Consider the following 113,126-nt stretch of genomic DNA (forward strand, 5'->3'; position numbering starts at 1 on the left):
CGTACTCGGCGCCACCGTCCAGACCGCGCTGTTGGGGCGCTGGCAGGGCCGCCGCGCCCTTCTCTATGGCGCTGCTCTGGGCACCCTGCCGGATCTCGATGTGGTCATCGGCTACGGCAACGCCGTCAACGAGATGACCTACCACCGCGGCTTCAGCCATTCGCTGTTCGTGCTGACCGGGGTGGCCCTGTTGCTGACCTGGCTGTGCGGGCGCTGGCGCAATCCGGGTTACAGCCAGCGACGGCTGTTCCTGACCCTCTGGCTGGTGCTCATCACCCATCCGCTGCTGGATGCCTTCACCACCTACGGTACCCAGTTGTTCTGGCCACTGCCGACCACTCCGGTGGCCTGGTCCAGCGTCTTCATCATCGATCCGCTCTATACGCTGCCATTGTTGCTGGCAGTGCTGGCTGGCCTGGTGCTCGGCCCCCGGGACAGAACGCCACGGCTGGCCGTGGCGGCCTTGCTGCTCTCCACGACCTACCTGGGCTGGACCCTGGTGGCCAAGTATTCCGCGGAGCGCCAGGTGCGCCAGGTGCTGGCGACGCAGGGGCAGGCGGATGCCCGCCTGTTCAGCGCGCCGCTGCCGTTCACCAGTCTGCTCTGGCGGGTCATGGTGGACGATGGCCCCGAGCGCTACCGGGAAACCTGGGTCGGATTGTTCGACGATCATCCGCCGCAGCTGGTGCCACTGCCGCGGGGCGGCGAACTGGCGCCAATCCTTGCCGATTCCCCGGCCGAGCAGCGGCTGCGGTGGTTCACCGACGACTGGCTGAGGTACGACCGCCTGGGCGATGACCTGGTGGTGACCGATCTGCGCCTGGGCGCCACCGGCTACCACAGCTTTCGCTTCGTGCTGGCTCAGCGCGAGGCGAGTGGCTGGCGACTGGTGGCCGAACCTTCGTTGTGGCCGCGGGAGCGAGGCGGTCGCGAACAGCTGGCGGTGGTCTGGCGCAGACTCTGGCATCCGGAGCTACCGGCGCCGGTGGCGGAGTGGGCCGCACGGTTGTCGCGGCTGCCGGACTGACGCCAGGCGTCCAGTAGCACCCGCCACCAGGGGCGGTGGGCTTCGTGCAATGCCGTCAGGCGATCCAGGCCGATGTCGGCCAGTTCTTCGTCCGACAGCTCCAGCAGGGTGCGGCGGGTGCTCAGCTGGCGCTGGAACAGCAGCCAGCAGCCGCTGGTGTGGGTCCGATCATGAAGGCGGGCGTCTCTGGGCATGGCGTCTCTCCTGTGCTGTCTCCATGCTCCGCCGCCAGCCTGTCCAGGGGCAGGTCCAGGCTGATCGGTTGTCCGCCATACAGCCGCCTTACAGCAGGCAGCTGTATGGTAGGTGGCGTGGCCATCTGTATGGCGCGCCATCCCTGCCTGCGCCGCTATAGTCCGGACATGAATCGCTATCAGCTGTTGGCCGACGCGCTCGGCCGCCGTATCGAACAGGGCCTCTATCGACCGGGCGAACGCCTGCCGTCGGTACGGGCCCTGGCGCAGGAGCACGGGGTGAGCCTGGCCACGGTGCAACAGGCCTATCGGCTGCTGGAGGATCGCGGCCTGGTCGAGCCACGGCCCAAGTCCGGCTATTTCGTCCATCTGGAAAGACGCGCCATCGAGTTGCCGCGGGTGACCCGCCCGGCGCGCTGGCCGGTGGAGGTCTCCGGCTGGGAGCCGGTGCGCGAGCTGATGACCAGCACCCCCGACTCGGTGCGGGTGCAACTCGGCCGCGGCCTGCCGGATACCGAGGCACCGACCCTGGCCCCCTTGCTCGCCGGCATGGCACGCCTGGCGCGGCGACCAGGCAATGCCGGGCTGTCCTACGACAGCATCCAGGGTGTGGCGGCGCTGCGTGAACAGGTCGCACGACTGCAACTGGATGCCGGCTGCATGCTGACCGCCGATGACATCGTCATCACCAGCGGTGCCCACGAAGCCCTGGCCACGGCGCTGCGGGCCACCTGCCAGGAGGGCGACATCGTCGCGGTGGATTCACCGACCTTCCACGGGGTGATGCAGACGCTCAAGGGCCAGGGCCTCAAGGCACTGGAGATCCCCACCGATCCGCGCACCGGCATCAGCCTGCCGGCGCTGGAACTGGCCCTGGAGCAGTGGCCGGTGCGCGCCATCCAGCTCACCCCCAGCTGCAACAATCCCCTGGGCTACTGCATGCCCGAGGCCAACAAGCGCCAGCTGGTGGCCCTGGCGCGCAAGCACGACCTGGCGGTGATCGAGGACGACGTCTATGGCGATCTGCTCTATGGCTATCCGCGCGCGCGGGCGCTCAAGGCCTTCGACGAAGACGACCGGGTGATCCTCTGCAGTTCCTTTTCCAAGACCCTGGCCCCCGGGCTCAGGGTCGGTTGGGTGGCACCCGGGCGCTATGCCGAGCGCATCCTGCACCTCAAGTACATAGGCACTGGCTGCACCGCCCCCCAACCGCAGCTGGCTATCGCCGAATTCATCGCCGCCGGGCACTACACCGTCCACGTCCGGCGCATGCGTGCCCAGTACCAGCGCAATCGCGACCTGATGAGTGCCTGGGTGCAGCGCTACTTTCCCGCAGGTACCCGGGTCAGCCAACCCCAAGGCAGCTTCCTGCTCTGGGTGGAATTGCCCGAGGCCTGCGACAGTCATCGGCTCAATCGCGAGTTGCTCGCCCAAAGCGTGCAGATCGCCTGTGGCAGCATCTTTTCCGCCTCGGGCAAGTACCGCAACTGCCTGCGCTTGAACTATGCCCAGGCCCAGCGCCCGGGCGTGGAGGAGGGGGTGCAGCGCGTCGGTGAAGCGGCGTGTCGGCTGCTCGATGAGGCGCTGCCGCGGTCGGTGGCGGTGCCGGTCTAGCCGACCCTGGCGTACAGCGCGAAGTCCTCGCCACCGAGACGAGGTTTCGCCCGCCCTCTACACTGGCCGTTTTGAGCGAGGACTCCCTATGCCACCCCGTTTCTATCTGGCCGGCCCCGAGGTCTTTCGCCCCGACGCCGTCGCCCATGGCGAGGCCCTCAAGGCGCTGTGCGCCCGTCACGGCTGCACGGGCCTGTTTCCGTTGGACAACGCCATTCCTCCGGAGCTGACCGAGCCGCGCGAGCAGGCCGCCTGGATCTATCGGGCGAATCTGGCGCTGATCGAGCAGGCCGATGGGGTGCTGGCCAGTCTGGATTTCTTTCGCGGCGCCGAGCCCGACAGCGGTACCTGTTTCGAGGTGGGCTATGCGGTGGCGCTGGGCAAGCCGGTGGTGGGCTATGTCCCGGAGACGGGCAGCCTGGCCGAGCGGATTCGCGCGCGGCATCCCGAGTGGGTGGGGACCGGGCTGCTGGACCGCGATGGCTGGACGCTGGAGGAGTTCGGCTTGCCGCTCAACCTGATGCTGGCGGTACCGGCCAGCATCGTCGTCGGTGGGCCGGAGGTAGCCCTGGCAGTGTTGCGCGAGCGGCTGGGCTAGCGAGGCGGGCGTGCGACCCTCACCCCCGGCCCTCTCCCAGTGGGAGAGGGGGTGGTTAGCGGTCAGTCCAGTGGAAAAGGCTGCGCCGTTTTCCACGCTACGGGGCCTTGACCCAATGAGGGGAGCGGTTGCAGTGGCGTCAGCCGTGCGCCAGGGACGCCAGCTCGTCCAGCCCGCTGTGGCCGTCGGCATAGGCCGCGCGGAAGCTGTCGCGCTGCTGCCAGCGCGCCCAGAAGGCCGCCAGGTGCTCGAAGCGCTCGTCCAGCGGGGTCTGGTTGGTCGGGAACTTGGAGAAGGCGATGGCGGTGCACAGGGTGATGTCGGCAAAGGTCGGCGCTGCGCCACCCAGCAGCCACTCGCGACCATCGGCCAGGTGCCGATCCACCAGGGCCGCGTGCATCAGGGCCTCCTTGCGACAATGCTCGCCCCACTGCGGATTGTGGGTCAGCTCCAGTTTGTGGCCGAGGCCTTCGTGCTGCACATGGAACATGGTCACGATGCGATAGAGCACATGGACGAAGATGCGGTCGTTCCACATAGCGTCCTGGCCCTGCTCCAGCGGCGTTTCGCCCATTACCTTGCGCCCGGGATAGCTGTTGTCCAGATAGCGGGCGATGGCCGCGCTCTCGGCCAGGTAACCGCCTTCGGCGAGCTCCAGGGTGGGCGTCTCGCCCCAGGGATTGCGCTTGAGGTGCTGCCACTGGCGCTGCTCGCCCTCGGGCGCCATCTTCAGGATGACCTCCTCGAACTGATCGGCAATGCCCTTTTCATGGATGAACAGCCGCAGGCGTTGCGGATTGGGAAAGGCGGACGGCGAGGTGAAGAGGCGTAGCGTGGCCATGGCGGACTCCGGAAAGGGAAGAGACGAAGCATGCGACTGCGGGCAGTCCTGCAGCGTTCGTAAAGGGCGACCAAGGATGCTGGGCCAGGGCAGGAGATGAATAACCAAACCTCTGTATGCCGTCCATGCACAGAGTCGATTGGTCAGGCGGGCGTTTAGCTCACGAGGCCAAGCGCCGTAGGTTGGCGCTGAGCGTCGCGAAGCCCAACAGCGTGGCTGGGCCTTGGGTGATGTTGGGCTTCGCTGGCGCTCAACCCAACCTACGAAAGCCAGGCCTAGCACCGTAGGTTGGTGTTGAGCGTAGCGAAGCCCAACAGCGGGGCCGGGCCTTGGGCGGTGTTGGGCTTCGCTTGGCGCTCAACCCAACCTACGGAACCGTGGCAACAGCGGGGCTGGGCCTTGGGCAATGTTGGGCTTCGCTGGCGCTCAACCCAACCTACGGGTGCAGGGCCAACCTGCGAAACGTCTCAGTTGGCTCTCTTGCTGTCCACCTGGTCCAGGCGGCCGCCGCGAAAGGTGAGGAAATACAGCATGCCGTTCCAAGGGCCGTAGGCCCATTCTTCGACGAATTCGACCTGGCGATAGCCGTAGCCGTCGGTGACCTGGCGCTCGCCCAGGGGCGTGACGCTCAGGGGGTCGCCGCACTTGCCGCGGACCTCGTGGGTGGTGGAGCCGGTGGAGACCAGGGCGCTGCCGCAACGCAGCGACGCGGCCTGGCTGGTACCGGTGGCGAGCAGAAGCAGCAACAGCAGGGCGCGAGAGGTCATTGGCGCTGGAACTCGATGCGACTGAGGCGGTTGGCTTCGAAGGTGAGGATGTAGTTGGCGCCGTTCTTCGGGCCGTACACCCATTCTTCGATCACCGCCTCGCGGCGTTCGTTGCGGCCCAGTTCGTAGCCCACCAGGTCGCGATGGGCGGGTTCGCCGCATTTCTGCAGCACTTCGAAGGCGCGATCGCCCCGGCTGACCAGGGCGTTGCCGCACCTCATGGAATCGGCGGCGGCGCCGGTGGCGACCAGCAGGGTGAGGGCGGCGAGCAGGCAACGCATGGGAGTCTCCTGACCGGTCAGAGCACCCCGAGCTGCAATTGCGCGGCCGTGGGCGATTCGCCGGATTGGGCTTGAGTACTGACGTCCAGCAGATAGACCCGCTGGGCATCCAGTTTCGCCGTCTCCACCAGATAGGTCTTGATGGCCCCCGCGCGTTGCTGGGCCAGGCTGCGCAGGAGGCCGTCGTTGCCGCTCCAGGCTTCGAGCACCGCTTGGCGCAGGCGCGCCGTGCGGGTGGCATCGTCAAGACTATCCCATTCCTGCGGCGGTTGCGCCTGCAGTCGCAGGCGATACAGGCCTTCCAGCAGGGGCGCGCGCATGTCGGCGGGCACCTGCAGCTGGCTGGGATCGGCCGGCACCTTGTCGCCGCGGCGCTGCAGTAGGTTGAAGTACTGGGTCTGGAAATCCTTTTCCAGCTGGCTGGCGGCCAGGGCGCGGCCATCGCTGGCGGCGCCGGCATGGCCCTTGACCTCCACCGTCAGTTGCGGGCGCTGGCGCAGGGCCGCGGCCAGCTTGTCCAGCTCGCCGCGGGCCTGAGCCGAGAGCGTGGTGCTGCCGGCGGCGAAGTCGATGGCGCTGAGATCCGCTTCATGCCCGCCGACCAGTCCCGCCAGCATGCGGAAGGGCGCCTGGATGGCGCGGCTGAGCACGTTGCGCAGGGTCTGCCAGACCACCGGCATGACGCTGAAGTTGGGGTCGGCGAGATTGCCCGCCACCGGCAGGCGCAGGTCGATGCGACCGTGGCTGTCCTTGAGCAGGGCTACGGCCAGGCGCACCGGCAGGTCCACGGCGTCCTTGCTGTCCACCCGCTCGCCCAGTTCCAGCTGGTCGAGCACCACGTGGTTCTGCGCCTGCAGCCGGCCGTCGTCGATGCGGTACTGCAGATCCAGGTCGAGGCGCCCCTTGCGCACCGCATAGCCGGCGAACTTGCCTGTGTAGGGCGACAGGGTGGTGAGTTCGACCTGGCGAAAATAGGCGGTCACGTCCAGTTGCTGCAGGGGGTCGAGGGGATCGAGACGGCCCTTGATCTCCACCGGGGCGAAGCGGTCGACCTTGCCGGCGAGGTGGATGTCGGCCGGTTTCGAGGCGGCGGTATCGAGGGTACCGATGCCGCCTTCCAGCGACTGGATATTGGTGGCGAAACCGGGCTTCAAGCTGTTGTCGGCGAAATCGGCGCTGCCGTCCTTGATGGTCACCCCGCCAATGCGGATCTGCAGCGGTGGCGAGCTGTCCTTCGACGCGGTTTTCGGCTGGGGCACCAGCAGGGCGCTGAAGTTGTTGCTCAGGTCCTCGTTGATCACCAGGGTGCCATAGGGCTGTTCCAGGTCGATCTTGTCGATGACCAGCCGCTTGCCCAGTTCGAAGGCGATGCCTTGCACGTCCAGCCGCTGCCAGCGCATGAAGTCCTGCTGGTGCAGGGTGTCGAGCACATGCACCTGGGTGACCTGGGCCGCGCCGCTGACGGTGAGCCCCAGCGGCTCGCCGGGTTTCAGGGCCACCTTGAGCCGACTGGCCAGCTGGCCGCTGCGGATCTCCAAGCGCACATAGGGGCTGAGATAGGGCTGAGCCTGGCGCAGGTTGAGTTCGTCGATGCCGACGTCGAAGTTGCCCTGCAGGGGGCTGAGCGTCAGCTGGCCGCTGGCGGTGATGCGACCGCGATCGCCCAGGGTGGTCTTGAGTGCCAGGCCAAAGGGTTTGTCGCCGGCGGTATCGAAGCCTTTCACGGCCAGATCCAGGCCGCTGAAGTAGAGACTGGCCGGGTCCTGGGGCACCCGGTCCACCAGGTGCAGCTGGTTGTCGCTGAGCTCGGCGTCGTCGAGCCGCACGCGCCAGGCCGGGCCACTGCTGGGGGCATCGCTGGTGGGGAAGAGCTTCTGCCAGTCGAGCGTGCCGTCCTGCTCGCGGTTACCCCAGGCATCCAGGCCGTTGCCGCGCAGGCGGGCGATGCTGACTTCGCGCTTCTGCAGATCCAGACCGATGCCCTCGGCGGCCAGGCGCTTGAAGCTGGCCTTGGGTTCGGCATTCACCGCCTGCACGGCGACGTCGTCCAGCGCCAGACGGCCCTGGCTGAGCTGCAGCTGCAGGGTCTTGGCCAGGTCCAGGCGGTAATGGGTGCTGGCTTCCAGGCGCCCCTTGCCCAGCGCCAGAGGCAGCTGGTTGCGCACATAGGGCCACCAGGGCGCGAGGCTGACGCCCTTGAGGGTCAGGTCGCCTTCGCTTCGTAGCGGCAGGAGGTCCAGGCTGCCCTTCCAGGTGAGCTGGCCGCCCTGGGCAGTGGTGGCGGTCAGTGCCAGTTGGCCCGGGGTGTCGCCGCTACGGGTGCGGAAATCCTGCAGGGTGGCATCCAGGGGGGTGAAGGTGGCCTCCACCGGCTGGGCGCCCTGGGCATCAAGGAAGTGCAGCCGGCCGCCGACCAGGGCGATGCGCTCGATATGCACCGGGAAGGGCTGACCCGGCTCCGCATCCGCTGGCGTCGGCGAGGCGGTGGTGGTGGTGGTGGGCTCGCTGCGCCAGAGCTGGGCCAGATTGACCTGGCCGCCCTTGGCGATGCGCAGATCGACCTGGGGCTGGTCGAGGCGTACCTCGGTCAGGTGCAGGGTGCGGCGCCAGAGGCTGTCCCACTGCAGATCGGCATAGAGGCCCTCGGCTGCCATCGTGGGGTGCTCCGCTGGACCGATCAGCAGCTTTTCGGCGTGCAGCTCCAGGGTGAAGGGGTTGAAGCTCAGGGCCTGCAGGCTGGCCGGCTGGGTGAGGCGCTCGGCCAGCGTCTGGTTGAGGTAGTGCAGGGCGAGGCGCGGTCCGACCAGGAAACCGAGCAGACTGTAGAGGGCCAAGAGCGCGAGCAGCACGAGGCTCGCTTTCACAATTCTGGACATGCAGGCATCTAGGACGGCGAAGGTGGCCGGATTATGGCACGGCGCCTCCGGCGACAAGGGCGGTGGCTGTCCCAAAAGCTATGGGTCTAACCTTCTGTAGCCGCCTAGCGACCGTACGGCGGGCCTTGGTAGAAATAGTCATCCTTTAAAGTGTTTGAAATGTTATTGCAATAAATCTGTAGTGAAGTGACCGCCCGCGCCATCCTCTCGGTCCCTTTCCATGAATCCCTCTCGTTCTCTGCGTGCTCAATTGCTGCTGCTCATTGGCGGCGGTCTCGTCCTGTTGCTGGCACTGGTCCTGGCCGGTTTCGGCTTGCTGTCCCGGCAATTGGATGGCTATCAACGCCTCCTCACGGGTCCGCTGGAGGAGGCGCGCCTAGTGGACGCCACCAATCTGGCCTTCAAATCCCAGGTGCAGGAGTGGAAGAACGTATTGCTGCGCGGCGGTGCCGCCGACCAGCGTGAGCGCTACTGGAAGCAGTTCCAGGAAGAAGAAGCCCGGGTCCAGGCGGCGCTGGAACAGTTGCAACGCCGGGCCGACGAACCCGAGCTGCGTCAGCGCCTGCAGCAACTGGCCCGGAGTCACAGAGATATGGGCGAAGCCTATCGCCACGGGCTGGCGGCCTATGTAGCGGCGGACTATGTCGCCGCCCAAGGCGATGTCGCGGTCAAGGGCATCGACCGGGCGACCAGCGAGCAGCTGTCCAGCCTGGTCACCGACCTACATGAGCGGGCCAACGACCAGGCCGAGGCCCTGAGCGCCGAGGCGCGGCGCACCGTGCTGCTGGCAGTGGGCGCCATGCTTGCCTTCGCCGCCCTGATCGCCCTGCTCAGTGCCTGGCTGGTCAACCGTCGCATCGTCGGTCCGCTGGCGCGGGTCACCGAGCAGCTGGTCCAGCTCAGCCAGGGGCGCCTGGGGCAGCCCCTGACCGAGTCGCGGCGCGACGAGGTGGGTCGGCTGGCCCGCGCCGCCAATCGCTTGCGCGACTTCTTCGTCGATCTGGCCGGCCAGCTGCGCCAGGGTACCGGGGCGCTCGATGCCACCACCCAGGAATTGGGCGCCATCGCCCAGCGCAGCGGCGAGGGCATCCGCGATCAGTTCTCGCGTACCGATCAGGTGGCCACCGCCATGCACGAGATGAGCGCCACCGCGGAGGAGGTGGCCCGCCATTCCGGCAGTGCCGCCACGGCGGCCAACGATGCGGATCGCGCGGCCCAGGAAGGCGAGACGAGCATGACCCAGACCATCGCCACCATCGAACGGATGCACGCTGAAATCACCCGCACCGCCGCCGTCATCGCCCGCCTGGAGCACGACAGCGAGCGTATCGGGAGTGTGCTGGAAGTGATCCGCGGCATCGCCGACCAGACCAATCTGCTGGCGCTCAATGCCGCCATCGAGGCCGCTAGGGCAGGGGACGCCGGACGCGGCTTCGCTGTGGTAGCCGATGAGGTGCGCAGCCTGGCGGTGCGCACGGCCAGTTCCATCAGCGAGATCCATCAGTTGATCGCGACGCTGCAGGGCGCGGCCCACGAAGCCGCCGAAGCGGTGCGTGCGGGCGCCGCCGAAAGCAGTGCCGGACGCGATCAGGTGGTCGCTTCGGGCGAGCGGCTGCGCAGCATCACCCTGGCTGTGGAGGCCATCCGCGATATGAACCGGCAGATCGCCACGGCGGCCGAGGAGCAGACCTCGGTGGCCGAGGACATCGCCCGCAACCTGGCGGAGATCGTCACCGTGGCTCGACACAATGAAGATGACCTGGGGCGTACCCAGAGCGCCAGCGAACGTCTGCATGGCGTCTCCCAGGATCTGTCCCAGCTAGCCGGTCGGCTGCGGGACTGATCGGCGGTCACGCCGCCGTCGAGACGCTGGCTAGAGGTGTTCAAGCGGCAACGGAGTGCTCTGGCAAGGCACTTTGCCATGATCCATCCGTCGCTCCGGATTAAGTTTGACTTAAGCACCGCCGACTAGTCTCGCGAACAGGTTGCATTCTCAGGAGGAGGCGCGGCGACGGGTCGAGCGGCTCGTGGCGAGACGACAGGAAGGCATGGGCAACCGCGAATCGAGAAACCGCGCCGCCGCCGGGAGTGCCAGATGTCCAGTCCGATCCAACTCCGTTCCATCCAGAAGAAGATCCAGTTTCTGCGTACCACCTTCAGCTATGTCGGCTGGTCGCTGTTCGGTCTGCTGCTGTGGGACGTGGCGGTCACGGTGGACGCCATGCTGTTCGTCGACGACCGCTTCGACCTGCCGCTCACGCCCCTGACCCTGCTGTGCTCGGCGCTGGTGGTGCTGATCAGTTTTCGCAACAGCAGCGCCTACGCCCGCTGGTGGGAGGCGCGCACCCTCTGGGGCGCCATGGTCAACAGCTCGCGTAGCTTCGGCCGCCAGGTGCTGACCCTGATCGACGATAACGGCAAGGCGCAGAACCGGGTCAAGGCGGTGCTGCTGCGTCGGCACATGGGCTATCTACACGCCCTGCGCGCCCAGCTCAAGCGCCAGGACCCGGCCCAGGCCGCCGCGCCTTATCTCGCCCGTCATGAACTGGCACTGGCCGAAGGCAGCCTCAACTTCGCCAACGACATCCTTGCCGGCACCGCCGAGCTGATCGCCAGCGAATACCGCCAGGGCCGCCTGGACAGCATCCGCCTGGCGCGGCTGGAAGAGACCCTGGTGGACATGTCCAACTGGCAGGGCGGCATGGAGCGCATCGCCAATACCCCCTTGCCCTATCCCTACGTCTGCTTTCCGCAGCTGTTCAGCTTTCTGTTCTGCATCGCCATGCCGCTGGGCCTGGTCTCGACCCTGGGCTGGTTCACCCCGCTGGTGTCCACCGTGGTCGGCTTCATGCTGCTGGCGCTGGAGCGCATCGGCAGCGATCTGCAGGCGCCCTTCGCCGACAGCCAGCACCAGATCACCATGGACAAGCTGTGCGCCACCATCGAGGCCAACCTGTTGTCGATGCTGCGACCGCGCAGCGAAGAAGGCAGTACGGTGCTCCTGGCCCAACCCGAGACCGACGCCGCCCTGACCCGGCAGGTGGCCTGATACGCCGGCATCCTGCGATGGCGACCCTCTACGAAGTGTGAAGACGTACGGAAAGTGGCGGGCCAGAGGGATTTCTTTGCTATCGGTACGGCACTAGCGCCGCTTCGCTCCGGTCACATTTTGCAATCTCCCCTGGCAGCGGTGGTTGGCTGGGATCCGTCGAGTCATACCGACGGCCTCTGGTGGGCTAGGGCGAGAGGTGCCGTGGGGCGTTTTGTCCTGCGACTCTTCATCTCGCTACGGATGCCCGCTCATGTCCGAAACCCGTGCCCCGGCCACCGCCGCCAGCGCCGAACCCTCGCGCCGCGCGCGCCATGCCCTGGATGCCCTGAACTTCACCCTGGCTGACGTCCGCGACGGCCTCGGGCCCTATCTCGCCATCTATCTGATTGCCGTGCGCGGCCCGGGGGAGGGCTGGAACGAGGCCACCGCCGGTTTCATCATGACCCTGGCCGGCATCGCCGGGCTGATCGCCCAGACCCCGGCCGGCGCCCTGATCGACCGGACCCGCCATAAGCGCCTCATGGTCGGCGTCGCCGCCCTGGTGGTGACCGTCTGCAGCGTGATGCTGCCCTTCGTTTCCAACTTCTATGTGGTGGCGGCCACCCAGTCCTTGGCCCATGCCGCCGCGGCCCTCTTCGCCCCGGCGCTGGCGGCCATCACCCTGGGGATCGTCGGACCCAAGGCCTTCACCCGGCACATCGGTCGCAACGAGGGTTTCAACCACGCTGGCAATGCCGTCTCGGCGGCCCTGGCAGGTGGCCTGGCCTATTTCTTCGGCCCCACCGTGGTGTTCTGGCTGATGGCGCTGCTAGCGGCGGCCTCCATCGTCGCCATCGTCCGGGTACCCCAGGACGAGATCGACGATGACCTGGCCCAGGGGCTGGGCGAGGAAAACGGCGCTCGCGACAGCAAGCCGGTGTCGGCCTGGCAGGCGCTGCTGGCCAATCGCAAGCTGCAACTGCTGGCGCTGCTGGCCGCCATCTTCCACCTGGCCAATGCCGCCATGCTGACCTCGGTCGGCCAGCAGCTGACCCATATCGTCGGCAAGGACAGCGCCACCTCGCTGGTGGCCGTCTGCATCGTCGCCGCCCAGTGCGTGATGGTGCCGGTGGCCATCCTGGTGGGGCGCAAGGCCGATGCCTTCGGGCGCAAGCCGATCTTTCTCTTCGCCTTTGCCGTGCTGGCCATCCGTGGGGTGCTCTACACCTTTTCCGACAGCCCCTATTACCTGGTGGCGGTGCAGCTGCTCGATGGCATCGGTGCCGGGATCTACGGTGCCCTGGTCCCGGTGATCGTCGCCGACCTCACCCGCGGCAGCGGTCGCTTCAACGTCAGCCAGGGCGCCATCGCCACCGCCCAGGGCCTGGGCGCGGCGATCAGCGCCACCATCGCCGGAATCATCATCGTCCGCTTCGGCTACGCGGCGGCCTTCACCACCCTGGCCGCCATTGCCGCGGTGGGCTTCGTGCTCTATCTGCTGCTGATGCCGGAGACCCGCGACCGCCAGGTGGTTGCCGATGCTCGATCAGGCGCCATGGAGCCTCCGCAATCGGCCGGATTAGGCTAATGTCTGCCGCTTTCCCGCTCGATAGAAGGCACTAGGCGTTCATGGGGTCACTCGCGCTCTCTCCTCACCTGCTGACCTGGATCATCGCCGGGGTAGCCACCCTGGGCGTGGTCTCGCGGCCGTTCGGTCTGCCGGAAGCGCTGTTCGCCGTCGCTGGCGCCGCGCTGTTGGCAGTCTTCGGTCTGTTACCGCTGGATGGCGTCTGGCACGGCATCGCCAAGGGCACCGACGTCTATCTGTTCCTGATCGGCATGATGCTGCTGGCCGAGATCGCCCGCAAGGAAGGGCTGTTCGATTGGGTCGCCGGTCACGCGGTGCGCGAGGCCAAGGGGTCGGCGCTGCGGCTGTTCGCGCTGGTCTATGGCGTCGGTATCCTGGTCACGGTGTTTCTTTCCAACGACGCCTGCGCCGTGGTGCTGACCCCGGCGGTCTACTACGCCACCCGCGCGGCGAAGGTGAAGAATCCGCTGCCCTATCTGTTCTCCTGCGCCTTCATCGCCAACGCGGCGAGCTTCGTGCTGCCGATCTCCAACCCGGCCAACCTGGTGGTCTTCGCCGAGCACATGCCGGAGCTGAGCCGCTGGCTGGCTCTGTTCACGGTGCCGTCGATCCTGGCCATCGCCGCGACCTTCCTCACCCTCTGGGCGACCCAGGCCAAGGTCCTGCGTGCCGAGCGGCTGTCCGCAGGGGGCGCGGTGGAGGCCTTGCCCACCACCGGGCGCATCGCCGGCTGCGGCCTGATCCTGACCATCCTGGTCCTGCTCGGCGCCTCGGCGCTGGATCTGGAGCTGGGTCTGCCGACCTTCCTGGCCGGTTTCGCCACCTTCCTGGTGGTGGTGGCCTGCAAGCGCGGCGGCGGTCTGGAGTTGCTCAAGCACATCTCCTGGGGCGTGCTGCCACTGGTGGCCGGGTTGTTCGTGCTGGTGGAAGCCCTGGAGACCACCGGGGTATTGCAGGCGCTGGCGAATCAGCTACAAGCGGCCGCCCAGGCGACGCCGGAGCGCGCCGCCTGGGGCGCCGGGCTGCTGGTGGCCTTTGGCAGCAACCTGGTCAACAACCTGCCGGCCGGCCTGCTGGCCGGGGCGGCGGTGCAGACCGCCCAGGTCTCGGAGAAGATCGCCGGTGCCGTGCTGATCGGCATCGATCTCGGCCCCAACCTGTCCATCACCGGTTCCCTGGCGACCCTGTTGTGGCTGGCCGCGCTGCGCCGCGAGGGGCTGTCGGTGAGCTTCTGGCAATTCCTCAGGCTGGGCGCCGTGGTGATGATCCCGGCGCTGCTGTTGGCGCTGGCCGCGCTGATCCATCTCTAAGGCGCTGGCCGGCGGTCCCCCGGCGTAGCGGCATTGTCGCTGCGCTTAGGGCACTATCGGGATACCTCTGCTGGAGAGAGCTGCCCATGGCCGTCGCCCGCTATACCGGATTCGCCCAGGCGCTGCACTGGCTGACCGTCGCGCTGCTGTGCCTGCTGCTGCCCTTCGTCTGGGTGGCGGAAAACTTTCCACCCGGGCCGGTGCGGACCCTCTGGTATCTGCTGCACGAATCCACCGGGATCTCGGTGTTCCTGCTGATCCTGATCCGGCTGACCTGGCGCTGGCGGCATCCGGCGCCGCCGGCCAACCCCCGTGACGGTCGCCTGCTGCGGCTGCTCGCCGGCCTCAATCACGGCCTGCTCTACGCCGTGCTGCTGATGATGCCGGTGACCGGCTACCTGATGGCCGGGCAGGGACAGCCGGTGCCGGTGTTCGGGCTATTTTCCCTGCCCGGCTTTCCTCGCCACGAAGCCCTCGGCATCCTCGCCAATCGCATCCATGTGGCGGGCCAGTTCGCCGTCTACGGCCTGGTGATCCTGCATGTGGCGGCGGTGGTCTGGCATGTGGCGATCCGTCGGGACGGCACCCTGGAGCGGATGCTGCCCGAGCAGCGGCCTTAAAGCGTCAGGTCCCTTCCACCAGCAACCGATCGCGCTCCAGCAGGGCGGGCAGGTTCTCGCGCAGGTGGTCGACCAGGGTGCGGATCTTGGCGTCGAGGAAGCGCCGCGACGGATAGAGCGCATGGATGTCCAGGCCATAGAGCCGGTGCCCGGGCAGTACGCGTTGCAGGCGGCCACTGGCCAGCCCGGCGACCGCGGCGTACAGCGGCAGGGCGCCGATACCCAGGCCGCTGGCCACGGCTTCGGCCAGGGCATCGGCGGTGTTGACCTGGAAGGGCGGCCGATCTACCGCCACCTCGGCTATCCCTTCAGGCCCCTCCAGCAGCCAGCGATCCGGCGCCATGGCCCGATTGACCAGGCGCAGGCAGCGATGCCCGGTGAGATCGGCGGGCGTGGCCGGGCGCCCCTGGCGGTTCAGATAGGCAGGCGCCGCGCACAGCACGCTATAGGTACTGCCCAGATGCGCCGAATGGAAGGCTGAATCCGGCAGGCCAGCAGCCAGGATCAGCGACAGGTCGTAGCCTTCCTTGAGGATGTCGGTGAAGGTGTTGGTCAGCTGCAGGTCCAGATCCACCTCGGGATAGCGCTCGGCATAGCCGGCCAGGCTCTGGATCAGGTAGTGCTGGCCGAGGCCGGTCATGGTGTGGATGCGCAGCCGCCCGCGCGGCACCGCCAGGGCGTGACGGGCCTCGGCATCGGCTTCGTCGAGGTCGGCGAGGATGCGCTGGCAGCGCGTGAGGTAGCGTTCGCCGGCGTCGGTCAGGCGCAACTGGCGGGTGGTGCGGTGCAGCAGTCGGGTCTGCAGATGCTGCTCCAGCTGGCTGACCGCCCTGGATACATAGGCGGTGGTGAGTTCCAGCTGGCGCGCGGCGGCGGTGAAGCTGCCGGTCTGGGCCACGCAGGCGAAGGCGCGCAGATTGAAGAGATGATCCATGGACGGGGCAGGGCGGTGGAAAGGGGCATTGTGGGCCATTACCCGCCCGTTGGTTAACGCTCTTTGCCGTCACACCCGACTTAATCGCCGTGGGGTGTGCTTCCTAGAATGGCCGCCGAGGCGCTGCGCCTCTTCCCCTCCGGTCGCTCCCGTCGTTGCCCACCATGCCCTTCGCTTCGCCGCTCTTCGCGCGGCACCCCACTGCTTCCCCTCGTAGACGCTGGCCCAGCCTGAACGCCTGGCGCCGCGCCGGTCGCGAATGGGCCCGCACCGATGGCCAGACCTGGGCCTTCATCGCCAAGGCGCTGTTGGCTGCCACCCTGGCCCTGTGGCTGGCCTATCGCCTGGAACTGCCGCAACCAAGCACCGTGCTGGTTACCGTGTTCATCGTCTTGCAGCCGCAGAGCGGCCAGGTGCTGGCCAAGAGTTTCTACCGGATCCTGGGCAGTCTCGCCGGGCTCACCTTCACTGTCGCCGCCATCGCCCTGTTCGCCCAGGAGCGGGTGCTCTTGCTCGGCGCCCTGGTGCTGTGGATCGGCTACTGCACCCGGGGCGCGGCGCGCTATCGCGACTTTCGCAGCTATGGCTTCCTGCTGGCCGGTTACACCGCCTGCCTGGTGGGCCTGCCGGCGGTGGCCCAGCCCCAGGGCGCCTTTCTGCAGGCGGTATGGCGTCTGCTGGAGATTGCCCTGGGCATCTGCTGCGCCGGGGTGGTGAGCGTCGCGATCCTGCCGCAGACCACCCGTGGCGTCCTGCGCCGGACCCTGGCCCAACGCCTGCGCGATTTCCTGGCGATGGCCCATGACGGTCTGCTGGGCCAGCTCGACGGCGAACGCTTCGCCGGGCTCAGTGCGCGTTTCGCTGCCGACTCCGTGGGCTTCGAAAGCCTGCGCAGCGCCAGTGTCTTCGAGGAGCCCTATCTGCGCCGACGCAGCGGACGCCTGGCCGCCTTGGGCAACCGCCTCATGCTGCTCAACACCCGCTTCCACGCGCTCTACCAACTGCTCGACCGCCTGAGTAATCGGCCCCGGGCCGTGCGCCAGGCGCTGGCGCCCGCCCTGGGGCTGATCGCCGCCGCCCTGGCGCCGGCCCTGGGTCGCCTGCCGGAAGAGCGTGACCTGCGCCGCCTCAGTGAGCGCCTGGCTGCGGAGCGCGAGACGCTGATGGCCGCGATCCGCAGTGGCCGCCAGCAGCTGGTCCGGATCGTGCTCGCCACCCAGGTCGACCGGCTCGACTACGACACCGCCGCCGAGCTGCTCTATCGCTTCGCCGAGGATCTGCACCTGCTGCTTGGTGCCCAGCTGGCACTTGAGGCGCCGGCGAGTACGACACCCGCTCCCCGGGAGACCTTCACGCCCCTGGCCAGCCGTGCGGTAGCCTGGATGGCCGGGCTGCGCAGCGCCCTGGTGGTACTGGGCGTGGGGCTGTTCTGGATCGAGACCGCCTGGCCGAGTGGCGCGGCCTGCACCCTGGCCGCGGCGCTGATCTCGGCGCTGGCTTCCACCTCGGCCGATCCGCGCCGCTATTGCCTGCAACTGGCCGGCGGTACCCTGGTCGGCGCCCTAGCCGGTGGGCTGCTGCAATTCCAGGTCCTGCCCTGGATCGACGGCTTCGCCCTGCTGCTGCTGACCCTGACACCAGTGTTCGCCGCTGGCGCCTGGCTGATCACTCGACCGCGGCTGGCGGGCTATGGCACCGGGCTGATGGTCTGGTTCTGTTCGGCGGCCCTGCCGGGCAATCTGCCGCGCTACGACGCCGATGTCTTCTGCAACACCTACCTGGCCTACGGGGTGGCCTGCGCGGTGGCGGTGGTAGCCGTCAGCGTGCTCCTGCCGCCCAGCCAGCCCTGGGTCTGGCGCCGGCTGGAAGATGCCCTGCGCGAGCGACTGGTCCATGCCATCGGGGCGCCCCTGGCCGGTCTGAGTGGTCGCTTCGATTCCGGCCTGCGCGATCTGCTCAACCAGGTGCAGGTGCTTACCGTCGGCCAGCCGGAGGTGCAGCGCCGGCTGCTGCGCTGGACCTTCCTGAGTCTGGAGCTGGGCCACGCCATCATCGAGTTGCGCCTGGAGCAGGCCGCGCTGCCACCCTTGCCCTGGTATCGCCAAGAACGCGCCTGGCGCCTGGCCATTCGCGCCCTGGGGCGGGCGCTGGTGCGATTGTTCCGCCAGCCCAACGCCGCCAACCTGGCCCGCGCGCTCACGGCCGTGGACCACGCCATCCTGCTCGCGCACCAGGCCCAGCGCCACCTGGAGCCCAATCCGGGCGACTTCGATCGCTCACCGCTGCGCCGCATCGCCAGCTACCTGCATTTCATCCGCACCTCGCTGCTGGCGCCGGATTCGCCCCTGGCCGGGTACCTGCCGCTGGCCCGGCCACCGGCGCGGGACGAAGGCTGAGCAGCGCTTCTGGAAATATTGGCTAGGCTTACGAACGGGGAGGGCCGTCAGGCCCTCTGCCATGCGACTTTCGGCACAACCAGAACAAGGCCCGCCTGCCCATGCCCGTCCGCTTCGTCCGTCCGCTGCTCTGTTCCGCCAGCTTTCTGCTGACCCCCCTGGCGTCTGCCCTGGAGGCCCCTGGCGCCCCCGGTGCCACGCCCTTCTGGTCCTATTCCGGCAAGACCGGCATCGGCACCAGCTACGAGGCCTATCGCGACGGCGCCTATAGCGACCAGGCCAGCACCAGCCGCGTCTCGCGGGTGTGGTTCTCCCTGGCCCAGGGCGTGGTCACCGAGACCATGCAGGGTCTTATCCATGAGGCGCAGCTGCGCGAGATGCAGCTGGTGATCCGCGGGCCCGACTTCACCCACCTGGAGCGCGACGACACCGACAGCCGCATCGAATACCTGGCCACCGATGCCGCCGGCCGGCCCACCTCGCTGGCCTACAAGATCGTCAACCGCGACCGCCAGGGCCGCTACGAGATCGAGAAGCACGTCTTCACCGACCCGGACCAGGACACCCTGGTCATGCGTGTCATCTTTCGCAGCCAGGACCCACGCATCCAGCCCTATCTCTATGTCGATCCGGCGCTGGCCAACAGCGGTAGCCACGACCGCGCCGCGGTGAAGGATGGGGTGCTCTACGCCAGCGAAGGCGAGCACGCCCTGGTGGTGAAGGCCAGCCAGCCGCTGCAGACGCCCACCGTGGGCTTCTTCGGCAGCTCCGACGGCCTCGACGACCTGCGCCGTAACGGCAAGCTGACCCAGCTCTACAACAGCACCGGCGACCAGGCCGGCAACGTCGCCATGCTGGCCAAGCTGCCGCTCAAGGGCGCCGAGACCACCCTGGACGTGGTAGTAGGCTTCGGCGCCAATCCGCGCCAGGCCGAGGCGGCGGCGGATGCCACCCTGACCCGCGGTTATCAAAAGGTGCTGGCCCACTACAACGGCGAGGGCGACGCCATCGGCTGGCAGGACTACCTGGCCGGTCTCGACCAGCTGCCGCGCCTGCAGGCCCAGGCCGGCGACGGCGGCAAGCTGGTCAACGCCAGCGCCCTGGTGCTCAAGGCCCAGGAGGACAAGACCCACGCCGGCGCCCTGATCGCCTCGCTGTCCAATCCCTGGGGCGAAACGGTGCCGGCGGGCAAGGGCACCACCGGCTACAAGGCGGTCTGGCCACGGGACTTCTACCAGTGCGCCATGGCGCTGCTGGCGCTGGGTGACCGGCAGACGCCCAAGGTCGCCTTCAGTTACCTCAAGCAGGTGCAGGTGGATGCCAATACCGCGCACAAGCCGGCTGACAGCTCCGCCTTCATCCATCAGCAGAAACGGGGCGACGAGGTACGGGCACCGGGCGCCACCGGTTGGTTCCTGCAGAAGACCCACGTCGACGGCACCATCGAATGGGTCGGCGTGCAGCTCGACCAGACCGCCATGCCGATCATGCTCGGCTATCGCCTCTGGCAGGGCGGCCTGCTCGGCGACGCCGAGATCGATCGCTGGTACCGCGACATGCTCAGGCCCGCGGCGGATTTCCTCGCCCGCGACAGCCAGGTCAACCTGGGCTGGAACACCTGGCAGGTCAAGCCGCCGCAGACCCAGCAGGAGCGCTGGGAAGAGCAGTGGGGCTATTCGCCATCCACCACCGCGGCGGTGATCGCCGGTCTCGCCACCGCCAGCGAGCTGGCGCGCCATGCCGGCGACGAGGCCAATGCCAGCCGTTACCGCGAGACCGCCCGGCGCTATTCCGGCCAGGTCGAAAAGACCATGGCCACCACCCAGGGCAGCCTGGGCGCCGGCAACTACTACCTGCGCATCACCCAGAACGACGATCCCAATGACAAGGGCACGCTGGTGGACAACAACAGTCGTCCGGGCCTGCCGGAGGACCAGGTGCTGGACGCCGGCTTCCTCGAACTGGTGCGCTACGGCGTGCGGCCGGCCAGCGATCCCCTGGTACAGAAGAGCCTGGCGGTGCTGGACGACGAAGGCCTGCCGGAGAATCTGCGGGTCAAGTACAGCTTCCAGTACCCCGGCGTCACCGGCACCTTCCCCGGCTGGCGGCGCTACGGCAACGACGGCTATGGCGAGAGCGAAAGCTCCGGCATCAATTTCCCGGCCACCGAGCAGCCGGTGCCCAACTCGGGGCTGCGTGGCCGGGTCTGGCCGATCTTCACCGGCGAGCGCGGCCATTACGAGTTGGCGCGCCTGGTCCTGCAGGGCAAGCCGGACCCGGCGGCGCTGGGCAAGCTGCGTGACACCTACGTCCGCGGCCTGGAGCTGTTCGCCAACGCCGGCCTGATGCTGCCCGAGCAGGTCTGGGATGGCGTGGGCGACAACCGGCGCCACGGCTACCAGATGGGTCAGGGCACCGATTCGGCGACGCCGCTGGCCTGGTCCCACGCCGAATACGTGAAGCTGCTGCGCTCCCTGGCGGACGGCCAGGTGTGGGATCACTACCCGGTGGTGGCGCGGGCACTCGCGCCCTGAAGCAAGCCAGTTGTCGGATCGCGAGCGCTGTTAGCGCTTGCGATCCGATAGCAGCTCTGGTCGATTTTGCTTCAGCCAATGCGTGACGTGCTGGAGCAGGACCTCGGCCTGCTGCAAGGCCTCCTGAGCCATCGAATCGCTGACTAGATCGCCCGAGTAGTCGATGACGTTGCGTTGCTTGCGCAAGGTATCCAGTACCAACATCGTCGATGTATCAAGCTCGACGGTCCGGGGCAGTGACTGGATCATGGTCTGATGGTGACCGGGGCGGCTAGTCAGGGTCCGATAGCCATTGGCCTGAAGCGCTGCGTTCGCGCCCTGCATGATTGCCTTGTAGGCCAGATCGAAGCGGCTTTCGCTGCTCAGTATTGGCAGACACGCATCGGTCAAGCTACGTTGCGCTGCCTCCAGCAAGCGCTGGATGCTCGCAGGGTCCGGTGTGATCGCCTCAAGACTCTTGCCGAGCAGATTATCCAGGGTCATCTGTCCTTCCTTGTGACAGGTACGAAGCGTCGCCGATGACGAACACCTTGGGCTTTTCCAGCAAGTCCGTGATGAAGGCTCCTCCTTCCGCCAACAGCCTCTGCCATTCCTCTCGCTGGTATACCTTGGGATTGATCTCGCGCCCAAGCGTCTCCTGACAGGGATAGAGCACTGCCACTACCTCGCGGAAGGTCACGGTACCCAGGATCATGAGGTCAATATCGCTTCCAGCGCTTGCTTTGCCGCTAGCCATCGAGCCGAAGACGAAAGCTGCCGATATTCGGTCTGCAATGGGGCTCAGCGCCTCGGCCAGAATATCGGTCAGGCCACTGGTCTTGCGCAAGATGCTCGCCAGCTCTTCGAAGATGGGGCACTCCCGATTGGCGCGATAGTGCTGTTGATTACCCACGCGCGTCTTCACGGCCAGACCTGCCGCGACCAGCTTGACGAGCTCACGGCTCAGGGTGCCAGACTGGGTCTCGGTCAAGCGCGCGATTTCGCGCTGATGGTAGCTGCTCTCCGGATGGAGCAGAAGAAGTGCCAGGACCTTGCGGCGATAGTCGGGAAATAGAACGGAAGCAAGGGACATAAGAATTTTTTTGCTGCCTTTTGGGCTGCAATTGAAGCCTAAAAGGCAGCAAACAACCAGTGTGATTGCCCTTGGTGTATTCCAGCGCCTGAACAGCCGACCAACGGTAGCGCGTTACTAATGCCCGTGCCAGGGCTGCTGACCCAGGGCAGCGAAACGTTGAACCCAAGGGAACGCCTGTAACAAGACTTGTCTGATGGGCGTTCTCGCGCTTAGCTGAGGCAGCGGATCCTTCCGCTCGCCGCGTTTCTCCTCTCTTTCCGGTCCCTCTGCCCTCGGTCGCGTACCGCGCGGTAGCGTGTCCGGCTGTCACGGTTTTCTCTCGCTCGCTCCGGCGACCGCTCCGGCGGTCTGGGGGCGAGTCTTTGCCGGTTCCTGTCAAGAAGGTCACGGATATGACTGACGTCGCTCTCCCCATCGCCCTTTACCTGGGCACCTTGGTGTTGCTGGCCTTCGCCCTGCGCCGCAGCCCGCTGCTCACCCAGGAGACCCTGGCGCGCTCCTCGCCGCTGGATGCCCTGCGCGGCATTCTCGCCACCGCCGTGGTCTGCCTGCATTTCGTGCTGACCTATCATCTCAAGGCCGAGGGTCAGTGGCGCGAACCCGACAGCGATCTGCTCTACAACATGGGCGTGGTGCCGGTGTCGCTGTTCTTCATGATCACCGGCTACCTGTTCTTCGGAAAGGTCTACCGGCGCACGCCGGACTGGGGCGAGCTGCTCCGTTCACGGGTACTGCGGGTGATGCCGCTGTACCTCTGCGTGGTGGCCGTGGTGGTGCTCTTCACCCTGATCCGCACCCACTTCGTCATCGCCGACGGCCAGCACTTCATGCTCGAACTGCTCAGCTGGGAGCTGTTTTCCGGCTTCAGTCTCAACGGCCTGGAGGAAAGCGGCTGGATGACCGCCGGCGCCCACTGGACGCTGCGCTACGAGGCGCTGTTCTATCTGGCGCTGCCGATCATCGCCGCGCTGTTCAACCGCCGCGGTTTCGGGCTGCCGCTGCTGGTCTCGGTGCTGCTGGTGGGCGGGCTGGTCGCCGCCGGCTATCACTATCAGGTACTAGGCGCGCGCTTCGGGCTGCTGTTCCTGCTGGGATTCCTGCCGGTGTTCGTCAAGGTTCATCTGCCGGGCCTGCTGGCGCGGCTGCGTACGCCCCTGGTGGCGGCGCTGTCGCTGGCGCTGGTGGGCTACGCCATGACCCAGCCGGACTACAGCCTCAGGCAGATGCTCGCGCTGGGCTTGCCCTTCGCCGCCATGGCCGCCGGCAACGATCTCTTCGGCCTCCTGCGCAGTCGCGGTCTCAAGGTGCTGGGCGAGATCAGCTACAGCCTCTATCTCACCCACGGCCTGCTGCTCTATGGCCTCTTCACCCTGCTCAACCTCGGCTCGGTCGAGACCCTGGGCACGCTCGGCTTCATGGCGCTGCTGCCACCGGTGCTGGTGCTCGCCTGTCTGCTGTCGATGCTCAGCTACCGCTGGATCGAGCGTCCGCTGATGCATCTGGGAAGGGCGCCGCGGCGTCAGCAAGTCCCCGCGTAGGGGGAGGCGCCGCGGCTGCAGGATACTCCAGCAGAAAGGCGAGGGCCTGGGCGCAGGAGGCCTCCACCTTGAGGTTCAGCAACTCGTCCGCCCGGGTCCGGCCATAGCCCAGGGCGGCGATGGGCAGCCCGGCGCGGGCTGCTGCCTGGGCGAAGCGAAAGCCCGAATAGACCATCAGCGAGGAGCCCACCACCAGCAGCGCATCGGCGCGGCCCAGGTGGGCGAAGGCGCGCTCCACCCGCGCGCCGGGCACGTGTTCGCCAAAGAACACCACGTCCGGTTTGAGCAGGGCGCCGCAGCGCGGGCAATCCGGCACGCGAAAACTCATGAAGTCGACGCCTTCCAGATCGGCATCGCCATCCGGCGCGGTAGCCGCGTCCAGCTGCAGCCAGTCGCCATTGAGTTCGCCCAGCCATTGCTGGAATTCCTGGCGCGGCAGGCGCAGCTCGCAACCCAGGCAGCGGATCTGGTCGAGACGGCCGTGCAGGTCGATCACCGCCTCGCTGCCGGCGGCCTGGTGCAGGCGATCGACGTTCTGGGTCAGCAGCATCTCCACCTGGCCGCGCCGCTCCAGGGCCGCCAGGGCCTGGTGGGTGGCATTGGGCCGCGCCTGGCAGAAGCGCGGCCAGCCGATCAGGCTGCGTGCCCAGTAGCGGCGGCGCAAGAGCTCGTCGCCGACGAAGGCCTGCAGGGTGACCGGTTGCGGGCGCTTCCAGGCGCCGTCGCGGTCGCGGTAGTCGGGAATGCCGGAATCGGTGCTGCAACCGGCACCGGTGAGCAGGAAGATCCGCTCGTGCCGGGCGATAAAGGACTGAAGCTCGGGCAGGGACATCGGGCACCTGGAGTTGCGGACGATACCCCCAGCTTGGAAAGGGTTATGCCGGGAGGCAAGCCGCAGCTGACGAACGTCCTGTCCGTCGTGCGGCGCTAGCCGGTCTAGTAGACCGGGACGTAGATGTAGATCTGCGAATCCTGGGCGTCCACGCCGGTGAAGGCCTCCGTGTAGTGCTCGAAGCAGGCGCCTGGACGCGGTTGCAGGCCACGGGCGGGGAGCAGTTCGGCGAACAGCCGACCCAGGCTCTTGGCCACGCTGGGCGCGGTGCCCAGGTGCACGTAGCGCGCATAGCGGCCTTCCGGCAGTTCCTGGCGCACCATGCCGGCGGGCAGGGGGGCGCCCGGGGTGGTGGCCACCGCGGCCAGGTAGTGCATGGTGCCGGCCTGGCGCCAGCTCAGGCCATACCATTCGGCGTCGCCTTCGCGCCCGGTGATCTCCCCGGCGCGGTCGGCGAAGCGCCGCCAGAGGGCGGCGATGTCTTCGCCCTGGCCAGGCTCGAACAGCAGACCGGTCACTTCCAGGGCGGGATGGTCGACGATTTCCAGCGACATGGGACAGACTCTCTCGAAGATGCGATGAAGGCCGCCACCTTACTCCAGCGGCGCCCTGCGGTCAGCCAGGGCAGGACATAAGCGGGTCAGGCGAATGGTCGCAGCGTACTCGTGTGGCCCTCTTCACCTCACCCACTGTCCTTTGCGTGGCCTCGAATGCGGCGGCCCTGGCCAGCGGTTCAGCCGTCCGCAGCAAGCGTCTGGTTCAGGGCCAGGCCGGCCAGACGCGCGCTGGCCAGCAGGCGTTCCAGGCTCTGGCCATGCCGCGCGCTGGCGGACAGGCCGGCCATGGTGGTGACGACGAAATCGGTCAGCTCTCGCGCCTGCTGTGGCCGGCGTGTGGCGATGTGGGCATGGATGAGTGCCTGGGCTGCCTGGTGGTAGCCGTCCGCTGCCGTACGGGCCTGTAGATCGTCGCTATGGGTACCTTCCAGCACCAGGCAGCCGGCGGCCTGCGGATCGGCCGCGTAGTTGCGCGCCGCCGCTTCCAGCACCTGCGTCAGGGCCACGGCCAGCGGCTGGTCGGTCTCCAGGATCTGTCGCAGCAGCAGCGCACCGTTCGCGACATAGCGCTCCAGCACCTTGCTATACAACGCGACCTTGCTGCCGAAGGCTGCATAGAAGCTGGGTGGCTTGATCCCGAATGCCTGGGTCAGATCGGCGACGCTCACGCCGTCATAGCCCTTTTCATGGAACAGGCGTTGCGCCTGGGCCACAGCCGCATCCGGATCGAAGCGGCGCGGGCGACCACGGGTGCCAGATTTATTTGTAGCGTTCATTACAAAAATACTTTGACAGGGGGCGAGTGAGGTTTATTGTAGCATTCACTACATTAATCGGGAGGTACGGTCATGACGAATTTTGCAGGCAAGTCGGTGCTGGTCCTGGGAGGCAGTCGCGGCATAGGTGCGGCCATCGTGCGGCGCTTCGCCGCCGAGGGTGCCCGGGTGATCTTCACCTATTCCAGCTCGAAGGACGCCGCCCAGGCGCTGGCCGCGGAAACGGGCAGCACCGCCGAGGCGACCGACAGTGCCAATCGTGATGCCGTGATCGCCCGGGTCCGCGACAGCGGCCCCCTGGATGTGCTGGTGGTGAATTCCGGCGTAGCGCTGTTCGGCGATGCCCTGGAGCAGGACCCGGACGCCGTCGACCGCCTGTTCAGCATCAACGTGCAGGCGCCCTATCACGCAGCGGTGGAAGCCGCGCGGCAGATGCCCGTGGGCGGGCGGATCATCGTGATCGGCTCGGTGAACGGCGATCGTATGCCGGTCCCCGGCCTGGCCGCCTATGCCGTGAGCAAGTCCGCCCTGCAGGGACTGGCCCGCGGCCTGGCGCGGGATTTCGGCCCGCGCGGCATCACCGTCAACGTGGTGCAGCCGGGCCCCATCGATACCGAGATGAACCCGGCCGATGGCCCCATGAAGGAGCTGATGCACAGCTTCATGGCGATCAAGCGCCATGGCAGCGCCGACGAGGTGGCCGGCATGGTGGCCTGGCTGGCCGGCCCCGAGGCTGGCTTCGTCACCGGCGCCATGCACACCATAGACGGGGCCTTCGGCGCCTGATCGTCCGCCACAGGCGCCACTCGCGGCGGCAGCTCTAGCCGTAGCGCTTGAACGCCTCGATGGCCAGGCCGTTGCCGATGTTGCCGAAGCGGTCACCGTCCACCAGGCGGGCGCCGGGGAAGCGCTTGGCGAGGGCCTGGCGCAGTGCCGGGATACCACTGGAGCCGCCGGTGAAGAACAGGCTGTCGACCCGCGCCGGATCGAGATCGGCGCGGGCCAGCAGGTCGTCCACGCCGCGGCTCAGGCGCTCCAGTTGCAGGGCGATGGCGGCGTCGAACAGGGGGCGTTCCAGATCCGCGGCCAGGCCGGTCTCGATGCGATCCAGGCGCAGGGTGCGGCGCCAGTCGTCGGTGAGGGCGATCTTGGCGTCTTCCACCTGGATCGCCAGCCAGTGGCCGGCGCGCTGTTCGATGAGCTTGAACAGGCGATCCATGCAGCGGGTGTCCTGGGCGTCGTATCTCATGTCGCGCAGGCCCAGCACGCTCTTCTTGGCGTAGACGGCGTTGATGGTGTGCCAGGTCGCCAGGTTGATGTAGTGACTGGTGGGCATGGTGGCGCCGCTTTTCATGGCGCTGCCGTAGCCAAACAAGGGCATCACCCCTTCCAGGCTCAGCTGGCGGTCGAAGTCGGTGCCGCCGACGTGCACGCCGCCGGTGGCGAGGATGTCGCCGGCGCGGTCGGCCAGGTTGCGGCGCTCCGGCGCCAGGCGCACCAGGGAGAAGTCCGAGGTGCCGCCGCCGATGTCGACGATCAGCACCAGTTCTTCGTGCTCGATGCTGCGTTCGTAGTCGAAGGCGGCAGCGAGGGGTTCGAACTGGAAGGAGATATCGCTGAAACCTACCTGGCGCGCCACGGCGGCCAGGGTGTCCTCGGCCTCCTGGTCGGCGACCGGATCGTCATCGACGAAGTGCACCGGACGGCCCAGCACCACGGCGTCGAAGGGGCGATCGGCCTGCTGTTCGGCGCGCTGCTTGAGGGTGCCGAGAAACAGGCCGAGCACCTCGGTGAAGGGTAGGGCGCTGCCGAGGATGCTGGTCTCGCCCTTGAGCAGGTTGGAACCGAGCAGGCTCTTGAGCGAGCGCAGCAGACGGCCCTCGTAGCCTTCCAGGTATTCGTGCAGCGCCTGGCGACCATAGGCCGGGCGGCGTTCCTCGGCGTTGAAGAAGATCACCGAGGGCAGGGTGGCCTTGCCTTCTTCGAGGGGCAGCAGGACGTCGCCGGCGGGCCGGAGCCAGCCGGCGGTGGAGTTGGAGGTACCGAAGTCGAGGCCCAGGGCGCGGGCGGGTTGAGCAGCAGACATGTCAGGATCCGTAACGCGAGCAGCCGCGCAGTTTAGCTGAGACCGGCGACCAGGCGAACCCTGGCCGGATGCCAGCAACGCCAGGGGAACCGCTAAACTAGGCCTTTTCGCGCGGTGACGGACGCCTCATGCTGGTCTTTCCCCTCTGGTCGCGGGCCCTGCTGCCTGCGACCGTACTGCTGCTGGGCGCTGCGACCGGGCTGATCCAACCGTGGGGGCTGCTGGGCAGTGTCCTGTTCATTGGCTGGGTGCTGGCGCGACCGCCGGTCACGGCCGATCTCTGGCTCGGCGTGACGCTGCTGGCCGCCGTGTGCTTCGCTGCCCACCGCGTGCCGGGCTTCGTCCCCTGGGCGCTGGGACCGCCCCAGGACCTGGGCGGGACGCACCCCTGGCAACTGCGCCTGGTGCTGGACAAGGCGCTGGTGGCGGCTGCGCTGCTGGCCACCTGGCCAGGCATTCCGACGGGGCCGTGGCGACCCTGGCCGATGCTCGCCACGGTCGGCGCGACCCTGCTGGGGATTCCTGGGATCGCCCTGGCCCTGGGCATCCTTGGTTGGCTACCGAAATGGCCGGACGGTCTGCTGGCCTGGTTGGCGATCAATCTGCTGGTGACCTGCCTGGCCGAAGAGCTGGTGTTTCGTGCCTTCCTGCAACGCCGCCTGACCAGGTGGCTGGGCCTGCCCTGCGGCCTGCTGCTGACCAGTCTGCTGTTCGGCCTGGTCCATCTGCCCGCGGGCTGGGGCTTCGCCCTGCTGGCCGGACTGGCCGGCCTGGGCTATGGGCTGGCGTTCCACTGTTCGGGCAATCGCCTATGGCCCGCGGTACTGCTGCACGGTGCGCTCAACACCCTGCATCTGCTCGTGCTGACCTACCCCTTGCGTTGATCGCGGCGTGGCGCGTCCAGGGTGCAGACATCCTCCTGGCAGCGCCGACCGCCCTGCGGATGCGGCAGCCAGGTCAGGCCTGGGCGCAGCTTGAGAAACACGCGATAGCCCACTTCCAGCAGCGGCCGCAACGGCCGCCAGGCCAGCGGTCGGGCCCAGTGGCCGAGGCCTGCGGTGCGCCAGCTCCAGTAGGTGGCGTCCAGGCCTTTGAACCAGTAGCCATCAGCATCCCGGGCGTGGAGCAGATCGAGCATGGCCTGGCGCGGCGGAGCATCGGCGGGCGCCTGCGCCTCGTAGTCCGGCGCGGCCAGATCCACCAGGTGCAGCTGGCTGGGGTCGGCATGGCGGCGCAGCCAGGCGATCTCGCGGGCGCACAGTGGGCAGGCGCCGTCGTGAAAGAGGGTCAGGGGCAGGCGAGGGGCATGCATCGTGATCTTCCCAGGGGACTTGTCTATCTGGACCGGCACGCGGGGCTGCCGTTGCGCTTTCCGCCGAACGGTAAGCGCAACGGCGCCCCGTGGCGAGTCGGAATCAGAGACGCCGAATGACGGCATTGCACGCAAACAACCAACGAGGTCGCTATGGATCTGGGAATCAAGGGGCGTGTCGCCCTCATCACGGGGGCCAGTGGTGGCATGGGACTGGCCACGGCCAAGCTGTTGGCCGAAGAGGGTGTCAAGCTGGTGCTTTCCGACCTGGAGCAGGACAAGTTGGAAGCGGCGGCCAAGGGCCTGCCGGGCGAGCCGCTGCTGATCGCCGCCGACATGACCGACCAGGCCGCGGTGGACCAGTTGGTAGAGCAGGGCGAAGCCCGCTTCGGCCAGATCGACATCGTGGTGCACACCGCGGGTGTCACCGGCGCCAAGGGCGATCCCCTGGAGCTGGCCGATGCCGACTACGAGGAGGCCTGGGCCACCGACTTCTTTTCCGCCGTGCGCGTCGGCCGCGCCGCCATCCCGCGCATGCGCAAGCGCGGCTGGGGCCGCTTCGTCTGCATCACTTCGGAAAACGCCGTCCAGCCCTATTGGGAAGAGGCCGTCTACAACGTGGCCAAGGCCGCCCTGGCCGCCTTCATCAAGAACCTCTCCTACAAGGAAGCGGCCCACGGCGTGCTGTGCAACACCGTGTCACCGGCCTTCATCGAGACCGGTATGACTGACGGCATGATGGAAAAACGCGCCAAGGAACTAGGGGTCTCCTTCGAAGAGGCCATCGAAAGCTTCCTCGACGAAGAACGACCCGGCATCGTGCAGAAGCGTCGCGGCCAGGTGGAGGAGGTGGCCGCGGCCATCGCCCTGCTGGTGTCCGAACGCGGCTCCTTCATCAACGGCAGCAACCTGCGCGTGGATGGCGGTTCGGTCCAGGCGGTGCAGAACTAAGAATCTATTCGCGATCTGCTGCGCGTCGGCCAAACTGCGTTGAAAATGGCTTCGGAATGCTCATTTACCAGTTGTAAACTCCGCTTCCTCAGCCCTCTTCGCCTTGTTTGTCTCTAGCTCGCGAGACCGTGAACAGATTCTAAGACGGGCGGGGCGGCTCCTCGGTCGTCCCGTTTTCCTGCTGGCGGCGCACGGCCTCTTCCAGGGGAATGAACTCCACCTGGCGATCCTTGACCACCGGCGGCAGGGTGATGCCCATGGAGACATAGATGCTGGTGAACATGTCGATGCCCATGTCCGCCGGTTTCACCCAGTCCACCGGGACATAGAGCAACCCGCCGCCCACGGGGACCGGCGCCGAAGGCACCAGCACGGCGTGATAGTGGCGACCCTCGATATCGATCACCGCCGGATTGGGCAGCAGTGCCAGCACCGCCACGCCCTGACCACCAAAGAAGCACCACACCGGACTCATGGCGCGGATATCCGCGCCGCCTTCCTTGCGATCGAGCAACTCGACGAAGCGTTCGGCCAGGCCATAGAGCTTGCCCACCACCGGAATGCGGCGGAAGGTCACGTCGGCGAACCAGCCCAGCGGCCGGCGCAGGCCCAGCTTGACCGCTAGTCCCAGCGGATAGAGCAGTACCAGCAAGAGCAGGGTGCCGAGGCCATAGGCCGCCAGGGAGTTGCCGACGAAGGGGTGGCCGACCGCCACCAACAGCCGGCCCAGGGTGGTGTTGGGGCCGATCAGCCCATTGAGGAAGCTGACGATCCAGCCGATCAGCGCCAGGGTCAGGACCAGCGGCAGGAGCAAGAGCAGGCCGGCCAGCCAGGTGGAGACGACGCTTTCGATACTGCGGCGAACGAAGGGCATGCAAGAACTCGACGGCTAAAGCGCCATTCTATACGGCCCGGGTGCGCTCAGCGTTGGCCCGGACCGACTTTCTGAGCGCGCCTCGATCACAGCCAACGGCGATAGAAGGCGGCCTCCTGCTCTAGGGCATCGGCCTGGTTGGCCGCTCGGCGAAAGCCATGGCCTTCATCGGGATAGCGCCTGACCACCACCGGTATGCCGCGCGCCTCCAGGGCCGCGGCCATGGCGTCGGTCTGGGCCGGGACCACCACAGCGTCCTTGAGGCCCTGCAGGAAGATCACCGGCGCCTGGATGCCATCCGCGTGCAGCAGCGGGGTACGGGCCTCGTAGCGCGCGCGGTCGGCCTCGGGATCGCCGATCAGCCAGTCCAGGTAGTCCGCCTCGAACTTGTGGGTGGCCTTGGCCAGCGCCAAGGGATCGCTGACGCCATAGAGGCTGGCACCGGCGCGAAAGACATCCCGGAAGGCCAGGGCGCAGAGCACGGTATAGCCGCCCGCGCTGCCGCCGCGGATAAAGGCGCGGTGCGGATCCACCAGCCCCTGGGCACCGAGGTGCTCGACCACCGCGCAGGCATCCTCGACGTCCACCTCGCCCCAGCGCAGATGCAGTGCCTGGCGATAGGCCCGGCCGTGGCCGCTGCTGCCGCGATAGTTGAGATCGGCCACGGCGAAGCCCTGGCGGACCCAGAACTGGATACGCGCATCGAACACCGGATAGGTGCAGGAGGTGGGGCCGCCATGGATGCTGACCAGCAGCGGTGGCGGACCTTCGCCGTGCCCTTTCGGCAGATAGAGAAAGCCCTGGGCCTGCTCGCCACCGCTGGGATAACTCAACGGCTGGGGTGCGACGATGGCGGCCTCCGCCAGGGGCGCCACCCCACCGGTGACGATCTCCACCGCACCGCTCTGGCGGTCGATGGCCAGCACCGCCGAGGGCCGGGTCGGCGCTGCCGAGATGCAGTAGCAGTGCGTCTCGTCCACGGCCAGGCCACGGAAACGGCTGAAGTCCGGGGCCAGGCGACGGACCTCGCCAGCTGTCCGGCGCTCGCCGAGCAGGCCGAAGCCCTGTTCCTGCCAGGTCGCCAGCCAGCCTTGCGCCGTCGGCAACCAACTGGCGCCACCCAGTTGCCAGGGCGCGGCGGCATGATCCGCCGCCGGTGCCTCTTGTGGCCTGAAGCCCTCCGTGGTCTCGCACCAGGGTTGCCACCAGCCCTGGCGATCGCTCAGCGCCCAGAGCCGGTGCGCGCTATCGAAGAGCGGCTGTTGCAGCGATTCGTCGGGATCGGCCGAAACGACCGTAGGTGCGCCAGGGCGTCCTTGGGCATCCAGCGTCGCCGCCAGCAGTCGGGTGCGGGTCCAGGGCTGGTGCGGTCGGTCCCACTCGATCCAGGCCAGGCGACGGCCGTCGGCGCTGGTGCGCGGTGCGGCATAGAAATCCGCGCCCTCGGCCAGCACCTGACGCTCGCCGCCCGAGCTCAGGGCGACCAGGCGATGCCGCGGCGGCTGTTCGCCGCGGTCTTCCTCGACCGCCAGCACCTGCTGCCGGGCCCCGTCCCAATGCAGATCGCCATAGCGCCAGTGCTCGCCACCGGCCAGGCGTTCGGGTGTACTACCGTCCCGCGGTTGGCGATAGATCGCCTGGTCGCCTTCGTTGACGAACAGCGGTCCCTGGTCACCCAGGCAGAGGGCGCCACCGCCGTACTCATAGACCTTGCTGCGCAGGCTGAAGCCCGCCGGCGTGAGGCAACGCGGCGCGCCGCCGGGCTCGCGCAGCCACAGCCGGGTGGTGCCGTCGGCGGGATCGTACTGACTCCAGTAGAGGCCACTGGCATCGACCTTGAGTTCGGCGAAGTCGATACCGGCGGCAACGGCCTGGGCCGGCGTGAGCGAGGTAGGGGCGGTCATGGCGACTCCGGAAGTAGGAACAGCCGTTAGCCTAGCAGCTGTGTGGGACGGTCTGGGGGGGCGTGCCGGCCCGTTGGGCTTCGCTGCGCTCAACCCAACCTACGAAGCGTGAACTGCTTTTCCCCCTCTCCCGCTGGGAGAGGGTTGGGGTGAGGGACAGGATCGTTGGGCTTCGCTGCGCTCAATCCAACCTACGGGTGCGCCGCTTTTCCACTCCCTCTGGGAGAGGGTTGGGGAGAGGGAGCAGCCCGTGCGGCGCCTGTCCTAGAACAATCCCAATTGCTCCCCCGGCGGGGCGAACTGGCTGCAATCCAGGCCTTCGCCCTCGCGGCGCTCCAGGCCGAAGCGGCGGCGGGCCAGGCGAAAGCGCTGGGCCAGGAGCTCGGCGAACTGGCCTTCGCCCTTCATGCGGATGCCGAAGCGGCTGTCGTAGTTCTTCCCGCCGCGCGACTGGCGGATCAGGCTCATGACATGGGCGGCGCGTTCTGGAAAGTGCGTCTGCAGCCACTCCTCGAACAGGTCGGCGATCTCCAGTGGCAGTCGCAACAGTGTGTAGCCGGCCGAGCGGGCGCCGTGGTCGCGGGCTGCCTCCAGCAGGGCTTCGAGTTCATGGTCGTTGATCATGGGAATCATCGGCGCCAGCAGGGCGCTTACCGGCACCCCGTGCTCGTGCAGGGTGCGCATGGCGCGCAGCCGGGCCTGGGGCGCCGCGGTGCGCGGTTCGAGGACGCGCTTGAGGTCATCGTCCAGCGTGGTGAGGCTGAAGGCGACCCGTACCAGGTTGCGCTCGGCCAGCTGCACGAAGAGATCCAGGTCGCGCAGGATCAGCGCGCTCTTGGTGATGATCGTCACCGGATGGCGATAGCGCAGCAGGATTTCCAGTGCCTGGCGGGTCAGCTGGTACTGGCGCTCGATGGGCTGGTAGCCGTCGGTGTTGATACCCAGGGCGATGGGTTGCGGCTGATAGCCCGGCTTGCACAGCTCCGCTTCCAAACGCTCCGCCAGGTTGGTCTTGGCGATCAGCTGGGTCTCGAAGTCGATGCCTGGCGAGAGATCCCAGTAGGCGTGGGAGGGGCGGGCGAAGCAGTAGATGCAGCCGTGCTCGCAGCCACGATAGGGATTCACCGAGCGATCGAAGCCGACATCCGGCGACTGGTTGCGGCTGATCACCGTCTTGGCGGTTTCCTGGCGTACCGAGGTGGTGAAGGTCAGCGGGGTGGCTTCCTCATACCAGCCATCGTGCTCAGCTTCGCTGCGGGTCGCGGCGAAGCGATTGTGCGGATTGCTGGCGGTGCCACGACCCCGTGGCGGGCGCTGGGGCTGGGTCATATGGAGGCCTCGAAAGCTGTATCTTTGTACAGTATAAGGCCTGAGGGATCGGGGCAAGGGTGCAGCGGTCGGGTGGACTGTAGGAACGGCTGTCAACGAGTCCAGTCGGCGCGAGCGGCGGCCACCCCGGCCGCCGCCGAAACTGCGCCCTACAACACCGAGATCGGATAGTTGAGGATGATGCGGTTCTCGTCGAAGGAGCCGCTGGCGCTGTAGTCGCGTCTCATGCTGGAGTTGCGCCAGCGGATCAGCAGTTTCTTCAGCGGACCGCTCTGCACCTCGTATTGCACCTCGGACTCGCGACCCCATTCCTTGCCGTCGGTGATGCTGCCGGTGTGCACGTTGTCGCCGCTGATGTAGCGGTTCATCAGGGTCAGGCCCGGCACGCCGAAGGCGGCGAAGTTGTGGTCGTAGCGCACCTGCCAGGAGCGTTCCCGGGCGTTGTCGTAGCTGGAGTTGTAGCTGTCGTTGCCCAGGGTGCCGCCACTGGTGCCATTGACCCTCATCCAGGCGCTGTCGCCGCTGACGCGCTGCAGGCCGACATAGAAGGTGCCGCCGCCCTGCTTGGCCGAGAGCAGCGCATAGGCGGTGCGGTTGTCCAGGGCACCGGCGCGGGCCGAGCCGTCGTCGTCGCCGATGAAGTAGCCGAGGTTGGCGCCCAGGGTCCAGCTGCCCACTGGCTGGTAGTGGATCAGGTTGATGAACTTCTGGTTGTAGATGTCTTCGAGCTGGGCGTACCAGAGGCCGATCTGGGTACGCTTCTCGTTGAACCGGTATTCGCCGCCGACGTAGTTGAAGCGGTCGGAGGTGGCATTGGCGCGGCCCTGCATGAACATGTCTTCCATGCTGGCGTCGTTGCGCGGACTGTTCTGGCGCATCTGGCCGCCCCAGAGTTCCAGGTTCTGGATCTCGGTGGAGTGGATCTGGGCGCCCTGGAAGGTCTGCGGCAGCGAGCGGCCGTCGTCGGATCTGAGGATCGGCAGCACGGCGAACCACTCGCCGACCTTGATATCGGTCTTGGAGACCTTGGCCTTGGCCGCCACCGCCAGGCGGCCGAAGTCCTTGGCCGGCTCGTTGCCGGCATGGGTCGGTAGCAGCTGGGTGCCGTAGGTGCCGGCGCCGCCGTCGAGCTTGACCGAGTAGAGGCCCAGGGCATCGATGCCGAAGCCCACCGGGCCCTGGGTGTAGCCCGAGGTCAGGCCGAAGATGAAGCTCTGGGTCCATTCCTCGGCCTTGTTCTGCGCGGTGTAGGCCGGATCGACGAAGTTGCGATTGAAGTAGAAGTTGCGCAGGTTGAGATTGGCCTTGGTGCCTTCGATGAAGCCGTCCGCGGCCCACAGCGGCGTGGTGCTGGCCAGGGCGGCGAAGACGGCGCAGGCACGGGCGAGCCGGCCGGAAGCGAGTCGAGTGCTCATGGTGTTCCTTGTTCTTGTCGGTAAGGGGTGCCCTGCCGGCGCGGGGGCGGCATCTGACGAGGGCGGGTAGGGCGGTGGCGCGAGGTACTGCTAGGAGGGTGCAGGCGACATGAGGGATTCCTTTCTTATTTGAATTATCGGAAAGCTAGGGCCGACGCATTCGGCTGAATAGTTATATGACAACGTATGTCTTACGGCAAGGCTACCAAGGTAGCAGGGCGGAGCCCTCGCCAGGCGAGGGCTCGCGAGGGGTCAGACGCTGGCCTTGAGACTGTCCTGACGGGCCGTGTCATAGGCGTGCTTGTCCATCTGCACGGCGCCCGGCTTGCCCAGGTCGCTCATGGGCACCCGGTAGGTTTCCGGCGACAGATAGGCCGCCAGGGCCGACAGGCAGGTCACGCCGAAGGCCAGTCCACCGACCACCAGCCAGATGTTGTCGGTGCCAGGCGGGGCGACCAGGGTGAACAGCGCCGGCAGCATGGCGGTGAACATGGTGCCGATGTTCTGGGCGATGGCCATGGCCGAGACGCGATAGCGGGTCTGGAACTGCTCCGGGTAGAAGCTGGGGAACACCGCGTTGTAGCCCTGGTAGACCACGCCCCACATCAGCAGCGACATGAGGAAGGCCAGCGGCAGGTTGTGGATGCTGATGGCATAGAGGTAACCGAAGGCCAACAGACCCGACCCCAGGGCACCGCCGATCATGGTCGGCCGCCGCCCGATGCGGTCGGAGAGGTTGCCGACGAAGGGGATCACCAGCACCGCGACGATGTTGCCCACCACCGGTATCCACAGATAGACGCTCTTGTCGAAGCCGATGCCGTAGGCCGGCTGCACCGCATAGGCGGCGCCGAAGATGGTCGCCACCACCGGGATGACGTTCATTAGCGCCATCAGGGCCACCAGGATCATGGCCTTCCAGCTGGTGGTCAGGGCTTCGCCGATGGGCGAGCGTCTGGCCACGGCGGCGGTCTCGGCCTTGGCTTCTTCCTTGACGAAGGCGGGCGTCTCATGGACTTCCCGGCGGATGATGAAACCGGCCAGCAGGACGAAGGCGCTGAGCAGGAAGGGGATGCGCCAGCCCCAGCTGTTGAAGGCATCGGCGGGCATGAAGTAGGCCAGCGGCAGGAAGATCGCCGCGGCCAGTACCTGACCGGCCTGGACGCCCTGCAGGGTAAAGCTCGCATAGTAGCCGCGCCGCCCGAAGGGCGCGTGTTCGAGCACCATGGAACTGGCCCCGGAGATCTCGCCGGCCACGGCGAAGCCCTGGATCAGGCGCAGCACCACCAGCAGGATGGGGGCGAGGATGCCGATCTGGTGGTAGGTGGGCAGCAGGCCAACGGCCATGGTGGCGATGCCCATGAGGAACATGCACAGCAGCAGGACGTTCTTGCGGCCGCGGGTATCGCCCCAGTGACCGAGCACGAAGGCGCCGACCGGCCGCGCCAGATAGCCCACGCCATAGGTGGCGAGGGAGGCGACGATGGCCATCTTGGGATCGCTGGAGGGGAAGAATATCTGCGGAAAGATCAGCGCCGCCGCCTGGGCGTAGATGAAGAAATCGTAGTATTCCAGTGCCGAGCCGATCCAGCCGCTGGCAGTGGCTTTCTTGGCTTGGGAGCCGGGGGTGGGGGAGGCGGTATTGGCCATGGTTGTCTCCGGAATTTTATTGTCAGGCCAGGAGGGTTTCAGCGCCGCGCACGAACTCGCTCGGGCAGCGGGAGCCGAAGATGGAAAGGACGGGAAGACCTAGCCTGGCCGTCGCCGACCGAGCGCGGTGGGGCTGCAGACGAGACGGGGGGCGCAGGATAACGTGGATAGCAGGGGCATGGACGCACACTCTTGTTTGTCTTGTTATGGTCGACGCGGCGGAAGCGACGAGCGCTGGGCTCTGCGATCCATAGTGCGAGGCGCCGCTGGGGCGGGTCAATTCGCCAGATGACCAAATGTTCGATCAGCGAACAGAAACTAACTGGTTCGTACATAATCCATTGTTGGGCCGTGCGGTGCCACGAATAATCGGTGCCAGACCCTAACGAATACCGGTCACTCCGCCAGTAGCATGCGCGGTGGCCGTCAACCCAGGAGCACCGGCATGCAGCGTTCCATCGCGACCGTATCCATCAGTGGCACCCTGACCGAGAAACTCGAGGCCATCGCCGCGGCGGGCTTCGACGGTGTGGAGATCTTCGAGAACGACCTGCTGTATTCCGGCGCCAGTCCGCGGGAGATCCGCCAGCGCGCCCAGGACCTGGGTCTGGCCATCACCCTGTTCCAGCCGTTCCGCGACTTCGAAGGCAATCGCCGCGAGCGCCTGCAGCGCAATCTCGACCGCGCCGAGCGCAAGTTCGACCTCATGCAGGAGTTGGGCACCGACCTCATCCTGGTGTGCAGCAACACCGCCGCCGACAGCCTCGGCGACGAACGCCTGATCGCCGACGACCTGCAACTGCTGGCCGAACGCGCTGCCCCGCGCGGCCTGCGCATCGGCTACGAAGCCCTCGCCTGGGGACGCCACGTCAACACCTGGCAGCAGGTCTGGCGCCTGGTGAAGGCGGTCGACCATCCCAATCTCGGCGTGCTGCTCGACAGCTTCCACACCCTGTCCATCGGCGGTGATCCGGCGGGCATCGCCCAGATCCCCGGGGACAAGATCTTTTTCGTGCAGATGGCCGATGCGCCGCTGCTGCAGATGGACGTGCTGGAGTGGAGTCGGCATTTCCGCTGCTTCCCGGGGCAGGGCGAATTCGACCTGGCCGGTTTTCTCGCGCCCATCCTGCAGACCGGCTACCAGGGGCCGCTGTCGCTGGAGATCTTCAACGACGGTTTCCGCGCCGCCCAGACCCGCGCCACCGCCGCCGATGGCCTGAGGTCCCTGCTCTATCTGGAAGAGCAGACCGCCGCGCGGCTGCAGCGCGACGAGACTCCGGTGGCGGCGCCGCTGTTCGCTCCACCCGAGGCGCCGCGCCTGGAAGGCACCGAATTCCTCGAATTCGCCGTGGACGACGGCCATGGTGCCGAACTGGCGCGCTGGCTGGGCAAGCTGGGCTTCGCCCAGGCCGGGCGGCACCGCTCGAAGAACGTCACCCTGTTGCGCCAGGGCGAGATCAACCTGGTGCTCAACGCCGAACCCTATTCCTTCGGCCACAACTTCTTCGAGGCCCATGGCCCTTCGCTGTGCGCCATGGCGCTACGGGTACCGGATAGCCAGGCCGCCCTGGAGCGCGCCCAGCAATACCGGGCGCAGCCCTATCGCGGCCTGGTCGGCCCCAACGAGCGGGAGATCCCGGCGGTGCGGGCGCCGGACGGCAGCCTGATCTATCTTGCCGATCGCGGCGCGGATGGCCGCAGCCTCTATGACACCGACTTCGATGTCAGCGCCGGCGCCAGCGGTGGCCTCGGGCTGACCCATGTCGATCACGTGGCCATCGCTCTGCCCGCAGATGCCCTGGACAGCTGGGTGCTGTTCTACAAGAGCCTGTTCGACTTCAGCGCCGACGACGAGGTGGTGGTGCCGGATCCCTATGGCCTGGTCAAGAGCCGCGCCCTGAAGAATCGCGAGAGCAGCGTGCGCCTGGCGCTGAACATCTCGGAGAATCGCAACACCGCCATCGCCCGGGCACTGTCCAGCTATCGCGGCTCGGGGGTGCATCACATCGCCTTCGCCTGCCAGGACATCTTCCAGGCGGTGGAACAGGCCAAGGCCGCCGGAGTGCCCCTGCTGGAGATCCCAATGAACTACTACGACGACCTGGGGGCGCGCTTCGATTTCGACGACGACTTCCTCAGTCGCCTGGCCTACTACAACGTGCTCTACGACCGTGACGCCCAGGGTGGCGAGCTGTTCCACGTCTATACCGAGTCCTTCGCCGACCGATTCTTCTTCGAAATCCTCCAGCGCAAGGATTACAGTGGCTACGGCGCCGCCAACAGCCCGGTCCGCCTGGCGGCCATGCTGCAGGCCCGCCAGGGTCGCCCGGCGCCCCTGGAATTCTGAGCCAGGCGGGTACCTGTGGGTACCCGCATCTCTCCCCAGCCAAGAGTCAGACCCGATGCAGGACACCCCGGCGCTCGCGCCCGCGCTCCGTACGCCGCGCAAGAACAATCCCGAAAAGACCCGCCAGGCCATCCTCGCCGCCGCCGTGGCCGAGTTCGCCGATCTGGGCCTGAGCGGTGCGCGGGTGGACGCCATCGCCGAGCGCACCCATACCTCCAAGCGGATGATCTACTACTACTTCGGCAGCAAGGAGCAGCTCTACCTGACGGTGCTGGAAAAGCTCTACAGCGACGTGCGCGGCAACGAGGCCGAACTGCCGCTGGACCGGCTGCCGCCGCTGGAGGCGATCCGCACCCTGGCGGAGTTCCTCTTCGAGCACCACCGCAGTCACGACGACTTCATCCGCGTGGTGAGCATCGAGAACATCCACCGCGGTCGCCACCTGGCGCAGTCGGAGACCATCTCCAGCCTCAACTCCTCGGCCCTGGAAGCCCTGCGCCGCATCCTGGTCCGCGGCGAAGCCAGCGGTGACATCCGCAGCGGTCTTGATGCCGTGGATGTGCACCTGCTGATGTGTTCGTTCTGCTTCTACCGCGTCTCCAACCGCCACACCTTCGGCCGCATCCACGACATCGACATGGAAGCACCGGCGGTGTTGCGGCGGCACAAGACCATGATCGGCGATGCGATGGTGCGCTACCTGCAGCCGTAGAGCATCTGCGCGACCCTCACCCAGAGGGCGCCCGACAATCTTCTATCGGAGAGAGCAAGCCTCGTAGGCTGGGTTGAGACGGCTTCATCGTCGAAGCCCAACGCTGCTGGATATCTGGCGTTGGGCTTCGCTGCGCTCAACCCAACCTACGGGGCACGGAATCCAGCCGCCCCCTATCCCCTCGGGAGAGGGCTGGGGTGAGGGCAAACCCAGGCACCTTAACCTCGTAGGTTGGGTTGAGACGGCTTCATCGTCGAAGCCCAACATTGCCGGATATCCCGCGTTGGGCTTCGCCGCGCTCAACCCAACCTACGGAGCTACCCCTCTCCCTCTGGGAGAGGGCTGGGGTGAGGGCAAACCCAGGCACCCCAGCCTCGTAGGTTGGGTTGAGACGGCTCCATCGTCGAAGCCCAACGCTGCTGGATATCCTGCGTTGGGCTTCGCTGCGCTCAACCCAACCTACGACCTGCCAACCTCCTCTCCCTCGGAGAGAGGACTGGGGTGAGGGCAAACCCCGGCACCCCAGCAAACCCTTAGAGCACCGGCATCCCGCCCGTCACCGGCAGCATGGCGCCAGAGATGTAGCTGCCTTCGTCCGAAGCCAGCAACACATAGGCCGGCGCCAGTTCCACCGGTTGGCCAGGGCGACTCAGGGGCGTGCTGCTACCGAATTGCTCCGGCTCGTCCGGCTTCATGGTGCTGACGATCAGCGGCGTCCAGATCGGGCCGGGGGCCACACTGTTGGCGCGGATGCCCTTCTCGCCGAGCAGCTGCGCCAGACCGGCGGTGAAGTTGGCGATAGCGCCCTTGGTGGCCGAATAGGCCAGCAGGGTCGGTGGGGCGATGTCGGCGTTGATCGAGGCGGTGTTGATGATGGAGCCGCCACGCGGCATGTGCTTCACCGCCGCCTGGGTGATGCGGAACATCCCATGGATGTTCACGTTGAAGGTATGCACCCATTCCTCGTCGGGAATCTCGTCGAGGCTGTCGCGCACCTGCTGGAAGGCGGCGTTGTTGACCAGCACGTCGATGCGGCCAAAGGCCTCCACGGTTTTCTGCACCACGTCCAGGCAGGTCTGGCGCTCGGCCAGATCGCCCGGCAGCAGCACGGCCTGGCGCCCGGCTTCGGTGACCAGGCGGGCGGTCTCCTGGGCATCCTCGTGCTCGTCCAGGTAGGCGATGGCGACATCGGCGCCTTCACGGGCGAAGGCGATGGCCACGGCGCGGCCGATACCACTGTCGGCACCGGTGATCAGGGTCTTCTTGCCTGCCAGGCGACCCGAGCCGCGGTAGCTCGCGGCGCCGCTGTCGGGCTGCGGATCCATGCGCGCTTCGGAGCCGGGAAAGGTCTGGGGTTGGGGTTTGAGGGGTGGTTTGGGATGTTCGCTCACGAGAGGACTCCGAATGCAGACGAGAAGGGCGACCCCGGCGCGTGCCGGCGTGCGCAGGGGGCATTTAGAGGATCGGCTTGCCGCCGGTGACGGCGATGCGCGCGCCCGAGGTGTAGCTGGATTCGTCGGACGCCAGCATCACGTAAACCGGCGCCAGCTCCACCGGCTGGCCGGGGCGGCCCAGCGGGGTGTTGCCACCGAATTCCTTGACCTGCTCCGGTGGCATGGTGGCGGGGATCAGCGGGGTCCAGATGGGACCGGGAGCCACGCTGTTGGCGCGGATGCCCTTCTCGCCGAGCAGCTGCGCCAGGCCCGCGGTGAAGTTGGCGATGGCGCCCTTGGTGGTGGCATAGGCCAGCAGCGTCGGCCGCGGCATGTCCGAGTTCACCGAGGTGGTGTTGATGATGGAGCCACCCTGGCCCATGTGCTTTAGCGCGGCCTGGGTGATGCGAAACATGGCGGTGATGTTCACATCGAAGGTGTAGACCCACTCGTCGTCGGGAATCTCTTCGAGGGTCTCGTGGGTCATCTGGAAGGCGGCGTTGTTGACCAGCACATCGATGCGGCCAAAGGCGGCCACGGTCTGGTCCACCACCGCCAGGCATTGCTCGCGCTTGGACAGGCAGCCCGGCAGCAGCAGGGCCTCGCGGCCGGCTTCGCGCACCAGGCGGGCGGTGTCCTCGGCGTCTTCGTGTTCGTTCAGGTAGCTGATGGCGACATCGGCGCCCTCGCGGGCGAAGGCGATGGCCACGGCGCGGCCGATGCCACTGTCGCCACCGGTGATCAGCGCCTTCTTGCCGGTCAGGCGGCCGGAGCCCTTGTAGCTCTGTTCACCGCAATCCGGGACCGGATTCATGCGCGATTGCAGGCCGGGAACCTCTTGTTGCTGTTCCGGCATGGGGGCTTTGGGAAAATCGGTCATGGGAGAATCCTCGTCGCTCTTGAAACGTTTGCGGGCCTGTCAGTACCGACAGGCCACAAGCGGCGAGGGTTCGAGACCCGAGACGGGCGGTGTAGCCAGATCAGCGCGGAGCCGATTCCGCCCAGCGCGGCGGCACCGTGGGTTGCCAGGCGGCGAGAGCGTCCAGCAGCGCGGTCGGCGAGTCTTCCACCTGCAGCATGGCGCGATGCGGCGCGGCGACGAAGCCCTGGGCCACCAGGTGATCGAGAAAGCCCTCCAGCTGGGCATAGAAGCCGTCGACCTCCAGCAGGCCCATGGGCTTGGCATGGTAGCCGAGCTGCCCCCAGGTCCACACCTCGAAAAGCTCTTCCAGGGTGCCCAGGCCGCCGGGGAGGGCGATGAAGGCATCGGCCAGCTCCGCCATGCGCGCCTTGCGCGCATGCATGCCGTCGACCACTTCCAGACGCGTGCAGCCGGTATGGCCCAGCTCGGCGGTCTTGAGACTCTGGGGAATGATGCCGATCACCTCGCCACCGGCGGCCAGGGCAGCATCCGCGACCACACCCATCAGGCCGACCTTGCCACCGCCGTAGACCAGGGTGAGGCCACGCTCGGCGAGGGTACGACCCAGGCGCGCGGCCGCTTCCGCGAAGACGGGCGAGGCGCCGGGCTTGGCGCCACAGAAGACACAGACGGTTTTCAGCGACATGGAGACTCCTAGGCAGGCAAAACGCCTAGCCTAGCTGCCCGCCACGCGCGATCAAAGCACCGTCATCGCGCGAGAGAAGCCTCTTCCGGCGCATTGCCGCTGGCGGCCTGGGCATAGCTGGCGAACAACTCGTGCAGCAGGGCGGTTAGGGTCATGGCGGGCGTCCTTGGCTGGCGGATAATGAGGGGGATAGTACCTAGAGGTAAGGCCCGACGACCCGGCAAAGGTTTCGATGGAGGCGATAGAGCGGAGCGGCTCCCTTGCCATGATCGCTGGAACCCGCCACCCTCGCATCGGTCTGACTGGCGACTTTCACGCATCCGGAGGGTTCATGAAATCCACGCTTTTTGCCGCCGCTTTGTTCGCCCTGGGAAGTACCGGCGCCTGGGCCGCCGACAGCTGTACCACCCAGATCGAAGCCGGCGACCAGATGACCTACAGCCGCGCCTCGATCCAGGTCCCGGCCTCGTGCAAGACCTTTACCGTCGAGCTGATCCACAACGGCAGCCTGCCCAAGAACGTCATGGGCCACAACTGGGTCCTGACCCGCGCCACCGACGCTTCGGCCGTTGACGCCGCGGGCATGAGCGCTGGGGAGGCCAAGGGCTATCTGCCCGAGGGCGACGAACGCGTCATTGCCCACACCCGCATGCTGGGCGGTGGCGAGAAGGACGCGGTGACCTTCGATACCGGCGTTCTGGAAGCGGGCAAGGAGTACACCTTCTTCTGTTCCTTCCCCGGGCATTTCGGGTCCATGCGTGGGGTATTGCAGCGGGGGTAAGGGGAGGGTTTGGTTGTGGCGGTCGACCGTCGCAATCCGACCTCTTGAGCAGGAGACGCCTGTAGGTTGGGTTGAGCTTTAGCGAAGCCCAACGCCTGGCTCTAGCTGATTATCGAGTGCTTTGATGGTTTTGATTTCGCCCACCCGGGCGAGTTACTTTTTTCAAACGCCAAAAAAGTAACCAAAAACGCTTGTCCCCACGTTTCGGCCCTCCGCTACGCTCCGGGTGCCCTCATTCCGGCGCCGCTCCGAGGGCACGGCACGAAGGGGCTTCCTGCCCCTCGCGCCTTGCTCGGCGTCCTGCCTCGCATCCCACTGCGCGACACCTGCAATCGGCCTCACTGACGGGGACGGGGCGCAAGCCTGAAGCTTCCGTGTTTACAGGATCTGTAGCATGGAAAACGCTGTGCCGTTGTCCAACCTACCGGCTCTTCAACCAAAAATTTCAGGCTGGCGAATCGCCCCGTTCAGGAGAGCGAACGCCAGCGTTGTGGAGTGGGTCGAGCCGCATGGATGCGGCGAGAGGCCTAACGGGCCATGGACGGCCCGTGTAGGCCGACCCCGGAACGGCGCTGGCGTGAGCGAAACGTAGCGTAGCGAAGTAACAGCCGCAGGCTGGCCCGAAGGGCGAGCAACGCGAGTCACCCGAAGCGCAGCGTAGGGCCGGATGTCCGGGGCAAGCGTTTTTGCTTACTTTTGTCCGGGGCGCGTAGTCCGGGGCGCGCAGCCGCGATTGAAAAAAGTGAGTCGCTCGGGAGAGCGAAACAAGAAGTGCGAGCAAAACTCGATAATCAGCTAGGGCACCAATATTGAAGGTTGACCCTGGCAGTGTTGGGCTTCGCTGGCGCTCAACCCAACCTACGAATCAGGTCACGCCTCGCCATTTACCGGCAGGGCAGCTTCAGCCCTTCGCCAATTCCTTCTCGATGGCCTCCACCAACCGCGGATCATCCGCCGTCACGTCGGGCGCGAAACGACCCACCACCTCGCCATTGCGCCCGATCAGGAATTTCTCGAAATTCCACAGCACCTCGGGCTTGGGATTGGGCGTGCCACCCCGACTCAGCATGCGCTCGCGGAAGGGGCCGTCGCCGGTGGCCTCGGGCTGCGCCTGGGTCAGTTCGGCATAGAGCGGATGCTGGTCTTCACCCTCCACGCTGAGCTTGGCGAACAGCGGAAATTGCACGCCGTAGGTGAGGGTGCAGAATTCCTTGATCTCGGCGTCGCTGCCGGGCTCCTGCTGCTTGAAGTTGTTGGCGGGAAAGCCGAGCACTTCCAGGCCGCGCTCGCGTTGGGCCTCGTAGAGGCGTTCCAGGCCTTCGTACTGGCTGGTGAGGCCGCACTTGGAGGCGACGTTCACCACCAGCAGCACCTTGCCCAGGTAGCGTTCCAGGGTCAGGGTTTCGCCGTCGATGGATTGCAGCGGGAGTTTCATCAGGGTCGCGGTCATGGTCGGCTTCCTCGGAAAGAAGCGACCAGCCTAGCGCAAAAACGCCGCCTCGATGGGCGGCGCCTGTCTGTCGAGTGGGGCTCAGCGCTTGAGCTTGACCACGTCGCCGGAAACGGTGGTGGTGTAGCCGTTCAGGACATAGGCCCAGAACCAGTTTTCCTGCACCTGGGCGTTGATCAGGGCATCGCCGCCGCGGGACTTGATGGCGGCCTGCTGGGCGCGCACGAAGCGGTCGTTCTGCTGGACCGGGATGAAACCCAGGATCATCAGACCGGTGGCCTTGCCTTCGCCGTGACCGACGACGGTGTACTGCGACGGATCCAGGTTCTGCGTCTTCATCGCGGTGCCGGTGCAGCCGGCGACGGCGGCGGCGAGGGCGAAGGAAGCGGCGAGCTTGGCGAAACGTTGCATGGGGTGACTCCTTTTCTGGTTGGCAACGTCGGGCATCGTTTCCCGACGGGACGCACTCTAGCAGCGCCGGGCACGACGGAAATACCGTTCGCCCCGGCGATAGAACCGCTCCTCCCAAGGTCCCAGGGTTATCAGGTGATAGCGCCTCGATCTAAGCCCGGGCGGCCCGAGCTGCTACCATCGCCCGCCTCTCGTCCGGCGGCCGCGCCGGGCGCCGTTCTGGAGACCTCGTGTGAATCTGCCTCTCGTCCTCAACCTCCTCGCCTTCGCCGTGCTGCTCGGCCTGCTGGCGCGTACCCGCAACACCGGCTGGAGCCTGGCCGTGCGTGTCTTCATCGGCCTCGCCCTGGGCGTGGCCTTCGGCCTGGTGCTGCAACTCGTCTACGGGCATGACGCCCCGGTGCTCAAGACCTCCATCGGCTGGTTCAACCTGGTCGGCAACGGCTATGTGCAGCTGCTGCAGATGAGCATCATGCCGCTGGTGTTCGCCTCCATCCTGGCCGCCGTGGCACGGCTGCGCGAGGCTTCTTCCATGGGGCGCATCAGCCTGCTGACCCTGGGCACCCTGCTGTTCACCACCGCCATCGCCGCCTTGGTCGGGGTGCTGGTCACCTGGCTGTTCGGCCTGAGCGCCGAAGGCCTGGTGCAGGGCGTCCAGGAGACCGCGCGTCTGACCACCCTGCAGAACAGCTATGTCGGCAAGGTGGCGGACCTGTCGGTGCCGCAGTTGCTGCTGTCCTTCATTCCGAAGAATCCCTTCGCCGATCTCACGGGCGCCAGTCCCACCTCCATCATCAGCGTGGTGATCTTCGCCGCCTTCCTCGGCGTCGCCGCCTTGCGCCTGCAGCGCGACGATCCGGTCCGTGGCGAGAAGGTGCTGGCCGGCATCGACGTGCTCCAGGCCTGGGTGATGAAGCTGGTACGCCTGCTGCTGCAACTGACCCCCTATGGCGTGCTGGCGCTGATGACCAAGATGGTCGCCACCGCCAGCCCCCAGGACGTGCTCAAGCTGGGTACCTTCCTGATCGCCTCCTATCTGGGCCTGGCCATCCTCTTCGGCGTGCACGCCCTGCTGCTGACCCTGAGCGGCCTGTCGCCGGCGCGTTTCTTTCCCAAGGTCTGGCCGGTGCTGAGCTTCGCCTTCACCAGCCGCTCCAGCGCGGCGACCATCCCGCTGAACATCGAGGCCCAGACCGAGCGCCTCGGCGTGCCGCCGGCCATCGCCAGCTTCGCCGCCTCCTTTGGCGCCACCATCGGCCAGAACGGCTGCGCCGGTCTCTATCCGGCCATGCTGGCGGTAATGATCGCGCCCACCATGGGCATCGATCCCTTCGATCCGCTGTGGATCGCCACGCTCGTGGGCATCGTCACTCTGAGTTCGGCGGGTGTGGCAGGCGTAGGTGGCGGTGCCACCTTCGCCGCCCTGATCGTGCTGCCGGCTCTGGGCCTGCCGGTCACCCTGGTGGCGCTGCTGGTGTCCATCGAGCCCCTGATCGACATGGGCCGCACCGCCCTCAACGTCAACGGCTCCATGACCGCCGGCACCCTGACCGCACGCTGGATGGGCCAGCTGGACAAGGCCGCCTACGACCGCGACGACCGCGCGGAAGCCCCGGCGGCGCCGGTCAGCCGCGGCTGAGTCCGTAGGTTGGGTTGAGCGAAAGCGAAGCCCAACGGTGCCCATGCCTGCTACGTCATGTTGGGCTTCGGCGATGGAGCCGCCTCAGCCCAACCTACGGGTGCCCTATGTTAATTGGGTACAACGTGGATGGTTGAACCGCGTAGGTTGGTGCTGAGCGCAGCGGAGCCCAACACGACCATCCCCAACGGTGCGCATCCCTGCTGCAATGTGTTGGGCTTCGGCGATGGGGCCGCCTCAGCCCAACCTACGGGTGCCCAATGTTGATTGGGCACGTCGTGGGGGGCGAACCGCGTAGGTTGGCGCTGAGCGCAGCGAAGCCCAACACGACCAACTCCAACGGTGCCCATGCCTGCTACGTCATGTTGGGCTTCGGCGATAGAGCCGCCTCAGCCCAACCTACGGGTGCCCCATGTTGATTGGGTACAACGTGGATGGTTGAACCGCGTAGGTTGGCGCTGAGCGCAGCGAAGCCCAACAGGCACGATCTATCCAAAGGCACTGGAAAAGGCTCTAGACTACGACTTTCCATTCACCAGGGACGGTGATCTTGGACTATCGACGCAGCCGCGCCGCGGGCGGCATCTTCTTTTTCACGCTCAATCTCAATGACCACTCGGCCACCTTGCTCGTCGACCATATCGGATCGCTCAGGCAGGCCGTGCGTGAGGTGAAGGTCCGGCATCCCTTCGATATCCTCGCCATGGTGGTCCTCCCCGATCACCTGCACGCGCTCTGGCGCTTGCCGGACGATGATGGTGACTATCCGCTGCGTTGGAGCCTGATCAAGGCAGGTTTCTCCCGGCAGTTACCGCCGTTGGAGACGGTGAATCTGTCGCGCCGGCTGAAACGCGAACGCGGCGTCTGGCAAAGACGCTATTGGGAGCACCGGATTCGGGACGAGCAGGATCTGCAGCGACATTTCGACTACATCCATTTCAACCCGGTGAAGCACGGCCATGCGCGTAGGGCGGTGGAGTGGCCCTATTCGTCCATCCATCGCTATGTGCGAGCGGGCGTCCTGCCGGCGGATTGGGCAGGACAGCGCGATGAGGACTGGGCGGTGGGCGAGCGGTGAGAGTTGGTCGTGTTGGGCTTCGCTACACTCAGCGCCAACCTACGCGGTTCAACTCTCCACGCCGTGTCCAAGCGACGTTGGGCACCCGTAGGTTGGGTTGAGCGCAGCGAAGCCCAACAGGCCGTGCCGTTGGAACAGGCCCTCTAGAACAGAAAATACCGCTGTGCCATCGGCAGGACCTCGGCCGGTTCGCACCAGAGCAGCTGGCCGTCAGCCTTGACCTGGTAGTTCTGCGGATCGACCTCAATGGTGGGCAGATAGTCGTTGTGGATGAGGTCGCTCTTCTGCGCGGTGCGGCAGCCCTTGACCACACCGATGCGCTTCTTCAGCCCCAGTTGCTCCGGCACCCCGGCCTCGAAGGCGGCCTGGCTGATGAAGGTCAGGCTGGTGTCGTGGAGCATACCGGCGTAGCTGCCGAACATGGGGCGGTAGTGCACCGGTTGCGGGGTGGGGATGGAGGCGTTGGCGTCGCCCATCAGACTGGCCGCGATGGCGCCGCCCTTGAGGATCAGGGTCGGCTTGACGCCGAAGAAGGCGGGGCGCCAGAGCACCAGGTCGGCGAACTTGCCCACCTCGATGGAACCCACCTCGTGGCTGATGCCATGGGTGATCGCCGGGTTGATGGTGTACTTGGCGATGTAGCGCTTGACCCGGAAGTTGTCGTTGCCGGCGCCATCCTCGGGCAGCGGGCCGCGCTGCTTCTTCATCTTGTCGGCGGTCTGCCAGGTGCGGGTGATGACCTCGCCGACGCGGCCCATGGCCTGGCTGTCGGAACTGATCATGGCGAAGGCGCCGAGGTCGTGGAGGATGTCCTCGGCGGCGATGGTCTCGCGGCGGATGCGACTCTCGGCGAAGGCCACGTCCTCGGCGATGCTCGGGTCCAGGTGGTGACAGACCATGAGCATGTCCAGATGCTCGTCGATGGTGTTCTTGGTGAAGGGCCGCGTCGGATTGGTGGAGCTGGGCAGCACGTTGGGGAAGCTGCAGGCCTTGATGATGTCCGGCGCGTGGCCGCCACCGGCACCCTCGGTGTGGTAGGTGTGGATGGTGCGCCCCTTGAAGGCGCCCAGGGTGGTCTCGACGAAACCGGATTCGTTGAGGGTGTCGGTGTGGATGGCCACCTGGATGTCGAAGCGATCGGCCACCGCCAGGCAATTGTCGATGGCGGCGGGGGTGGTGCCCCAGTCCTCGTGCAGCTTGAGGCCGATGGCGCCGGCGCGCACCTGCTCCTCCAGCGGACCGGGCAGGCTGGCGTTGCCCTTGCCGGTGAAGCCGATGTTCATCGGGAAGGCATCGGCGGCCTTGAGCATCTGCGCCATGTGCCAGGGACCGGGGGTCACGGTGGTGGCATAGGTGCCGGTGGCCGGCCCGGTGCCGCCGCCGATCATGGTGGTGGTGCCGCTCATGAGTGCCTCTTCGATCTGCTGCGGGCAGATGAAGTGGATGTGGGAGTCGATGCCGCCCGCGGTGAGGATCATGCCTTCGCCGGCGATGACCTCGGTGGCGGCGCCGATTGGCACGCTGACGCCGGGCTGGATGTCCGGATTGCCGGCCTTGCCGATGGCGTGGATGCGGCCCTGCTTGAGGCCGACATCGGCCTTGACGATGCCCCAGTGATCGACGATCAGGGCGTTGGTGATGACGGTGTCGACCACCTCGGCCGCCAGCAGCTGGCTCTGGCCCATGCCGTCGCGGATGACCTTGCCGCCACCGAATTTCACTTCTTCGCCGTAGACGGTGTGGTCGTGCTCGACCTCGATCCAGAGCTCGGTATCGGCCAGGCGCACCCGGTCGCCGGTGGTGGGACCGAACATGTCGGCATAGGCTTGGCGGGAGATTTTCATAGGCGTTGATCCCGAATATAGGTGGTCCGGTTGGCCCTCACCCCGACCCTCTCCCGGAGGGAGAGGGGGAAGAGCGGGAGCTCGGTGTCTGTTCTTGAGCCCCCTCTCCCCTTGGGAGAGGGTTGGGGTGAGGGAGCGCGTAAAAGGCGAAGAGCCGGAGTACCCCTACAGCTTCCCCATCACCCGCCCGGCGAAGCCGTAGACGGTGCGCAGGCCGGCCAACTCGACCAGCTCCACCTCGCGGCTCTGGCCCGGCTCGAAGCGCACGGCAGTGCCGGCGGCGATGTTCAGGCGCATGCCACGGGCCAGGGCGCGGTCGAACACCAGGGCGTCGTTGGTTTCGTGGAAGTGGTAGTGGGAGCCCACCTGGATCGGCCGGTCGCCGCTGTTGGCGACGGTCAGGCTGAGGGTACGGCGGCCGGCGTTGAGCTCGATGTCGCCGTCCTGGATCTGGTATTCGCCGGGGATCATGGGCGCTGCTCCAGCATCAGTTGCATGAAGGTGAGGTCCAGCCAGCGTCCGAACTTGATGCCGACCTGGGGCATCTGCCCGGTGGTGAGGAAACCCAGGCGTTCGTGCAGGCGAATGGACGCCTGGTTGCCGCTCTCGATGGCGGCCACCATGACGTGCTTATCGCAGGCGCGGGCGCGTTCGATGAGCGCTGTCATCAAGCGCGGCCCGATGCCCTGGCCGCGCTGGTCGGGGTGGATGTAGACCGAGTGCTCGACGGTGTGGCGAAAGCCCTCGAAGGGCCGCCAGTCGCCAAAGGAGGCATAGCCCACCACCGCGCCGTCGGCATTCTCGGCGACCAGGATGGGGTAGCCCTGGGTGGCGCGCAGGTCGAACCAGGCCTGGCGGTTGGCCAGGTCCACCGGGGTCTCGTTCCAGATCGCCGTGGTGTTGCTGACGGCGTCGTTGTAGATGTGCAGCACGGCCGGCAGGTCGGCAGGCGTGGCGTCGCGGACGATCAGACTCATGGCGGTCTCCCTAGGCGATCGGCTGGTGGACGGTGACCAGCTTGGTCCCGTCGGGGAAGGTGGCTTCCACCTGGATCTCCGGGATCATCTCCGGAACGCCTTCCATCACCTGGTCGCGGGTCAGCAGGGTGGTGCCGTAGTGCATCAGCTCGGCCACGGTGCGACCGTCACGTGCGCCTTCGAGCAGAGCGGCTGAGATCAACGCCATGGCTTCCGGGTAGTTGAGCTTCACCCCACGCGCCAGGCGGCGTTCGGCCACCAGGCCGGCGGTGAAGATGAGTAGCTTGTCTTTTTCGCGGGGCGTCAGGTCCATGGGTGTTCCGGTTGGCAGATGCGGTCAAGGAAAGTCGGTCGATCATCGCGGCCATGGGCCGCGCCTACAAGAGTGTCGCGGCCTCAGGTGCTCCAGATCCGTGGCGGCATGGCCACGCGGCCGAGCAGGGCCGGGCGCAGCAGTCGCCAGACCTCAATCAGCCAGGCGCGGGCCTGCAGGGATTCGGCGGCCAGGCAGCGGGCGACCACCAGGCCGGGCAGCTGGGTCAGGTCGCCGCGTACCGGCAGGGCGAGGTCGCGGCAGCGCGCCAGGGTATCGGCGTCCAGGGTGCCGGTGATCAGCAGGGTAGCGAACACCGGCTGACCGGCCAGGCCGATGGGCGAGTCCAGCAACCGATCCGCGCCGACCAGGCGTTGGCGCTCATGCCACAGCGGAGTGCCGTCGCGGCGGATGTCCAGGTGCGCCTGGAACAGCCCCTCGGTGAAGCGCTCGGCACTGGCCGGGCGGCCCAAGGCGACGATGTCCCAGTAGCAGAGGCGGGCGTCGCCTGCCAGCTCGATACGGGTGGCGAGATGGGCCTGGGCGCCGGAGAAGACGATGGTCTCCTGGGGTAGCCATTCCAGGGTAGCGCCGGCGGCGACGCGCAGCTCGATCTGCTGATGCGCCGTGCTGTCGGCGCGATACCACTTGGCCGCCCCGGGGCTGGTGAGCTGGGCCCAGGCGTTCTCGCCGACGCTGACGTCGATGTCCAGCCGATCGCCCCCGGCGATGCCGCCCGGTGGATGCACCAGGATGTGCTGGCAGACCTCGGGACCTTCGGCGTGCAGATGTTTCTGCACCCGCAAGGGGCCGACGTGGCGGCGGGTGGTCGGCCGGGTCCAGTCGCCCTGGCGGGCATAGGCCAGCTCCAGGCGCGCCAGCCAGGCGGGGGTGAAGAGGGCAGGAGGCAGAGCAGAGGTCATCGGGGGTGGTCGTTGTTCTGGTTGGGCCGTTTGGGGAGGCCCTTGCAAGAATCTGACCGGGTGGGTGGTATTTGTGAAGCGGGGGCGCTATGGAGGGCGTCGGGATAGGTGCCCGGGCTATTTGCTGAGTTTTGTATGTAGTTCCTGTTTCGCCTGGCCGGCGACTTACTTTTCTTTGCTTGCGGATCGCCGCCCGGTGCAAAGAAAAGTAAGCAAAAGAAAGCACACCCCACGTTTCGGCCCTCCGCTGCGCTCCGGGTGATTCGCTCCGCTCACCCTTCGGGCCAGCCTGCGGCTGTTACTCCGCTTCGCTACGTCTCCCTCGCTCCGGCGCCGCTCCGGGGGCACGGCACGAAGGGGCTTCCTGCCCCTCGCGCCTTGCTCGGCGTCCTGCCTCGCATCCCCCTCCGCAACACCTACACTCGGCCTCACTGACGGGGACGGGGCGCAAGCCTGATGTCCGGATGTTCACAGGTTTGTAGCGTGGAAAACCGCGCAGCGTTTTCCACTGGAAGGTACCGACACTATCAGTGGACAAGGCGACGCCGTTGTCCACGCTACGGGCTACGGGTTTTTATGGTTCTTCAACCAACACTTTCAGGCTGGCGAATCGCCCCGTTCAGGAGGGCGAGCGCCAGTGTCGTGGAGTGGGTCGAGCCGCATGGATGCGGCGAGAGGTCCAGTGGGCCATGGACGGCCCATCTGGACCGACCCCGGAACGGCGCTGGCGTGAGCGGACCCGGAGCGCAGCGAAGGGCCGGATGTCCGGGGCAAGCGTTTTTGGTTACTTTTGCCGCGATTGGCAAAAGTGACTCGCCCGGGTGGGCGAAACAAAAAGTCTCAGCAGACTTCAGTAATCGGCTGGGTACCGATGAGCACAGGTGCTTTGGGCTTCGCTCCGCTCAGCACCAATCTACGTCAGCCGGTCTTCGGCGCGCCGACCCTTCCCTACGAAATCCCCCGCCACTGCCGCGGACTCACCTGAAACCACCGCCGAAACGCCCGTGAAAAGGCGCTGGTCTCCGAATAGCCCAGCAGCGGCGCCAAATCCGTGACCGGCAGCCGCTGCCGCAGGTAGTGCTGCGCCAGGTCGCGGCGGACACCCTCGACCAGCGCCGAGAAGCTCGCGCCCTGGTCGCGCAGGCGGCGCTGTAGCTGGCTGGTGGACAGGTCCAGGCGGTGGGCGATGGACTCCAGGCTGGGTTCGCCCAGGGGCAGCGCCAGGCGTACCGAGGCGCGGACCTCTTCGAGCAGTTCCAGCTGCGGCAGGCGCTGGCCGAGTTGGCGGATGGCGTCCTGTACCACCAGCAGGAGCAGCGGATCGTGGTCGGGCATGGCGCGGTCGCGCAGGTCGGCCTTGGGCACCAGCATGGCGTTGCAGGCCTGGCCGAAGCTGACCGGGGCGTCGAACAGCCGGCGATGCTCGTGCCAGCCCTCGGGCCGGGGGTGTTCGAACTGCACCGCCCGCGGCGCCCAGGTCGGGCCGAGTACATGGCGCAAGAGGTTGAGCAGCATGCCCAGGGTCAGCTCGGCGTCCTGGCGGCGGGCGACGATGGCGCCGTGGCGTACCTGGTAGTCGAAGCGCCAGCAATCGCCGGCGTCCACCAGCTGGATCAGGGTGCTGTGCTGGTGGAAGGGAAAGGCGGCGGCGAAGTTCTGCAGGGCCGCCTCGGCGGTGGGCGAGCAGAGCCCCACGTAACCCAGCAGACCGAGCATCTGCGGCTTGAACTGCTGCCCGTAGTGCAGCCCGAAATTGTCGCAGCCGGACTGGGCGGCGGCTTCTTCCAGGACCCGGCAGTAGTTGCCCAGCCCCAGGCTCAGGGTGGGATGCTGCAACTGTTCCGGATCGATGCCGGCGGTGCCGAAGATGCGATCGACATCGCCACCGTGGCTGGCGATGACGGTGTCCAGCCCGCTGGCGGCAGCGGAGAGCACGCCGAGGTTGCGCGATATTGAGGTCAGGGCGGCGAAACCAGAGGCGGCCAGGGGCATGGGGTGGGTCCAGGGAGGGGATCGGCATGAATGAAGCAAAGGCTGTGCCCCAGGGTGGCAGTCGATCCAGAGCAGGGACCATAACGTCGAGGGCTTCACGCTATTCGGCCCCTTGATGTGCCCCATCGCAGGGCGAGGAGTCGGACATCGCACCAGGGTGGTGCGGCCTTGGGTAGCAGCCTGGGAAGAGGAGTAACGCCGACTTGACCCAAGGTCACAGCGGCCGTGCCGAGCGGTCAAGTCGGCACGGCCCCGGCCTGTTTAAGCTCGAAAAAGCCGGGCAGCGCGGGATCGCGGTCGCCCATTCGGATCACGTCGCTACAAGGGGAGTGGCCTGTCATGACCAACGAGAAACTCAAGCCGACCCTCGGCACCCTGCACCTCTGGGGTATCGCCGTGGGTCTGGTGATCTCCGGGGAGTACTTCGGCTGGAGCTATGGCTGGGGCGTCGCCGGGACCCTGGGCTTTCTGGTTACCGCGCTGGTGGTGGCGGTGATGTACACCTGCTTCATTTTCAGCTTCACCGAGCTGACCACCGCCATTCCCCATGCCGGCGGCCCCTTCGCCTACAGCCGCCGCGCCTTCGGCCCCCAGGGCGGTACCATCGCCGGGATCGCCACCCTGATCGAATTCGTCTTCGCCCCGCCGGCCATCGCCATGGCCATCGGCGCCTACCTCAATGTGCAGTTTCCCGCCCTCGATCCCAAGCTGTGCGCGGTGGCGGCCTATTTCATCTTCATGACGCTGAACATCCTCGGGGTGAGCATCGCCGCCACCTTCGAATTGGTGGTAACGGTGCTGGCGGTGATCGAGTTGCTGATCTTCATGGGGGTGGTGGCGCCGGATTTCAGTCTGGCCAACTTCACCCGCGGTGGCTGGGCCGGGCAGGACCAGTTCTCGCTGGCGGCGGTGGGTGGCATGTTCGCCGCCATCCCCTTCGCCATCTGGTTCTTTCTCGCCATCGAGGGCGCGGCCATGGCCGCCGAGGAAGCCAAGGACCCCAAGCGCACCATTCCCAAGGCCTACATCGCCGGCATCCTCACCCTGGTGACCCTGGCCATCGGCGTGATGATCTTCGCTGGCGGCGTGGGCGACTGGCGGGCGCTGTCCAACATCAACGATCCGCTGCCCCAGGCCATGAAGGGAGTGGTGGGCGAGGGCTCCGTGTGGCTGCACCTGCTGGTGGGCATCGGCCTGTTCGGGCTGGTGGCCAGCTTCCACGGCATCATCCTCGGCTATTCCCGGCAATTCTTCGCCCTGGCCCGCGCCGGCTTTTTGCCCCACGGCCTGGCCAAGCTGTCGCGCTTCCAGACGCCGCACCGGGCGGTGCTGGCCGGCGGCGTGGTGGGCATCGCCGCCATCTTCAGCGACGGGGTGATCAGCCTGCAGGGCATGACCCTGACCGCCGCCATGATCACCATGAGCGTGTTCGGCGCCATCGTCATGTACATCATGAGCATGCTCAGCCTGTTCAAGCTGCGCCGCAGCGAGCCGAACCTGGAGCGCACCTTCCGCGCCCCGGGCTATCCGGTGGTGCCAGCCATCGCCCTGGTGCTGGCGGTGGTCTGCCTGATCGCCATGGTCTGGTACAACCCGGTGATCGCCAGCGTCTTCGTGGTGCTGATGGTGATAGGCGCGCTGGTCTGCGGTCTCAGCCGTAGACAGGGCGACATTGCACCCGACGCCGCCTTCGGCGAGGCCTGAGCAGCGCAACCCGGGAGGTAGCATGAGCGGTTTCCAGCATAGCGTGGGCGGCCAGACCTGGCGTTTCGCCGATCTCAAGGAACTGCTGGCCAAGGCCACCCCGGCGCGTTCCGGGGATGTCCTGGCCGGAGTCGCCGCCGGCAGCGACGTGGAGCGGGTGGCGGCGCAGATGGCGCTGGCCGAGGTGCCGCTCAAGCACTTTCTCAGCGAGGCGGTGATTCCCTATGAGGCCGATGAGGTCACCCGGCTGATCATCGACAGCCACGATGCCCAGGCCTTCGCGCCGGTCGCCCATCTCACCGTGGGCGGCTTCCGCGACTGGCTGTTGGGTGCGGCGGCCGACGAGACCAGTCTCGCCGCCCTGGCGCCGGGACTGACCCCGGAGATGGTCGCCGCGGTGTCCAAGATCATGCGCATCCAGGACCTGATCCTGGTGGCGCAGAAGGTCCGCGTGGTGACCCGCTTTCGCAACACCATCGGCCTGCGTGGACGGCTGTCGACCCGGCTGCAGCCCAATCACCCGACCGACGATCCGGCCGGCATCGCCGCCAGCGTCCTCGATGGCCTGCTCTACGGCAACGGCGATGCGGTGATCGGCATCAACCCGGCCACCGACAGCACCAGCGGCATTTGCGAGCTGCTGAAGATGCTTGATGCGGTGATCCAGCGCTACGAGATCCCGACCCAGGCCTGCGTCCTGACCCACGTCACCACCAGCATCGCCGCCATCGAGCGCGGTGCGCCGGTGGACCTGGTGTTCCAGTCCATCGCCGGCACCCAGGGCGCCAACGAAAGCTTCGGCATCAGCCTGGCGCTGCTGCAGGAGGGCTATGAAGCCGGACTGTCGCAGCGACGCGGCACCCTGGGCGACAACCTCATGTATTTCGAAACGGGGCAGGGTAGTGCGCTGTCGGCCGGCGCCCACCATGGCGTCGATCAGCAGACCTGCGAGGTGCGCGCCTACGCCGTGGCCCGTCAATTCAAACCGCTGCTGGTGAATACCGTGGTCGGCTTCATCGGCCCCGAGTACCTCTACAACGGCAAGCAGATCATCCGCGCCGGGCTGGAGGATCACTTCTGCGGCAAGCTGCTCGGCGTGCCCATGGGTTGCGACATCTGCTACACCAACCATGCCGAGGCCGATCAGGATGACATGGACATGCTGCTGACCCTGCTGGGCGCGGCGGGTATCAACTTCATCATGGGCATCCCGGGCTCGGACGACGTGATGCTCAACTACCAGACCACCTCCTTCCACGACGCCCTCTATGCCCGCCAGGTGCTGGGCCTGCAACCGGCACCGGAATTCGCCGCCTGGCTCGACCGCCTGGGCATCCTGCGCCTGGAGGACGGCCGCTTCCGCCTCGGCGAGGGCCTGCCGGCGCCGTTCCAGCGGGTGTTGGCGCAGATTTGAATGGTTTTTCGTAGGTTGGGCTGAGCGTTAGCGAAGCCCAACGTTGCCAGGCTCGACTCGTGCCTGTTGGGCTTCGACGGTGGAGCCATCTCAACCCAACCTACGAAAGGGCCGAGTGCCAGCCCCAATCCTTGCTTGTCGGGCTTCGACGATGAAGCCGTCTCAACCCAACCTACCGAGGAGGTTGCCATGAAGGACGCCGACACCGCACGTCCCGATCCCTGGGCCGAATTGCGTCGCCTGACCCCGGCGCGGATCGCCCTCGGTCGCGCCGGCACCAGCCTGCCCACCGCTGCCCAGCTGGACTTCCAGGCCGCCCATGCCCAGGCCCGCGATGCGGTACACCTGGCCTTCGACCACCAGGCGCTGCATGAAGGCCTGACCGCCCAGGGCCGCGAGACCCTGGTGCTCAGGAGCGCCGCGCCGGATCGACACACCTATCTGCAGCGCCCCGACCTGGGGCGCAGGCTGTCCGCGGAGTCCGCTCGCGAACTCCAGGCCTATGCCGCCGAGCATCCCGAGGGCTTCGACGTCGCCGTGGTCATCGCCGACGGCCTCTCGGCCCTGGCGGTGCATCGCCATGCGCTACCGTTCCTGGAGCGCCTGGCCGACCAAGCCGGAGCCGAGGGCTGGCGCTGGGCGCCGGTGACGCTGGTGGAGCAGGGGCGGGTGGCGGTGGGCGACGAGATCGGCGGTCTGCTCAGGGCGCGCCTGCTGGTGATGCTCATCGGCGAGCGCCCGGGCCTGAGTTCGCCCGACAGTCTCGGCCTCTACTTCACCTACGGGCCGCGCCCGGGCCTCAACGATGCCTATCGCAACTGCATCTCCAACGTGCGCCTGGAGGGCCTCGCCTACGGCCTGGCGGCGCACAAGCTGCTCTACCTGATGCGCGAAGCGGATCGCCGCAAGCTCTCCGGCGTGCAACTCAAGGATGAGGCCGAGGTGCCGCTGCTGGAGGGTGGGGAAGAAAACGCCCGAGTGGGAAATTTCCTGACGGCGTCTTAGGGGGTTCAGGGACGCGCGCTGGCTTGACGATGCCTGTCCAGCAGGCGGTCGATTGCACTGCGATCGAGGGGCCGTTTCTGTTTTAGAAAGCCCTGCAGCTGATAGGAATTCCAACCATCCGACGCCTTGCCCGGACGCCGGATAGGTCGCTGCGGATCGGCACCGTAGCGCAACAGCAGTGCGACCAGATCCGGCCGATTGAAGAGGATGGCGGCGTTGAGTGGTGTCAGGCCGCCAGCGTCGACAGGTTCATCGGCCGGGCAGCCGGCAGCCAGGGCAGTCTGCGCCATCTGCAAGAGCATTTTCCGGCTCATTCCTGGCTCATCGTAGTTGGCGCCGACAAAGCCCAGCGTTGGTTGAGTCCGAATTTTCCCGCCCGTGGTGAGGCCTAGCAGGCAGCCGCGTTCATCGATCACCTTGATGCCAGGGTCGGCCTGACTGCTGTCGGCCAGCGCCAGCAGCGCTACCAGACCCAGCGTCTGAAATAGGAAAGTGCGCATGGTCCCTCGCTAGCTGGCCGATCAACCCAGCGCCTTGCGCAGGAAGTACCGCGCAAAGCCCGGCGGATAGTCCGCCAGCTCGCCGAAGACTTCATAGCCCAGGCGCTCGTAGAAGCCGCGGGCCTGGAACTCATGGGTGTCGAGCCAGGCGCCGTGGCAACCGCGGCTGCTCGCCTCGGCCTCGGCGCGCAGCAGCAACTCGCGGCCGGCGCCCTGGCCGCGGACGGCCTCGTCCACCGCCAGCAACTGCACGGTCAGCCAGCCATAGCCGGTATAGCCCCAGAGTCCGCCCAGGGATTCATCGCCGCGGGTCAGGCTGATGACCAGGGGACGATAACCGCTCGGTCCGGCCTGGGCTTCGTTGTACCGCCGCAGCGGCGCGGCGATGACCTGGCGTAGATCCTCGTGTGCCTCGTCGGTCAGGTGGTAGTCCAGCGGCGCTACGGGCATGGCGAAGGTCTCCAGAAGAGGGTTGCCTGAGCATAGCGCAGCACCGCTGCGTGACCGCCGGGTTCTGCCGCTTTCGCCGCGCCGGCCTTGGGGTAGCATGACCCTTTACCCATTTCGCGGGGGAGCCATGGACATACGTGAAGGTCGCGCCCGGGTTGGTGCCCTCGAACTGGCCTATGAGGACTGGGGCGATCCCGCCGATCCGGCGCTGCTGCTGATCATGGGCTTTGGCGCCCAGTTGCTGCTCTGGCCGGAAGGCTTCTGCGAGGCCCTGGTCCGCCGGGGCCTGCGGGTGATCCGTTTCGATAACCGCGACGTCGGCCAGTCCTCGCGGCTGAGCTGGCCAGGTGGACGGCCGCCTTCGCTGTGGCCGGTGCTGGGGCGGGCGCAACTGGGCAAGCCCAGTGCGGTGCCCTATCGCCTGGAAGCCATGGCCGCCGATGCGGTCGGGCTGCTCGATCACCTGGGGCTGGAGCGCGCCTTCGTGCTGGGCGGCTCCATGGGCGGCATGATCGCGCAGATCCTCGCCGCCGACTGGCCGCAGCGGGTCGCGCGGCTCGGCATCCTGTTCTCGTCGACCAATCAGCCGCTGTTGCCGCCGCCTTCGCTCAAGCTACTCGGCAGCCTGCTGCTGCGTCCGCCAGCCGATCTGCCGGCGGAAGCGGCGCTCGTCCGACAGAAGGCCCTGTTGCGCGGCATCGAGAGCCCGCGCTATCGGCAGAGCGACGCCGATCTCGAACGGCTGGTGCAACGGATCCTGGCGCGCGGTGTGGATGTGGACGGGGTGCAGCGGCAGCTGTTCGCCCTGCTCGGCAGCGGCGATCTGCGGCCCTTTGCCCGGCGCATCCAGGCGCCGACCCTGGTGGTCCATGGGGCGCGGGATCCGCTGTTGCGTCCGGCCTGTGGCCGCGCTGTGGCCCGAGCCATTCCTGGTGCCCGCTTCGAGCTGATACCCGACATGGCCCACGACCTGCCGGCGCCGCTCTGGCCGAGACTGAGCGAGCTGTTCGCCGACTTCTTCCTGGCGCCCTGAGCTGGGCTTCAGCCTCTGAGGCGCGGTCGCAGCCCGTCGATGAGCAGGGTTTCCAGGCCGCGCAGAACCTCGTCGAAGAAGGCTGGATCCTGCAAGGTACGGCCACAGAGTGCCTGCACCTGGACCCTGAAGTCCGCATAGTGTTGGGTGGTGGCCCAGAGGCTGAACAGCAGCTGGTACGGATCCACCGGTGCCAGCCGGCCGGCCTCGATCCAGGTACGGATCACCCGGGCCTTCTCGTCTATCAGGTCGTGCAGGCTGCCCTGCAATTCCGGCAGCAGCAGGGGCGCGCCCTGGACCATCTCCAGGCAGAACAGCCGGGACTCGGCAGGATAGTCGCGGGACATCTCCAGCTTCTGGCGCAGATAGTCGCGCAGGGCGTCGAGGGGTTCCTGGTCTTCGCTGAAGGTGCGCAGGGGATTCAGCCAGGTCGCCAGCAGCTGACGCAGCACGGCGACATAGAGCTCTTCCTTGTTGCTGAAATAGTAGAGCAGGTTGGTCTTGGAGACGTCCGCCTGCAGTGCCACCTGGTCCAGACTGGCGCCGTGCAGGCCGAAGCGGGAAAAGATATCGAGCGCTGCGCTGAGGATCTGGGCGCGTTTGGCTTCTATCTGGCGCTGCCGGCGTTGCTGGGCGGCAGGGCTGGGTTGACGCGGCTTGCGTGGCGGAAGATCACTGGCCTGACTCACGAACTGCTCCTTGGGCCTTCTTGGACATCTGACGCGGGCCGGCTGCAGGCGCGGTCGTTGAGCTTCGCACCGTCCTGGTGACGAATCACCGGCGGACCCCGAAGGGTAGCGCGCCGGTCTCCAAACTCTAGCATGGCCCGACACCCTGCATGCCCCGGATTCGGGCGCCTTGCACAAACTGGGTGCTCTGATCTGGACCAAGTGGTCTGGAGATATTTCGAGATTTCTCCCAAGTGTTTGATTGGCTTGAAATTTCAAGACTTGGCAAGCTTTCTGCTCCGATCCTGCAGCCACGGCGCATCTCGATGCGCCTCGATTCCTGACTGCGGGAGAGTGCGAGCGATGAACATCGGTGTCTTCATTCCCATCGGCAACAACGGCTGGCTGCTGTCGGAAAACGCGCCCCAGTACCGGCCCACCTTCGAGCTGAATCGCGAGATCGTGCAGCGCGCCGAGCACTACGGCTTCGACTTCGCCCTGTCGATGATCAAGCTGCGCGGCTTCGGCGGTAAGACCGAATTCTGGGACCACAACCTGGAGTCCTTCACCCTCATGGCCGGGCTGGCAGCGGTGACCTCGCGCATCAAGCTGTTCGCCACCGCCGCGACCCTGACCCTGCCGCCGGCCATCGTCGCGCGCATGGCCGCCACCATCGACTGCATTTCCGGCGGCCGCTTCGGTGTCAACCTGGTCACCGGCTGGCAGAAACCCGAATACAGCCAGATGGGGCTCTGGCCGGGGGATGAGTTCTTTGCCAGTCGCTATCAATACCTCGGTGAATACGCCCAGGTGCTGCGTGATCTCTGGGGCACCGGTCAGTCGGACTTCCAGGGCGCGCACTTCCGGATGGAGGACTGCCGGGTCAGTCCGCGACCCCAGGCGCCCATGGAGATCGTCTGCGCCGGGGCGAGCGATGCCGGGCTGGCGTTCGCCGCCGAGCATGCCGACTACAGCTTCGTCTTCGGCAAGGGAGTCAACACGCCCAAGGCCTTCGCCCCGGCGGTCGAGCGGCTGCAGGCGGCCACCGCCAAGACCGGGCGCGAAGTCTCCTCCATCGCCCTGTTCATGATCATCGCCGCCGAGTCCGACGAAGCCGCCCGCGCCAAGTGGGAGCACTACAAGGCCGGTGCCGACGAGGAGGCCATCGCCTGGCTGGGCGCCCAGGCCGCCGCCGACACCAAGTCCGGCAGCGACACCAACGTGCGGCAGATGGCCGATCCGACCTCGGCGGTCAACATCAACATGGGCACCCTGGTGGGCTCCTTCGCCAGCGTGGCGCGGATGCTCGACGAGATCGCCGAGGTGCCCGGGGCCAGCGGGGTGCTGCTGACCTTCGATGACTTCGTCCAGGGCGTGACCGACTTCGGCGAGCGCATCCAGCCGCTGATGCAGAGCCGCCGTCACGTCGAGCTGCTCAAGGAGAGTGCCTGATGAACGCTGTGGAAACCCTGGCGGGCTATGCCCTGCCTGCGAGCGATACCGAAGCCCTGACTCTGCCGGCGCGTCCCGAACCGCTGCGGCTCAAGGTCAGCGAGACGGCCCTGATCGTGGTGGACATGCAGAACGCCTATGCCAGCCAGGGTGGCTACCTGGATCTGGCCGGTTTCGATGTCTCGGCCACCGGCCCGGTGATCGAGAACGTCGCCGCGGTGGTGGAGACCGCCCGCGGCGCGGGTATCCAGGTGGTCTGGTTCCAGAACGGCTGGGACCCGGAGTACCGCGAGGCGGGTGGCCCCGGTTCGCCCAACTGGCACAAGTCCAATGCCCTCAAGACCATGCGCAGGAGACCCGAGCTGCAGGGGCAATTGCTGGCCAGGGGCGGCTGGGACTACGCCCTGGTGGATCGGCTGCAGCCGGCGGCCGCCGATCTGGTGGTGCCCAAGACCCGCTACAGCGGCTTTTACAACACCCACCTGGACAGCCTGCTGCGCGCCCGTGGCATCCGCAACCTGGTGTTTGTCGGCGTCGCCACCAACGTCTGCGTGGAGTCGACCCTGAGGGACGGCTTCTTCCTCGAATACTTCGGCGTCTGCCTGCACGACGCCTGCCACCAGGCCGGCCCGCGCTCGGCCCACGACGCCGCGCTGTTCAACATCGAGACCTTCTTCGGCTGGGTCGCCAGCTGCGCCGATTTCCACACCACCTTCGCCAAGGACTAGCCAGCATGCCCAAGCAAGCCGTGATTCCCGCCGGTACCGGTACCCCCATCGCGCCCTTCGTGCCCGGCAGCCTGGCCGACGGGGTGCTCTATGTGTCCGGCACCCTGCCGTTCGATGCCCAGAACAACGTGGTCCACGTCGGCGACGCCGCCGCCCAGGCGCGCCACGTGCTCACCACCATCCAGGGCGTGGTGGAGGCGGCGGGTGGCAGCATGGCCGATGTCACCTTCAACATGATCATGCTCACCGACTGGGCGAACTACGCCGCCATCAACGCGGTGTACGCCGAATTCTTTCCTGGCGAGAAGCCAGCGCGCTACTGCATCCAGTGCGGCCTGGTAAAGCCCGACGCCCTGATCGAGATCGCCAGCATCGCCCATGTCGGCTAGCCCGCGCTCCGTCTAGCACCCTCTCCCCCTGGGAGAGGGCTGGGGTGAGGGAAGCCTCAACCACCCAACCTTCAAGGACCGCCCATGCACTTCGAACTCCATGGCCCCCAGGACCCGGCGGCCGAGACCCTGCTGCTCAGCTCCGGGCTGGGCGGCGCCGGGGCCTTCTGGGCACCGCAGTTGGCGGCCCTCGGCGAAAGATTCCGGGTGGTGGTCTATGACCAGACCGGCACCGGCAGGAGCCCGGCCGAATTGCCGGCGGACTATCGCATCCAGCATATGGCCGAGGACCTGCTGACGCTGGCCGATCGCCTGGAACTCGACCGCTGTCTGTTCATGGGCCATGCCCTGGGCGGTCTGGTGGGCCTGCAGGCCGAGCTGCTACGGCCGGGCCTGATCCGTCGCCAGGTACTGGTCAACGCCTGGAGCCGACCCAATCCGCACACCGCGCGCTGCTTCGCCCTGCGTCAACGGCTGCTGCGCGACAGCGGCGCCGCGGCCTATGTCCAGGCCCAGGCGATCTTTCTCTATCCGGCCACCTGGATCGCCGAACAGGGCGAGCGCCTGACCGCCGACGAAGCCCATGCCCTGGCGCACTTCCCCGGTGAGGCCAACGTCCTGCGGCGCATCGGCGCGCTGCTGGCCTTCGATGTGGACGCCGAGCTGGGACGTATCCAGGTACCGACCCTGGTATTGGCCAACCGCGACGACGTGCTGGTGCCCTGGACCTCGTCCCAGCGCCTGGCCGCAGGCTTGCCCCAGGCCACCCTGCAGTTGCTGGAGTGGGGTGGCCACGCCTCCAGCGTCACCGACCCCGCCACCTTCGACCGGGTGGTACTCGACTATCTCAGCCAAGCCCTGGAGGCGTAACGCCATGTCCGTTGCCCATGCCGTGCCCCTATCCGCCACTACGCCCGCCACTCTTGTCGACCGCGACCTCTTCCGGGGGGCCATGGCGCGCCTGGGCGCTGCGGTCAACCTCGTCACCACCGACGGTCCGGCCGGCCTGGCCGGCTTTACCGCCACCGCCGTGTGCAGCGTCAGCGACAGTCCGGCGACCTTGCTGGTCTGTCTCAACCGCGGCGCCTCGGTGCATCCGGCCTTCAGCGCCAACGGCGTGCTCTGCGTCAACGTCCTGGCCGCCGGCCAGCAGGCGCTGGCCAACCTCTTCGGCGGCAAGACCGCCATGGCCGAACGCTTCGCCGCGGCGAACTGGACGCGCCTCGCCACTGGTGCGCCGGTGCTGGACGGCGCCCTGGTGGCCTGCGATTGCCGCATCGCCGGAATGCAGGCGGTGGGCAGCCACGACCTGCTGCTCTGCGAGGTGCTGGGAGTGGCCGAGCCGGGTGGTCGGGGTGGCCTACTGTATTTCGATCGCCGTTATCACGAGCTGGGCTAGTGGGGGCTGTCGGGCTTCGAAGAGGGAGCCGTCTCAGCCCAACCTACGACCGCCGTAGGTTGGGCTGAGCGCAGCGAAGTCCAACACCGCCAAGCCGGTCCAGCACCCCCGAGTCTTGCCTGCCAGCGCCAAGCGCGGCCCAGGCGCCACCCCGGTGCACACTGACCGTTCGAGGTGCAGCGCACCGCCAGCGGATCCTGAGTATCTTCCTCAACCTGCTGTTTTAACTGGCTTTTGTAATTTTTACCAAATGGTCCAAAGCTGGCACAGCGGTTGCAATTTCTCTGCTGCCGTCCTGCCCGGTGAACGTGCGTCGCGCTGTCTCCTTTCGTCCCACTCGTGAGGTCCGTCATGCCGCTGTCCAGTGTTCCCATCATCGATCTGGCTCCCTACTTCGAAGGTTCTGCCGCCGGCAAGCAGGCGGTGGCCAAGGCCGTCGACCAGGCCTGCCGCGATATCGGCTTTCTGGTCATCACCCACCATCAGGTGCCCGAAGAACTGGTCGAGCGCGTCTCGCGCCTGTCACGGGCCTTCTTCGACCTGCCGCTGGCGGAGAAACGCAAGGCCGATCGACCGCGCCCGGATCAGGTGCGCGGCTACAGCGCGGTGGCCGAGGAAAGCCTGTCCTACAGCCTGGAAGAGGCGGCGCCGGGGGATCTCAAGGAGTCCTTTTCCATTGGCCCTCTGGATGTTCCGGCCACGGCCTATTACCGCGGCCCCGAAGCCGGGCCGCACTTCGCCCCCAATGTCTGGCCCACGACCATCCCCGGCTTTCGCGAGGCCTATGCCGAGTACTTCGCCGCCATGAGCGACCTGGCGCGCACCCTGATGCGGCTCTTCGCCCTAGGGCTGGACTTGCCGGAGACCTACTTCGACAGCCGCATCGATCGCCACATCAGCATGTTCCGCACCCTCTGCTATCCCCACCAGCAGGCGGCTGCGCTGCCTGGCCAGTTGCGCGCGGGGGCCCATACCGACTACGGCAGCCTGACCATCGTCCGTCCCGACGACGCCCCTGGCGGCCTGCAGGTGCGCAATGCCGACGGCGAGTGGGTGGACGTACCCAAGGTGCCGGGCAGCTTCGTGGTCAACATCGGCGACCTGATGATGCAATGGACCAACGACCGCTGGGTCTCGACCCTGCACCGGGTGGTGAATCCACCGGCGGATGCCGGTTGCGACACCCGCCGCCAGTCCCTGGTGTTCTTCCACCAGCCCAACTACGACACCCTCATCGAATGCCTGCCCGGTTGCGCCACGCTCGGCACGCCGCCGCGCCATGCGCCCATCACCTCGGGCGACCACCTGAGATCCAAGTTCGTCAAGCAGACCACCTTCGGCGGGACCCAGACCGGCGTGCGGGTGGCCTGATGCCGAGTCTTTCCTACGTCAACGTCTTCGCCCAGGACGTGGTGGCCCTGAGCGGCTTCTACCAGCGGGTGTTCGCTTTTCCCGAGATCAAGGCGATCCGCTCGCCGATCTTTCGCGGCCTGGACACCGGCAAGACCGCCATCGGCTTCAACGCGCCGGAGGCCTATGAGCTGCTGGGGCTGGGCGAATTCGCCGGCAGCGAGGGCTGCCGCTTCCTGCTCAACCTGGAGGTGGACAGCCGCGCCGAGGTGGACCGGCTGGTGCCGGTGGCCGAGGCCGCTGGCGCCCGCCTGCTGAAGGCGCCTTACGAAACCTACTACCACTGGTACCAGGCGGTGCTGCTGGACCCGGAAGGCAACGTGTTCCGTATCAACCACATGTTGTAGACAAGCCTAAGGACGAGACGATGCTGAGCAGATGGCTGGGAAGAGCGGTGTGCGTACTGGCGCTGATGGGGCTGGGCAGCGTGGCGCAGGCCGATGACGAGGGCTTCACCCTCAAGGGCGAGCCGAAGATCGCCATGCTGTATTTCACCGCCAAGAACGACGGCGGCTGGACCCAGGCCATGGACGAGGCGCGGGTCAAGATCGAGAAGGAACTGGGCCTGAAGATCCAGTTCGTGGAAAACGTGCCGGAGACCGCCTCGGCCATCCGCCCGGCGGCCGAGCGCTTCATCAAGCGTGGCGCCAACATCGTCATCGGCACTGCCTTCGGCTATTCCGACACCTTCAAGCAACTGGCCGAGCAGTATCCCGAGGTGGCCTTCCTCAACGCCTCCGGCACCACTAACGGCCGCAACCTGGAGTCCTTCTACGGCCGTACCTACGAGAGCCAGTACCTCTGCGGCATGGCGGCGGGCGCTGCCTCCAAGACCGGCAAGCTGGGCTTCATCGCCGCCAATCCCTTCGGCGTGGTGAACTGGACCATCAACGCCTACGAGCTGGGCGCCCGGCAGATGAATCCCAACGCCACCCTCACGGTGATCTACACCGGCAGCTGGAACGATCCGGTCAAGGAACGCGCCGCCGCTGCAGCCCTGATCGACCAGGGCGCCGATGTCATCGGCCAGCACGTGGACACCCCCACGCCGCAGATCGTCGCCCAGGAGCGTGGCGTTTATGGCACCGGCCACCACCGTGACATGGGCCAGTTCGCGCCCAAGGCCACCCTCTGTTCCTCGGTGTGGGTCTGGGATCGCTTCCTGGTGCCCGAGCTCAAGCGCGTCATCGCCGGCCACTGGAAACCCGCGCCCAACGGTGCCCTGGTGTCCATGGCCGACGGCGGCACCGACATCGCCGGCTTCGGCGATGCCGTGCCCAAGGCGGCCCAAGAGAAGATCCTCGCCGAGCGCGAAGCCCTGCTCAAGGGCAAGCAGATCTACGCCGGTCCCCTGAATGATCGCGACGGCAAGCAGCGCGTCCCCGCCGGCCAGGTGCTGTCCGACCCGGCGCTGTGGCAGATGGACTGGTTCGTCCAGGGCGTGACGACGCAGAAGTAGCGGTTCACTCCTGGGTAGGGTGGAAAACCGCGCAGCGTCTTCCACGAAAGCGATGCCTGGAAGAGGGCGATCCGCATGAAAAGACACAACGCCCTGCAACTGCGCGGCGTCGGCAAGACCTTCGATGGCTTCCAGGCGCTGCAGCAGGCGGATTTCCTGGTGCGCTGGGGCGAGGTGCATGCGCTGCTCGGTGAGAATGGCGCGGGCAAGTCGACGCTGATGAACATCGCCGCCGGCCTCTATGCGCCGGAGACCGGCGAACTGCTGGTGGACGACAACCCGGTGCGGCTGCGCGGTCCGGCGGACGCCGCTCGGCTGCGCATCGGCATGGTCCACCAGCACTTCAAGCTGGTACGCCCCTTCAGCGTGGCCGAGAACGTCCTGCTCGGCCTGCCGGCGGGGCAGGGTAGCCATCGTAGGCGCCTGGCCGAGATCAGCGAGCGTATCCGCCAACAGGCGGCCGCCCTGGGCTTCGCCATCTGCCCGGAGCAGCGGGTGGCGGAACTGTCCATCGCCGAGCAGCAGCGGGTGGAAATCCTCAAGGTGCTGCTGGCCGGGGCGCGCATCCTCATCCTCGACGAACCCACCGCGGTACTTACCGATGGCGAAGGCGAGCGGTTGCTAGAGACCCTGCGCGCCCTGGCGGCGGAGGGCGCAGCGGTGGTGCTGGTGACCCATCGCATGCAGGACGCCCTGACCTACGCCGACCGCCTCACCGTGATGCGCGGCGGCCGCACCCTGCGCAGCCTGGACCCTGCCGAGGTGTCGGTGGACGAACTGGTGCGTCTCACCGTGGGTGACGCCCAGCCGCTCGCCGACACCCCGCGACGTGCTGCCGGGGCACCGCTGCTGACGGTGCGCGGCCTACGCACCCCGGAACGTGGCGGGCGCCGCGCCCTGGATGGCATCGACCTGGAGCTGCGCGCTGGGGAGATCTATGGCATCGCCGGGGTTGGTGGCAACGGCCAGGGCGAGCTGGCCGACGTGCTGATGGGCCTGCCGCAACCCTACGAAGGCGAGGTGCGGCTGGAGGGCTTCGGCGATCTGGCCGCGGCCGCCAGCGCCCGACGCCGCGACCTGCGCATCGCCGCCATTCCCGCCGACCGCTATGGCAGCGCCCTGGCCGGGTCCCTGTCGGTGGCCGACAACTTCGCCATCGGCGCGGTGCATGCCGGTCGCTTCGGTGGCTTCGCCCGCCTGGATCGCCGCGCCCAGGAAGCGGCGACCCAGGCGGCGGTCACGCAATTCGATGTCCAGGGCGTGCGCTCGGTGCGGCAGAAGGCGGCGCTGCTGTCGGGCGGCAACGCCCAGAAGCTGGTGATCGCCCGGGAATTTGGCCGCGAGCCACGTCTGGTATTGGCCCACAGCCCCAGTCGTGGCCTCGACGTGCGCGCCGGCGCCGAGGTACAGGCGCGCCTGCTGGCCGCCCGCGAGGCCGGCGCCGCGGTGTTGTTGATCAGCGAAGACCTGGACGAGGTGCTGGCCCTAGCCGATCGCATCGGAGTGATGAGCGCCGGACGCCTCGTCGCCGAATTCCAGCGACCCGCCGATCGCCAGGCGATCGGCCATGCCATGGTGAATCATGCTTGAACCCCTGAGTGCTCCCCTAGCCGAGGCCGACAGCCCGCGGCCGCGGCAACCGCTGTTCAGCCGGCGCTACACCCTGGAGATCCGCCAGCAGCTGGCCTGGCCCTGGCAGGCGTTGATCCTCGGCCTGGCGCTGCTGCTGGGCCTGGGGCTGTCGGCCGCCATCCTGGTCTTGGCCGGGGTGCCCGCCGGCGAGTTGCTCAACGAATTCGTGGTCGCCACCCTGTTCGATGCCCAGAGTCTGCAGGCCACCCTGTTCCAGGCCGCGCCGGTGATCCTGGTCGGTCTGGCCGGCTGCCTGGCCTTTCGCGCGCGCTTCTGGAATCTGGGGCTGGAAGGCCAGATGATCTGGGGGGCCATCGGCGCCACGGCAGTGTCGCTGTTCGAGATCGGCCCGGAAGCCCTGCGCCTGCCGCTGATGCTGGTGGCGGCGCTGCTCGGCGGCCTGCTCTGGGCGCTGGCGCCCCTGCTGTTCAAGCTGCGCCTGGGGGTCAACGAGATCATCGCCTCGCTGATGCTCAACTACATCGCCGCCAACTTCCTGCTGCACCTGGTGTTCGGTCCCTGGAAGGACCCGCGCGACGCCTTTCCCTATTCACCGCTGTTCCGCCCCTTCGAGCGGCTGCCGGAGTTGCTGCCGGGGCTGAGCCTGGCGGTGCCCCTGGCGCTGCTGGTGGCGGTGCTGGCCTGGTGGTTCGTCGCCCTGAGCCGGGCCGGGCTGTACCTGAGATTCGTCGACGCCAATCCGCGGGTGGCCGGCGCCGTGGGCGTACCGGTGCGCGCCACCATCCTCGCCACGGTGCTGGCCTCCGGCGCCCTGGCCGGGTTGGCCGGTTTCGTGGTGGCGGCCGGGCAGGAGGGGCGGTTGACCCAATCCTTCTACCAGGGCTATGGCTTCTCCGGGATCCTCATCGCCTTCCTGGCGCGCAACAACCCCCTGGCCGCCGCCGTGGTGGCCTTCCTCGTGGCGACCCTGTTCGTCGCCGGGCGCAATCTGCAGGTGTTCTACCAGATCCCCTTCGCCATGGTGCAGCTGATCCAGGCGCTGATCGTCATCTGCGTGGCGTCCTCGGATTTCTTCATCCGCCATCGGCTCAGACGCAGCCAGGGAGGTGCCGCTTGAATCTGCTCGCCAGCTGGCTGGGTAACGTCCCCGACTTCGCCATACCCTACGCCCTGGCGGCGCTGGGTCTGATCCTCACCGAGCGATCCGGGGTGCTGGCCCTGCATGCCGAGGGCCTGATGCTGGTGGGCGCGCTGTTCGGCATCGGTGCGCAACTGGCCCTGGGCAATGCCGGCCTGGCGCTGCTGGCGGCCATGGGCGCGGCGGCGCTGGTCTCGTTGCTGTTCGCGGTGATGGTGATCTGGCTGCGCATCAACCAGGTGATCGCCGGCCTGACCCTGGTGTTCTTCTGCCAGGGCCTCACCGGCCTGCTCGGTACCCTCTGGGGCTGGACCAACCAGCCGGTGGCCGGGCTGCAGGCGCTGGCGCTCTGGCCGCTGTCCGATCTGCCGCTGGTGGGGCGGCTGTTCCAGCAGAACCTGCTGGTCTACCTGACCCCGCTGATCTTCCTCGCGGTGATCGCCTGGCTCGAGCGCACCACCCCCGGGCTGCGCCTGCGGGCGGTGGGCGAGAATCCCCAGGCGGCCGATGCGGCGGGGCTCTCGGTGGCCGGCTACCGGTTGCTGGCGATCCTCGCCGGCGCGGCGCTGGTGGGTCTGGCCGGAGGCTACATCGCCGTGCTCAGCACCAAGCTGTGGATCGCCGAGATGACCGGCGGCCGTGGCTGGATCGCCGTGGCCCTGGTGATCTTCGCCCGCTGGTCGCCCTGGCGCGCGCTGGCCGGGGCGCTGCTGTTCGGCTGCATCGAGGCGCTGATTCCGCAGCTGGCTGCCGCCGGGGTGCGGCTGTCGCAATACTTCATCCTGATGGCGCCCTATGCGGTCACCCTGGGCGTGATGATCTGGGTCGCCCTGGCCGGGCGTGACCGCCTGAGCCAGCCCGGCGCCCTGGGCGAAGCCTATGTTCGGGAGGAACGCCGATGAACCTGCGTGCTTTCGTCTATGAGGAGCCCCGCCTGCTGGCGCGGGCGGACTTCGCCGATTACCTGGACCCGAGCACCACGGCGGTGCTGTCCATCGACCTGCACCGCGGCCACCTGGACGCCTCGCCGGAGTGCCCCTGCCCGGCGCCCCGCGCCCGTGACCTGGTGGCGCCGGTGGACGCCTTCCACCGCCAGGCCCGCGCCCTGGGCGTGCGCATCGTCCATGTGAAATCGGTGCTGCGCGCCAATGGCGCCGATGACCTGGGCGGTATTCCTGCGGCCTGGCGGCGGACCTTTCCGCTACACGTGGGGCCGATTCCCAATGCCGACGCCCATGCCCTGGAAAACTCGCCCTGGACCGAGCTGCTCACCAAGGTCCTGCCCGAAGACCTGCGGGTGGAAAACAAACGGCGGCTGTCGGCCTTCTATCCCACCGACCTGGACTTCCTGCTGCGCAACCAGCGCATCACCACCGTGGTGCTGGATGGCGGCTTCACCGACTGCTGCGTGCTCAACACCGCCTTCGACGCCAGCAACCGCACCTACAGGGTGATCGTCCTGCGCGACCTGGTGCGAGGAACCGATGAAAGCCTGGAGCGGGCGGCGCTGAGCATGGTCTCCCTGCACCTGGGGCTGGTGATGGAATCCCGGGATCTGCTCGCGGCCTGGGGTACTGGCAGCGGCTCCTGACCGCGGTCCGTTGGGCTTCGGCGATGGAGCCGTCTCAACCCAACCTACGTGGGAGCTGCAGCTACCGTAGGTTGGGTTGAGCGTCAGCGAAGCCCAACGTCTCAGGGCACCTGGGGCGACACCATGAAGGCACGGAAGCGCTCCTTGAGATTGCCGGGCCGTGCGCCCTGCCAGAGCAGCTGCCAGCCTGGCGGTACCGCCACGGCTTCGTGCCATTCGTCCTGCACCACCAGCACCCGGCACGGCACCTGGTGCAGACCGCTCAGCTCCTGCGGGGGATAGCCACTGTAGACGTGCAGCATGGAGCGTTCCGACTCGCCCAGGCCGTAGCTGGCCACGCAATTCGTCGGTGGCAGTACCCGGTGCAGGGCGGTGAAGGGCCGTGCATAGCTGTTGCCCAGGTCGACCCAGGGTAGCCAGAGGCTGTTGGCCAGACTCCAGCTCACGGTGAGGCCGACGAACCAGAGACTGCTGGGTGCCAGGCGTCTGTGCAGCCCTAGCGCCAGTCCCCAGCCGAGCAGCGCCAACGCGGCGAGGATCCAGGCCAGCAGGCCTACCGACAGCCGTTCAGTGAGCGGCAGATGGTCCCGGACCAGCGCTGGCCAGGGCAGCGGCCACCCCAGCGCCAGGCCGAAACCGCCCAGGGCCAGCAAGGCGATGATCGGCGTCCAGAAGGCCAGCCCGAGGGTGCGCCCAAGGGCAGCGAGTACGGGCGGAGGCTGCAGGCGCGCGGCAAGCAGCGCCAGGGCCGGAAACAGCGGCAGCAGATAGAGGCTGCGGAACACCGCCGACTTGAGCAGCACCGCTAGGCAGACGATGGCATAGAGCACCACCGTAGCCAGTCCTGGATGCCGACCCAGGCGCTTCAGCGGGCTGCCACCACGGCGATACAGCTGCCAAAGCGTGGCGCCGAGCAGGATCAACCCGGTAGGAAAGGACAGCGCCAGCAGATCCGCCAGGCTGGAAGCCAGGCCATCGGTATCGCTGTTGCGCACCTCCAGGCCGAAGAAGCGGCCGATGTTGTTGGTCCACAGCCAGGTATGGAACAGCTCCGGCGCCCGGTGCCAGAGCAGCGCCGGCCAGACCAGCAGCCAGGGCAGGGCGGCCAGGCTGGCGGCGAGCAGCCAGTGACGCCCTTCCGGCTCGACCAGCCGCCGCGGCCAGCAGAGCGCGCAGAGCAGTCCGGTGAGGCCCAGCACCCCGGGCACCAGCAGGCCCTTGCTCATGAAGGCGATACCCAGGCCGCTGCCGAACAGCAGGCCCTGGCGCCAGGGGTGGCGGTTGTCGTGCAGGTGCGCGGCCAGCCCGGCGAGGCCCAGGGTGGCGCCGGCCAGCTGAGGCACGTCGGCGATCAGCAGATGACTGTGCTGCACCACCCCGAGCATGCCCAGCAGCGCGAGCACCGCCTCGCGCTGGCGGCCGGGCAGCAGTCGCCCGGTCAGCCAGGCGAGCGCGGCCAGGGTCACCAGCATCCAGCCCAGTACCGCCAGCCGCGCACCGTTGGGCGCGCTCAACCAGGGCGCGGACAACCGCGCGGCCAGGGCGCCGGTCCAGTACATCAGCGGCGGCTTTTCCATGAAGGGCGCGGTACCGACGCGAGGAGTCAGCCAGTCCGGGGTGGTGAGGAAATTCCACACCATGCCGAAGGAATAGGGCTCGTCGGCCTTCCACAGTCCACGGCCGAACAGTCCGGCGAGCAGGTAGGCGGCCAGGCAGCCGAGCAGCAAGGCCCGCTCCAGCTGTGTGGCTCTTGGGGAGGCAGGGGAAGAAGAGGGGAGCACGGCAGGGACTCTTGGCGGAATCCTGCCGGTATACGGGAGTTGGCTTAGAGGGGGCTTAAGAGGTTGCCCGAGGCAACGTGCATGGGTACGGCGGGGCTGACTGATTGTCCGCCGATATTGCTGTTCCTACGGAAAATGGAGCACTGCCAATCGCGGCCATGGGCCGCTCCTACAGGTCTAGTCCGAACCTGTAGGAGCGGCCCATGGCCGCGATTGCTGAGGGTTAGCTATAGGGCCCTGGCGGGTTACAGAGGGCTGCTGGTGGTTCTTGTCTCGAACAGCCTCTCCCCCAAACCTCGACAAGCAGCCAGAGCGCCGATAAGCCAGGCTGGACGAACTGTAATGTTGGGCTTCGCTGCGCTCAGCGCCAACCTACGAAAGTGGGCGTCCTAGGCCAGGTGCTTGAGCCTTTCCACCAACTGCGCATGCAGCGCCGGATCACCGCAGGCGAGGATGGCGCCGCCCTGTTGGGCATCGCCGCCATCCCAGGCGGTCATGCGGCCGCCGGCGCCTTCGATGATGGGGATCAGCGCCTGGACGTCGTAGGGCTGCAGGCCCGCCTCGATGATGACGTCGACGAAGCCCGAGGCCAGCATGCAGTAGGCGTAGCAGTCGCCGCCGAAGCGGGCCAGCTGCACCTCGGCGGCCACGGCGTCGAAGGCCGCCAGGCGCTCGGGGGTGTCGAAGATGTCGCGGCTGGTGCACATCAGCCGGGCCTGGGCCAGGTTGGCGCAGGCGCGAGTGCGCAGGGCCGCGCCGTTGCGCCAGGCGCCGGCCGGGGTGCCCAGGTAGCGCTCGCCGGTGAAGGGCTGGTTCATCACCCCGATTACCGGACGGTTGCCGTCGTTGAGCGCCACCAGAGTGCCCCACAGCGGCAGGCCGGTGATGAAGGCGCGGGTGCCGTCGATGGGGTCGAGTACCCAGCTCAGCGGACTGCTGCCGGCGACGTTCTCCTCTTCCTCGCCGAGGATGCCGTGATCCGGATGCTCGGCCTGGATGAGTTCGCGCATGGCCCGTTCGGCGGCCTTGTCGGCGATGGTCACCGGGTCGTAGCGGCGGCCGGCGATGGCGGCGTCGCCCTTGTCGTCCACCGCCAGCTGGGCGCGGAAGTAGGGCTGGATGGCCACGGCGGCGGCGTCGGCCAGGCGCTCGGCGAAGCGTTCGTAGTAGGAAATCTCGGCAGCGGTCAGGCTCATGCTCATTTCACCAGGCGGGCGTCGAGGCTGTTCTGTGCCAGGCGCTGGGCCTGTGCCTGGGTCATGCCCAGGCCTTCGTGCAGGGCCATGAAGTTCTCGGTGACGTAGCCACCGAAGTAGGCTGGATCGTCCGAGTTGACGGTGACCTTAAGGCCGCGGTCGAGCATCTTGAGGATGGTGTGCTGGCTCATGTCGTCGAACACGCAGAGCTTGGTGTTGGACAGCGGACACACGGTGAGCGGGATCTGCTGGTCGACCAGGCGATCCATCAGGCGCTCGTCCTCGAAGGCGCGCACGCCATGGTCGATCCGCACCACGCCGAGCTGGTCCAGGGCTTCCCAGATGTACTCCGGCGGGCCTTCCTCGCCAGCATGGGCCACGGCCGGGAAACCCTCGGCGCGGGCACGGGCGAAGACGCGCTTGAACTTGCTCGGCGGATGACCCTTTTCCGAGCTGTCCAGGCCGACGGCGACGAAGTGGTCGCGAAACGGCAGCGCCTGGTCCAGGGTGGCCTGGGCGGCGTCTTCGGAGAGGTGACGCAGGAAGCTCAGGATCAGCCCGCTGGTCACGCCCAGCTGCCGCTCGCCGTCGCTCAGCGCCTGGGTGATGCCACGTACCACCACCTCGAAGGGAATGCCGCGATCGGTGTGGGTCTGGGGATCGAAGAAGGGCTCGGTGTGGATGACGTTCTGTTCCTTGCACTTCTGCAGATAGGCCCAGGTCAGGTCGTAGAAGTCCTGCTCGGTGCGCAGCACGTCGGCGCCGGCGTAGTAGAGGTCGAGGAATTCCTGCAGGTTGCCGAAGTTGTAGGCGGCGCGCAGGGCTTCGACATCACCCCAGGGCAGGGCGACGCCATGGCGTTCGGCCAGCTTGAACAGCAACTCGGGCTCCAGGGTGCCTTCCAGGTGCAGGTGCAGTTCGGCCTTGGGCAGGGCATTGAGCCAGTCGTACATGGGAGCCTCGGGATAGCTTGAATCAGAAAAAGATGGACGATTGTCGCACGCTTTGCCGGGTTTTCCGCAGGCATCCGGGTTCCCGCTGACCGATGTACGGTGGTTTGGGCGGTCAGAAATTCCCAGCGTTCCACGCTTTGAGCCAGCAAAGGGCCATAACGCCTGCATTGGGTCTGGATCTGACTACAATCGGGACGCATGGCTCCAAACACCAGGCGTGAGGTATCCGTGCAGACCGTTCAGGATTACGTTGGCGGCAAGAACAACAATCTCAATCTGATTCGCATGATCGCGGCGCTCGCCGTGGTCTTCAGTCACAGCTTCGCTATCTCCAGTGGCACGGCCACGGCGGAACCGGGACGCGAGAGCCTGGGCATGACCCTGGGCGACATCGCGGTCGACATCTTCTTCATCACCAGCGGCTTTCTGGTCACCAAGAGTCTGCTCAGCCGCGCCGACATCATCGACTTCGTCTGGGGCCGCGCCCTGCGCGTGGTACCGGGCCTATTGGTGATGCTGGTGCTGACGGTGCTGGGCCTGGGTGCCTGGCTGACCCGGGCACCCTTGCAGGATTACCTGAGCGATCCCCAGACCTGGTTCTATCTGTTCAAGAACACCGGCCTGATCGCTGGCGCCGAATTCGACCTGCCCGGGCTGTTCGAGGGCAATCCCTTGCAGACCATCGTCAATGGCTCGCTGTGGACGCTGCCTTTCGAGGTGGGCATGTACGGCGCCCTGGCGCTGCTCTGGTTGTTCGTGCTCTGGCTGCGGCTGGACAGTCGCCACTTCCAGCGCGCCATCCTGCTGTTCGCTGTGGGCGCGGCGCTGTTCAAGCTGTTCGCCTACTATTTCTTCGCCAGCGAATCGCACCTGCTGCGGCTGTTCCAGATGTTCTTCCTGGGCGGTGCCTTCTATGTGCTGCGTGGCTACATCCCCCTGACGCGGGCGGCCTTCGCCGCCGCCGTGGCGCTGCTGGCGGTGGCGATGCCCGACCGCGACAGCTTCTACCTGGTCTACAACCTGACGCTGGGCTATGTGCTGCTCTATCTCGCCTTCGTGCCGGCCGGCCGCATCCGTGCCTTCAACGAAGTGGGTGACTACTCCTACGGCCTCTACATCTACTCCTTTCCCGTGCAGCAGACCCTGGCGGCGGTGATCCCCGGCATCGAGGCCTGGACCATGGTGCTGCTTTCCATCGGCATCACCCTGCCGCTGGCGGTGGTGTCCTGGTTCCTGGTGGAACGCCATGCCCTGGGCTATCGCCAGGCCTGCGCGACCGGCACCAAGGCCGTGTGGAAGCGCCTGGCACCGCGTGCTCGGGTTGGCTGAGCGGCCTGTCAGGCGGCGGTAGCCTGGGTGGCCAGCACCGGGGTGTAACAGGATGCGAGCCTTTTGCCCTCCAGGGCGGTCGTAACAAGGCATTGCTCAACCAAGGACGCCCCTTTCCATGCTCGCCGCCCTCAAAGACGAAACCCTGCTGCTGGTCGCCATCGGTGCCACGGTGCTGGCCTATGTGTTCGAACACGCCCTGCTCGGCGGTGGCCAGACCCTGGCGCTGATCGCCGCCGGCGGGTTGATCGCCGCCATCATCTGCGCGGCCATGCGCGTGGCCCATCACGCCGAACTGCTGGCGGAAAAGGTCGGCGATCCCTATGGCACCATGATCCTGACCCTTTCCGCCGTGCTGGTGGAGGTGATCATCCTGGCGATCATGATGAGCCACGACCATTCGCCGACCCTGGCCCGCGACACCATCTATGCCGCAGTGATGCTGGACATGAACGGCATCATCGGCCTGGCCGCGCTGCTCGGTGGCCTCAAGCACGGCGAGCAGCCCTACAACGACGACTCCAGTCGCAGCTACGGGGTGATGATCATCACCGCGGTGAGCATCTCCATGCTGGTGCCGGAATTCATTCCCTCGGCCCAGTGGCACGTCTATTCCTTCTTCACCATCGGCGCCATGGCGCTGCTCTATACCCTGTTCCTGCGCATGCAGACCGGTCCGCACAGCTATTTCTTCAGCTACAACTACCCGGACAAGAAGCGCAAGCGCCCGGCGGTCGAGGGCGAAGCCGCCACCGCCGGCCATGGTGAAAGCAGCGCCACCCTGTCCATCGCCATGCTGATCGTCGGCATCGTCGCCACCGGAGCCCTGGCCGAGGTGATGTCCAAGTCGCTGGATACTGGGCTGGAAGGTCTGGCCGTGCCGGCCCTGGTCCCGGCGCTGGTGGTGGCGGTGATCTCCGCCAGCCCCGAAATCCTCACCGCCCTGCGCGCGGCCATGGCCAATCGCATGCAGTCGGTTATCAACATCGCCCTGGGCGCCAGCCTGTCCACGGTGATCCTCACCGTACCGGTGGTGGAGGCGATCGCGCTGTATAACGGTCAGCCGATCCAGATGGCCATGACGCCGGTGCAGACGGTGATGATGGCCGTGACCCTGATCGTCGCCGCCATCAACCTCAACGATGGCGAGACCAACGCCATCGAGGGCATGACCCACTTCGTGCTGTTCGGCACCTTCATCATGCTGACCATCCTCGGTCTCTAGGGCGGTGCCATGATCGACAGCGAGGTCATCAGCAACTACGGCTACGGCGCGGCGGTTTTGGGTGCTCTGGTGGAAGGCGACGGTGTCGCCATCCTGGCCGGCATCGCCGCACGGCACGGCTACCTGCTGTTTCCCCTCACGGCGCTGTGCGTGGCCCTGGGCGGCTTCATCGGCGATCAGACGCTGTTCTATCTCGGCCGTCGCTATGGCGACCGCATCCTCGGCCGCTTCAAACGCCAGCAGGCGCGCATCGACTGGCTGCGCAGCCGCATCCATCGCCACGAAGCGTTGTGGATCATCGGTATCCGCTTCGCCTATGGCTTCCGCCTGATCGGCCCGCTGCTGATCGGTGCCAGCGGCGTGCGGCCGCGGCGGTTCCTGTTCTTCAACATCATCGGCGCCCTGCTGTGGGGCTTCGTCATGACCGGCATCGGCTACGCGGTGGGGGAGATCCTGCGGGATTTCTTCGCCGAGCATCATGTGTCGACGCACTGGTTGATCGCGGCGGCGATCTGCGTGGTGGTGCTGTTCATCGGCGCCCGCGCCGTGTTGCGGCGGCGGGAGGGGGTGTAGGGGGGAGGCTTTGTAGGTTGGGTTGAGCGGAGCGAAGCCCAACGGTACGTAGACCTGAACCTCGCTGGAATCGCGGCCATGGGCCGCTCCTACAGCAGCTGGTCATCCTGTAGGAGCGGCCAATGGCCGCGATAGGTGAGTTGCCAGCGAGGCGAAACGAGTTTCGGCAGATCGCTCGATAAACAGCCAGGGCGGCAGCAATGGCATCAATCTGGTTTACCTAAACGAAAAAGGCGCCCTGAGGCGCCTTCTTCACACTAAACCAACCCAAGTCAGACCTTGACGATCCAACCCTCCGGCGCCGGCTTGTCGCCGGTCTGGATGCCGGTCAGTTCCTCGTACAGCTTGCGCGTCACCGGGCCGACGTCGGTCAGGCTGTGGAAGACGTGCAGCTTCTCGCCGTACTGGATGCCGCCAATGGGGGTGATGACCGCCGCAGTGCCGCAGGCGCCGGCTTCGACGAACTGGTCGAGCTGGTCGATAAAGACGTCGCCCTCGACCACGTCCAGGTTCAGCCGCTCGCGGGCCAGTTCCATCAGCGACATGCGGGTCACGCCCGGCAGCACGGATTCGGAGCGCGGAGTGACGAACTTGCCGTCGCCGGTGATGGCGAAGAAGTTGGCCGAGCCGACTTCCTCGATCTTGCGGTGGGTCAGGGGATCCAGGTAGATGCAGTCGGCGAAGCCTTCGGCCTTGGCCTGGGCGCCGGGCATCAGGCTGGCGGCGTAGTTGCCGCCGACCTTGGCGGCACCGGTGCCCTGGGGCGCGGCGCGGTCATAGCCGGAGATCACGAAGTTGTGCGGGGTCATGCCGCCCTTGAAGTAGGCGCCGACCGGGATGCCGAATACCACGAAGTGGAACTCGGGGGCGGTGCGCACGCCGATGTTGTCACCCACGCCGATGACGAAGGGCCGCAGGTAGAAGGCGCCGCCGGTGCCGTGGGGTGGGATCCAGGCCTCGTTGGCCTTGACCACCTGCTGGCAGGCATCGATGAACATCTCGGTGGGGACCGGCGGCATCAGCAGGCGGGCGCAGCTCTTGTGCATGCGCGCGGCGTTGCGGTCGGGGCGGAACAGGTTGATGGAGCCGTCCTGGCAGCGATAGGCCTTGAGGCCTTCGAAGCACTGCTGGCCGTAGTGGATGGCCGTGGAGCCTTCGCTGATGTGCAACTGGTTGTCGCGAGTCAGCTCGCCGGGTTCCCAGCTGCCGTTGCGATAGGTGGCGATATAGCGGAAGTCGGTCTTGATGTAGTCGAAACCGAGGGTCTTCCAATCGATGTCCGCAGCGCTCATAGATCCTCGCAGTGCTCTCCGGCGGCTTGGCCGGTCGTTTCGTGGTCGGGCCGTACGCCTCACCGGCGACGGTTAAAAGGGGGGACGAGGCGGGCTCGTCGCTAGGTTCTGTATGAAAAGTCGCCGAGCGAAGGTCAGGCAAGGCAAAAATCAGCGAGGAAGCGGACCGGGCTCGCGAACGAGTTTACGAGTGGTAAATGAGCATTCCGAGCTGATTTTTAACGCAGCATCACCGAGCGCAGGCACTTTTCGTACAGAGCCTAGACTGTGAAAGATACCGCTTATCCGGACCTCTGGGGGCACCTTTCAGCCAATCGGATCTCCAAAGACTGAAGCTGGCCCTTTGCCGCCTCTGCCTGTTGCTTCAGGCTGGGTGTGCGGGTCGCCACCAGGAGTCTGTTTTGAAAACAATGATGGCGTTGCTGGGTGCCCTGACCCTGCCAACGCTCACGGCGCAGGCCGCCGGCATCTTCACCGACAAGTTCGACACGGCGCTCAATCGTCGGGTCATCGAATGGCGTGGGGCGCCCTCGACCGACGGGATCGTCTTCAGCGTGATCGCCAGCCAGTTCAAGACCAGCGCCGGCAACGCCACCACCGATTTCCGCACCCAGCTGTCCACCTTTGGCGACAAGGTGCGCTTCCACGGCTGCAGCGCCAGTCGCTGGGAAATGAACGGCCAGCTCTACCTGCCGCTCAAGGGCCAGTACCGCATGGCCGGGCTGGACGAGCGCTACGGCGAGTATTTCATCGGCCAGCCCAGCCGCCAGGACCTGGAATGGGTGGCCATGAATACCCGGGTCAATTATCGCCTCTGCCGCCTGCGCGCAACCCTGTCCGCCGAGGACCTGCAGGGGCTGCGCTGGGTGTTGCAGGCGGCGGAGTCCGGCTAGCGAGCTAGTCGAAGCGGGTAATGACGGTCACCCCGGTACCTTCGAACCTGTCCATGTGCATCAGGGCCTCGCTGGACTCGGCTAGGCTGATCTCGCGGCCGATCAACCGCTCCGGTGCCAGGGTGCCCTGGCGCAGCATGGCCATCAGCACGTCGTAGCGATGGGCCTGCATGCCGTGGCTGCCAAGGATTTCCAGCTCCTTGGCGATCACCAGATTCATCGGCAGCGCCGGCGTCGCCTGGTCGCCCAGCAGCAACCCGACCTGAACGTGCTTGCCGCGCTTGCGCAGGCAGGCGATGGAATTGAAGCAGGTGGTGGGGTGGCCCAGGGCGTCGAGAGAGACGTGGGCACCGCCGCCGGTGAGTTCCTGCACCGCCTCGGGCACGCTGGCCACCTGGGTAGCATCGAGGGTGGCCACGGCCCCGAGGCTGCGGGCCAGGGCCAGTTTGTCGGCGGTGATGTCGATGGCCACCACCTGGGCGCCCAGGGCGCTGGCGATCATGATCGCCGAGAGCCCGACGCCCCCGCAGCCGTGCACCGCCACCCATTGGCCGGCGCTGACCTTGCCCTGGTCGACCACGGCGCGAAAGGACGTCACGAAGCGACAACCCAGGCTCGCCGCCGTGGCGAAGTCCAGCTGCTCGGGCAGGCTGACCAGGTTGAGATCGGCCTGGTGGATGCCGACGTACTGGGCGAAGGAACCCCAGTGGGTGAAGCCGGGCTGGAACTGATGGTCGCAGACCTGCTGGTGGCCGGCGTGGCACTGTGGACAGGCGCCGCAGCCACCGACGAAGGGCACCGTCACCCGGTCGCCGACCCGCCACCTCCTGACGTCCTTGCCTACCGCCTCGACCATCCCGGCCAGTTCGTGGCCCGGCACATGGGGCAGCTCGATGTCGGTGTCATGGCCGACCCAGCCGTGCCAGTCGCTACGGCAGACGCCGGTGGCCATGACCTTGAGCACCACGCCGTGCGGCTCGGGGGTAGGGTCCGGCACCGTGCACAGGCAGGGTGGCGCGGAAAAGGCTTCGTAGACGACGGCTTTCATGGCGGGGCCTCGGGCTGGATGACGCCTCCAGTATGGCAAGCCGCGCGAATTTAGCCTGTCTGCTTGCCGGTGCGGCCGGCGGACTGCCGCTCGGCTAGCCTGCCAGGGCCTGCAGCCCGCTCCAGGTAGCCGGTGCGTCCTCGCCCAGCGCCTGCACCAGGGCGGCCTTGAGGCGGCAGTCGGGCAGGGCGCGGTGGGTTTCCTGCACGGCGACGCCCTGCTGGCGAGCGGCCATGGCCAGGGATTTGCGGCGCCAGCCGTCCTGGCTGCGGCTGTCCAGACTCGGCTCCTGCCAGAACTGGGCATAGAGCTGCATCAGGCAGTGCAGGCGGGTGCCATCCACCAGTTGCACCGGCGGCGTCTCCCGCTCCAGTTCCGGCGGCAGCGCCAGACCGTGGAGCTGGGCATCGTGCCCGAGCAGGCGATAGTCGAAGGCCATGCCATAGGCCAGCACGGTGCGGCCCTGCAGCAGCGGCCAGAGCTGGGCGAACACCTCGGGAAAGGAGGGCGCCTGGCTCAGGTGGGCATCGGTCAGGCCGTGGATCAGGGTCGCCTCGCGCGGCACGGCGATGCTGGGGCGCACCAGGGTATCGAGCAGCACCCGGCCACCGAGGGTCATCACCGCCACCTCGATCAGCTGGGCCTCTTCCCCTAGACCGGTCGCCTCGGTATCCAGCACCAGCACGTCCTGCTCCAGCCAGCGACGCGCCTGCTCGCGCACCCGCATTTGCTGGGCGTTGTAGCCGGTGAAGGCAGCGGTGGAAAAAGACGACGACAAGGAATTCATGACACGGCCTGACAGCTGAAACAAAGGGTGCGCCCAAGAGCCGGGGAATCGGCTCTACGACGGGTGTGGGCATTCGATGCAAGATCATCGCCACAGGACACAGGCCGTTCGGCGGGAGCGACGAGCGGACCACCCGGCGCGCCGGGGTCGCCCGCGCGGTCTGGCCTTGCGAGAATGGGCCTTCATCCATGTCGAGGAGCGCCGCTGCTTTGGCCGCCGTCCAGGGTTTCTTGCTGACACGCCTCTGGCGCGAGACTTCCACCGGGATGGAGCTGGTGTTCTGGTTCGCCACCGACAGCGGTCCGCGCCAGCTGCGGGTGCCGGCGCAACAGGCCGTGGCCTTCGCCCCGGCCGCGCGACGGGCGGACATCGAGCGCCTGCTGCCGGCCGGGGTGGAGATCCGCGAATTGGCGCTGCAGGACTTCCAGCGGCGCCCCGTCCTGGGGCTCTATGCGCCGCGCTATCGCACCCTGCGCGAACTGGAGCAGCGCCTCCCCGCCGCCGGCATCGAGGTCTACGAGACGGACATCGCCCCGGCGGATCGCTTTCTCATGGAGCGCTTCATCACCGCGCCGGTGACGCTGCCCACGGCCGACGGCGGGCCACTGCGGCCCGATCCCGACTACCGCCCCTCGCTGCGCACCCTGTCGCTGGACATCGAGACCAGCGAGCGCGGCGAGCTCTACAGCATCGGCCTGCACGGCTGCGGCCAGCGCCAGGTGTATATGCTCGGCCCGCCCACCGGGGAGGATGCGGCCGTGGACTTCGACCTGGAATACGTCGCCGACCGCGCTACCCTGCTCGAACGCCTCAATGCCTGGATGGCACGCCACGATCCCGACGTCATCATCGGCTGGAGCGTGCTGCAGTTCGACATCCGCGTGCTCCACGAGCACGCGCGCAAGCTGGGCGTGACCCTGCATCTGGGCCGTGGTGCCCCCGAGGACGATCACTACGAACCCGGCGGCCAGGGCCGGCCCTTCCAGGCGCTGCTGGCCGGGCGGCCGATCATCGACGGGGTGGAGGCACTCAAGTCGGCGACCTGGGTATTTCCCTCCTACAGCCTGGAGAACGTCAGCCGTACCCTGCTGGGCGAAGGCAAGGCCATCGACAATCCCCACGACCGCATGGCCTCGATCAATCGCATGTTCGCGGGCGAGAAGAGCGCCCTGGCGCGCTACAACCTGGTGGATTGCGAACTGGTCACCCGCATCTTCGCCAAGACCGAGCTGCTGCGCTTCCTCCTGGAACGGGCCAGCGTCACCGGCCTGCCGCTGGAGCGCCATGGCGCCTCCATCGCCGCCTTCTACCATCTCTATCTGCCGTTGATGCACCGCCAGGGCTTCGTCGCGCCCAATCTCGGTGCCCAGCCACCCGAGGCCAGCCCCGGTGGCTTCGTCATGGATTCCCGGCCTGGGCTCTACGACTCGGTGCTGGTGCTGGACTACAAGAGTCTCTATCCCTCGCTGATCCGCACCTTTCTCATCGATCCGGTAGGGCTGGTGGAGGGCCTGGCGCTGCCCGAGGACGAGACGGTGCAGGGCTTTCGCGGCGCGCGCTTCCACCGCACCCGGCACTGCCTGCCGGAGATGGTGGCGCGGGTCTGGGAGGGGCGCGATGCCGCCAAGCGCGCGGGCAACGCGCCCCTGGCTCAGGCGCTGAAGATCATCATGAACAGCTTCTATGGCGTGCTGGGCACGCCGCACTGCCGCTTCTTCGATCACCGCCTGGCCTCGTCCATCACCCTGCGTGGCCACGCGGTGATGCACCAGACCCGCGAGCTGATCGAGGCGCGTGGTCATCGGGTGATCTATGGCGACACCGATTCCACCTTCGTCTGGCTAGGGCGCACCCATGCCGAAGCCGAGGCCGAGCGCATCGGTCGCGAGCTGGTGGCGGCGGTCAACGCCCACTGGCGCGAGTGGCTACAGGCGGAGCTGGGGCTGGAAAGCCATCTGGAGCTGCAGTACGAGACCCACTTCAGCCGCTTTCTCATGCCTACCATTCGAGGCGCGGAGGAGGGCAGCAAGAAGCGATACGCCGGCCTCAGACCCGGTGCCGACGGCCAGCCGGAACTGGTGTTCAAGGGCCTGGAAACGGTACGCAGCGACTGGTCGCCGCTGGCCCAGCGCTTTCAGCGCGAGCTGTACCTGCTGATCTTCACCGGTGAGCCCCATGAGGACTATGTGCGCGACTTCGTCGCCCGCACCCGCGCCGGCGACCTCGACGACCTGCTGGTCTATCGCAAGCGCCTGCGCCGACCGCTGGAGGAGTACCAGAGCAATCTCTCGCCCCAGGTGCGCGCGGCGCGCCTGCTGGAGGCGGAAAACGCCCGGCTGGGACGCCGCAGTCGCTTTCGCCGCGGCGGCTGGATCAGCTACCTGATCACCACCGCCGGCGCCGAGCCGGTCGAGCTGCCCCATGCACCACCCGACTACGATCACTATGTAGAGCGCCAGTTGGCCCCGGTGGCCGACGCCATCCTGCCCTTCGTCGGCGACCGCTTCGACCGGTTGCTGGATCGGCAGATGGGGTTGTTCTGAACAGGGCGGTCGTTTCGAAGCGTTGATCGCCGAGCTGCACGCCCAGCGCGGCACCCGCGCGAGGCCATGGCATAGTCAGACGATTCGCGGCACACTCGGGGGCCACCGGGGCGCCTACCCAGCTGGGCTGGCGGTCCCCTTTCCCGCCAGAGGAGCGCTGCGATGACCCGCCTCACCGCCCAGGATTTCTCGCCCGAACTGCTCGAACTCTATGACTTCTATGTCCACGGTCGCATCAGCCGCCGCGACTTCCTCGACCGCGCCGGGGCCTGTGCCGCGGTGCTGGGGCTGTCGGCCACCGGCGTGCTGGCGGCGCTGAGCCCCAACTATGCCCTGGCCAGCCAGGTGGAATTCACCGACCCGGACATCGTCGCCGAGTACGTCTATTACCCCTCGCCCAAGGGCCATGGGCGGGTGCGTGGCTATCTGGTGCGGCCGGCCAAGGCCAGCGGCAAGGTGCCGGCGGTGGTGGTGGCCCACGAGAATCGTGGCCTCAATCCCTATATCGAAGACGTGGCCCGGCGTCTGGCCAAGGCGGGCTATCTGGCCCTGGCACCGGACGGCCTGACGTCCATGGGCGGCTATCCCGGCAACGACGACAAGGGCCGTGAGTTGCAGCAGCAGGTCGATCCGGCCAAGCTGATGAACGACTTCTTCGCCGCCGTGGAAACCTTGATGAGCCACGAATTCAGCACCGGCAAGGTCGGTATCACCGGCTTCTGCTATGGCGGCGGCGTGGCCAACGCGGCCGCCGTGGCCTATCCCGAGCTGGCCGCGGCGGTGCCCTTCTATGGACGTCAACCGCGCGCCGAGGAGGTGGCGGCGATCAAGGCGCCGCTGCTGATCCACTACGCCGAGAACGATCCGCGCATCAACGAGGGCGCCGCCGCCTATGAAGCGGCGCTCAAGGCGGCCGGCAAGACCTACGAGGTGCAGCGCTATGCCGGCACCAACCACGGCTTCCACAACGACTCCACCCCGCGCTACGACGAGGCGGCTGCCCAACTGGCCTGGCAGCGCACCCTGGACTGGTTCGGGCGTTACCTGGCCTGAGCGCTCTGGGCTATCCCGGGTGCCGGGATCCCATGCCGTAGCGTTTTCCACTGGCGGGGCCAGCCCGAAACGCTGGACAAGGCGGCGTTAGTCCGTCGCGACTGGTTGGGCGGGAGGCGGTGTTGGGCTTCGCTGCGCTCAGCGCCAACCTGCGCGAGAGGCCGGACCGTGGTGGCTACCGACGTAGGTTGGGCTGAGACGGCTTCATCGTCGAAGCCCAACAGGGCCCCGGCTGAACCTCGGCACCGTTGGGCTTCGCTGCGCTCAGCGCCAACCTACGCGAGAGGGCGGGCTGCGGTGGTTGCCGACGTAGGTTGGGCTGAGACGGCTTTATCGTCGAAGCCCAACAAGGCCCGGGCTGCACCTCGGCACCGTTGGGCTTCGCTGCGCTCAGCGCCAACCTACGCGAGAGGGCGGGCTGCGGTGGTTGCCGACGTAGGTTGGGCTGACACGGCTTCATCGTCGAAGCCCAACAGGGCCCCGGCTGAACCTCGGCACCGTTGGGCTTCGCTGCGCTCAGCACCAACCTACGCGAGAGGCCGGACCGTGGTGGCTACCGACGTAGGTTGGGCTGAGACGGCTTTATCGTCGAAGCCCAACAGGCCCCCGGCTGAACCTCGGCACCGTTGGGCTTCGCTGCGCTCAGCGCCAACCTATATGAGAGGTCGAACTGCGGTGGTTGCTGACGTAGGTTGGGCTGAGACGGCGTCATCGTCGAAGCCCAACAGGGCCCGGGCTGCACCTCGGCACCGTTGGGCCTCGCTGCGCGTAGCGCCAACCTACGGAGTCAGGTCCCTTCGATCAGATCGCGGATGCGCACCGCCAGGGCGTCCATGGCGAAGGGCTTGGTCATCACGTGCATGCCGGGCTCCAGATGGCCGTTGCCGACCACCGCGTTCTCCGCGTAGCCGGTGATGAACAGTACCTTGAGGCCCGGGCGGCGCTGGCGGGCGGCGTCGGCCATCTGCCGGCCGTTCATGCCGCCGGGCAGGCCGACGTCGCTGATCAGCAGGTCGATGCGCACATCGGATTCCAGCAATCGCAACCCGGAGCTGGCATCCGCCGCTTCGAGGGCGGCGTAGCCCAGTTCTTCCAGCACCTCCACCACCAGCATCCGTACTGTGGGTTCGTCATCCACCACCAGCACCGTCTCGCCGTGACCCTGGCGTGGCAGCGCCGGTTGGCTGGCGATGAGGTCCACACCCGCCGCCGTTTCGCGGTGGCGCGGCAGGAACAGGGTGACGCTGGTGCCCTCATCGACCTGGGAATGGATGCGCGCCTGGCCGCCGGACTGGCGCACGAAGCCGTAGATCATCGACAGGCCGAGCCCGGTGCCTACGCCGATCGGCTTGGTGGTGAAGAAGGGGTCGAAGGCCTTGGCGATCACCTCGGGCGGCATGCCGCAGCCGTTGTCGGTCACCGAGAGGGCGATGTATTCGCCCGGCTCCAGGTCGCGGACCCGGGCCATGCGCGCATCCAGCGCCCGATTGGCGGTCTCGATGAAGATGCGGCCACCCTCGGGCATGGCATCGCGGGCATTGATGCAGAGATTGAGCAGGGCATTTTCCAGCTGCGGCGGATCGACCAGGGTCGACCAGAGTTCGCTGCTGGCCACCACCTCGATCTGGATCGCCGGACCCACCGTGCGGCGGATCAGGTCTTCCATGCCGGCCACCAGACGATTGACGTCGGTGGGTTTGGGATCCAGCGTCTGCCGGCGGGAAAAGGCCAGCAGCCGGTGGGTCAGGGCGGCGGCGCGGATGGCGGCGCCCTGGGCAGCGGTGGTGTAGCGTTCAAGGTTGTTCAGCCTACCCTGGCCGATGCGCACCGTGAGCAGGTCCAGACTGCCGACGATGCCGGCGAGCAGGTTGTTGAAGTCGTGGGCCAGGCCGCCGGTGAGTTGGCCGACCGCTTCCATCTTCTGTGATTGGCGCAGCTGCTCTTCCAGCAGCGCCTGGGTCTCCGCGGCGTCCTTCTCGCGGGTGATATCGCGCCCGGCACCGGTGACGTGCTCCTGATCAGTGTCTAGCGACAGCGTCCAGGACAGCCAGCGCCAGCTGCCATTCGCCGCCTGGACACGATTCTCCACCCGGGTCGGCAGGCCGCTGCGGCGCAGGTCGTCCAGCGCTACCAGCACGCCCGGTAGATCGTCGGGGTGAATGAGTTCGGTGTAGGGGCGGCTGAGCAACTCGGCCTCGGAATAGCCCAGGCCGCGCGACCAGGATGGACTCACCCGCAGCAGCTGCCCGGCGAAGTCGGCGGTGAGCAGCAGGTCCTCGCTGAGCGCCCAAAGCCGGTCGCGTTCGGCGGTGCGCGCCTGGACTTCCTGGCTGAGGCTGAGATTCTGCGCCTGGATTAGCGCCTGGGCGTCGCGCTGGACGGTGACGTCCTGGGCGAAGACATAGAAGCCGTCCACCGCGCCGCGCCCATCCCGCCGCGGCCGATAGTGGATGTCGGCGATGCGTCGCCGGCCGTCCGGCCAGGCCCAGGGCAGATCCAGCCGCGCCGGGGTGCCGTCCAGGGCGGCCTGGATGGCCGGGCGGCGGGCAGCGAACAGCTCCGGCGCGAAGACCTCGGCCATGCTGCGACCGAGGATGCTCTGCGGCGCATCCTTGAACCACTTGGGCGCCTCGACGTTGGCGAAGCGATAGATCAGGTCGCGATCGACGAAGGCGATCAGGCAGGGCAGGGTGTCGGCCACCAGGCGCAGATTGAGTTCGCTGTCGCGCAGTGCACGTTCCGCGGTCAGTCGCGCCGTCGCCGAGCGGGTGCGATTGGCGACCTCGCGGATGAATTGCAACTCGGCCGGCGTCCAGCGCCGCGGCTGACTGGAACCTACATAGAGCAGCGCCACCAGGTTGCCATGCTCGAACAGCGGCAGGTTGACCAAGGCGCGGATCTCCAGGCGTTGCAGCGCCGCGAGGTTGTCACGGGCGCGCGGGTCCGCGTGCACATCCTCGATCACCACGGTTTCGCCGCGCTTGAAAGACTCGCTGTAGCTGCCGTAGTCGTGGAAGTTCAGGGTGCCCATCAGGCTGCGGGCGCCCGGGATCGTCCAGTCGCGCCCCACGGTGACGGTCTCGGCCTCGGCGTCCACCAGGCCATAGCCCACCAGGTGGGCATCCAGGCTGGTACCCAGGGTGGCGCAGGCGAGGTCGGTGACGGCTTCGATGTCGCCCAGCTGGCTGAAGCCTTCACCGAGTTCGGCCAGGGCCCTGCGATAACGCTCTTCGTCGCGGGTGGCCTGGGCGGCCTGCTCGCGCTCGGTGACATCCAGGAACAGCACCAGAAAGCTGTCGGGACCGGCCTTGTGCGCATGGCCTTCGTACCAGCGCCCGTTGTGCTGGAATTGCCGCACGTAGCTGAACGACTGGCCGGTATCCACCACCCGGGTGAAGTCTTCCGCCCAGAGGTCTTCGAGATCGGGAAACAGGCTGCGCGCGGTCTGGCCGACCGCCTGTTGCGCACTCAAGCCGAAGTGCGCGCACCAGGCCCGGTTGACCTGGTCATAGCGCCAGTCCCGGCCGCGGCCCTGGTCATCGCGCAGGATGGTGCCGAGGATGAAGCCCTCGTCCAGTTGCTCGAACAGGCCACGCCAGTAGCGCTCGCTCTCGGCCAGCTGCTGCTGCACCTCGCCCACGTAGCGCTGGCTGTCGCGCAGGGCCTCGCCGGCCAGGTGCTGGGACGTGCGGTCGCGGAGGATCTTGACGAAGCCGGTATGGGTGCCGGCGTCGTCGTGCAGCGGATGCATCTCGCCACTGGCCCAGAAGCGAGTGCCGTCGCGGCGCAGGTGCCAGCGCTCATCCTCGGCACGGCCGTCCTGCAGGGCCAGCCGCATTTCCAGCGCGGCTCGGCCGCTCTGGTTGTCTTCCGGGGTGAAGAAGCGCTCCGCCGGTGCACCGCGAATCTCCGCGGCGGTCCAGCCCAGCAGGCGCTCGGCGCCGCTGTTCCAGTCGGCGATCACTCCGGCCGGATCGAGCACGATCATGGCGAAATCGATGGCGCCATCGAAGATTGCCAGGCGCCGTTGGGCGTCCTGGGGCGGCAGCGCGGTGCACTGGTCGAGCGCGGCGCGCAGGCGGCGTACTTCGGCCTGGAGTTCAGCGTGAGAGAGAGCGGATTCAGCCATGGGATCTTTCGAACAGGTGGGCAGCGAAAGCAGACGGCGGTGACGTCCAGCGAGAGCCTTAGAGTAAGAGAGTCGGGCGCCGGCCAGCGATCTGCCGGCACCTTTTTCCGACAGACAGGGAATTAAGTAGCCGCTGCGGCATCAGACAAGTGCCAGTACCAACCGGCCAGCCGTCCATCCGAGGGTTGTGATCCAATTCGAGTAATTTCGGTCTATTTAGTCGTACTAATGAAGTAGCGTTGCCATGACCGATGTAGTTTCTTCCGCAGCCGTTACCACTGTGCTGGTCGTCGAAGACGATCCCGTACTGCGCTCGCTGGCGACGGAGGTGTTCGAAATGGAAGGCTACGCCGTCCAGTCGTTCGACACCGCCGATGCCGCCTGGTGCTGGTTCGAAGCCGATCCATTGCCGCCCGATCTGCTGTTCACCGATGTGCGCATGCCCGGTCGGTTGGATGGCCTCGCCCTGGCCAAACAGGTCCGCCAACGTTTTCCGCAGCTGCCGATCCTGGTGTCCTCTGGATACACCGGCCAGCAGTATGCCGAACGCGAAGACCGGGCGTTGTTCCTGCCCAAGCCCTGGACCATCGACCAGTTGCTGAAGGCCTGCGGTCAGCTGGGCGTCTAGTCGCCTGCCTGACGCGCTCGCGCCAGGCGTACCGCCGAATCCACCTCATCCAGCGTCCAGGGCTTCTGCAGGAAGATCACCTGAGGGGGCAACGTGGTGGTGATTTCGTAGCCGTAGCCGGAAGTGATCACCATGGGCAACTCGGGCCAGCGCTGCAGCAGCATCTGCGCCAGCTCGCCGCCGCGCAACTGGCCGGGCATCAGGTGATCGGTAACGACCAGGGCCGGTGCTTCCTGGCATTGCAGCAGATGCACCAGGGCATCGTCGGCATTGTCGAAGCGGGTACAGGCCCACTGCAATTGTTCTTCGAGATGATTGCCCAGCAGCTCGGCGAGCAGACTGTTGTCTTCGATGACGACGGCATAGGGCAGGGCGGTAGACGAAGTCATCGGACATCCGGAACGCGATGAGGCAATTCCGGAAGTCTAGCAGAGCCCTGTCGGTCTCAGTCTGGCTTTCGTCTGACCATTGTCAGATCTCCAAGACGATCTTGCCGAAATGGCTGCCGTCCTTCTGGAAGGCGAAGGCCTCGGCGATCTCGGCCAGGGGATAGCTGCGATCGATGACCGGCTTGATCCCGTTGCTCTCCAGCGCCTGGATCATCTCCTGCTGATGGCGGCGACTGCCGACGATCAACCCCTGCAGTCGTTGGTGCCGACGCATCAGATTGGCGGTGGGGACCTGGCCCTCGACGCCAGTGAGCACGCCGATCAGCGCCAGATGACCATGGATACGCGCGGCCTGGATGGATTGCGCCAGCGTCGCCGGGCCGCCCACTTCCACCACGATGTCGACGCCGCGCCCCCCGGTGATGGCCTGTACCTTGGCGCCCCATTCCGGCTCGTCGCGGTAATTGATCAGGTGGTCGGCGCCCAAGGCATAGGCACGCTGCAGCTTCTCGTCCGACGAAGAGGTGGCGATCACCGTGGCGCCCATGGCCTTGGCCAGCTGCAGGGCGAAGATGGACACCCCACCGGTGCCCATGACCAGCACGCTGTCACCGGCCTTGAGATTGCCGTCCACCACCAGGGCACGCCAGGCGGTGAGCCCGGCGGTGGTCAGGGTCGCCGCCTCGGCATGGCTGTAGCCCTTGGGCGCGCGGGTAAAGGCCGTGGCCGGGCGCACCACTACCTCGCAGGCGAAGCCGTCGATGCCATCGCCGGGCGTGGTGGAGAAATCGTCGATTGTCGGCTCGCCGTCCAGCCATTGGGGAAAGAAGGTCGAGACCACCTGATCGCCCACGGCGAATTCGCTGACGCCTGCGCCCACGGCCTCGACCACCCCGGCGCCATCGGACATGGGAATGCGCCCATCGGCGGTCGGCATCTTGCCGAGCACCACGCCCAGATCATGGAAATTCAGCGAGCTGGCCTTGATCCGCACGCGGATCTCGCCGGCTCCGGGCTGACCGGGATCGGGCAGTTCACAGTGTTCCAGCTGATCCAGACCACCGGGTTTGCGTAGGCGTATGGCGTGCATGAAAGATCTTCCGGACTATGGCGAGCAAGACGCTCGCGGGTCTGTAGAGGACCACGGTGCCGGGCGCAGGATTCCCGAAGGAGTCCTGCGCCCATGGCCTTACTTGATCGCCTTCTGCAGTTGCTGCAGCTGCTCGGTGCGGGTGTTCAGGCGGGTTTCGCCGCGCTGGGCATCGACCTTCTTCAGCTCGGCCTCGGCCATGCGCAGCTTGATGGTCTGCATGGCGGTCTGGATGCGTTGCTGGGTCAGGTAGGCCAGCTGGTCGACGGTGCGCTCGTTCTCACCGTCCTTGTAGGCCTTGTCGGTCTTGGCCAGCCAGGTGCCGGCATCCTTGGTTTCCAGCGCCGCCAGCTGGGTGGCCTGGGGCTGGGATTCGAGGGCGGCGTAGTCGTTGCGCGCCTTTTCCAGGTTGGGGTTGGGCGGGGTGGCGCAGGCGGCCAGGGTGAGGGTCAGGGCCGACAGTACCGGAAGCAGAAAACGTTTACGCATGGGTTTCGTCCTTCAAGAGAGCGGGCAGCCTTACTGCTGCACCTTTTTCTGTAGATTCTGTTGCAGCTGGAGGTTGATCTGACCTTCCTCGCGGATCTGCTGGATGCTGTTCTGGGCATCCTGCAGCGCCGCCGCGGCCTTGGCGGCCTGGGTCTTGCGAGTCGCCAGGCGGGCATCCCACTCGGCCTGCTCGGCCAGGCGCTTGGCGTCGTCGTATTTCTCGTTGGAAAGCGCCGCCTGGGCCTGGGTCCACTTGTCCTGGGCCGACTTGGTCTCAATCGGGGCGAACTGGTTGCCGCCGCCGCTCACGGCTTCGTTGACGGCCGATTGGGTCACGGCCATCTGCGCGGTCGGCGGATTGCCGGCGCAGCCCGCGAGGAGCAGACCGCCACCCAGGACCAGGCTGGCGAGCAGCGCACGAGGCGCGGAGAACGGGGAGGCGCGAGAGGGACCGGTTTTCATCCGAACATTCCTGGCAGGTCGCCCGGAATGGGCGACAGTGCCTGTGAGACGACGAAAACGCGGCGAGGTTCGCTGCAACCGCTGCGCTAAAGGGCAGGGTGTCCTGGCCGATATATGTTGTCAGACAACAACAGGGCCAGCGGCCACGGAGATTCCATGCTGTTACGCAATTGCAACATCGCGCCCCGCGCGGCGCTAGGCTTCGGCCTGATCGCCCTGATGGTGGCTTTTCTCGGCCTGTTTTCCCTGGCGCAGATGGCGGGTATCCGCGAACGCCAGGTAGTGACGGAGCGCGACTGGGTGCCGAGCATCCGCGCGGTGGACGCCATCCGCGAGAACATGCTGCGCATCCGCACCATCTCCTTGCGGCTGGCGCTGGACCCGGAACCGCGCAACATCGACACCTATGTCAGCCAGTACGAGGCGCGCAACAAGGTGCTCATGGAGGGCATCAAGGCCTATGAGGTCTTTGTCGACACCCCCGAGGAGCACCAGCGCTGGGACCTGTTCAAGCGCGATTTCGCCACCTATCAGCAGGGCATGACCGAGTCCTTCGCCCTGGCGCGGCGGGGCGATACCGTCGCGCTCAACAAACTGACCCTGGTGGACATGAAACCGGTGGTGGACGGCACCGGCAAGCAGCTGGGCGAGTTGGGCGACCTCTATGCCGAGGGTATCGAGCGCGATGGCAAGGTCTCGGCGGACCGCTATGAGGCCTCACGGCTGATCGTCATCGCGGTGATCGTCCTGGCCGCCCTGGCCACGGTGCTCATGGCCTGGCTGCTGACCCGCAGCATCGTCGGACCGCTGCGCGAGGCGCTGCTGGCCGCCCGCCGTGTCGCCCAGGGCGACCTGACCCAGACCCTGGCGGTGCAGGGGCGTGACGAGGTGAGCGAATTGCAGCGCGCCTTGCAGCAGATGCAGGGGCAGTTGCGTGAGACCCTCTCGCGCATCGCCGGCTCCTCCACCCAGTTGGCCACCGCCGCCGAAGAGCTCAATGCGGTCACCGAGGCCGCGGGCCAGGGCCTGCAGCAGCAGAACCAGGAGATCGAACAGGCCGCTACCGCTGTCACCGAGATGAGCACCGCGGTGGACGAGGTGGCGCGCAACGCCGTCTCCACCTCCGAGGCCTCGCGGGCCTCCAGCCAGGCCGCGCAGCAAGGCCAGACTCGCGTCGCGGAAACCCTGGGCGCCATCGAGGCGCTGTCCGACGAGGTCGTGGCCACCGGGACGGTGGTCCAGCGCCTGGCCGAGCAGTCCCAGGACATCGGCAAGGTGCTCGACGTCATTCGCGCCATCGCCGAGCAGACCAACCTGCTGGCGCTCAACGCCGCCATCGAGGCGGCGCGGGCCGGTGAGGCCGGGCGTGGTTTCGCCGTGGTGGCCGACGAGGTGCGCGCCCTGGCCAGCCGTACCCAGCAGTCCACCCTGGAGATCGAGCAGATGGTCTCGGGCATGCGCAGCGGCGCCAGTCAGGCCCTAGGTTCCATGCACAGCAGCAGTCAGCGCGCCCAGGCCACGCGGGCCCTGGCGGAAACCGCCGGGGTGGCCCTGGACGAGATCAACAGTCGCATCGGCGAGATGTACGAGCGCAACCTGGTGATCGCCAGCGCGGCCGAGGAGCAGGCCCAGGTGGCCCGCGAGGTGGATCGCAATCTGGTCAACATCCGCGATCTCTCCACTCAGTCCGCCGACGGTGCGCGCCAGACCAGTGCCGCCAGTCAGGAATTGTCCCGGCTGGCGGTGGATCTGCAGGGGCTGGTGAATCGCTTCCAGGTCTGAACCGCTAGACGCGCACCGCCTGGTACAGTGCCCGGATCAGATCCGACTGGGTGATGATGCCGACCAGGCGGCGCGAGCCGTCGATGATGGGGATGTGGCGGTGGCCGTTCTCGGAAAACACCGGTACCAGATCGATCAGCAAGCGGTCGGCGCTGGCCACCCGCACGGTGCGGGTCATGATGCGACCAACACTGTGTTCGTCCTGGCGCGCCTTCGGCCGGACCAGGGAGCGCAGGCGCCAGCCGAGGCCCTCGTGCACGTCCAGGTCGATCTGCCGCATGAAATCGGCGACGGTGACGATGCCCAGCAGATAGCCCTGGCGATCCACCACCGGCAGCGCCTTGATGCGCCGGGCGCGCATCAGCGCCCAGGCTTCCTGCAGCGGCATCTCGGCGCGGGCCGTCACCGGTTCCTGGCTCATGACGTCGGCGCAGCGCAGTTCGCCCATCTTGCGCTGGTAGGCGCGCGCCTCGACCTGTTCGAGCAATTCGGCGAGGTCGTCGCGGCTGATGTCCAGCACCTGGTTGTAGCGCGCCAGCACGGCGTCCAGGTCGGCGCGCTGCAGGCGCGTTTCGCTGCTCGGCTCGGCCGGGCGTGGCACATGGGGCCAGGGGCGCCGGGTCAGGTTGTTGTAGAGCAGACCGGCGCTCACCAGCAGCAGCGAGTCCAGCGCCACCGGACTCCAGGCATAGCTGAAGTCCTGGGCGCCGATGAGCACCATCAGCAGCGCCGAGGCGCCGCCCGGAGGGTGCAGGCAGCGCAGGGTGAACATGGCGGCGATGGCCAGGGCGACCGCCACGGCGGCGGCCAGATTGGCTTCGGGAATCCACCGCGCGCAGGCGATGCCGATCAGCGCCGCCAGGGTATTGCCACCCACCACCGACCAGGGCTGCGCCAGGGGACTGGAGGGCAGGGCGAACACCAGCACGGCGCTGGCGCCCAGCGGCGCCACCAGGGCCAGTGCCAGGGCGCCGTGCTGATGCACCGGCTGGCCTTCCAGCCACCAGGCCGCCAGCAGCGCCGCGAGCAGGATGCCGAGGCCGGCGCCCAGGCTGGCGCGCAGTCGCTCGCGCCCGTCGATGGGTAGCGGCGCGGGCCAGAAGGCGCGCAGACCCTGGGCCAGGCGCGCGGAAAGGGAAGGCGAGGGGGACGGCGTAAGGGGTTCCTGGGACATGGGAAAGCAGCTGCTAGGCAGAACGAGGGCGCTGATGGTCCTCCCTGTACGCCGCCCTGGCAAGACCGAACTGGCCCCCGTGCCGCCTCTTCCAGCGGTCAGGCAGCGCTCCAGAGCGTCTGCCGCCCCAGGTGGATTTTCTACTGCGAGGGGCCGTCCGCCGTAGTAGGATTATCGGCTGGGTGTCGCCGCAGTCGCGCGGTAGGACAGGTTGAATCGAGCGCAGGTCGGGCCGCCGCGCAGGAGTCCTGCTGCCCATGTCATCCCTGCTATCCCCCACCAGGGCCCTGGCCTTCGTTCAGCGCTTCTGCGCCGCCGAGGCCGCCGGCGGCATCGTATTGATGGTCGCCGCGGCCATCGCCCTCATCGCCGCCAACTCGCCGTTGGCCGAGGGCTACTTCGCCAGCCTGCATTGGTACGTCGGCGGGCTCTCCGTCGGTCACTGGATCAACGATGGCCTGATGGCCCTCTTCTTTCTGCTGGTGGGCCTGGAGATCAAGCGCGAGATGGCGGTCGGCCAACTCGCCAGCTGGGGCGATCGCGCCCTGCCGGGCCTCGCGGCCCTGGGCGGCATGCTGGTGCCGGCGCTGCTCTATGCCCTGGTCAATCGCCACGATCCCCAGACCCTCTCGGGTTGGGCGATTCCCGCCGCCACCGACATCGCCTTCGCCCTCGGCGTGCTGTCGCTGCTGGGGTCGCGGGTGCCGGTGTCGCTCAAGGTCTTCCTTTCGGCGCTGGCCATCCTCGACGACCTCGGCGCGGTGCTGATCATCGCCCTGTTCTATACCAGCGATCTCTCCGCCAGCATGCTGCTGGCCGCGGCAGGGCTGGTGGCGGTGCTGTTCGTGCTCAACCGCCTCAAGGTCACCGCCTTGCTGCCCTATCTGCTGGTCGGGGCGCTGCTGTGGTTCTGCATGCTGCGCTCGGGCATCCACGCGACCCTGGCCGGGGTGATCCTGGCGTTGTTCATTCCCCTGGGCGATAGCGCGGCCGACGACGCCTCGCCGCTGCTCCGGCTGGAATCCGTGCTGCACCCCTGGGTGGCCTTCCTCATCGTGCCCGTCTTCGGTTTCGCCAATGCCGGGGTCTCCCTGGCCGGCATTTCCCTTGGCAATCTGCTGGACCCGGTGCCGCTGGGCGTCGCCTTGGGGCTGTTTCTCGGCAAGCAGGTGGGCATCTCGCTGATGGCGCTGCTGGCTATCCGCAGTGGCCTGGCGCGGCTGCCGGAGGGTGCCAGCTGGCTGCAGCTCTATGGCGTGGCCCTGCTTTGCGGGATTGGCTTTACCATGAGCCTGTTCATTGGTGCCCTGGCCTTTCCGGGTGCGCCCTTCCTGGTCGACGAGGTCAAGATCGGGGTGCTGCTGGGCTCGCTGCTGTCAGCCCTGGCCGGCATTGCCGTGCTGCTGGTCGCCGCCCGTCGTCGTTGAGAGGAGTTCGAGATGCCCTATGCGCTGTTCGCGGTGATGTTCGGTGGTGCCCTGGGGAGCGCCTGCCGCTGGTGGGTCGGTCTGCGGCTGAATGCACTGTTCCCGCTGCTGCCGATGGGCACCCTGCTGGTGAACCTGGTCGGCGGCTTCGTCATCGGTCTGGCGCTGGGGCTGTTCGCTCGCTATCCGGGGCTGGACGTGCAATGGAAACTGCTCCTGGTGACCGGCTTCTGCGGCGGCTTCACCACCTTCTCGACCTTTTCCGCCGAGGTGGTGACGCTGCTGCAGAGCGGTCGCCTGGGCTGGGCGGCGCTCACCATCACCGCCCATGTGCTGGGATCGCTGCTGCTGACCCTGGCCGGGTTCGCCCTGGCCGGTCGCCTCGGCTGAGTCGACCGGCCGTTGCCCGTCAGACGGGGGCCACCGGGGCGGTGGGGGCCTGGCGCCGCGGCTTGAATTTCAGTGCCGGCGCCTCGATCAGGTGCCAGGACAGCACCGCAAGGCCCAGGGTCAGGACGTAGCTCACCACCAGGAAACCGGGCAGCGAGAAGCTGTCGGGAAACCAGTGCATGAGCAACTGCTGGACCGGGAAGTTGAACAGGTAGAGGCCGTAGGAATAGTCGCCGAAGCGGCCGAAGCCGTGTAGCACCGGCACCTGTACCTGGGCCAGGTAGATGATCACATAGGCCAGGGACACCAGGTGGATCACCGGCAGCACGTGCCAGACGATGGCTGCCAGCGACAGCAGACAGAGCGCCAGGGCCAGGTCCAGCCGCCAGGGGATGCGCGGCCCGGCCAGTTGCAGCAGGGCACCGGCGAAAAAGAACATGCCCAGGCTGAACACCTTGTGCAGCACGAAGCTGGCGATGCCCATCTGCGGCAGCAGTAGGAAGTTGCCCACCACCAGCACCACCAGGGTGGCCATGACCACCGAGCGGGTCAGCAGCCCCAGCACCCCGATGATCAGCAGCGACAGGTACATGAAGACCTCGTAGGGCAGGGTCCAGTAGCTGCCGTTCACCGTGTCGGGAAAGGGATTGCCGGTGAAGACGCCGGGCAGTTCGAAGCGCGTCATCAAAAGGATGTTCTTGAAGAAGCCCAGGGTCTGGCGATCGCTGAAGTAGGCGCTCGTCTCGCGACTGGTGGCGAGCCAGCCCACCACCAGCACCGAGAAGAGCACCGAAACGATCAAGGCTGGAAAGATCCGCAGGGCGCGCTTGGCGAGAAAATCCAGCGGATTGCGGCTGCGCTGGAAGGACGCCGTGATCAGGAAGCCGCTGATCACGAAGAACACATATACGGCGATGTTGGCCGCGTCGGTGAAACCGGTGAAGTTGAGGATCGGCTCGGCGCCGATGTGACCCGAGAGCCAGAAGCCGTGGCCGATCACCACGGTGGAGGCCGCGGCGAATCTCAGGAAATCGAAGTTGTTGCGTCCCTGGGGGACGTGGGCGGTGGTCATGTCTGCTCCTCGCAGCCGTGGCCCATGCCGCGGCCGCCGCCCGGGAGCGGACTCCAGGCGGACGGCGACGCACACGGCATCGGCGGGAACGCCCGTCAGCGCGACGGACGCAGGCAAAGGCCGCTGCCGGCTATACCGGCAACGAAAGGGCGACAGCCGACACGATCAGCGAGATCGGCCAGCCGGCGAGGGCAGGGGCTATGGGGGGCTGAGCGGCGCGAAAGCGGGCGTCATGCGCCAGGACTCCGGGAGAGCGGTACCGCGAGAGGCGGCGGGGGCGACGAGACGCGCGCAGGCGAACGGGGTCTGGGGCCTCCCGGCCGCCCCTTGCGCTGCGCGCGCCTCGTGCATCAGGCGCTGGCCTGCAGCGGTTGGTCGTGCGCTTCTTGCGGTTGTTCCAGGGCGAAGGGCTCCTGGGCGAAATAGAGGGCGGCGCTCTGGCGGGCGTGATCGCCGAATTCCTGTGGGTGGCGCATGACGATCCGTTCGAAGGCGCCCGGCTCCAGGCCGTCTTCATAGAAGCCGTTGTGGCACTGCAGGATGCCCGAGGCGCAGACGCTGCGCTCGACGGCGGCGATCAGGCCGCCGGCTCTGAGACTCTTGACGATGTTGTGCGGCAGCCGCTGGCGGCGTCTCAGACTGGCGGCGGTGTCGCTGAGGGTATCGAGGATCTCGGTCTCGGCCGGCGACAGCTTGCGTACGTCCAGCTTGGACTTCTGCACCAGGTAGCGACGGGAGAGCAGGCGGGCCTGGTCGTTGAGCGCCTTGAGCACCGTGCCGCTGAGTTCACCACGGGTGAACAGACCGGTTTCCAGGGCGATCAGGTAGGACCAATCGTTGATGAGCGGAATCTTGCTGATGTCACGTTCCATGTGAATGCCTGCGTCCATATAAGTTGGCTAATTGAGGATATGAAGCCTCAATGGTTCCAGATCGCCAGTATAAGGTGACGAGTGGCATAGAATTTGACGGTCCTGACAAGAATTGTCGGTTTTTTGTCGAAGTGGGTCACGCCTTGAGGATGCAACCTCAACGCTGCGCTTGGGGTCACTAGCTGGAGTCCTGGCGCGAGTCGGGTGACCCTCCGTAACCTCAGGTGATGAGATGAGTGACCCTGTAGCCGCTTCGACCCCCGCCGATCTGCAGTGCGACGTCGCCGTGATCGGCGCCGGAACCGCGGGCCTCGCCGCCGAACGCGCCGCCCGGCGCCAGGGCGCCAGCACCCTGTTGATCGATGACCGCTGGGCCGGTACCACCTGTGCCTCGGTGGGCTGCATGCCTTCCAAGTTGCTGATCGTCGCCGGCGAGGCCCATCACGCCGTCCAGCGCGCCGGCCTCTTTGGCATCGAGGTGGGCAACGTGGGCGTCGATGGCGCAGCCGTCATGGCGCGGGTACGACGTGAGCGTGATCATTTCGTCGCCGCAACCAAACAAGGTTTTGAGAAATTACCCGAGGGTGTCGCCCAGCACGCCACCGCCCGCTTCGTGGCGCCGGATCGACTGCAGCTCAGTAATGGTAAGACTGTTAAGGCCCGTAGCGTGATCATCGCCACCGGCTCCTATCCCCTGGTCCCCGAGCCTTTCGATGCGCTCGGCGACCGGGCCCTGACCAACGAGACGCTCTTCGAGCTGCCCGATCTGCCACGTTCCCTGGCGGTGATCGGCACCGGTCCGGTGGGCCTGGAGCTAGCCCAGGCCATGGCCCGGCTCGGGGTGGCCGTCACCCTGTTCGGCCAGGACGACGGCCTGGGCGCGCTCAAGGACGCCGAGGTCAAGGCCGAGCTGCACCGGATCCTGGCGCAGGACCTGACCCTGTACCTGAATGTCGAGGTGGATGCCCGCCGTGAGGGCGCGGGCGTGCGGCTGTCCTGGTCCGGTGCCGCGACCGGCGAGGGCGACTTCGAGTATGTGCTGGTGGCCGCTGGCCGTCCGCCGCGACTCAAGGGCCTGGGCCTGGAAACCACCGGCATCGAGCTGGACGACCATGGCACGCCGGTCTACGACCCCAAGACACTGCAGTGCGGGTCCTCGTCGATCTTCATCGCTGGCGATGCCGACCATGACCGGCCGATCCTCCATGAGGCCTCCGACGAGGGCGCCATCGCCGGGCACAATGCCGCCTGCTATCCCGGGGTACGGCCCACACCGAGATCGCCGCTGTTTTCGCTGATCTTCACCGATCCGCCGGTGGCCGTATTGGGCAGTCCGCCCGATGACGACAGCCTGATCGGCACCTCCTCCTACCATGACCAGGGCCGCGCCCGGGTCGAGGCGCGCAACCAGGGCATCGTCCGCTTCTATGCCGAGCCAGGCACCGGCAAGCTCACCGGCGCCGCCATGGTCGGGCCGGGCATGGACCATATCGGCCACCTGCTGGTGCTGGCGCTGATCCATGGCGAGACCGCCAGTTCGCTGCTCGACATGCCCTTCTATCACCCCACCCTCGAAGAGGGCCTCAAGAGCGGCCTGCGCGAGATCTGCCAGGCGGCCCACAGCAGCCTACGCGGCGATCGCGACCAGGGTTCGCCGTCCGGGGCTTGAGGTGAGGGGTGTTGGGCTTCGACTATAGGGCCGTCTCAACCCAACCTACGGTGCACCCGTAGGTTGGCGCTGAGCGCAGCGAAGCCCAACGCTACGTTCTACCCCGCTCGGCCACACAAAAAAGCCCCGCCGGGATCACCCGCGGGGCTTTCGCTCGCTCAACCAGCCATCAGGCCTTGAAGCGTCTCACCAGTCCATCCAGCTCACCCGACAGCTGCGACAGGCGCGAGGAGTCGCGGGTGGTGGACTGGGCCAGGCCTTCCACCTGCTGGGCGTCGTCCTGGATCTGGGCGATGTGGCGGTTGATGTCCTCGGCCACCTGGTGCTGCTCCTCAGCTGCCGCGGCGATCTGCAGCGCCTGGTCGCGGATCTCGTCCACCGACTGGCGGATGCCTTCGAAACTGCCACGCGCCTCGCTGATGGAGGCCACGCTGGTCTGCGACAGCTCCAGGCTGGTCTCGATCTGGCGGGTGACCTCCTGGGTCTTGCGCGCCAGGTTGCCGAGCAGGCCGTCGATCTCGCCGGTGGAATCGGCGGTGCGCTTGGCCAGGGCGCGGACCTCGTCGGCCACCACCGCGAAGCCACGACCTTGTTCACCGGCACGGGCCGCTTCGATGGCGGCGTTGAGCGCCAGCAGGTTGGTCTGTTCGGCGATGCCGCGGATGGTGTCGAGGATGGTGTTGATGTTGTGACTGTCCTGCTCCAGCACCGCCATGGCCTGGGCCGACTCGGCCAGGCTGCCGCTGAGGCGGTTGACGTTGCCGGTGGCCTTCTCGATCTGGCCGTAGCCTTCCTGCACCCGGTGGTGACCGGCGTCGGCGGAGGCCGCGGCGTGGCTGCAGGAACGCGCCACTTCGTTGGAGGTGGCGACCATCTCGTTGAAGGCGGTGGAGACCATTTCCACGGCTTCGCGCTGGCGCCCAGCCACCTCGTTCATGCTGGCGGCGGCCTGGGTGGTGGTCTGCGACGCCTGCTGCAGGTCGGTGGAGGCCTGGCCGATACGCTGCACCAACTGGCGGATGCTGGCGAGGAACTGGTTGAACCAGCCGGCCAGGGCGGCGGTTTCATCCTTGCCCTGGACGTTGAGGCTCTTGGTCAGATCGCCTTCGCCCTGGGCGATGGATTCGAGGCCCGCGGAGACGCCGCGAATCGGTCGCACGATCATGCCGGCAAAGGCCGCACCGAGCACGGCGAACAACAGCGCCAGCACGGCGGTGATGCCGGCGATCTGCCAGGTCAGGGCGGTGGCCTTGCCCATCACCTCGTTGCGCTCGATCAGGCCGATGAATTTCCAGCCCAGATCCTTGGCGGGGTAGACGTTGACCATGTAGTCGGTGCCGTTGAGCGTGACCTCACCCAGGCCGCTCTGGATGCCGCTGAGGGCCTGGTAGGCGTCGCCCAGTTCCTTGAGCTGCTTGAAGTTGTGCTTGGGATCGCGGGGGTCCACCAGCACGTTGCCGTTGTCTTCCACCAGCAGCAGATAGCCGCTCTGGCCCAGGGTGATGCTCTTGACCAGGTCGGTGAGCTGCTTGAGCGAGATGTCCAGGCCCACCACGCCGCGGACCTTGCCGTTGGCGTCTTCCATGGTTCGGACAATGCCCATCAGGGCGACATCGTCTTGGGCCCAGTAGTAGGCCGGGGTGCGCACCACCTTGCCCGGATTGGCGATGGCCGCCTGGTACCAGGGCCGCACGCGCGGGTCGTAGTTGGCCAGCTTGGCGTCGTCCGGCCAGCTGATGTAGCCGCCATCGGCCAGGCCCACCGACAGGTAGGCAGTGGTGGGATGGGTCTTGGCGAAGCGGGTGAAATAGCTCAGCGCCTGCTGGCCGGCTTCTGGCTGCGGGATCTGGGCGGCATCGGCGCCGCTGTAGTTCTTCAGCCCTTCCAGCGCCAGGATGTTCGGCTCCTTGGCCAGGAAGTCGACGTTCTGCTGGATGCCGGAGAAGAACTGCTGGATGTTGCGATCAATCTGGCGGATTTCGCGCCCGCTGCCGTCGAGGAAGTCCCCGGTAGCCTGGCTGCGGACGTTCATGATGACCACGCCCGCCACCAGGATCACCGGGAGGCAGGCGGTTACCGCGAAAAGCGATGTGAGTTTTTGTTTGATGTTCATCGAAAGCCCCGGTCGCGCCCTGGCGCGAAGAGTGACGGCAGCATGCCTTCACTCTGCATCGGCCTGGATAATTCCGACTTGATACGGCAAGAAAAATTATTCCATTTGGTCCGCAGCAAGTCGGAAAATCGTCGATCGGTCAGCTAACGACTCGCTATAACTCTTTCTTCAGATGGCGTTCGATTTCTTCCAGCGACTTGCCCCGAGTCTCCGGCAAGCAGAAATAGACGAACAGAAGTGACCCCACATTGATGGCGGCGAAAACATAGAAGGTGTAGTTGCCGATGGCTTCCAGAGCCACCGGAAAGCTGAAAGCCACGGTGGCGTTGCACAGCCACTGCACGGCCACCGCCACCCCGGTCAGCAGACCACGGACCTGGTTGGGAAACAGCTCCGACATCAACAGCCAGTACACCGGCGCGATGCACATCTGCATGAACAGCAGGAACACCAGGATGCAGGCCAGCGCCAGGTAGCTCTGGGTGAGGTTCTGCGGCAGCCACAGCAGCACGCTGCCCAGCGCCAGTTGCGCCAGCACCACGATCACCAGGCCGACCAGCAGCAGGGTGCGGCGCCCGGCGCGGCCGATGGCCCAGATGCCGAGCAGGGTGGCGATCACCGAGACCACGCCATTGCCGATGGTGGCGGTCAAGGCCGCGCTGGTGCCCATGCCGGTGCTCTTGAGGATGATCGGGGTGTAGTACATGAAGGCGTTGACCCCGGTGAACTGGGCGACGAAGCCCAGGCCGATGCCCAGCAGCAGCAACTTGACCACCCAACCCTGGCTCAGCAGTTCGCGCAAGGGCGGCCGATGCTTGGCCTGCTCCTCGCTCTCGCGCATCTCCTTGACCTCGCGCGCTACCTCCTCAGGGGTGTCGCGCAGGCGTTCCAGCACGGCTTCGGCTTCTTCGATCCGGCCCTTGGCCGCCAGCCAGCGCGGCGAGGTGGGCAGCAGGAAGGTGCCGGCGAACAGCAGGATGCCCGGCACCATGGCGATGGCCAGCATATAGCGCCAGATGCCGTTCTCGTGCACCAGCCAGGCGAGCAGGGCGCTGAGCACATAGGCCAGCAGCTGGCCGCTGACGATCATCAGCTCGTTGCGACTCACCAGGCGACCGCGGCGCTTGGGCCCGGCGATCTCGGCGATGAACACCGGCACCGTGGCCGAACCGCCGCCCACCGCCAGGCCGAGCACGAAGCGCGCGGCCACCATCAGCTCCACCGAGGGCGCTACCGCGGTGCCCAGGGCACCGACGACGAAGAGGATCGACAGCAGGCGCAGGGTGGTGCGCCGGCCATAGCGGTCGGCCAGATAGCCCGCCGCCAGCGAGCCGAAGGCCGCGCCGACGATCAAGGCGGCGGTGACCAGGCCTTCGGTGTAGGCGTTGAGGCCCAGGCCGCCCTGGTCGGCGGGCAGGGTCATGAAGGGCAGGGCGCCGGCGATGATGCCGGTGTCGTAACCAAAGGCCAGGGCGCCCATGGTGGCGACCAGGACGGTGATAAAGATCAGTCGCCGGGCGGAGGCCTTCTGATCAGGGTCAGCGGCGGGAGCGGTGGAGCGGGAGGAAGACATAGGGAGCGCGGGTATCCTGAAAACCTGAGGGGTAAGCGAGGTCGCACCGCCCCCGCGCCGCTGGCGACAGAGGGCGGTCGGTCCGACCTGGCTGGATAGGACAGGCGCCAGCCCCAGGATTTCCCGCCCAGGGCGCAAACCCTGGTCAGGGACGCTCGCGACGGTCCTGCAACAGGCCCTGGATGCGCTCGCTGAGCACCTCGATGGCGAAGGGCTTCTGCAGCAGCTGCATGCCCTGGCCGAGGAAGCGCTGCACGTCCATGGCCTCTTCGGCGTAGCCGGTCACCAGCAGCACGGCGATGCCGGGGCGCTGGCGACGGATCTCTTCCACCAGCTCGCGGCCGTTCAGCCCCGGCAGGCCCACGTCGGAGACCACCAGGTCCAGTTGCGGCTCGCGCTCCAGCAGCGCCAGGGCGGTGGGCGCATCCTCGGCTTGGAGGGCGGTATAGCCCAGGTCCTTGAGCACCTCGACGATCAGCAGGCGCACTCCGGGTTCGTCTTCCACCACCAGCACCCGCTCGCCGCGACCCGGTTGCAGCGCCACTTCCTCCGGCACGGCTTCGCTGGCGACGCCTTGATGGCGCGGGAACAGCAGGCTGACCCGGGTGCCGCGGCCTTCCTCGCTGTGGAGGTCGATGTAGCCACCGCTCTGCTTGATGAAGCCATAGACCATCGACAGGCCCAGCCCCGTGCCCTTGCCCTGCGGCTTGGTGGTGAAGAAGGGCTCGAAGACCCTTTCCAGCACGGCGGCCGGGATGCCGCTGCCGGTATCCTCTACCGCCAGCTCGACATAGTCGCCGCTCAGGCGCTCGGGCAGCATCAGCAATCGGGGGTCACGCAGGTTGCGCGTGGTGATCACCAGTTGGCCGCCCTGGATCATGGCGTCCCGGGCATTGATGCAGAGATTGAGCAGGGCGTTTTCCAGCTGGTTGGCATCGCTGCAGGTGGACCAGGTGGCCGCATCGAGCTGCAGTTGCAGGCGGATGTTCTCGTTGAGGGTGCGTTGAATCAGGGTCTCCATGCCGGTGACCAGCCGATTCACGTCCACCGGCTGCAGATCCAGCGCCTGGCGCCGACCAAAGCTGAGCAGGCGCTGGGTGAGAGCGGCGGCCCGCTGCGCCGAGGCGATGGCGATGCCGATGTAGCGCTCGGCGCGGGGCTGTTCGCCGTTCAAATGGCGCTGCAGCAATTCCAGCGAGCCGGTGATCGCCGTGAGCAGGTTGTTGAAGTCATGGGCGATGCCGCCGGTGAGCTGGCCGATGGCTTCCATCTTCTGGCTCTGGCGCAGGGCGTCCCGCGCCTGTTCCAGCTCCAGCGCCCGTTCGCGCTCGACGGTGACGTCACGGGCCACGCAATAGAGCAGGCCGCCTTCGGGCACGGCGGTCCAGGACAGGGTGCGGTAGCTGTCGCTGCGGGTGCGAAAGCGATTCTCGAAATTGAAGCTGGCGGCGCCGGCCGCCAGTTGGGCGATCTCCTGGCGGGTGCGCTGGCGATCCTCGGGATGCTCCAGCCATTCCGAGGTCTTGCCGATGATCTCGTCCACCGTCCAGCCCAGGGTACGGGTCCAGGCCGGGTTGATGCTGACCCAGATGCCACGGCTGTCGGCGATGCCGATGAGGTCGTGGCTGTAGGCCCAGAGCTGGTCACGCTCGCGAGTGCGTTCGCGGACGCGGATTTCCAGGACCTCGTTGGCCTGGCGCAGGGCATCGGCGGTCTCGCGTCTGAGTCGCGCCAGGCGCATGGCGCCTTCCACCCGGGCGATCAGCTCGCGGGCGCTGAAGGGTTTGACCAGGTAGTCGTCGGCGCCGGCGGCGATGCCTTCGATGGAGGCCTCTTCGCCGGCCCGTGCCGACAGCAGGATGATGGGCACCTGGCCGGTGCCCTCGTCGCTGCGCAGGGCGCGCAGCACACCGAAGCCGTCCAGCACCGGCATCATGACGTCGGACAGCACCAGCGCCGGCAGTTGCCGCTGCACCGCCTCGACCGCGGCGCGGCCATCGGCCACGGCTTCCACCTGGTAGCCGGACTCCTTGAGCAACCGTTCGACATAGCCACGCATGTCGGCGTTGTCGTCGGCCAGGACGATGCGCTCGCCGCGCCCCTGGCCACCCCCGACCTGTTCGTCGCGCGTCACCGGGGCGCTGGGGAGCGGCTCGTCCGGCAGCCAGCGCAGGGCCTCGGCGACAAAGGTGTCGGCGCGGGTGGCGGTGGACACCTGGGTCGCGCTGACCCGGTTGGCCTCGGGCAGATGGGCGTGGCCGAACGGCAGCCACACCTCGAAGGTGGTGCCCACGCCGATCTGGCTGGTGACCCGTACCTCGCCGCCATGCAGCTCGGTGAGATCCTTGACCAGCGCCAGGCCGATGCCGGTGCCCTCGTGGGTCCGGCCGATCTGGCCTTCGATGCGGTGGAAGCGGTCGAACACCTTGCCCAGTTCGCTCTGCGGGATGCCGACGCCGCTGTCGGCGACCGCCAGCACGGCACAGCCATCCTGGCGCCGCAGGCTGACCCGCACCTCGCCCGCCAGGGTGTACTTGAAGGCGTTGGAGACCAGATTCAGGACGATCTTTTCCCAGAGATCGCGATCCACCCAGACCGGTTCGTCGAGGGGGCCGCAGTCGATGCCGAAGGCCAGGCCGGCGCGGGCCATGGCCGAGCGAAAGCTGCTAGCGAGTTCCGCGGTATAGAGCGCCAGGTCCAGGGGCGCGAAGCTCGCGCGCATCCGGCCGGCTTCCATGCGCGAGAAGTCCAGTAGCGAATTCACCAGGCGTAGCAGGCGCTGGCCGTTGCGCTGGATGAGTTCCAGCTCCTGGCGACCGACCCGGGGTTCGCCCGCGGTGCGATCCGGGCGTGCCAGCATGTCTTCCAGGGGGCCGAGCATCAGCGTCAGCGGCGTACGGAATTCGTGGCTGGCGTTGGAAAAGAACGCCGTCTTGGCGCGGTCCAGTTCGGCCAGCTGCTCGGCGCGGCGGCGTTCTTCCTCGTAGCGCTGGGCATTGGCGATGGCGGTGCCCAGGTGCCCGGCGGCGCGGACGAAGAGATTCCGGTAGTCGGCATCCACCCGCCGTCGTGGACTGATGCCCGCGACCAGATAGCCATGGGGCTCCTCGCCCGGCGGGCCGGGGATGGGCACCACCAGGGCCTCTTCCAGCGGCTCCGGCCAGGGCGTGCCGATCAGGCGGCCCTCCAGACGTTCGGCCAGCCCGCCGATCAGCGCTGGCGCGTGGCGGGCCGCGGCAAAGGACCAGGGCAGGGCGTCGCTGTCCGCCGTGATCTCCAGCGGCGCGAGGGGATCGTCCTCGGCCAGCCCGGCCAGGGCCACGCGCCTCAGGGCGCCGGTGGCGGCGTCACGCAGATAGGCCAGGCAGAAGGGCGCTTCCTCCGGCACCTCATGCAGGCAGCGCACCCCTTCGCGACAGGCGTCCACCGCCGCGCGGGTCGCCGAGGTGGCTTCGGAGACGTTGCGCAGCAATCGCTCGCGCCGTTCCGTCAGCACCCGGTAGGTGGTCTCGGTCACCGCGGTGAAGATGCCCTCCACCGCGCCGGTCTCGCCGCGCACCGGGCTGTAGCTGTAGTAGAAGTAGCACTCCTCCACGTAGCCGAATCTGTTCAGCGGCAGCAACTGGTCTTCCGACCAGGTCGCCTCGCCGGTGGCCATCACGTGATCGAACATCGGGCCGATGATGTCCCAGATCTCCGCCCAGACCTCCCAGCCGGCGCGCCCCAGCGCCCAGGGATGCTTGCGCCCCGGCACCGGACTCCAGGCGTCGTTGTAGATCAGGGCGCGGGTCTCGCCCCAGTAGAGCACGATGGGGAAGCGCGAGCCGAGGCAGATGCTGACCGCCGAACGCAGCGCCGTCGACCAGGTCTCCAGGGGGCCGAAGGGCGTCTGGGACCAGTCCTTCTGGCGCATCAGCGCGGCCATTTCACCGGGGACGTCGAGAAAGGCCAGCGGCGAGGGAAGGTTGGACAAGAGAGCTCCTGCGGGGCGAGGAAAGAGGGGCCTGGGACGTACCGCCGTCGGTAGCGACAGCGACAAGCAGGAGGGGCCGCCGCAACGGGCAGCGAGCGGCCTTCTCGTGGGCGATGACGCCGCGACACGGACCCGATCTAAGCGTGTTGATTGCTCAGACTATTACAAGCGGACCGGCTTGGCGAATGACGCAGGTGGGAAAGCGCCGGCCCACACCGGGACGCCGCCGGTCGAAGGGCGCGTCAACTGCCCAGCCGCTCCACCAGGAAATCCACGAACACCCGCACCCGCGCCGGCATGGTGGCGCCGCCGACGAAGACCGCGTGGATCGGCTCCAGATCGCCCGGATTCCAGGCCTCCAGCAGCGGCACCAGGGCGCCGCTGCGCAGGTCGTCGGCCACGCTGAATTCCCCGATGCGGGCGATGCCGGCGCCTTCCCGGGCCAGCAGCGCCAGGGCCTCACCGCTGTTGCACTCGATGTTGCCGCTGATCTTCAGGGCGAAGGCCTGGCCGTCGCGGACGAAGGGCCAGTCGGGCAGGGCGCGGCGAAAGTTGAATCTCAGGCAGTTGTGGTCGAGCAGGTCCTCCGGCACCTGAGGCGTGCCGTGGCGGGCGAGGTAGGCGGGCGAGGCCACCACCACCTGCCCGGTGACGCCGATGGGGCGGGCGCTCAGGGGGCTGTCGGCCAGTTGGCCGAAGCGGATCGCCACGTCGGCCTGGCCGGCGAGGATGTCCACCACCTCGTCACCCAGTGCCAGGTCCACCACGATTTCCGGATAGCGCGCGCTGAAGGCCGCCACCAGCGGCACCAGGGTCAGGCGACCATGGCCGAGGGCGGCGCTGACCCGCAGCCGACCGCGGGGCACGCCCTGGTCGGCGATGGCCTCTTCCACCTCGGCCAGGTCCGCCAGGATGCGTCGCGCCGCGCGCAGATAGGCCTCGCCCTCGGCGGTCAGGGTGATGGCCCGGGTGGTGCGCAGCAGCAGCCGCGTACCCAGGCGCTGCTCGGTGCGGGCGATGGAGCGACTCACCGCCGAAGGTGTCAGGCGCAGGGCTCTGGCCGCTGCCGAGAGGCTGCCAGCCTCGACCACCTGGGCGAACACCGCCATCTCTCCCGAGCGACCAGTCAGATCCACTTGTGACTCCAGAGCAAAGGTGCATGCCAAAACCGCCGTCTACCGGCGTTCGGGCGAGGAGCTTAGCATTCACCGCATAGATAAGGAGCCTTTCCCATGCGTATCAATCCACCCCTGCTGGCCCTGGCCACCGGCGCCTTCGGCATCGGTGTCACCGAATTCGCGCCCATGGGCATGTTGCCCGGCATCGCTGCCGATCTTGGCGTCTCCATCCCGGCGGCGGGCCTCCTGATCAGCGCCTATGCCCTGGGCGTGCTGATCGGCGCGCCGCTGATGACCCTGACCACCGGGCGCATCCCGCGTCGCCAGCTGCTGATCGGCCTGATGGCCATCTTCACCCTGGGCAACCTGATGTCGGCGCTGGCCACCGACTACACCAGCCTGCTGATCGCCCGGGTGGTGACCTCGCTTAACCATGGCGCCTTCTTTGGCGTCGGTGCCCTGGTGGCGGCCAGCGTGGTCGCCCCGGATCGGCGCGCCGGGGCGGTTGCCGCCATGTTCATGGGCCTGACCCTGGCCACCATCGGCGGCGTGCCCCTGGCCACCTGGTTCGGTGAATTGCTTGGCTGGCGCCAGGCCTTCTGGGGCATCGCCGGTCTCGGCCTGCTGACCATGGCCGCGCTCTGGTTCGCCCTGCCCAATGTGGCCCTGCCACCGAGCGACGGGGTGCTGGCCGAGATCCGCGTGCTGGGTCGTCCGCCGGTACTGGCCGCCCTCGGGCTGACCGTGGTCGGCTCGGGCGCCATGTTCACCGTCTTCACCTATATCGCGCCCATCCTCGCCCGTGAGACGCATGGCTCCACGGCCTTCATCACCGCCATGCTGGTGCTGTTCGGCGTCGGCCTGACCCTGGGCAATCTCTGGGGCGGCAAGGCCGCGGACAAATCCATCGACCGTACTCTGATCGCCTCCCTGGGCGTGCTCATCCTGGTGCTGCTGGCCTTCAGCGTGCTGATGCGCTGGCCGCTGGCGGCTGCCGTAGCCATCCTCGTCTGGGGCATCGCCAGCTTCGCCCTGGTGCCGCCGCTGCAGATGCGCGTGATGGAAGCCGCCAAGGACGCCCCCAACCTGGCCTCGGCGGTCAACATCGGCGCCTTCAACCTGGGCAATGCCCTTGGCGCGGCCCTGGGCGGCGCGGTGATCGACGCCGGTCTCGGCTATCCGGCCATCTCTCTGGCCGGCGCCGGCATGGCCGCCCTGGGTCTGGCGATGGCCCTAGTCCTGGCCTGGCGCGGTCGGGCGACCGGTGCGGCGGTGGCCGGGTAGCCACGAGCAGCCGGCACTATTCGGCGAAGGGCAGGGGCGCGTCGCCGCTCCGATCCACCGCGAAGGCGTTGAGGGTCATGGCCACCAGGCTGTAGTAGCCATAGACGCCGATCAGCTCGACCATCCCGGCTTCGCCGAACAGCGCCACGCCCTGGCGATAGAGCTCCTCGGGAACCCGCCGGGTGTCGTAGAGCGTGACGCCAATGGCATGCACGCAAGCCTCCTCGGGCGTCGCGAAGACCGGCACGCGGCCTTGCCTGAGTGCCTCTATCACTTGCTCAGGGAGACCCGCCTGACGGGCGATGGGGGCATGGATCTGCCATTCGGCCTGGGAGCGCCACCAGGCCGCGGTGGTGAGGATCGCCAGTTCGGTGAGGCGCAATTCCAGTCGCGTGCCGTAGCGGCAGAACGCACCCAGGCGCTGAGCATGATCGGCCAGCGCCGGACTGTGGATCCAGGCCAGGAAGGGCCCGTCGAGATTGCCCCGTGGACCGCTCTGGATCTCGGC

At 67.1% G+C, this 113,126-nt stretch carries 96 protein-coding genes and 4 pseudogenes (2 of these 100 only partly in view); 48 read left to right on the forward strand and 52 right to left on the reverse strand.

Annotated elements, in window-relative coordinates:
* On the forward strand, nt 1-1,027 hold the 3' portion of the coding sequence (locus NRG74_RS20635; protein WP_160921857.1) for a metal-dependent hydrolase. The gene continues 20 nt to the left of window position 1, outside the view; 1,027 of the gene's 1,047 nt are visible here — the last part of the coding sequence; its start codon lies off the left edge, out of view; its stop codon occupies nt 1,025-1,027.
* Between the two features lie 86 nt (nt 1,028-1,113).
* Here the strand turns inward: NRG74_RS20635 and NRG74_RS24480 are convergent.
* Nucleotides 1,114-1,362, reverse strand: a pseudogene (locus tag NRG74_RS24480) (hypothetical protein); the annotation flags it as partial.
* Between the two features lie 27 nt (nt 1,363-1,389).
* Here NRG74_RS24480 and NRG74_RS20640 point away from each other — a divergent pair.
* Nucleotides 1,390-2,835, forward strand: a complete 1,446-nt coding sequence (locus NRG74_RS20640; RefSeq protein WP_257706624.1) for a PLP-dependent aminotransferase family protein — start codon at nt 1,390-1,392, stop codon at nt 2,833-2,835.
* An 88-nt stretch (nt 2,836-2,923) separates the two neighbouring features.
* Nucleotides 2,924-3,433, forward strand: coding sequence for a nucleoside 2-deoxyribosyltransferase (locus NRG74_RS20645; protein WP_160921854.1), 510 nt, complete (start codon nt 2,924-2,926; stop codon nt 3,431-3,433).
* 139 nt (nt 3,434-3,572) lie between these two features.
* Here the strand turns inward: NRG74_RS20645 and NRG74_RS20650 are convergent, their stop codons facing one another.
* The 4 genes from NRG74_RS20650 to NRG74_RS20665 all read right to left on the reverse strand — a co-directional run bounded on the left by NRG74_RS20650 (nt 3,573) and on the right by NRG74_RS20665 (nt 8,198).
* Complete coding sequence (locus NRG74_RS20650) at nt 3,573-4,274, reverse strand: glutathione S-transferase family protein (protein ID WP_160921853.1); 702 nt, start codon at nt 4,272-4,274, stop codon at nt 3,573-3,575.
* Nucleotides 4,275-4,741: 467 nt separating this feature from the next.
* Nucleotides 4,742-5,041, reverse strand: a complete 300-nt coding sequence (locus NRG74_RS20655) for a DUF2845 domain-containing protein (protein ID WP_257705184.1) — start codon at nt 5,039-5,041, stop codon at nt 4,742-4,744.
* Nucleotides 5,038-5,322 (reverse strand): DUF2845 domain-containing protein, encoded by a 285-nt coding sequence (locus NRG74_RS20660; protein ID WP_017642680.1) that lies wholly within the window; start codon nt 5,320-5,322, stop codon nt 5,038-5,040. Before NRG74_RS20660 ends, NRG74_RS20655 begins: the two co-directional genes overlap by 4 nt.
* A gap of 17 nt (nt 5,323-5,339) precedes the next feature.
* Nucleotides 5,340-8,198 (reverse strand): DUF748 domain-containing protein, encoded by a 2,859-nt coding sequence (locus NRG74_RS20665; RefSeq protein WP_257705185.1) that lies wholly within the window; start codon nt 8,196-8,198, stop codon nt 5,340-5,342.
* A gap of 799 nt (nt 8,199-8,997) precedes the next feature.
* Between NRG74_RS20665 and NRG74_RS24765 the strand changes: the two are divergent.
* The 6 genes and pseudogenes from NRG74_RS24765 to NRG74_RS20690 all read left to right on the forward strand — a co-directional run.
* A pseudogene (locus tag NRG74_RS24765) lies at nt 8,998-9,123 on the forward strand (hypothetical protein); the annotation flags it as partial.
* 213 nt (nt 9,124-9,336) lie between these two features.
* On the forward strand, nt 9,337-10,041 hold the full coding sequence (locus tag NRG74_RS24770) for a methyl-accepting chemotaxis protein (RefSeq protein ID WP_437181201.1): 705 nt from the start codon (nt 9,337-9,339) through the stop codon (nt 10,039-10,041).
* 252 nt (nt 10,042-10,293) lie between these two features.
* Nucleotides 10,294-11,247 carry a bestrophin family protein gene (locus NRG74_RS20675; RefSeq protein ID WP_160921849.1) on the forward strand — a complete coding sequence of 318 codons (954 nt, stop codon included), beginning with the start codon at nt 10,294-10,296 and terminating at the stop codon, nt 11,245-11,247.
* A 253-nt stretch (nt 11,248-11,500) separates the two neighbouring features.
* Nucleotides 11,501-12,817 carry an MFS transporter gene (locus NRG74_RS20680; RefSeq protein WP_257705187.1) on the forward strand — a complete coding sequence of 439 codons (1,317 nt, stop codon included), beginning with the start codon at nt 11,501-11,503 and terminating at the stop codon, nt 12,815-12,817.
* Between the two features lie 41 nt (nt 12,818-12,858).
* Nucleotides 12,859-14,127 (forward strand): arsenic transporter, encoded by a 1,269-nt coding sequence (locus NRG74_RS20685; RefSeq protein ID WP_257705188.1) that lies wholly within the window; start codon nt 12,859-12,861, stop codon nt 14,125-14,127.
* A gap of 86 nt (nt 14,128-14,213) precedes the next feature.
* Nucleotides 14,214-14,747, forward strand: coding sequence for a cytochrome b (locus NRG74_RS20690; protein WP_257705189.1), 534 nt, complete (start codon nt 14,214-14,216; stop codon nt 14,745-14,747).
* Nucleotides 14,748-14,751: 4 nt separating this feature from the next.
* Here NRG74_RS20690 and NRG74_RS20695 read toward each other — a convergent pair whose 3' ends face one another.
* The gene (locus NRG74_RS20695; RefSeq protein WP_257705190.1) at nt 14,752-15,681 is read right to left on the reverse strand and encodes a LysR family transcriptional regulator; all 930 of its coding nucleotides are present in this window, start codon (nt 15,679-15,681) and stop codon (nt 14,752-14,754) included.
* 164 nt (nt 15,682-15,845) lie between these two features.
* On the opposite strand from NRG74_RS20695, the gene NRG74_RS20700 reads away from it, so the two are divergent.
* Nucleotides 15,846-18,077 carry an FUSC family protein gene (locus NRG74_RS20700; RefSeq protein WP_257705191.1) on the forward strand — a complete coding sequence of 744 codons (2,232 nt, stop codon included), beginning with the start codon at nt 15,846-15,848 and terminating at the stop codon, nt 18,075-18,077.
* A gap of 101 nt (nt 18,078-18,178) precedes the next feature.
* Nucleotides 18,179-20,611, forward strand: coding sequence for a glucan 1,4-alpha-glucosidase (locus tag NRG74_RS20705; protein WP_257705192.1), 2,433 nt, complete (start codon nt 18,179-18,181; stop codon nt 20,609-20,611).
* A 30-nt stretch (nt 20,612-20,641) separates the two neighbouring features.
* Here NRG74_RS20705 and NRG74_RS20710 read toward each other — a convergent pair whose 3' ends face one another.
* Both NRG74_RS20710 and NRG74_RS20715 read right to left on the reverse strand, forming a co-directional pair.
* Nucleotides 20,642-21,094, reverse strand: a complete 453-nt coding sequence (locus NRG74_RS20710) for a hypothetical protein (RefSeq protein WP_017642670.1) — start codon at nt 21,092-21,094, stop codon at nt 20,642-20,644.
* Nucleotides 21,081-21,683, reverse strand: coding sequence for a nucleotidyltransferase domain-containing protein (locus tag NRG74_RS20715; protein ID WP_064307565.1), 603 nt, complete (start codon nt 21,681-21,683; stop codon nt 21,081-21,083). The genes NRG74_RS20710 and NRG74_RS20715 overlap by 14 nt, the downstream gene beginning before the upstream one ends.
* 395 nt (nt 21,684-22,078) lie before the next feature.
* Between NRG74_RS20715 and NRG74_RS20720 the strand changes: the two genes are divergently transcribed.
* A complete protein-coding gene (locus NRG74_RS20720) occupies nt 22,079-23,224 on the forward strand; it encodes an acyltransferase family protein (RefSeq protein ID WP_160921844.1) in 1,146 nt (381 codons plus the stop codon).
* On the opposite strand, the gene NRG74_RS20725 is transcribed toward NRG74_RS20720, so the two are convergent.
* The 3 genes from NRG74_RS20725 to NRG74_RS20735 all read right to left on the reverse strand — a co-directional run bounded on the left by NRG74_RS20725 (nt 23,151) and on the right by NRG74_RS20735 (nt 25,389).
* A complete protein-coding gene (locus tag NRG74_RS20725; RefSeq protein ID WP_160921843.1) occupies nt 23,151-24,056 on the reverse strand; it encodes an NAD-dependent protein deacetylase in 906 nt (301 codons plus the stop codon). The genes NRG74_RS20720 and NRG74_RS20725 overlap by 74 nt on opposite strands.
* Before the next feature lie 104 nt (nt 24,057-24,160).
* The gene (locus tag NRG74_RS20730; protein WP_257705193.1) at nt 24,161-24,610 is read right to left on the reverse strand and encodes a GyrI-like domain-containing protein; all 450 of its coding nucleotides are present in this window, start codon (nt 24,608-24,610) and stop codon (nt 24,161-24,163) included.
* Between the two features lie 179 nt (nt 24,611-24,789).
* Nucleotides 24,790-25,389, reverse strand: coding sequence for a TetR/AcrR family transcriptional regulator (locus NRG74_RS20735; RefSeq protein WP_257705194.1), 600 nt, complete (start codon nt 25,387-25,389; stop codon nt 24,790-24,792).
* Between the two features lie 72 nt (nt 25,390-25,461).
* On the opposite strand from NRG74_RS20735, the gene bdcA reads away from it, so the two are divergent.
* Entirely contained in the window at nt 25,462-26,175 is a 714-nt protein-coding gene (bdcA, locus tag NRG74_RS20740) for an SDR family oxidoreductase (RefSeq protein WP_068384263.1), read from the forward strand.
* Nucleotides 26,176-26,209: 34 nt separating this feature from the next.
* Here the strand turns inward: bdcA and NRG74_RS20745 are convergent, their stop codons facing one another.
* Nucleotides 26,210-27,475: an Hsp70 family protein gene (locus NRG74_RS20745; protein WP_173147024.1), complete on the reverse strand. Its 1,266-nt coding sequence runs from the start codon at nt 27,473-27,475 to the stop codon at nt 26,210-26,212.
* Nucleotides 27,476-27,603: 128 nt separating this feature from the next.
* On the opposite strand from NRG74_RS20745, the gene NRG74_RS20750 reads away from it, so the two are divergent.
* Nucleotides 27,604-28,359, forward strand: a complete 756-nt coding sequence (locus tag NRG74_RS20750; RefSeq protein WP_257705195.1) for a CPBP family intramembrane glutamic endopeptidase — start codon at nt 27,604-27,606, stop codon at nt 28,357-28,359.
* Here the strand turns inward: NRG74_RS20750 and NRG74_RS20755 are convergent.
* Entirely contained in the window at nt 28,344-28,787 is a 444-nt protein-coding gene (locus tag NRG74_RS20755; protein WP_257705196.1) for a thiol-disulfide oxidoreductase DCC family protein, read from the reverse strand. The genes NRG74_RS20750 and NRG74_RS20755 overlap by 16 nt on opposite strands.
* A gap of 153 nt (nt 28,788-28,940) precedes the next feature.
* Here NRG74_RS20755 and NRG74_RS20760 point away from each other — a divergent pair, with 153 nt between their 5' ends.
* Nucleotides 28,941-29,738: an SDR family NAD(P)-dependent oxidoreductase gene (locus NRG74_RS20760; RefSeq protein WP_017642651.1), complete on the forward strand. Its 798-nt coding sequence runs from the start codon at nt 28,941-28,943 to the stop codon at nt 29,736-29,738.
* Nucleotides 29,739-29,877: 139 nt separating this feature from the next.
* On the opposite strand, the gene NRG74_RS20765 is transcribed toward NRG74_RS20760, so the two are convergent.
* The 5 genes from NRG74_RS20765 to NRG74_RS20785 form a co-directional block, all read right to left on the reverse strand.
* Complete coding sequence (locus NRG74_RS20765) at nt 29,878-30,612, reverse strand: DUF502 domain-containing protein (RefSeq protein WP_257705197.1); 735 nt, start codon at nt 30,610-30,612, stop codon at nt 29,878-29,880.
* An 86-nt stretch (nt 30,613-30,698) separates the two neighbouring features.
* Nucleotides 30,699-32,516: a S9 family peptidase gene (locus NRG74_RS20770; protein WP_257705198.1), complete on the reverse strand. Its 1,818-nt coding sequence runs from the start codon at nt 32,514-32,516 to the stop codon at nt 30,699-30,701.
* Between the two features lie 264 nt (nt 32,517-32,780).
* Nucleotides 32,781-33,845 (reverse strand): PA0069 family radical SAM protein, encoded by a 1,065-nt coding sequence (locus NRG74_RS20775; RefSeq protein WP_257705199.1) that lies wholly within the window; start codon nt 33,843-33,845, stop codon nt 32,781-32,783.
* 149 nt (nt 33,846-33,994) lie between these two features.
* Nucleotides 33,995-35,260 carry an OprD family porin gene (locus tag NRG74_RS20780; protein WP_257705200.1) on the reverse strand — a complete coding sequence of 422 codons (1,266 nt, stop codon included), beginning with the start codon at nt 35,258-35,260 and terminating at the stop codon, nt 33,995-33,997.
* A 252-nt stretch (nt 35,261-35,512) separates the two neighbouring features.
* Nucleotides 35,513-36,910, reverse strand: a complete 1,398-nt coding sequence (locus tag NRG74_RS20785; protein ID WP_017642646.1) for an MFS transporter — start codon at nt 36,908-36,910, stop codon at nt 35,513-35,515.
* A gap of 445 nt (nt 36,911-37,355) precedes the next feature.
* Between NRG74_RS20785 and quiC the strand changes: the two genes are divergently transcribed.
* The gene (gene quiC, locus NRG74_RS20790) at nt 37,356-39,257 is read left to right on the forward strand and encodes a 3-dehydroshikimate dehydratase QuiC (protein WP_257705201.1); all 1,902 of its coding nucleotides are present in this window, start codon (nt 37,356-37,358) and stop codon (nt 39,255-39,257) included.
* A 55-nt stretch (nt 39,258-39,312) separates the two neighbouring features.
* Nucleotides 39,313-39,969 (forward strand): TetR/AcrR family transcriptional regulator, encoded by a 657-nt coding sequence (locus tag NRG74_RS20795; RefSeq protein ID WP_017642644.1) that lies wholly within the window; start codon nt 39,313-39,315, stop codon nt 39,967-39,969.
* Between the two features lie 533 nt (nt 39,970-40,502).
* Here NRG74_RS20795 and NRG74_RS20800 read toward each other — a convergent pair.
* The 3 genes from NRG74_RS20800 to NRG74_RS20810 all read right to left on the reverse strand — a co-directional run bounded on the left by NRG74_RS20800 (nt 40,503) and on the right by NRG74_RS20810 (nt 42,970).
* Nucleotides 40,503-41,360, reverse strand: a complete 858-nt coding sequence (locus NRG74_RS20800; protein ID WP_257705202.1) for an SDR family oxidoreductase — start codon at nt 41,358-41,360, stop codon at nt 40,503-40,505.
* 64 nt (nt 41,361-41,424) lie between these two features.
* On the reverse strand, nt 41,425-42,282 hold the full coding sequence (locus NRG74_RS20805; protein WP_064307551.1) for an SDR family oxidoreductase: 858 nt from the start codon (nt 42,280-42,282) through the stop codon (nt 41,425-41,427).
* Nucleotides 42,283-42,382: 100 nt separating this feature from the next.
* Nucleotides 42,383-42,970, reverse strand: a complete 588-nt coding sequence (locus NRG74_RS20810) for a TIGR00730 family Rossman fold protein (RefSeq protein ID WP_017642641.1) — start codon at nt 42,968-42,970, stop codon at nt 42,383-42,385.
* A 331-nt stretch (nt 42,971-43,301) separates the two neighbouring features.
* Between NRG74_RS20810 and azu the strand changes: the two genes are divergently transcribed.
* The gene (gene azu / locus NRG74_RS20815; protein WP_173150176.1) at nt 43,302-43,751 is read left to right on the forward strand and encodes an azurin; all 450 of its coding nucleotides are present in this window, start codon (nt 43,302-43,304) and stop codon (nt 43,749-43,751) included.
* Nucleotides 43,752-44,652: 901 nt separating this feature from the next.
* On the opposite strand, the gene NRG74_RS20820 is transcribed toward azu, so the two are convergent.
* Entirely contained in the window at nt 44,653-45,201 is a 549-nt protein-coding gene (locus tag NRG74_RS20820; protein WP_257705203.1) for a glutathione peroxidase, read from the reverse strand.
* Between the two features lie 81 nt (nt 45,202-45,282).
* Nucleotides 45,283-45,612, reverse strand: a complete 330-nt coding sequence (locus tag NRG74_RS20825; protein WP_007163001.1) for a hypothetical protein — start codon at nt 45,610-45,612, stop codon at nt 45,283-45,285.
* A 232-nt stretch (nt 45,613-45,844) separates the two neighbouring features.
* On the opposite strand from NRG74_RS20825, the gene NRG74_RS20830 reads away from it, so the two are divergent.
* A complete protein-coding gene (locus NRG74_RS20830) occupies nt 45,845-47,251 on the forward strand; it encodes an L-cystine transporter (RefSeq protein WP_064307549.1) in 1,407 nt (468 codons plus the stop codon).
* A gap of 547 nt (nt 47,252-47,798) precedes the next feature.
* Nucleotides 47,799-48,329, forward strand: coding sequence for an REP-associated tyrosine transposase (locus NRG74_RS20835; RefSeq protein ID WP_257706625.1), 531 nt, complete (start codon nt 47,799-47,801; stop codon nt 48,327-48,329).
* A 143-nt stretch (nt 48,330-48,472) separates the two neighbouring features.
* Here NRG74_RS20835 and ureC read toward each other — a convergent pair whose 3' ends face one another.
* The 6 genes from ureC to qhpR all read right to left on the reverse strand — a co-directional run bounded on the left by ureC (nt 48,473) and on the right by qhpR (nt 54,378).
* Complete coding sequence (gene ureC, locus NRG74_RS20840; protein ID WP_257705204.1) at nt 48,473-50,173, reverse strand: urease subunit alpha; 1,701 nt, start codon at nt 50,171-50,173, stop codon at nt 48,473-48,475.
* Between the two features lie 165 nt (nt 50,174-50,338).
* Entirely contained in the window at nt 50,339-50,644 is a 306-nt protein-coding gene (locus NRG74_RS20845) for an urease subunit beta (RefSeq protein WP_007162998.1), read from the reverse strand.
* Entirely contained in the window at nt 50,641-51,150 is a 510-nt protein-coding gene (locus tag NRG74_RS20850; protein WP_257705205.1) for a GNAT family N-acetyltransferase, read from the reverse strand. The genes NRG74_RS20845 and NRG74_RS20850 overlap by 4 nt, the downstream gene beginning before the upstream one ends.
* 10 nt (nt 51,151-51,160) lie before the next feature.
* Entirely contained in the window at nt 51,161-51,463 is a 303-nt protein-coding gene (gene ureA / locus NRG74_RS20855; RefSeq protein WP_007162996.1) for an urease subunit gamma, read from the reverse strand.
* A gap of 83 nt (nt 51,464-51,546) precedes the next feature.
* Nucleotides 51,547-52,386 (reverse strand): urease accessory protein UreD, encoded by an 840-nt coding sequence (locus tag NRG74_RS20860; protein ID WP_257705206.1) that lies wholly within the window; start codon nt 52,384-52,386, stop codon nt 51,547-51,549.
* A 948-nt stretch (nt 52,387-53,334) separates the two neighbouring features.
* Nucleotides 53,335-54,378 (reverse strand): AraC-like transcriptional regulator QhpR, encoded by a 1,044-nt coding sequence (gene qhpR, locus NRG74_RS20865; protein WP_068384239.1) that lies wholly within the window; start codon nt 54,376-54,378, stop codon nt 53,335-53,337.
* Between the two features lie 339 nt (nt 54,379-54,717).
* Here qhpR and eat point away from each other — a divergent pair, with 339 nt between their 5' ends.
* The 3 genes from eat (at nt 54,718) to eutC (ending at nt 58,501) form a co-directional block, all read left to right on the forward strand.
* On the forward strand, nt 54,718-56,082 hold the full coding sequence (gene eat / locus NRG74_RS20870) for an ethanolamine permease (protein WP_257705207.1): 1,365 nt from the start codon (nt 54,718-54,720) through the stop codon (nt 56,080-56,082).
* 22 nt (nt 56,083-56,104) lie between these two features.
* Nucleotides 56,105-57,496, forward strand: a complete 1,392-nt coding sequence (locus NRG74_RS20875; protein ID WP_257705208.1) for an ethanolamine ammonia-lyase subunit EutB — start codon at nt 56,105-56,107, stop codon at nt 57,494-57,496.
* Between the two features lie 189 nt (nt 57,497-57,685).
* Complete coding sequence (gene eutC, locus NRG74_RS20880; protein WP_257705209.1) at nt 57,686-58,501, forward strand: ethanolamine ammonia-lyase subunit EutC; 816 nt, start codon at nt 57,686-57,688, stop codon at nt 58,499-58,501.
* Nucleotides 58,502-58,506: 5 nt separating this feature from the next.
* On the opposite strand, the gene NRG74_RS20885 is transcribed toward eutC, so the two are convergent.
* Together NRG74_RS20885 and NRG74_RS20890 are read right to left on the reverse strand one after the other, a co-directional pair.
* Nucleotides 58,507-59,001, reverse strand: a complete 495-nt coding sequence (locus tag NRG74_RS20885) for an ankyrin repeat domain-containing protein (RefSeq protein WP_257705210.1) — start codon at nt 58,999-59,001, stop codon at nt 58,507-58,509.
* Nucleotides 59,002-59,022: 21 nt separating this feature from the next.
* Entirely contained in the window at nt 59,023-59,451 is a 429-nt protein-coding gene (locus tag NRG74_RS20890; RefSeq protein ID WP_257705211.1) for a GNAT family N-acetyltransferase, read from the reverse strand.
* A 127-nt stretch (nt 59,452-59,578) separates the two neighbouring features.
* On the opposite strand from NRG74_RS20890, the gene NRG74_RS20895 reads away from it, so the two are divergent.
* Entirely contained in the window at nt 59,579-60,484 is a 906-nt protein-coding gene (locus NRG74_RS20895; RefSeq protein ID WP_257705212.1) for an alpha/beta fold hydrolase, read from the forward strand.
* An 8-nt stretch (nt 60,485-60,492) separates the two neighbouring features.
* Here the strand turns inward: NRG74_RS20895 and rutR are convergent, their stop codons facing one another.
* Nucleotides 60,493-61,173 (reverse strand): HTH-type transcriptional regulator RutR, encoded by a 681-nt coding sequence (rutR, locus tag NRG74_RS20900; protein ID WP_184290253.1) that lies wholly within the window; start codon nt 61,171-61,173, stop codon nt 60,493-60,495.
* Between the two features lie 342 nt (nt 61,174-61,515).
* Here rutR and rutA point away from each other — a divergent pair, with 342 nt between their 5' ends.
* The 12 genes from rutA to NRG74_RS20960 all read left to right on the forward strand — a co-directional run bounded on the left by rutA (nt 61,516) and on the right by NRG74_RS20960 (nt 72,311).
* The gene (gene rutA, locus NRG74_RS20905) at nt 61,516-62,604 is read left to right on the forward strand and encodes a pyrimidine utilization protein A (RefSeq protein WP_257705213.1); all 1,089 of its coding nucleotides are present in this window, start codon (nt 61,516-61,518) and stop codon (nt 62,602-62,604) included.
* A complete protein-coding gene (rutB, locus tag NRG74_RS20910) occupies nt 62,604-63,332 on the forward strand; it encodes a pyrimidine utilization protein B (protein WP_257705214.1) in 729 nt (242 codons plus the stop codon). The genes rutA and rutB overlap by 1 nt, the downstream gene beginning before the upstream one ends.
* Before the next feature lie 5 nt (nt 63,333-63,337).
* A complete protein-coding gene (gene rutC, locus NRG74_RS20915) occupies nt 63,338-63,721 on the forward strand; it encodes a pyrimidine utilization protein C (protein ID WP_017642623.1) in 384 nt (127 codons plus the stop codon).
* 84 nt (nt 63,722-63,805) lie between these two features.
* Nucleotides 63,806-64,591: a pyrimidine utilization protein D gene (gene rutD, locus NRG74_RS20920; RefSeq protein WP_257705215.1), complete on the forward strand. Its 786-nt coding sequence runs from the start codon at nt 63,806-63,808 to the stop codon at nt 64,589-64,591.
* A gap of 4 nt (nt 64,592-64,595) precedes the next feature.
* Nucleotides 64,596-65,120 carry a flavin reductase gene (locus NRG74_RS20925; protein ID WP_184290261.1) on the forward strand — a complete coding sequence of 175 codons (525 nt, stop codon included), beginning with the start codon at nt 64,596-64,598 and terminating at the stop codon, nt 65,118-65,120.
* A 351-nt stretch (nt 65,121-65,471) separates the two neighbouring features.
* Nucleotides 65,472-66,491, forward strand: a complete 1,020-nt coding sequence (locus NRG74_RS20930) for an isopenicillin N synthase family dioxygenase (protein ID WP_184290263.1) — start codon at nt 65,472-65,474, stop codon at nt 66,489-66,491.
* A complete protein-coding gene (locus NRG74_RS20935) occupies nt 66,491-66,877 on the forward strand; it encodes a VOC family protein (RefSeq protein ID WP_257705216.1) in 387 nt (128 codons plus the stop codon). Before NRG74_RS20930 ends, NRG74_RS20935 begins: the two co-directional genes overlap by 1 nt.
* A gap of 20 nt (nt 66,878-66,897) precedes the next feature.
* The gene (locus NRG74_RS20940) at nt 66,898-67,989 is read left to right on the forward strand and encodes a BMP family ABC transporter substrate-binding protein (protein WP_184290266.1); all 1,092 of its coding nucleotides are present in this window, start codon (nt 66,898-66,900) and stop codon (nt 67,987-67,989) included.
* Between the two features lie 75 nt (nt 67,990-68,064).
* The gene (locus NRG74_RS20945) at nt 68,065-69,579 is read left to right on the forward strand and encodes an ABC transporter ATP-binding protein (RefSeq protein ID WP_257705217.1); all 1,515 of its coding nucleotides are present in this window, start codon (nt 68,065-68,067) and stop codon (nt 69,577-69,579) included.
* Nucleotides 69,572-70,699 carry an ABC transporter permease gene (locus NRG74_RS20950; RefSeq protein ID WP_257705218.1) on the forward strand — a complete coding sequence of 376 codons (1,128 nt, stop codon included), beginning with the start codon at nt 69,572-69,574 and terminating at the stop codon, nt 70,697-70,699. The genes NRG74_RS20945 and NRG74_RS20950 overlap by 8 nt, the downstream gene beginning before the upstream one ends.
* On the forward strand, nt 70,696-71,622 hold the full coding sequence (locus NRG74_RS20955; protein ID WP_257705219.1) for an ABC transporter permease: 927 nt from the start codon (nt 70,696-70,698) through the stop codon (nt 71,620-71,622). The genes NRG74_RS20950 and NRG74_RS20955 overlap by 4 nt, the downstream gene beginning before the upstream one ends.
* Nucleotides 71,619-72,311: a cysteine hydrolase family protein gene (locus NRG74_RS20960; protein WP_257705220.1), complete on the forward strand. Its 693-nt coding sequence runs from the start codon at nt 71,619-71,621 to the stop codon at nt 72,309-72,311. The genes NRG74_RS20955 and NRG74_RS20960 overlap by 4 nt, the downstream gene beginning before the upstream one ends.
* Before the next feature lie 101 nt (nt 72,312-72,412).
* Here the strand turns inward: NRG74_RS20960 and NRG74_RS20965 are convergent, their stop codons facing one another.
* The 3 genes from NRG74_RS20965 to NRG74_RS20975 form a co-directional block, all read right to left on the reverse strand.
* Nucleotides 72,413-74,038, reverse strand: a complete 1,626-nt coding sequence (locus NRG74_RS20965) for an ArnT family glycosyltransferase (protein WP_257705221.1) — start codon at nt 74,036-74,038, stop codon at nt 72,413-72,415.
* A 443-nt stretch (nt 74,039-74,481) separates the two neighbouring features.
* Entirely contained in the window at nt 74,482-75,288 is an 807-nt protein-coding gene (gene hisN, locus NRG74_RS20970) for a histidinol-phosphatase (RefSeq protein WP_184290276.1), read from the reverse strand.
* 2 nt (nt 75,289-75,290) lie between these two features.
* A complete protein-coding gene (locus NRG74_RS20975) occupies nt 75,291-76,241 on the reverse strand; it encodes an adenosine deaminase (RefSeq protein WP_068383669.1) in 951 nt (316 codons plus the stop codon).
* Between the two features lie 228 nt (nt 76,242-76,469).
* On the opposite strand from NRG74_RS20975, the gene NRG74_RS20980 reads away from it, so the two are divergent.
* The 3 genes from NRG74_RS20980 to NRG74_RS20990 all read left to right on the forward strand — a co-directional run bounded on the left by NRG74_RS20980 (nt 76,470) and on the right by NRG74_RS20990 (nt 79,368).
* A complete protein-coding gene (locus tag NRG74_RS20980; protein WP_236712136.1) occupies nt 76,470-77,570 on the forward strand; it encodes an acyltransferase family protein in 1,101 nt (366 codons plus the stop codon).
* Between the two features lie 118 nt (nt 77,571-77,688).
* Nucleotides 77,689-78,795 carry a calcium:proton antiporter gene (locus NRG74_RS20985; RefSeq protein ID WP_017638648.1) on the forward strand — a complete coding sequence of 369 codons (1,107 nt, stop codon included), beginning with the start codon at nt 77,689-77,691 and terminating at the stop codon, nt 78,793-78,795.
* Between the two features lie 9 nt (nt 78,796-78,804).
* Nucleotides 78,805-79,368 (forward strand): DedA family protein, encoded by a 564-nt coding sequence (locus NRG74_RS20990; protein WP_064307531.1) that lies wholly within the window; start codon nt 78,805-78,807, stop codon nt 79,366-79,368.
* 272 nt (nt 79,369-79,640) lie between these two features.
* On the opposite strand, the gene NRG74_RS20995 is transcribed toward NRG74_RS20990, so the two are convergent.
* Nucleotides 79,641-80,660 (reverse strand): branched-chain amino acid aminotransferase, encoded by a 1,020-nt coding sequence (locus NRG74_RS20995; protein ID WP_257705222.1) that lies wholly within the window; start codon nt 80,658-80,660, stop codon nt 79,641-79,643.
* 401 nt (nt 80,661-81,061) lie between these two features.
* On the opposite strand from NRG74_RS20995, the gene NRG74_RS21000 reads away from it, so the two are divergent.
* Nucleotides 81,062-81,553 carry a hypothetical protein gene (locus tag NRG74_RS21000; RefSeq protein WP_173149181.1) on the forward strand — a complete coding sequence of 164 codons (492 nt, stop codon included), beginning with the start codon at nt 81,062-81,064 and terminating at the stop codon, nt 81,551-81,553.
* 4 nt (nt 81,554-81,557) lie between these two features.
* Here the strand turns inward: NRG74_RS21000 and NRG74_RS21005 are convergent, their stop codons facing one another.
* Both NRG74_RS21005 and NRG74_RS21010 read right to left on the reverse strand, forming a co-directional pair.
* A complete protein-coding gene (locus NRG74_RS21005) occupies nt 81,558-82,601 on the reverse strand; it encodes a zinc-dependent alcohol dehydrogenase family protein (protein WP_257705223.1) in 1,044 nt (347 codons plus the stop codon).
* Nucleotides 82,602-82,695: 94 nt separating this feature from the next.
* The gene (locus NRG74_RS21010; protein ID WP_173149179.1) at nt 82,696-83,388 is read right to left on the reverse strand and encodes a 3'-5' exonuclease; all 693 of its coding nucleotides are present in this window, start codon (nt 83,386-83,388) and stop codon (nt 82,696-82,698) included.
* Between the two features lie 209 nt (nt 83,389-83,597).
* Here NRG74_RS21010 and NRG74_RS21015 point away from each other — a divergent pair, with 209 nt between their 5' ends.
* Both NRG74_RS21015 and yghX read left to right on the forward strand, forming a co-directional pair.
* Nucleotides 83,598-85,931, forward strand: a complete 2,334-nt coding sequence (locus NRG74_RS21015; RefSeq protein ID WP_257705224.1) for a DNA polymerase II — start codon at nt 83,598-83,600, stop codon at nt 85,929-85,931.
* A gap of 162 nt (nt 85,932-86,093) precedes the next feature.
* Nucleotides 86,094-86,984, forward strand: coding sequence for a YghX family hydrolase (gene yghX / locus NRG74_RS21020; protein ID WP_257705225.1), 891 nt, complete (start codon nt 86,094-86,096; stop codon nt 86,982-86,984).
* A 787-nt stretch (nt 86,985-87,771) separates the two neighbouring features.
* Here the strand turns inward: yghX and NRG74_RS21025 are convergent.
* Entirely contained in the window at nt 87,772-91,113 is a 3,342-nt protein-coding gene (locus tag NRG74_RS21025; protein ID WP_257705226.1) for a PAS domain S-box protein, read from the reverse strand.
* 244 nt (nt 91,114-91,357) lie between these two features.
* Here NRG74_RS21025 and NRG74_RS21030 point away from each other — a divergent pair, with 244 nt between their 5' ends.
* Nucleotides 91,358-91,741 carry a response regulator gene (locus NRG74_RS21030; RefSeq protein WP_051226123.1) on the forward strand — a complete coding sequence of 128 codons (384 nt, stop codon included), beginning with the start codon at nt 91,358-91,360 and terminating at the stop codon, nt 91,739-91,741.
* Here the strand turns inward: NRG74_RS21030 and NRG74_RS21035 are convergent.
* The 4 genes and pseudogenes from NRG74_RS21035 to NRG74_RS21050 form a co-directional block, all read right to left on the reverse strand.
* A complete protein-coding gene (locus NRG74_RS21035; RefSeq protein WP_017638658.1) occupies nt 91,738-92,130 on the reverse strand; it encodes a response regulator in 393 nt (130 codons plus the stop codon). The genes NRG74_RS21030 and NRG74_RS21035 overlap by 4 nt on opposite strands.
* A gap of 82 nt (nt 92,131-92,212) precedes the next feature.
* On the reverse strand, nt 92,213-93,220 hold the full coding sequence (locus tag NRG74_RS21040) for a zinc-dependent alcohol dehydrogenase family protein (RefSeq protein ID WP_064308458.1): 1,008 nt from the start codon (nt 93,218-93,220) through the stop codon (nt 92,213-92,215).
* A gap of 105 nt (nt 93,221-93,325) precedes the next feature.
* A pseudogene (locus tag NRG74_RS21045) lies at nt 93,326-93,709 on the reverse strand (DUF4398 domain-containing protein); the annotation flags it as partial.
* A 30-nt stretch (nt 93,710-93,739) separates the two neighbouring features.
* The gene (locus NRG74_RS21050) at nt 93,740-94,171 is read right to left on the reverse strand and encodes a DUF4398 domain-containing protein (RefSeq protein WP_017638661.1); all 432 of its coding nucleotides are present in this window, start codon (nt 94,169-94,171) and stop codon (nt 93,740-93,742) included.
* A gap of 156 nt (nt 94,172-94,327) precedes the next feature.
* Here NRG74_RS21050 and NRG74_RS21055 point away from each other — a divergent pair, with 156 nt between their 5' ends.
* Nucleotides 94,328-95,953 carry a methyl-accepting chemotaxis protein gene (locus NRG74_RS21055; RefSeq protein ID WP_257705227.1) on the forward strand — a complete coding sequence of 542 codons (1,626 nt, stop codon included), beginning with the start codon at nt 94,328-94,330 and terminating at the stop codon, nt 95,951-95,953.
* Between the two features lie 4 nt (nt 95,954-95,957).
* Here the strand turns inward: NRG74_RS21055 and NRG74_RS21060 are convergent, their stop codons facing one another.
* Nucleotides 95,958-97,127: an HPP family protein gene (locus NRG74_RS21060; RefSeq protein ID WP_257705228.1), complete on the reverse strand. Its 1,170-nt coding sequence runs from the start codon at nt 97,125-97,127 to the stop codon at nt 95,958-95,960.
* Between the two features lie 257 nt (nt 97,128-97,384).
* Here NRG74_RS21060 and nhaA point away from each other — a divergent pair, with 257 nt between their 5' ends.
* Together nhaA and crcB are read left to right on the forward strand one after the other, a co-directional pair.
* Nucleotides 97,385-98,554, forward strand: coding sequence for a Na+/H+ antiporter NhaA (gene nhaA, locus NRG74_RS21065; protein ID WP_257705229.1), 1,170 nt, complete (start codon nt 97,385-97,387; stop codon nt 98,552-98,554).
* Between the two features lie 12 nt (nt 98,555-98,566).
* A complete protein-coding gene (gene crcB / locus NRG74_RS21070) occupies nt 98,567-98,944 on the forward strand; it encodes a fluoride efflux transporter CrcB (protein WP_017638665.1) in 378 nt (125 codons plus the stop codon).
* Nucleotides 98,945-98,963: 19 nt separating this feature from the next.
* On the opposite strand, the gene NRG74_RS21075 is transcribed toward crcB, so the two are convergent.
* Together NRG74_RS21075 and NRG74_RS21080 are read right to left on the reverse strand one after the other, a co-directional pair.
* Nucleotides 98,964-100,016 carry an acyltransferase family protein gene (locus NRG74_RS21075; protein ID WP_173149170.1) on the reverse strand — a complete coding sequence of 351 codons (1,053 nt, stop codon included), beginning with the start codon at nt 100,014-100,016 and terminating at the stop codon, nt 98,964-98,966.
* Between the two features lie 350 nt (nt 100,017-100,366).
* On the reverse strand, nt 100,367-100,888 hold the full coding sequence (locus NRG74_RS21080; RefSeq protein WP_064308453.1) for a hypothetical protein: 522 nt from the start codon (nt 100,886-100,888) through the stop codon (nt 100,367-100,369).
* 232 nt (nt 100,889-101,120) lie between these two features.
* Here NRG74_RS21080 and NRG74_RS21085 point away from each other — a divergent pair, with 232 nt between their 5' ends.
* Nucleotides 101,121-102,557 (forward strand): dihydrolipoyl dehydrogenase, encoded by a 1,437-nt coding sequence (locus NRG74_RS21085; RefSeq protein WP_257705230.1) that lies wholly within the window; start codon nt 101,121-101,123, stop codon nt 102,555-102,557.
* Nucleotides 102,558-102,726: 169 nt separating this feature from the next.
* On the opposite strand, the gene NRG74_RS24775 is transcribed toward NRG74_RS21085, so the two are convergent.
* The 5 genes and pseudogenes from NRG74_RS24775 to NRG74_RS21105 all read right to left on the reverse strand — a co-directional run bounded on the left by NRG74_RS24775 (nt 102,727) and on the right by NRG74_RS21105 (nt 111,352).
* Nucleotides 102,727-103,494 carry a methyl-accepting chemotaxis protein gene (locus tag NRG74_RS24775; protein WP_371099765.1) on the reverse strand — a complete coding sequence of 256 codons (768 nt, stop codon included), beginning with the start codon at nt 103,492-103,494 and terminating at the stop codon, nt 102,727-102,729.
* 135 nt (nt 103,495-103,629) lie between these two features.
* Nucleotides 103,630-104,670: pseudogene (locus tag NRG74_RS24780) on the reverse strand (cache domain-containing protein); the annotation flags it as partial.
* A 154-nt stretch (nt 104,671-104,824) separates the two neighbouring features.
* A complete protein-coding gene (locus tag NRG74_RS21095; RefSeq protein ID WP_257705232.1) occupies nt 104,825-106,243 on the reverse strand; it encodes a sugar porter family MFS transporter in 1,419 nt (472 codons plus the stop codon).
* Nucleotides 106,244-106,388: 145 nt separating this feature from the next.
* On the reverse strand, nt 106,389-110,216 hold the full coding sequence (locus tag NRG74_RS21100; protein WP_257705233.1) for an ATP-binding response regulator: 3,828 nt from the start codon (nt 110,214-110,216) through the stop codon (nt 106,389-106,391).
* Nucleotides 110,217-110,458: 242 nt separating this feature from the next.
* On the reverse strand, nt 110,459-111,352 hold the full coding sequence (locus NRG74_RS21105; protein ID WP_257705234.1) for a LysR family transcriptional regulator: 894 nt from the start codon (nt 111,350-111,352) through the stop codon (nt 110,459-110,461).
* Nucleotides 111,353-111,448: 96 nt separating this feature from the next.
* Between NRG74_RS21105 and NRG74_RS21110 the strand changes: the two genes are divergently transcribed.
* The gene (locus NRG74_RS21110; protein WP_257705235.1) at nt 111,449-112,618 is read left to right on the forward strand and encodes an MFS transporter; all 1,170 of its coding nucleotides are present in this window, start codon (nt 111,449-111,451) and stop codon (nt 112,616-112,618) included.
* 16 nt (nt 112,619-112,634) lie between these two features.
* Here NRG74_RS21110 and NRG74_RS21115 read toward each other — a convergent pair whose 3' ends face one another.
* On the reverse strand, nt 112,635-113,126 hold the 3' portion of the coding sequence (locus NRG74_RS21115) for a carboxymuconolactone decarboxylase family protein (RefSeq protein WP_257705236.1). The gene runs 69 nt beyond the window's last position; 492 of the gene's 561 nt are visible here — the last part of the coding sequence; the start codon falls outside the window, past its right edge; its stop codon occupies nt 112,635-112,637.

This window comes from Pseudomonas oryzihabitans, assembly GCF_024652905.1.
GTDB classification, from domain to species: domain Bacteria; phylum Pseudomonadota; class Gammaproteobacteria; order Pseudomonadales; family Pseudomonadaceae; genus Chryseomonas; species Chryseomonas benzopyrenica.

Bases quoted from the DNA above. Each gene is read 5' to 3' on its own strand.
- rutD (WP_257705215.1), top strand. From the start codon at position 63,806: ATGCACTTCGAACTCCATGGCCCCCAGGACCCGGCGGCCGAGACCCTG.
- NRG74_RS20760 (WP_017642651.1), top strand. From the start codon at position 28,941: ATGGATCTGGGAATCAAGGGGCGTGTCGCCCTCATCACGGGGGCCAGT.
- NRG74_RS20660 (WP_017642680.1), bottom strand. From the start codon at position 5,322: ATGCGTTGCCTGCTCGCCGCCCTCACCCTGCTGGTCGCCACCGGCGCC.
- NRG74_RS20930 (WP_184290263.1), top strand. From the start codon at position 65,472: ATGCCGCTGTCCAGTGTTCCCATCATCGATCTGGCTCCCTACTTCGAA.
- NRG74_RS20745 (WP_173147024.1), bottom strand. From the start codon at position 27,475: ATGTCTGCTGCTCAACCCGCCCGCGCCCTGGGCCTCGACTTCGGTACC.
- ureC (WP_257705204.1), bottom strand. From the start codon at position 50,173: ATGAAAATCTCCCGCCAAGCCTATGCCGACATGTTCGGTCCCACCACC.
- rutC (WP_017642623.1), top strand. From the start codon at position 63,338: ATGCCCAAGCAAGCCGTGATTCCCGCCGGTACCGGTACCCCCATCGCG.
- quiC (WP_257705201.1), top strand. From the start codon at position 37,356: ATGCAGCGTTCCATCGCGACCGTATCCATCAGTGGCACCCTGACCGAG.
- NRG74_RS20650 (WP_160921853.1), bottom strand. From the start codon at position 4,274: ATGGCCACGCTACGCCTCTTCACCTCGCCGTCCGCCTTTCCCAATCCG.
- NRG74_RS20935 (WP_257705216.1), top strand. From the start codon at position 66,491: ATGCCGAGTCTTTCCTACGTCAACGTCTTCGCCCAGGACGTGGTGGCC.
- NRG74_RS20885 (WP_257705210.1), bottom strand. From the start codon at position 59,001: ATGCGCACTTTCCTATTTCAGACGCTGGGTCTGGTAGCGCTGCTGGCG.
- NRG74_RS21040 (WP_064308458.1), bottom strand. From the start codon at position 93,220: ATGCACGCCATACGCCTACGCAAACCCGGTGGTCTGGATCAGCTGGAA.
- NRG74_RS20795 (WP_017642644.1), top strand. From the start codon at position 39,313: ATGCAGGACACCCCGGCGCTCGCGCCCGCGCTCCGTACGCCGCGCAAG.
- NRG74_RS20845 (WP_007162998.1), bottom strand. From the start codon at position 50,644: ATGATCCCCGGCGAATACCAGATCCAGGACGGCGACATCGAGCTCAAC.
- NRG74_RS20860 (WP_257705206.1), bottom strand. From the start codon at position 52,386: ATGACCTCTGCTCTGCCTCCTGCCCTCTTCACCCCCGCCTGGCTGGCG.
- NRG74_RS20890 (WP_257705211.1), bottom strand. From the start codon at position 59,451: ATGCCCGTAGCGCCGCTGGACTACCACCTGACCGACGAGGCACACGAG.
- qhpR (WP_068384239.1), bottom strand. From the start codon at position 54,378: ATGCCCCTGGCCGCCTCTGGTTTCGCCGCCCTGACCTCAATATCGCGC.
- NRG74_RS20675 (WP_160921849.1), top strand. From the start codon at position 10,294: ATGTCCAGTCCGATCCAACTCCGTTCCATCCAGAAGAAGATCCAGTTT.
- NRG74_RS20730 (WP_257705193.1), bottom strand. From the start codon at position 24,610: ATGTCGCTGGAAATCGTCGACCATCCCGCCCTGGAAGTGACCGGTCTG.
- NRG74_RS21010 (WP_173149179.1), bottom strand. From the start codon at position 83,388: ATGAATTCCTTGTCGTCGTCTTTTTCCACCGCTGCCTTCACCGGCTAC.
- NRG74_RS24775 (WP_371099765.1), bottom strand. From the start codon at position 103,494: ATGAACGAGGTGGCTGGGCGCCAGCGCGAAGCCGTGGAAATGGTCTCC.
- NRG74_RS21005 (WP_257705223.1), bottom strand. From the start codon at position 82,601: ATGAAAGCCGTCGTCTACGAAGCCTTTTCCGCGCCACCCTGCCTGTGC.
- NRG74_RS20665 (WP_257705185.1), bottom strand. From the start codon at position 8,198: ATGTCCAGAATTGTGAAAGCGAGCCTCGTGCTGCTCGCGCTCTTGGCC.
- NRG74_RS20720 (WP_160921844.1), top strand. From the start codon at position 22,079: ATGACTGACGTCGCTCTCCCCATCGCCCTTTACCTGGGCACCTTGGTG.
- NRG74_RS20725 (WP_160921843.1), bottom strand. From the start codon at position 24,056: ATGTCCCTGCCCGAGCTTCAGTCCTTTATCGCCCGGCACGAGCGGATC.
- NRG74_RS21035 (WP_017638658.1), bottom strand. From the start codon at position 92,130: ATGACTTCGTCTACCGCCCTGCCCTATGCCGTCGTCATCGAAGACAAC.
- NRG74_RS20940 (WP_184290266.1), top strand. From the start codon at position 66,898: ATGCTGAGCAGATGGCTGGGAAGAGCGGTGTGCGTACTGGCGCTGATG.
- NRG74_RS20680 (WP_257705187.1), top strand. From the start codon at position 11,501: ATGTCCGAAACCCGTGCCCCGGCCACCGCCGCCAGCGCCGAACCCTCG.
- NRG74_RS21080 (WP_064308453.1), bottom strand. From the start codon at position 100,888: ATGGAACGTGACATCAGCAAGATTCCGCTCATCAACGATTGGTCCTAC.
- NRG74_RS21050 (WP_017638661.1), bottom strand. From the start codon at position 94,171: ATGAAAACCGGTCCCTCTCGCGCCTCCCCGTTCTCCGCGCCTCGTGCG.
- crcB (WP_017638665.1), top strand. From the start codon at position 98,567: ATGCCCTATGCGCTGTTCGCGGTGATGTTCGGTGGTGCCCTGGGGAGC.
- NRG74_RS20705 (WP_257705192.1), top strand. From the start codon at position 18,179: ATGCCCGTCCGCTTCGTCCGTCCGCTGCTCTGTTCCGCCAGCTTTCTG.
- NRG74_RS20985 (WP_017638648.1), top strand. From the start codon at position 77,689: ATGCTCGCCGCCCTCAAAGACGAAACCCTGCTGCTGGTCGCCATCGGT.
- NRG74_RS20990 (WP_064307531.1), top strand. From the start codon at position 78,805: ATGATCGACAGCGAGGTCATCAGCAACTACGGCTACGGCGCGGCGGTT.
- NRG74_RS20710 (WP_017642670.1), bottom strand. From the start codon at position 21,094: ATGACCCTGGATAATCTGCTCGGCAAGAGTCTTGAGGCGATCACACCG.
- NRG74_RS20700 (WP_257705191.1), top strand. From the start codon at position 15,846: ATGCCCTTCGCTTCGCCGCTCTTCGCGCGGCACCCCACTGCTTCCCCT.
- NRG74_RS20995 (WP_257705222.1), bottom strand. From the start codon at position 80,660: ATGAGCGCTGCGGACATCGATTGGAAGACCCTCGGTTTCGACTACATC.
- NRG74_RS20755 (WP_257705196.1), bottom strand. From the start codon at position 28,787: ATGCATGCCCCTCGCCTGCCCCTGACCCTCTTTCACGACGGCGCCTGC.
- NRG74_RS20685 (WP_257705188.1), top strand. From the start codon at position 12,859: ATGGGGTCACTCGCGCTCTCTCCTCACCTGCTGACCTGGATCATCGCC.
- NRG74_RS20775 (WP_257705199.1), bottom strand. From the start codon at position 33,845: ATGACCCAGCCCCAGCGCCCGCCACGGGGTCGTGGCACCGCCAGCAAT.
- NRG74_RS20820 (WP_257705203.1), bottom strand. From the start codon at position 45,201: ATGACCGCGACCCTGATGAAACTCCCGCTGCAATCCATCGACGGCGAA.
- NRG74_RS20975 (WP_068383669.1), bottom strand. From the start codon at position 76,241: ATGTACGACTGGCTCAATGCCCTGCCCAAGGCCGAACTGCACCTGCAC.
- NRG74_RS20750 (WP_257705195.1), top strand. From the start codon at position 27,604: ATGCTGGTCTTTCCCCTCTGGTCGCGGGCCCTGCTGCCTGCGACCGTA.
- rutA (WP_257705213.1), top strand. From the start codon at position 61,516: ATGAACATCGGTGTCTTCATTCCCATCGGCAACAACGGCTGGCTGCTG.
- NRG74_RS20645 (WP_160921854.1), top strand. From the start codon at position 2,924: ATGCCACCCCGTTTCTATCTGGCCGGCCCCGAGGTCTTTCGCCCCGAC.
- rutB (WP_257705214.1), top strand. From the start codon at position 62,604: ATGAACGCTGTGGAAACCCTGGCGGGCTATGCCCTGCCTGCGAGCGAT.
- NRG74_RS21075 (WP_173149170.1), bottom strand. From the start codon at position 100,016: ATGACCACCGCCCACGTCCCCCAGGGACGCAACAACTTCGATTTCCTG.
- NRG74_RS20765 (WP_257705197.1), bottom strand. From the start codon at position 30,612: ATGCCCTTCGTTCGCCGCAGTATCGAAAGCGTCGTCTCCACCTGGCTG.
- NRG74_RS20895 (WP_257705212.1), top strand. From the start codon at position 59,579: ATGGACATACGTGAAGGTCGCGCCCGGGTTGGTGCCCTCGAACTGGCC.
- NRG74_RS20655 (WP_257705184.1), bottom strand. From the start codon at position 5,041: ATGACCTCTCGCGCCCTGCTGTTGCTGCTTCTGCTCGCCACCGGTACC.
- NRG74_RS21095 (WP_257705232.1), bottom strand. From the start codon at position 106,243: ATGTCTTCCTCCCGCTCCACCGCTCCCGCCGCTGACCCTGATCAGAAG.
- NRG74_RS21060 (WP_257705228.1), bottom strand. From the start codon at position 97,127: ATGTCCCAGGAACCCCTTACGCCGTCCCCCTCGCCTTCCCTTTCCGCG.
- NRG74_RS20640 (WP_257706624.1), top strand. From the start codon at position 1,390: ATGAATCGCTATCAGCTGTTGGCCGACGCGCTCGGCCGCCGTATCGAA.
- NRG74_RS20780 (WP_257705200.1), bottom strand. From the start codon at position 35,260: ATGAGCACTCGACTCGCTTCCGGCCGGCTCGCCCGTGCCTGCGCCGTC.
- NRG74_RS20850 (WP_257705205.1), bottom strand. From the start codon at position 51,150: ATGAGTCTGATCGTCCGCGACGCCACGCCTGCCGACCTGCCGGCCGTG.
- NRG74_RS20805 (WP_064307551.1), bottom strand. From the start codon at position 42,282: ATGACCGATTTTCCCAAAGCCCCCATGCCGGAACAGCAACAAGAGGTT.
- yghX (WP_257705225.1), top strand. From the start codon at position 86,094: ATGACCCGCCTCACCGCCCAGGATTTCTCGCCCGAACTGCTCGAACTC.
- NRG74_RS21025 (WP_257705226.1), bottom strand. From the start codon at position 91,113: ATGGCTGAATCCGCTCTCTCTCACGCTGAACTCCAGGCCGAAGTACGC.
- bdcA (WP_068384263.1), top strand. From the start codon at position 25,462: ATGACGAATTTTGCAGGCAAGTCGGTGCTGGTCCTGGGAGGCAGTCGC.
- NRG74_RS21030 (WP_051226123.1), top strand. From the start codon at position 91,358: ATGACCGATGTAGTTTCTTCCGCAGCCGTTACCACTGTGCTGGTCGTC.
- NRG74_RS20960 (WP_257705220.1), top strand. From the start codon at position 71,619: ATGAACCTGCGTGCTTTCGTCTATGAGGAGCCCCGCCTGCTGGCGCGG.
- NRG74_RS20715 (WP_064307565.1), bottom strand. From the start codon at position 21,683: ATGTCCCTTGCTTCCGTTCTATTTCCCGACTATCGCCGCAAGGTCCTG.
- azu (WP_173150176.1), top strand. From the start codon at position 43,302: ATGAAATCCACGCTTTTTGCCGCCGCTTTGTTCGCCCTGGGAAGTACC.
- NRG74_RS20950 (WP_257705218.1), top strand. From the start codon at position 69,572: ATGCTTGAACCCCTGAGTGCTCCCCTAGCCGAGGCCGACAGCCCGCGG.
- NRG74_RS24770 (WP_437181201.1), top strand. From the start codon at position 9,337: ATGAGCGCCACCGCGGAGGAGGTGGCCCGCCATTCCGGCAGTGCCGCC.
- NRG74_RS20735 (WP_257705194.1), bottom strand. From the start codon at position 25,389: ATGAACGCTACAAATAAATCTGGCACCCGTGGTCGCCCGCGCCGCTTC.
- NRG74_RS21110 (WP_257705235.1), top strand. From the start codon at position 111,449: ATGCGTATCAATCCACCCCTGCTGGCCCTGGCCACCGGCGCCTTCGGC.
- NRG74_RS21055 (WP_257705227.1), top strand. From the start codon at position 94,328: ATGCTGTTACGCAATTGCAACATCGCGCCCCGCGCGGCGCTAGGCTTC.
- NRG74_RS20875 (WP_257705208.1), top strand. From the start codon at position 56,105: ATGAGCGGTTTCCAGCATAGCGTGGGCGGCCAGACCTGGCGTTTCGCC.
- hisN (WP_184290276.1), bottom strand. From the start codon at position 75,288: ATGAGCCTGACCGCTGCCGAGATTTCCTACTACGAACGCTTCGCCGAG.
- eutC (WP_257705209.1), top strand. From the start codon at position 57,686: ATGAAGGACGCCGACACCGCACGTCCCGATCCCTGGGCCGAATTGCGT.
- NRG74_RS20695 (WP_257705190.1), bottom strand. From the start codon at position 15,681: ATGGATCATCTCTTCAATCTGCGCGCCTTCGCCTGCGTGGCCCAGACC.
- ureA (WP_007162996.1), bottom strand. From the start codon at position 51,463: ATGGACCTGACGCCCCGCGAAAAAGACAAGCTACTCATCTTCACCGCC.
- NRG74_RS20690 (WP_257705189.1), top strand. From the start codon at position 14,214: ATGGCCGTCGCCCGCTATACCGGATTCGCCCAGGCGCTGCACTGGCTG.
- NRG74_RS20770 (WP_257705198.1), bottom strand. From the start codon at position 32,516: ATGACCGCCCCTACCTCGCTCACGCCGGCCCAGGCCGTTGCCGCCGGT.
- NRG74_RS20785 (WP_017642646.1), bottom strand. From the start codon at position 36,910: ATGGCCAATACCGCCTCCCCCACCCCCGGCTCCCAAGCCAAGAAAGCC.
- NRG74_RS20810 (WP_017642641.1), bottom strand. From the start codon at position 42,970: ATGTCGCTGAAAACCGTCTGTGTCTTCTGTGGCGCCAAGCCCGGCGCC.
- NRG74_RS21085 (WP_257705230.1), top strand. From the start codon at position 101,121: ATGAGTGACCCTGTAGCCGCTTCGACCCCCGCCGATCTGCAGTGCGAC.
- eat (WP_257705207.1), top strand. From the start codon at position 54,718: ATGACCAACGAGAAACTCAAGCCGACCCTCGGCACCCTGCACCTCTGG.
- NRG74_RS20925 (WP_184290261.1), top strand. From the start codon at position 64,596: ATGTCCGTTGCCCATGCCGTGCCCCTATCCGCCACTACGCCCGCCACT.
- NRG74_RS20945 (WP_257705217.1), top strand. From the start codon at position 68,065: ATGAAAAGACACAACGCCCTGCAACTGCGCGGCGTCGGCAAGACCTTC.
- nhaA (WP_257705229.1), top strand. From the start codon at position 97,385: ATGTCATCCCTGCTATCCCCCACCAGGGCCCTGGCCTTCGTTCAGCGC.
- NRG74_RS20825 (WP_007163001.1), bottom strand. From the start codon at position 45,612: ATGCAACGTTTCGCCAAGCTCGCCGCTTCCTTCGCCCTCGCCGCCGCC.